At 68.4% G+C, this 115,343-nt stretch carries 90 protein-coding genes and 1 pseudogene (1 of these 91 running past the window's edge); 46 read left to right on the top strand and 45 right to left on the bottom strand.

Annotated features, from left to right (window positions below):
- The 5 genes from BR31_RS0113930 to BR31_RS0113950 all read left to right on the top strand — a co-directional run.
- Window positions 1–296 (top strand): integrase core domain-containing protein (locus tag BR31_RS0113930; RefSeq protein WP_027501508.1); only part of this gene is annotated, 296 nt, incomplete at its 5' end.
- A gap of 662 nt (window positions 297–958) precedes the next feature.
- Window positions 959–3,913 (top strand): zinc-ribbon domain-containing protein, encoded by a 2,955-nt coding sequence (locus BR31_RS32595; RefSeq protein ID WP_156042480.1) that lies wholly within the window; start codon window positions 959–961, stop codon window positions 3,911–3,913.
- A 62-nt stretch (window positions 3,914–3,975) separates the two neighbouring features.
- Window positions 3,976–4,209 carry a transposase gene (locus tag BR31_RS28605; protein ID WP_197023614.1) on the top strand — a complete coding sequence of 78 codons (234 nt, stop codon included), beginning with the start codon at window positions 3,976–3,978 and terminating at the stop codon, window positions 4,207–4,209.
- 86 nt (window positions 4,210–4,295) lie between these two features.
- The gene (locus BR31_RS31535) at window positions 4,296–5,429 is read left to right on the top strand and encodes a hypothetical protein (protein ID WP_156042481.1); all 1,134 of its coding nucleotides are present in this window, start codon (window positions 4,296–4,298) and stop codon (window positions 5,427–5,429) included.
- A gap of 450 nt (window positions 5,430–5,879) precedes the next feature.
- Entirely contained in the window at window positions 5,880–6,929 is a 1,050-nt protein-coding gene (locus BR31_RS0113950; protein ID WP_156042482.1) for an AbiTii domain-containing protein, read from the top strand.
- A gap of 907 nt (window positions 6,930–7,836) precedes the next feature.
- On the opposite strand, the gene BR31_RS0113955 is transcribed toward BR31_RS0113950, so the two are convergent.
- From BR31_RS0113955 to BR31_RS30625, 5 genes are all read right to left on the bottom strand, one after another.
- Complete coding sequence (locus BR31_RS0113955; protein ID WP_156042483.1) at window positions 7,837–8,748, bottom strand: hypothetical protein; 912 nt, start codon at window positions 8,746–8,748, stop codon at window positions 7,837–7,839.
- A gap of 107 nt (window positions 8,749–8,855) precedes the next feature.
- Complete coding sequence (locus BR31_RS0113960; RefSeq protein ID WP_027501512.1) at window positions 8,856–9,539, bottom strand: DUF6338 family protein; 684 nt, start codon at window positions 9,537–9,539, stop codon at window positions 8,856–8,858.
- A gap of 815 nt (window positions 9,540–10,354) precedes the next feature.
- Window positions 10,355–11,212 (bottom strand): HNH endonuclease, encoded by an 858-nt coding sequence (locus tag BR31_RS31145; protein ID WP_197023615.1) that lies wholly within the window; start codon window positions 11,210–11,212, stop codon window positions 10,355–10,357.
- 101 nt (window positions 11,213–11,313) lie between these two features.
- The gene (locus BR31_RS0113965) at window positions 11,314–13,194 is read right to left on the bottom strand and encodes a DUF2075 domain-containing protein (protein ID WP_027501513.1); all 1,881 of its coding nucleotides are present in this window, start codon (window positions 13,192–13,194) and stop codon (window positions 11,314–11,316) included.
- 197 nt (window positions 13,195–13,391) lie between these two features.
- The gene (locus BR31_RS30625) at window positions 13,392–14,018 is read right to left on the bottom strand and encodes a nucleoside triphosphate pyrophosphohydrolase family protein (protein ID WP_051637404.1); all 627 of its coding nucleotides are present in this window, start codon (window positions 14,016–14,018) and stop codon (window positions 13,392–13,394) included.
- Window positions 14,019–14,251: 233 nt separating this feature from the next.
- Here BR31_RS30625 and BR31_RS0113975 point away from each other — a divergent pair, with 233 nt between their 5' ends.
- The 5 genes from BR31_RS0113975 (at window position 14,252) to BR31_RS28615 (ending at window position 18,323) form a co-directional block, all read left to right on the top strand.
- Complete coding sequence (locus BR31_RS0113975) at window positions 14,252–14,551, top strand: hypothetical protein (RefSeq protein ID WP_037176644.1); 300 nt, start codon at window positions 14,252–14,254, stop codon at window positions 14,549–14,551.
- Window positions 14,548–15,522: a WXG100 family type VII secretion target gene (locus BR31_RS0113980; RefSeq protein WP_027501515.1), complete on the top strand. Its 975-nt coding sequence runs from the start codon at window positions 14,548–14,550 to the stop codon at window positions 15,520–15,522. The genes BR31_RS0113975 and BR31_RS0113980 overlap by 4 nt, the downstream gene beginning before the upstream one ends.
- Window positions 15,523–15,573: 51 nt before the next feature.
- Window positions 15,574–16,539 carry a hypothetical protein gene (locus tag BR31_RS31895; protein ID WP_197023616.1) on the top strand — a complete coding sequence of 322 codons (966 nt, stop codon included), beginning with the start codon at window positions 15,574–15,576 and terminating at the stop codon, window positions 16,537–16,539.
- The gene (locus BR31_RS0113990) at window positions 16,532–17,065 is read left to right on the top strand and encodes an LpqN/LpqT family lipoprotein (RefSeq protein WP_027501517.1); all 534 of its coding nucleotides are present in this window, start codon (window positions 16,532–16,534) and stop codon (window positions 17,063–17,065) included. The genes BR31_RS31895 and BR31_RS0113990 overlap by 8 nt, the downstream gene beginning before the upstream one ends.
- A 190-nt stretch (window positions 17,066–17,255) precedes the next feature.
- The gene (locus BR31_RS28615; RefSeq protein ID WP_197023617.1) at window positions 17,256–18,323 is read left to right on the top strand and encodes an HIRAN domain-containing protein; all 1,068 of its coding nucleotides are present in this window, start codon (window positions 17,256–17,258) and stop codon (window positions 18,321–18,323) included.
- Between the two features lie 12 nt (window positions 18,324–18,335).
- Here the strand turns inward: BR31_RS28615 and BR31_RS0114000 are convergent, their stop codons facing one another.
- Entirely contained in the window at window positions 18,336–18,617 is a 282-nt protein-coding gene (locus BR31_RS0114000) for a GNAT family N-acetyltransferase (protein WP_027501518.1), read from the bottom strand.
- Between the two features lie 65 nt (window positions 18,618–18,682).
- Window positions 18,683–19,618, bottom strand: a complete 936-nt coding sequence (locus BR31_RS0114005; protein ID WP_027501519.1) for an SDR family oxidoreductase — start codon at window positions 19,616–19,618, stop codon at window positions 18,683–18,685.
- Window positions 19,619–19,680: 62 nt separating this feature from the next.
- On the opposite strand from BR31_RS0114005, the gene BR31_RS0114010 reads away from it, so the two are divergent.
- Complete coding sequence (locus BR31_RS0114010; protein WP_027501520.1) at window positions 19,681–20,298, top strand: TetR/AcrR family transcriptional regulator; 618 nt, start codon at window positions 19,681–19,683, stop codon at window positions 20,296–20,298.
- Here BR31_RS0114010 and BR31_RS0114015 read toward each other — a convergent pair.
- Window positions 20,295–23,531 (bottom strand): DEAD/DEAH box helicase, encoded by a 3,237-nt coding sequence (locus BR31_RS0114015; RefSeq protein ID WP_027501521.1) that lies wholly within the window; start codon window positions 23,529–23,531, stop codon window positions 20,295–20,297. The two genes, BR31_RS0114010 and BR31_RS0114015, sit on opposite strands and share 4 nt — an antisense overlap.
- 139 nt (window positions 23,532–23,670) lie before the next feature.
- Here BR31_RS0114015 and BR31_RS32540 point away from each other — a divergent pair, with 139 nt between their 5' ends.
- The 6 genes from BR31_RS32540 to BR31_RS0114040 all read left to right on the top strand — a co-directional run bounded on the left by BR31_RS32540 (window position 23,671) and on the right by BR31_RS0114040 (window position 29,487).
- On the top strand, window positions 23,671–24,093 hold the full coding sequence (locus BR31_RS32540) for a patatin-like phospholipase family protein (RefSeq protein WP_331281128.1): 423 nt from the start codon (window positions 23,671–23,673) through the stop codon (window positions 24,091–24,093).
- A complete protein-coding gene (locus BR31_RS28620; protein WP_331281129.1) occupies window positions 24,039–24,812 on the top strand; it encodes a patatin-like phospholipase family protein in 774 nt (257 codons plus the stop codon). The genes BR31_RS32540 and BR31_RS28620 overlap by 55 nt, the downstream gene beginning before the upstream one ends.
- Window positions 24,813–25,044: 232 nt before the next feature.
- Window positions 25,045–26,715 (top strand): thiamine pyrophosphate-binding protein, encoded by a 1,671-nt coding sequence (locus BR31_RS0114025; RefSeq protein WP_027501522.1) that lies wholly within the window; start codon window positions 25,045–25,047, stop codon window positions 26,713–26,715.
- A gap of 20 nt (window positions 26,716–26,735) precedes the next feature.
- A complete protein-coding gene (locus BR31_RS0114030; protein ID WP_037176661.1) occupies window positions 26,736–27,404 on the top strand; it encodes a hypothetical protein in 669 nt (222 codons plus the stop codon).
- A 2-nt stretch (window positions 27,405–27,406) separates the two neighbouring features.
- Window positions 27,407–28,462 (top strand): 3-oxoacyl-ACP synthase III family protein, encoded by a 1,056-nt coding sequence (locus BR31_RS0114035; protein ID WP_081830476.1) that lies wholly within the window; start codon window positions 27,407–27,409, stop codon window positions 28,460–28,462.
- A gap of 17 nt (window positions 28,463–28,479) precedes the next feature.
- Window positions 28,480–29,487, top strand: a complete 1,008-nt coding sequence (locus tag BR31_RS0114040) for a pyridoxal phosphate-dependent aminotransferase (RefSeq protein WP_037176665.1) — start codon at window positions 28,480–28,482, stop codon at window positions 29,485–29,487.
- 54 nt (window positions 29,488–29,541) lie between these two features.
- On the opposite strand, the gene BR31_RS0114045 is transcribed toward BR31_RS0114040, so the two are convergent.
- Both BR31_RS0114045 and BR31_RS28625 read right to left on the bottom strand, forming a co-directional pair.
- Entirely contained in the window at window positions 29,542–30,495 is a 954-nt protein-coding gene (locus BR31_RS0114045; protein ID WP_027501526.1) for a GTP pyrophosphokinase, read from the bottom strand.
- A 44-nt stretch (window positions 30,496–30,539) separates the two neighbouring features.
- Window positions 30,540–31,598 (bottom strand): TY-Chap domain-containing protein, encoded by a 1,059-nt coding sequence (locus BR31_RS28625; RefSeq protein ID WP_051637407.1) that lies wholly within the window; start codon window positions 31,596–31,598, stop codon window positions 30,540–30,542.
- Between the two features lie 619 nt (window positions 31,599–32,217).
- Here BR31_RS28625 and BR31_RS0114060 point away from each other — a divergent pair.
- From BR31_RS0114060 to BR31_RS28630, 4 genes are all read left to right on the top strand, one after another.
- Window positions 32,218–33,387, top strand: coding sequence for a hypothetical protein (locus BR31_RS0114060; RefSeq protein ID WP_156042484.1), 1,170 nt, complete (start codon window positions 32,218–32,220; stop codon window positions 33,385–33,387).
- A 61-nt stretch (window positions 33,388–33,448) separates the two neighbouring features.
- On the top strand, window positions 33,449–34,210 hold the full coding sequence (locus BR31_RS0114065) for a hypothetical protein (RefSeq protein ID WP_231496488.1): 762 nt from the start codon (window positions 33,449–33,451) through the stop codon (window positions 34,208–34,210).
- Between the two features lie 172 nt (window positions 34,211–34,382).
- Window positions 34,383–34,865 (top strand): DUF3558 domain-containing protein, encoded by a 483-nt coding sequence (locus BR31_RS31150; RefSeq protein ID WP_081830485.1) that lies wholly within the window; start codon window positions 34,383–34,385, stop codon window positions 34,863–34,865.
- A gap of 144 nt (window positions 34,866–35,009) precedes the next feature.
- Complete coding sequence (locus tag BR31_RS28630; protein WP_231496489.1) at window positions 35,010–35,273, top strand: hypothetical protein; 264 nt, start codon at window positions 35,010–35,012, stop codon at window positions 35,271–35,273.
- Window positions 35,274–35,282: 9 nt separating this feature from the next.
- Here BR31_RS28630 and BR31_RS0114075 read toward each other — a convergent pair whose 3' ends face one another.
- From BR31_RS0114075 to BR31_RS0114115, 9 genes are all read right to left on the bottom strand, one after another.
- Window positions 35,283–36,653 (bottom strand): FAD-binding oxidoreductase, encoded by a 1,371-nt coding sequence (locus BR31_RS0114075; RefSeq protein ID WP_027501529.1) that lies wholly within the window; start codon window positions 36,651–36,653, stop codon window positions 35,283–35,285.
- A 71-nt stretch (window positions 36,654–36,724) separates the two neighbouring features.
- Complete coding sequence (locus BR31_RS0114080) at window positions 36,725–37,345, bottom strand: DUF4232 domain-containing protein (RefSeq protein WP_037176649.1); 621 nt, start codon at window positions 37,343–37,345, stop codon at window positions 36,725–36,727.
- A gap of 113 nt (window positions 37,346–37,458) precedes the next feature.
- Window positions 37,459–38,472 (bottom strand): GDP-mannose 4,6-dehydratase, encoded by a 1,014-nt coding sequence (locus tag BR31_RS0114085; protein WP_051637409.1) that lies wholly within the window; start codon window positions 38,470–38,472, stop codon window positions 37,459–37,461.
- Between the two features lie 13 nt (window positions 38,473–38,485).
- Window positions 38,486–39,628, bottom strand: coding sequence for a UDP-N-acetylglucosamine--N-acetylmuramyl-(pentapeptide) pyrophosphoryl-undecaprenol N-acetylglucosamine transferase (locus BR31_RS0114090; RefSeq protein ID WP_037176669.1), 1,143 nt, complete (start codon window positions 39,626–39,628; stop codon window positions 38,486–38,488).
- A 147-nt stretch (window positions 39,629–39,775) separates the two neighbouring features.
- Complete coding sequence (locus BR31_RS0114095; RefSeq protein ID WP_027501533.1) at window positions 39,776–40,774, bottom strand: alpha/beta hydrolase; 999 nt, start codon at window positions 40,772–40,774, stop codon at window positions 39,776–39,778.
- Window positions 40,775–40,997: 223 nt separating this feature from the next.
- Window positions 40,998–42,431 carry an HAD-IB family hydrolase gene (locus BR31_RS0114100; RefSeq protein ID WP_027501534.1) on the bottom strand — a complete coding sequence of 478 codons (1,434 nt, stop codon included), beginning with the start codon at window positions 42,429–42,431 and terminating at the stop codon, window positions 40,998–41,000.
- Entirely contained in the window at window positions 42,428–44,719 is a 2,292-nt protein-coding gene (locus BR31_RS28635) for a glycerol-3-phosphate 1-O-acyltransferase (RefSeq protein WP_051637412.1), read from the bottom strand. The genes BR31_RS0114100 and BR31_RS28635 overlap by 4 nt, the downstream gene beginning before the upstream one ends.
- Window positions 44,716–46,188, bottom strand: a complete 1,473-nt coding sequence (locus tag BR31_RS0114110) for a wax ester/triacylglycerol synthase domain-containing protein (protein WP_027501535.1) — start codon at window positions 46,186–46,188, stop codon at window positions 44,716–44,718. The genes BR31_RS28635 and BR31_RS0114110 overlap by 4 nt, the downstream gene beginning before the upstream one ends.
- Before the next feature lie 145 nt (window positions 46,189–46,333).
- Complete coding sequence (locus BR31_RS0114115; RefSeq protein WP_231496490.1) at window positions 46,334–46,813, bottom strand: nucleoside deaminase; 480 nt, start codon at window positions 46,811–46,813, stop codon at window positions 46,334–46,336.
- Window positions 46,814–47,083: 270 nt separating this feature from the next.
- Here BR31_RS0114115 and BR31_RS28640 point away from each other — a divergent pair, with 270 nt between their 5' ends.
- Together BR31_RS28640 and BR31_RS0114125 are read left to right on the top strand one after the other, a co-directional pair.
- Window positions 47,084–65,764, top strand: coding sequence for a non-ribosomal peptide synthase/polyketide synthase (locus BR31_RS28640; RefSeq protein ID WP_051637413.1), 18,681 nt, complete (start codon window positions 47,084–47,086; stop codon window positions 65,762–65,764).
- Entirely contained in the window at window positions 65,761–66,645 is an 885-nt protein-coding gene (locus tag BR31_RS0114125) for a glycosyltransferase family 2 protein (protein WP_027501537.1), read from the top strand. The genes BR31_RS28640 and BR31_RS0114125 overlap by 4 nt, the downstream gene beginning before the upstream one ends.
- Here the strand turns inward: BR31_RS0114125 and BR31_RS0114130 are convergent.
- Both BR31_RS0114130 and BR31_RS28645 read right to left on the bottom strand, forming a co-directional pair.
- Entirely contained in the window at window positions 66,642–67,529 is an 888-nt protein-coding gene (locus BR31_RS0114130; protein ID WP_027501538.1) for a glycosyltransferase family 2 protein, read from the bottom strand. The genes BR31_RS0114125 and BR31_RS0114130 overlap by 4 nt on opposite strands.
- 32 nt (window positions 67,530–67,561) lie before the next feature.
- A complete protein-coding gene (locus BR31_RS28645; RefSeq protein ID WP_051637415.1) occupies window positions 67,562–68,170 on the bottom strand; it encodes a CatB-related O-acetyltransferase in 609 nt (202 codons plus the stop codon).
- A gap of 258 nt (window positions 68,171–68,428) precedes the next feature.
- Here BR31_RS28645 and BR31_RS28650 point away from each other — a divergent pair, with 258 nt between their 5' ends.
- Window positions 68,429–69,388: a glycosyltransferase family 2 protein gene (locus tag BR31_RS28650; protein WP_051637416.1), complete on the top strand. Its 960-nt coding sequence runs from the start codon at window positions 68,429–68,431 to the stop codon at window positions 69,386–69,388.
- Window positions 69,389–69,400: 12 nt separating this feature from the next.
- Here the strand turns inward: BR31_RS28650 and BR31_RS0114145 are convergent, their stop codons facing one another.
- Genes BR31_RS0114145 through BR31_RS0114155 form a run of 3 tightly spaced genes read right to left on the bottom strand, consistent with a single transcriptional unit; the run spans window position 69,401 to window position 72,164 of the window.
- Window positions 69,401–70,291, bottom strand: a complete 891-nt coding sequence (locus BR31_RS0114145; RefSeq protein ID WP_037176650.1) for a glycosyltransferase family 2 protein — start codon at window positions 70,289–70,291, stop codon at window positions 69,401–69,403.
- 54 nt (window positions 70,292–70,345) lie between these two features.
- Window positions 70,346–71,242 carry a glycosyltransferase family 2 protein gene (locus tag BR31_RS0114150; RefSeq protein ID WP_027501540.1) on the bottom strand — a complete coding sequence of 299 codons (897 nt, stop codon included), beginning with the start codon at window positions 71,240–71,242 and terminating at the stop codon, window positions 70,346–70,348.
- A 40-nt stretch (window positions 71,243–71,282) separates the two neighbouring features.
- On the bottom strand, window positions 71,283–72,164 hold the full coding sequence (locus BR31_RS0114155; RefSeq protein WP_027501541.1) for a glycosyltransferase family 2 protein: 882 nt from the start codon (window positions 72,162–72,164) through the stop codon (window positions 71,283–71,285).
- Between the two features lie 213 nt (window positions 72,165–72,377).
- On the opposite strand from BR31_RS0114155, the gene BR31_RS0114160 reads away from it, so the two are divergent.
- From BR31_RS0114160 to BR31_RS28655, 3 genes are all read left to right on the top strand, one after another.
- Window positions 72,378–73,349, top strand: coding sequence for an alpha/beta hydrolase (locus tag BR31_RS0114160; RefSeq protein ID WP_156042486.1), 972 nt, complete (start codon window positions 72,378–72,380; stop codon window positions 73,347–73,349).
- 277 nt (window positions 73,350–73,626) lie between these two features.
- Complete coding sequence (locus BR31_RS0114165) at window positions 73,627–73,893, top strand: hypothetical protein (protein ID WP_027501543.1); 267 nt, start codon at window positions 73,627–73,629, stop codon at window positions 73,891–73,893.
- Window positions 73,894–74,068: 175 nt separating this feature from the next.
- On the top strand, window positions 74,069–74,395 hold the full coding sequence (locus tag BR31_RS28655) for a hypothetical protein (RefSeq protein ID WP_097213754.1): 327 nt from the start codon (window positions 74,069–74,071) through the stop codon (window positions 74,393–74,395).
- Window positions 74,396–74,438: 43 nt separating this feature from the next.
- Here the strand turns inward: BR31_RS28655 and BR31_RS0114175 are convergent, their stop codons facing one another.
- The 4 genes from BR31_RS0114175 to BR31_RS0114190 are packed head-to-tail and all read right to left on the bottom strand — an operon-like array spanning window position 74,439 to window position 76,453.
- Window positions 74,439–75,071 carry a Type 1 glutamine amidotransferase-like domain-containing protein gene (locus BR31_RS0114175; protein ID WP_027501544.1) on the bottom strand — a complete coding sequence of 211 codons (633 nt, stop codon included), beginning with the start codon at window positions 75,069–75,071 and terminating at the stop codon, window positions 74,439–74,441.
- Window positions 75,071–75,907, bottom strand: coding sequence for a maleylpyruvate isomerase family mycothiol-dependent enzyme (locus BR31_RS0114180; RefSeq protein ID WP_027501545.1), 837 nt, complete (start codon window positions 75,905–75,907; stop codon window positions 75,071–75,073). Before BR31_RS0114180 ends, BR31_RS0114175 begins: the two co-directional genes overlap by 1 nt.
- Window positions 75,908–75,917: 10 nt before the next feature.
- Complete coding sequence (locus tag BR31_RS31900) at window positions 75,918–76,079, bottom strand: hypothetical protein (protein WP_197023618.1); 162 nt, start codon at window positions 76,077–76,079, stop codon at window positions 75,918–75,920.
- Window positions 76,076–76,453 (bottom strand): DUF488 domain-containing protein, encoded by a 378-nt coding sequence (locus BR31_RS0114190; RefSeq protein ID WP_027501546.1) that lies wholly within the window; start codon window positions 76,451–76,453, stop codon window positions 76,076–76,078. The genes BR31_RS31900 and BR31_RS0114190 overlap by 4 nt, the downstream gene beginning before the upstream one ends.
- A gap of 253 nt (window positions 76,454–76,706) precedes the next feature.
- Between BR31_RS0114190 and BR31_RS0114195 the strand changes: the two genes are divergently transcribed.
- Genes BR31_RS0114195 through BR31_RS0114205 form a run of 3 tightly spaced genes read left to right on the top strand, consistent with a single transcriptional unit; the run spans window position 76,707 to window position 79,578 of the window.
- A complete protein-coding gene (locus BR31_RS0114195; protein ID WP_027501547.1) occupies window positions 76,707–77,822 on the top strand; it encodes a Re/Si-specific NAD(P)(+) transhydrogenase subunit alpha in 1,116 nt (371 codons plus the stop codon).
- Entirely contained in the window at window positions 77,822–78,154 is a 333-nt protein-coding gene (locus BR31_RS0114200; protein ID WP_027501548.1) for an NAD(P) transhydrogenase subunit alpha part 2, read from the top strand. Before BR31_RS0114195 ends, BR31_RS0114200 begins: the two co-directional genes overlap by 1 nt.
- Window positions 78,154–79,578 (top strand): NAD(P)(+) transhydrogenase (Re/Si-specific) subunit beta, encoded by a 1,425-nt coding sequence (locus BR31_RS0114205; RefSeq protein ID WP_027501549.1) that lies wholly within the window; start codon window positions 78,154–78,156, stop codon window positions 79,576–79,578. The genes BR31_RS0114200 and BR31_RS0114205 overlap by 1 nt, the downstream gene beginning before the upstream one ends.
- 278 nt (window positions 79,579–79,856) lie before the next feature.
- Here the strand turns inward: BR31_RS0114205 and BR31_RS0114215 are convergent, their stop codons facing one another.
- The 6 genes from BR31_RS0114215 to BR31_RS0114240 form a co-directional block, all read right to left on the bottom strand.
- Window positions 79,857–81,068 (bottom strand): MFS transporter, encoded by a 1,212-nt coding sequence (locus BR31_RS0114215; protein WP_027501550.1) that lies wholly within the window; start codon window positions 81,066–81,068, stop codon window positions 79,857–79,859.
- A gap of 23 nt (window positions 81,069–81,091) precedes the next feature.
- Complete coding sequence (locus BR31_RS0114220; RefSeq protein ID WP_037176652.1) at window positions 81,092–82,321, bottom strand: dihydrolipoamide acetyltransferase family protein; 1,230 nt, start codon at window positions 82,319–82,321, stop codon at window positions 81,092–81,094.
- A gap of 12 nt (window positions 82,322–82,333) precedes the next feature.
- On the bottom strand, window positions 82,334–83,311 hold the full coding sequence (locus BR31_RS0114225; protein ID WP_027501552.1) for an alpha-ketoacid dehydrogenase subunit beta: 978 nt from the start codon (window positions 83,309–83,311) through the stop codon (window positions 82,334–82,336).
- Entirely contained in the window at window positions 83,308–84,396 is a 1,089-nt protein-coding gene (gene pdhA, locus BR31_RS0114230; RefSeq protein WP_027501553.1) for a pyruvate dehydrogenase (acetyl-transferring) E1 component subunit alpha, read from the bottom strand. The genes BR31_RS0114225 and pdhA overlap by 4 nt, the downstream gene beginning before the upstream one ends.
- A 154-nt stretch (window positions 84,397–84,550) precedes the next feature.
- A complete protein-coding gene (locus BR31_RS0114235; protein WP_027501554.1) occupies window positions 84,551–85,951 on the bottom strand; it encodes a cytochrome P450 in 1,401 nt (466 codons plus the stop codon).
- A 62-nt stretch (window positions 85,952–86,013) separates the two neighbouring features.
- The gene (locus BR31_RS0114240; RefSeq protein ID WP_051637420.1) at window positions 86,014–87,420 is read right to left on the bottom strand and encodes a cytochrome P450; all 1,407 of its coding nucleotides are present in this window, start codon (window positions 87,418–87,420) and stop codon (window positions 86,014–86,016) included.
- Window positions 87,421–87,628: 208 nt separating this feature from the next.
- Between BR31_RS0114240 and BR31_RS0114245 the strand changes: the two genes are divergently transcribed.
- From BR31_RS0114245 to BR31_RS28660, 3 genes are all read left to right on the top strand, one after another.
- Entirely contained in the window at window positions 87,629–88,864 is a 1,236-nt protein-coding gene (locus BR31_RS0114245; RefSeq protein ID WP_027501556.1) for an acyl-CoA dehydrogenase family protein, read from the top strand.
- Window positions 88,865–88,904: 40 nt separating this feature from the next.
- Window positions 88,905–89,936: a phosphotransferase family protein gene (locus tag BR31_RS0114250; RefSeq protein WP_027501557.1), complete on the top strand. Its 1,032-nt coding sequence runs from the start codon at window positions 88,905–88,907 to the stop codon at window positions 89,934–89,936.
- 325 nt (window positions 89,937–90,261) lie between these two features.
- A complete protein-coding gene (locus tag BR31_RS28660) occupies window positions 90,262–90,879 on the top strand; it encodes a TetR/AcrR family transcriptional regulator (protein ID WP_051637421.1) in 618 nt (205 codons plus the stop codon).
- A gap of 28 nt (window positions 90,880–90,907) precedes the next feature.
- Here BR31_RS28660 and BR31_RS0114265 read toward each other — a convergent pair whose 3' ends face one another.
- The gene (locus tag BR31_RS0114265) at window positions 90,908–91,360 is read right to left on the bottom strand and encodes an acyl-CoA thioesterase (protein WP_027501558.1); all 453 of its coding nucleotides are present in this window, start codon (window positions 91,358–91,360) and stop codon (window positions 90,908–90,910) included.
- Between the two features lie 15 nt (window positions 91,361–91,375).
- A complete protein-coding gene (locus BR31_RS28665) occupies window positions 91,376–91,783 on the bottom strand; it encodes a helix-turn-helix transcriptional regulator (protein WP_051637422.1) in 408 nt (135 codons plus the stop codon).
- An 83-nt stretch (window positions 91,784–91,866) separates the two neighbouring features.
- Here BR31_RS28665 and BR31_RS28670 point away from each other — a divergent pair, with 83 nt between their 5' ends.
- Window positions 91,867–92,553: an alpha/beta fold hydrolase gene (locus tag BR31_RS28670; RefSeq protein WP_051637423.1), complete on the top strand. Its 687-nt coding sequence runs from the start codon at window positions 91,867–91,869 to the stop codon at window positions 92,551–92,553.
- Here BR31_RS28670 and BR31_RS28675 read toward each other — a convergent pair.
- On the bottom strand, window positions 92,528–93,778 hold the full coding sequence (locus tag BR31_RS28675) for a benzoate/H(+) symporter BenE family transporter (RefSeq protein ID WP_081830480.1): 1,251 nt from the start codon (window positions 93,776–93,778) through the stop codon (window positions 92,528–92,530). The genes BR31_RS28670 and BR31_RS28675 overlap by 26 nt on opposite strands.
- 123 nt (window positions 93,779–93,901) lie before the next feature.
- Here BR31_RS28675 and nagB point away from each other — a divergent pair, with 123 nt between their 5' ends.
- The 5 genes and pseudogenes from nagB to BR31_RS32240 all read left to right on the top strand — a co-directional run bounded on the left by nagB (window position 93,902) and on the right by BR31_RS32240 (window position 99,111).
- Window positions 93,902–94,681: a glucosamine-6-phosphate deaminase gene (gene nagB / locus BR31_RS0114285; RefSeq protein WP_027501559.1), complete on the top strand. Its 780-nt coding sequence runs from the start codon at window positions 93,902–93,904 to the stop codon at window positions 94,679–94,681.
- Window positions 94,682–94,771: 90 nt separating this feature from the next.
- Complete coding sequence (locus BR31_RS28680) at window positions 94,772–96,037, top strand: serine hydrolase domain-containing protein (protein ID WP_051637424.1); 1,266 nt, start codon at window positions 94,772–94,774, stop codon at window positions 96,035–96,037.
- 85 nt (window positions 96,038–96,122) lie between these two features.
- Window positions 96,123–97,688, top strand: coding sequence for a molybdopterin-dependent oxidoreductase (locus BR31_RS0114295; RefSeq protein WP_081830481.1), 1,566 nt, complete (start codon window positions 96,123–96,125; stop codon window positions 97,686–97,688).
- Window positions 97,689–97,770: 82 nt separating this feature from the next.
- Window positions 97,771–98,262 (top strand): annotated as a pseudogene (locus BR31_RS32235) (O-acetyl-ADP-ribose deacetylase); the annotation flags it as partial.
- A complete protein-coding gene (locus BR31_RS32240; RefSeq protein WP_037176695.1) occupies window positions 98,248–99,111 on the top strand; it encodes a sulfurtransferase in 864 nt (287 codons plus the stop codon). The pseudogene BR31_RS32235 and the gene BR31_RS32240, both read left to right, overlap by 15 nt.
- A 15-nt stretch (window positions 99,112–99,126) precedes the next feature.
- On the opposite strand, the gene BR31_RS0114305 is transcribed toward BR31_RS32240, so the two are convergent.
- The 4 genes from BR31_RS0114305 to BR31_RS0114320 all read right to left on the bottom strand — a co-directional run bounded on the left by BR31_RS0114305 (window position 99,127) and on the right by BR31_RS0114320 (window position 101,945).
- Window positions 99,127–99,957 carry a shikimate 5-dehydrogenase gene (locus BR31_RS0114305; protein ID WP_027501562.1) on the bottom strand — a complete coding sequence of 277 codons (831 nt, stop codon included), beginning with the start codon at window positions 99,955–99,957 and terminating at the stop codon, window positions 99,127–99,129.
- Between the two features lie 55 nt (window positions 99,958–100,012).
- Entirely contained in the window at window positions 100,013–100,474 is a 462-nt protein-coding gene (locus BR31_RS0114310; protein ID WP_027501563.1) for a hypothetical protein, read from the bottom strand.
- A 110-nt stretch (window positions 100,475–100,584) separates the two neighbouring features.
- The gene (locus tag BR31_RS0114315) at window positions 100,585–101,529 is read right to left on the bottom strand and encodes an esterase/lipase family protein (protein ID WP_027501564.1); all 945 of its coding nucleotides are present in this window, start codon (window positions 101,527–101,529) and stop codon (window positions 100,585–100,587) included.
- Window positions 101,530–101,627: 98 nt separating this feature from the next.
- The gene (locus BR31_RS0114320; protein WP_027501565.1) at window positions 101,628–101,945 is read right to left on the bottom strand and encodes a hypothetical protein; all 318 of its coding nucleotides are present in this window, start codon (window positions 101,943–101,945) and stop codon (window positions 101,628–101,630) included.
- Window positions 101,946–102,049: 104 nt separating this feature from the next.
- Between BR31_RS0114320 and BR31_RS0114325 the strand changes: the two genes are divergently transcribed.
- Window positions 102,050–104,899: a DEAD/DEAH box helicase gene (locus BR31_RS0114325; RefSeq protein WP_027501566.1), complete on the top strand. Its 2,850-nt coding sequence runs from the start codon at window positions 102,050–102,052 to the stop codon at window positions 104,897–104,899.
- Window positions 104,896–105,648: an SWIM zinc finger family protein gene (locus BR31_RS28685; protein ID WP_051637425.1), complete on the top strand. Its 753-nt coding sequence runs from the start codon at window positions 104,896–104,898 to the stop codon at window positions 105,646–105,648. Before BR31_RS0114325 ends, BR31_RS28685 begins: the two co-directional genes overlap by 4 nt.
- Window positions 105,649–105,658: 10 nt before the next feature.
- Here the strand turns inward: BR31_RS28685 and BR31_RS0114335 are convergent, their stop codons facing one another.
- Entirely contained in the window at window positions 105,659–106,432 is a 774-nt protein-coding gene (locus BR31_RS0114335; protein WP_027501567.1) for an SDR family NAD(P)-dependent oxidoreductase, read from the bottom strand.
- 122 nt (window positions 106,433–106,554) lie between these two features.
- Window positions 106,555–108,207: a sulfatase family protein gene (locus BR31_RS0114340; protein ID WP_027501568.1), complete on the bottom strand. Its 1,653-nt coding sequence runs from the start codon at window positions 108,205–108,207 to the stop codon at window positions 106,555–106,557.
- A gap of 305 nt (window positions 108,208–108,512) precedes the next feature.
- Between BR31_RS0114340 and BR31_RS0114345 the strand changes: the two genes are divergently transcribed.
- Genes BR31_RS0114345 through BR31_RS0114365 form a run of 5 tightly spaced genes read left to right on the top strand, consistent with a single transcriptional unit; the run spans window position 108,513 to window position 114,025 of the window.
- Window positions 108,513–110,018 carry a CoA-acylating methylmalonate-semialdehyde dehydrogenase gene (locus BR31_RS0114345; protein ID WP_027501569.1) on the top strand — a complete coding sequence of 502 codons (1,506 nt, stop codon included), beginning with the start codon at window positions 108,513–108,515 and terminating at the stop codon, window positions 110,016–110,018.
- Window positions 110,019–110,026: 8 nt separating this feature from the next.
- Window positions 110,027–111,175 carry an isobutyryl-CoA dehydrogenase gene (locus BR31_RS0114350; protein ID WP_027501570.1) on the top strand — a complete coding sequence of 383 codons (1,149 nt, stop codon included), beginning with the start codon at window positions 110,027–110,029 and terminating at the stop codon, window positions 111,173–111,175.
- Window positions 111,172–112,341 carry an enoyl-CoA hydratase/isomerase family protein gene (locus BR31_RS28690; RefSeq protein ID WP_081830483.1) on the top strand — a complete coding sequence of 390 codons (1,170 nt, stop codon included), beginning with the start codon at window positions 111,172–111,174 and terminating at the stop codon, window positions 112,339–112,341. The genes BR31_RS0114350 and BR31_RS28690 overlap by 4 nt, the downstream gene beginning before the upstream one ends.
- The gene (gene mmsB, locus BR31_RS0114360; RefSeq protein WP_027501571.1) at window positions 112,338–113,252 is read left to right on the top strand and encodes a 3-hydroxyisobutyrate dehydrogenase; all 915 of its coding nucleotides are present in this window, start codon (window positions 112,338–112,340) and stop codon (window positions 113,250–113,252) included. Before BR31_RS28690 ends, mmsB begins: the two co-directional genes overlap by 4 nt.
- Window positions 113,249–114,025 carry an enoyl-CoA hydratase gene (locus BR31_RS0114365; protein WP_027501572.1) on the top strand — a complete coding sequence of 259 codons (777 nt, stop codon included), beginning with the start codon at window positions 113,249–113,251 and terminating at the stop codon, window positions 114,023–114,025. The genes mmsB and BR31_RS0114365 overlap by 4 nt, the downstream gene beginning before the upstream one ends.
- A gap of 13 nt (window positions 114,026–114,038) precedes the next feature.
- On the opposite strand, the gene BR31_RS28695 is transcribed toward BR31_RS0114365, so the two are convergent.
- Both BR31_RS28695 and BR31_RS0114375 read right to left on the bottom strand, forming a co-directional pair.
- Entirely contained in the window at window positions 114,039–114,917 is an 879-nt protein-coding gene (locus BR31_RS28695) for an acetate and sugar kinases/Hsc70/actin family protein (RefSeq protein WP_156042487.1), read from the bottom strand.
- 27 nt (window positions 114,918–114,944) lie between these two features.
- Window positions 114,945–115,343 carry the 3' portion of a MarR family winged helix-turn-helix transcriptional regulator gene (locus tag BR31_RS0114375; protein ID WP_027501573.1) on the bottom strand. The gene runs 135 nt beyond the window's last position, so only the last 399 of its 534 coding nucleotides appear in the window; its start codon lies off the right edge, out of view; it ends in the stop codon at window positions 114,945–114,947.

Genomic DNA, 115,343 nt, shown 5'->3' on the forward strand with positions numbered 1-115,343 from the left:
CCTTCACTGAACGCCTCGTCGACGCCGGTATCGATGCCTCGATCGGCGCTACCGGCAACTCGTACGACAACGCGCTCGCCGAATCGATCAACGGCCTCTACAAGACCGAACTGATCAAGGCCCAGGGCCCGTGGCGGACCGTTGACCAGGTCGAAGTCGCCACCCTCGAATGGGTCGACTGGTTCAACCACCGCAGGCTCTACGAGCACTGCGGCGACCTGCCGCCCACGGAGTACGAGGCCCTCTACTACCGTGATCACCGAACTCAGTCCGTCGCTGAGTTCTCAAACTCGTAAGTCTCCAGACATGCCGGGGCGATTCAGATCGCGGATCGGCCCGTTGTTCTTGATGAACAGCTCGCTTAGGTACATGTTGGCCCCTCTGCCTCCGGCGCAGCCCGGCTGGTACCGCCGAGCGAATTCCAATCCGGACGGCGCTACACGCATCTCAAGGGCTACCAGCGAGCCGTTACCGAGGCTGCCCGTAGCACCATGGAAGAGGTCCCACGGAGGTACCGGCCAACCTGGGATTGGCGAAGGCCCCGGCTGTGCAATGCGCTGGGGAGGGCTTTTAAGAGACCATCCATCTCTCCACGAGGTAGTGGGCTTCGATGTAGGCAACGGTGAAGTCGTACGGCTCACCAACGGGTTGAGTCTGTAGCGGCGAGCCCGCGGTTGCGGCGTCGGTGTTGTCCCAGGCTCGGGCGAGGCCTGGGTGACGACCTGGTCGAATTATTCGGCCATTATGTCGATGATTACCTGGTACGCAACGCACTTCGCCACCTTCGGGTGCCGGTGCCCGCCGCTCTGATGCCCCTCAGCCAATCCTCACCGACCAGCGAGATGGCGAACGGTAACATGTCGACACCGTTAGGCAAGCGGAACCAACCCAGGACGGTTCAGTTAGCGTCACGAGCGACGCTGTCATCCGGCGGGTCCTGCGGGGGAAGGACGGATGAATGCCCAAGGGACTTCTCGCCCCAGGTAGTTCCCTGGCTGAACTATTTCCAGATCAGGCTGCGGAATGGCATCCGACGCTGAACGGCGCACTACTTCCGCAGGACGTAACAGCACGCAGCAACCGAAAGGTCTGGTGGAGTTGCAGCATCTGCGATACGAGCTGGCAAGCGATCATAGGTAACCGCACCAAGAACGCCTCGGTCGGATGCCGCACGTGCAGCCAGCAACGTACGACTGACAACCGAAATCGGGCGCGGCCAGGTGAATCGCTCGCTGACTTGTATCCTGATCTGGCTATCGAGCTTCATCCAGACCTTAATGAGGGTCGCACCGCCCATACAATCCGCCCAAGCCTGCATAAGAAGGTGTGGTGGCGCTGTCGACAGTGCGACCACGAGTTCGAGATGGCGCCCCGGATCAGAACAGCAGCGCCATTCAGTGGATGCCCACCCTGCTCGTACCGACGAGCAGGCGAGAAACTGCGTCGCCCAACCCAGGGTCAGTCCCTGGCAGATCTCCACCCCGAAATCGCGGCAACCTGGCATCCCGCAAAGAATGCATCCGCCGCGGCCGATGTGATCGCCGGCAGCGCTATTCGCGCATGGTGGCTGTGTCCGGCATGCGGGCATGCATGGCAAACCAGCGTAAGTAATCGTACTGCGGGCAAGCGTACCGGCTGTCCAAAGTGCAGTCGTGCAATGCAACAGCAGGCACCGAAAGGGCAATCCATCGCGGACCTATACGCCGAACTAGTCGAAGAGTGGCATCCAACCCGAAACGGTGATCTGGTTCCCAATCAGGTTAAGCCTGGGAGCTCGTCGTTCAAGATCTGGTGGATATGCAAGTCGTGCGGACATGAATGGCAAGCAACACCGCTTTCGCGATGCCGAGCAGGAACCGGGTGCGCTCCGTGTAGCTATGTTGAACGAACTGCCCGGCGCGACACGCCCAAACCCAACCGGTCCCTTGCCGGTCTCTTCCCTGAGCTCATCGACGAATGGGACCACTCTCGGAACGGCAACCTTGATCCGAAAACGCTGAAACCAGGAAGTGACCGGAAGGTTTGGTGGCGATGCCAGTCCCACGGGCATTCATGGCAGACCCATATCTATCAGCGGACCGGCAGTCAGCGGACAGGCTGCCCTGATTGCGTGCACCGGCCGGAGCCCGGAAGGAGCTTCGCCGAACTCAACCCGGCGGCCGCACTCGAATGGCATCCAACCCGCAATGGGAAGAGGCGCCCGGAGGAGTTCAAACCATCAAGTTCCCACAGAGCCTGGTGGAAATGTCGAGCACGTGGGCATGTCTGGCAGACCACAATCACAAACCGGAGTGGCAGTAATGCATCGTCCTGTCCAACCTGCACTATGTGGGGCACGTCCGCCACACAGATCAGACTCACGTATGAACTCATTGCGGCCGGTGTCCCCATTGACCCTGAACACCCGAAGATCCCAGTCAATGGCCGGCGGCCGGTATCAGCCGACATCGTAATCCCGTCTCTGCTCACGATCGTGGAGTACGACGGGAGCCACCACCATGCGAGTGAATCCGGGCTCGTCCAGGATCGTCGTCAATCAGGCGCATTGATGGAAGCGGGCTGGACAGTCCTTCGCGTCCGACCTAAGCCACTCGAGCTATTGGACGAATACTCGATACGAGTCAAGAATTCACCCGCAGTAAAAGAGATCGCGATCGCGGTACTCTGCCGACTCGACGAACTGGGCCACCGTGCTGAGCACCACGACCGCTACATCGTCGACCCGGATCAATGGGCGACCGCACAGGCCGATTCACGCGTACTCAACTATCAATCACGAAGCCTCGCAGATGAGTTCCCCGACTTGGCTGCTGAGTGGCACCCGACCAAGAACGGCGCTCGAACCCCGGAGAACACAAACCCTGGCAGCAAGATCCACGCGTGGTGGTTGTGCAGTCGTTGCGGAAATGAGTGGCGTACCCGACCCGGACATCGGACGAATAACGCAAGCGGGTGTCCGCGATGTGCTCGCGAGGACTCGGCAATCCGACGGAGGCAGGCCAAGGTCGGGGAATCGATGGCTGACGCATACCCGCACTTACTGACCATCTTCAACCGGGAGCGCAATCCCGGTGTCGACATGTATGCGATCAACCCTGGCACTACTAAGGAAATATGGTGGCTATGCCCGGACTGCGAACACGAATGGTCAACGCGCAACGCTAGAAATACAGGATGCCGACCCTGTGCTTCGAAGCGTCGCGCAAAGAAGAGAGTGACCCCAGCGCCGGGAAAGTCTCTGGTCGACCTCTATCCCCAAATCGCGGCAGAGTGGCATCCAGATAAGAATGCGCCACTGTCTCCGCGCGACATCCGGCCCAGATTCGCCTCGCCTGTGTGGTGGCAGTGTCGCTGTTGCGGCCGTGAATGGCAGCGCAGTCCAGGTAGGCGGGTCGCAAACGGAAGTGGTTGTCGACAGTGTGCATCGCAGGAGAGGGGAAGAAGCCGCCGGTCCCCAGGCGCTGGTGAGTCAGTTGCCGACCAGAAGCCTGACCTCGCCGCAGAATGGCACGAATCAAAGAACGGTGAACTTCGACCGGAGGACATCAAACCCTCAAGCTCTGAACGAGTCTGGTGGAGGTGCGGTGAGTGCGGAAATGAGTGGCGTGCTCTTGTCTGGGCGCGCGCACGAAAAGGGCACGGCTGCAAGAAATGCGCGTCCGTTCAGTTGAGTGCTGCAAGGCGACGCCCCCGGCCTGGGCTCTCACTGGCCGAGCGTCACCCTGCCATCGCAGCGCAGTGGCACCCTGGAAGGAATGGGGAGACCACACCTGACGGCGTCAGCCACGGATCTAGCACGAACTACTGGTGGCTGTGTGCGGAATGCGGTCACGAGTGGCAGGCAAAGCCGTCCAATCGGCGTACTCAGGTGCACCTGTGCCCAAAATGCAAGCGGCGCAGTGCTAGTGAATGACCACCAATCACACTTGGAACCGCACAAGACGTAGGGGTGGGAGATTGACGGAGTGTGTCGTCGTGCAACTTCCGGCCGCTCGACGCGGCTTGAAGCGGGTCCTATACGCCGCCGCGGCATCGGACTTCGACCCGGTCGACTGCCGCGGCCGCAACATCGGCGAACGATGGTGCTCCCACCTGAAGCAGGGGCGCGGACTGGCCACCCGCTACGGCAAGCTCGCGATCGTCTACCGTACCGCTGCAGTTCTCAACGCGGTCGTTGCATGGAGCCGCAAATTGTCAGACACGCGCTAGTCGTCCTGAACTGCCGGGGTAACGAGTTCGGGTTCACGTCTCTGCTCGCGCTCAACCATGTCGGAAGCCGGATCTATCATGCGATCATGTCGAGCCAGCTTGGAGTACGGATGTACACGACGGAGGACTACGTTACATGGGCGGCCGAACTGGCCGACTTGATGGGCGCCGATTGGCTTGGCGAGCATGCGGCTCGCCCGAATAGGGATCCGCACGTCATCGCCTCATGGCTACAGCAGTATAGAACCACCCCGCCTGAATCGCTTTCCCTATCTCAGCAGCTTCTGCAGATCGGCGAACTGACTTCCAATATTCAAACTCTGCGAAATGCAGGCATACAAAACCTAGAGACCCGCATTGATGATTTGAGGCTGGACGATCAAAATCGAGTCGCCAGCGCAATCCACGAGATTCGCGTGGCTGCCGAATACGTTCTGTCGGAGCGGCGAGTGTTCTTTATCCCGGAGGCTGGCACTCAAACGCCGGATCTCCTCGTTGATGATTGCCTGGAAGTTGAGTGCAAGCATAAAACTAGCGTCAGCCCTCAAGACAACGCGCGATTTGAGTTGTATGGTATTCTAGCCCGGAAACTGCGCGCTGCATTTCCCGAACAAGTTCCTCACTCAGCTCTTATTTTAGAGGCGATGTTTGACATCGAGCCTCGCCGCGATCTCGTTGACCGCATCGTGGCGAGTGCACGATCGGGTTTGCGGCAGCCTAAACCGTCAAAATTTAGCGAAACCGCCGAGGGTTTGTTCACCGCACAGTTCGAGGTTCTTCCTGCTGGCTCGGGCCCTGCGGAGCTAGTGCTTCCGAGAGGCGTTACCGAGTTTGACCGAAGGTCTACGGAAGCTATTGCACTCGATGAGAATGGAACCTTTGGCCGGTTCATCAATATCAACGTCGGGTGTAAGGTTCGTCAGGACCGCGTCAAAGGGGTAATTCGGTCAGTCAGAACGGCCGCTCGTCAGTTTTCTGGTCGCTATCCGGCGATCGTTTCTGTAGACATTTCGGCAATTGCAGCGCGAGGCGAGAGTGAACCACTAGCTCACCTCCGTGAGGACATACTCGCGGTACTGAAACGTCACACAACGATATCCAGGGTAGAACTATTGGTAACCCAGTTCATTGGAGAACCCGGAAATCAGGCTTACCGCACCTCTGTCCAGGAGATTGATAATCCGGATGCACGTTACCCCATCAGTGACGTCTCGCCTTGAGTCAAATCGTACGCAGCTGTTCGCAGACCACCGCGAGTCGCGTCCGCTCTGCAGATCACTCGCTCACGCAAGAAATGCTGTACCGCTTGCCGTTCCATTCGATCTGCGACTGAGCGCCGAGATTTCCGGGGAATCCGAGGAGCTGCAGCCGGTGCCTCTTGAACGAGTGCACGTGTGAGGTCTCCGACCCCGCCGGGTCGGGGTCGCGCAACGGTCGGAGGTGCCGCGGCGACGCCGGCCACCACCGCCGTACCTGCGGAGCAGGCACAGTGCGGCCGGCAGCAGCAGCGTCACGACCTCACCATCGCCCTACTTCATGCGGGCGTTCTGCATGGGTCGATGTGGGACGTTGTGCGCGCCAACCCGGAAGTCCGCGCCAGACCTGACGCCCTCGACCGCCCAGGCCCTATAGTCCTGTCAAAGGTGAGGCATGTCAGCAGGAGGGTCGGGATGGGGCTAGATCGGCGGGACGAAGCGCGGGCGCTCTCGGAAGAGCTGCTGACGAACATCGAACTCAGCCAACTACCACCTATCGACCTGATCCGGAAAACCAGCCGATTTGCCCGCCTTCTCGATGACTTCGATGCCATCGAGTGGCTGTCGTTTGAGATCACCGGATACGAACAGCACCGGAAGGACTCCGGCATTCCTGCCAAGCCATGGGCAGCGGCAAAGCGTTCCGGGCGAACACAGCTCAACGATGAGGGCGATACTGTCGCAGATACAACCTCCGTCGGCGAGCTCCAAGCGCAAGTTGAGGCCGCGAGGCTGCAACTCGCCTCGACGGCCGATGCGCCAATCAGCATCTCATCGGCCAATCCAAGCCAGATCGTCGGCGTTCCACGTGGAAACACCCAGGAGCGGGTTAGCCTTAACCGCCAGCTCACATCGTCCCAGTCGATGCTCGACCGCATCATCGGAGCGATTCACGACTATGTTTCGCGAAAGGCCCTCGAACTTCGGTTTGGGTCAGCGGCTGAGTCCGCTTTCGACCGAACACGAGCATTCACTGACAGTGCTCTCGGTGACCTCGTACCGGACGCAATTGGTCAGCTCGCCGCAGCATTTGAGCTTGTTACCTCGACAAACCCGTCGCATTGGTCAGATGCAGCCGCTTACTGTCGAACTCTGATTAAGGCTGTCGCCGACAAGCTGCAGCCGGCAGGCGAAGACATCGGCGGAAGAGCCAACGGTCCTGAGAACTACATCAATCGGTTGGTGTACTGGGTGCAGCAGAACGAAAGCAGCCAAACGAAGAGGGCAGTCGTAACCTCCGACCTCGAATACCTTGGCAAGCGACTCGATGCATTCACGAACGCCGGAAACAAAGGCGCACATGCAGTCGTGACCCAGACCGACGCAGACCGCTTTATCATCGGCACCTACCTGCTCATCTCGGACATCCTGCGACTATCCGTGACTCAGCCAGCGGCAAGCGAAACGGCCGCCCATGCAAGCAGCGAAGCGGAAGTAGATAGCCCAGCCGCCGAGACCGCGTAGCACGCTGCAGCGCCTCGCTACCCTCACCATGCGGACCGGCGGACAAGTTCCTCAGACCCCGTATACCCGGCAGACGCAGAGCCGTGCGACTGGCATCCGCCCCGGGGAGGGCCACTGTTCGAAATCCGTTGGCTCGCCGGTCGAGACAATGGGCGCGTAAGTGGATGCATCCCTGCATATCTTCCACTCGTGGCGTCCGAACTACATCTGACGCTTCGCTCCTACCCCTCACCAGTGCGGTCTAAGGCTCCGCCCGTGCCGGTCGATGCCGCCTTGCCGATACACGGGCTCACCCGGGTGCAGCGTCAACCCCACCCTGTACGCCGAAATGGTGGCAGAGGACCGCCGCCTGCGGCTCGCAGGATACGAGGTGTATCGCTTCGGAGGAAAAGAACTCACGGGCCCATACTCCGCAGAAATAGTCTCGGAGTTCTTCGACGAGCTGCACCAACGCATGAGCTGAGCGCCACGACGACCTCGTGCGATCACCGACCCAAGCGAAAATCTCCTGCCATTCGCACCGCTGAGAGGTTTGTCGGTGGCGACTAGCACTATTCACGCCGACTACAACCGTCAGCAGGCAGGACAGCAGTGGAGCCACATCTACCACACCGCCACGATTCTTCGACGAGTCGATGGTCGGCCGACCCAATCGGTTGGCTGGACAGCCTCGACCGTCACGCGAAGGTCGGCGCCAAGCACCACATCATTCCGCGATTTCTGTTGAAGCGGTGGGCAAATGACGCCAGTCGGGTCCAAGCGAAGTTAAGCAACCGGTCAGCGCACCATGAGGCTGCTGGGGGTGGCGTCGAGCGTGATCGCCGAGACGTGGTTGCCGGCCATCCAACTCCGTACAAACGCTTCGAGTGCAGGGTTCGACGCTCGGTCCTGCAGCGGTTTGGGCTCTCTACGTCAAAGGTTCTAGCCCAAGCAGACCTCTCGTAAACTCATGGGTCGGCATCTGCAAATACTGCCGGTACTCGGTACCCGCGACGTCCAGGAGCTCCTGAATGGATTGAACGCGCAGCACAATTGGTTCGGACGACGGGTCCTCGTGAGTATGAAGCCATGCGGCATCGCACTCCGGCACATAGTGAGCCAGGGCACTGAAAGTACTGCCTTCACCCGGAATGGGGATGCGCGTGTGTTCCGTGGTGTCACCACCCGGTGGTACGGCGAACCGCACCGACGTTGTTCCGTTGTCCCGGGTGACGAATGCTTCTGTGAACCACGGCCCGGTGGACCCGACGTCACCAATGAATCGGAATGGCTGCGAGGCGTCGCCCACGACACGAACCATATAGCCGCCGACTGTCGGGATGTCACCGAGGGAGATAACAGACATGACCGACCACACGAACTGATCCTTCCTGGGTGTGTCCTGCGGCCACTCCATGGAATACCTGGTGTACGTCCGATGCGCATCCCGGTCGCCCACCCATGCTGTTCTAACCGGGGTGCGATCCTCGGCATCGCCGTTGGAGACCGTCCACAGTTGCGGGTCGGGTGCTCTCTTGGCGATTACGAACGACTTGGAGACTCCGGGCAGCGCGCTGAGCTCAGCGGTGTATTCGACCAAGTTCTCGACGACCTCGTCGATTGACTTACCGCGCAGCCCGGCCAGGTGACGCAGCGATGTGGCGGGGGTATCTCCAGCGAACCCTGCCACCAGATCGTCATCAAGGATCACAACTTTCTGACATGGGCGCGTGTAGATCTGGCGAGTTGCTCGCTCGTCATGCGCAACTGTCACCTTTGTGTCGGCAATGAGTGAGAGCCCACCGTCATCTTCGGTGATCTGAGCGATTACGAATGTCACGGTGCACACGATACTGAGGAAGAACGAGCATCAGTCAACTACTGTGGTGACCGTTCACAGGTTGGTGTGTTCGTGGTTCACCGTCGCGGCAACAAGATGGAACTGGGTCACCGTGCCTGGAACTTCTCTAGGTAGAAATATTTGATGTTCTTGCTGCTGACGATGAGCGCGCCGTTCTCATGCTCAACTGTCTCCCCGGATGCTCGGCGAACATGAATCGGCGCGCGGAGCACAATGTCGCGCGCGTCATTCTCGGGCATGTACGACGAGAAACTGAGCAGGTCGCCTATGATTTCGTCTCCATCGGCGAGAACGCAGTGGACGACCGTTGTCTCGGTTTCCTCGCTGCCTGTGCGTACCGGCGAAAAGTAGTCGGCGCCCGGCGACAAGGTCAACCACCACGCCGAATGCGGGCTCACGGGCCCCCGGGACGTCAGCCAGTTCCGAAGCCAGTCCACCCTTCCGATCGAGAAGCCTATCCCGCAGGCGGTCGCGAACATGGCCACTGACCACCAGGCCAGCGCCACGTGATCGCTGACGAACTCCTTTTGAGGCTTCCTCAGGAGCGCCCCGATATCGGGAGTCCGCTCGGGGATCACCGAGCGAACGATTGCGAGAATGACTGCGGCAACGAACAGGCTTATGGCTGAGTGAAAGACGATGTTCGCGGTCTCACGCAGTGGTGTCCGGGTCACCTCTGGTTCTTGGTGCGATCGAGCGACGCTGGCCATGAAACCCGGGGCGAGAAGGACGATGAACAGGACAAGACCAAGAACAGTCGTGGGCAGCACGCCTAGCCTGTTCCGCTCTCGTTGGGCGGCGAGGGTTCAGCTTGCGTATTGGTCACCGGGCCATCGAATCTGGGGGTTGTGGGCGGCGGCCCTGGGGTCCGTGTCAGCGGCGAGTTAGACACTCGAACCTGGCTGAATTTGCCGGACTCCTTACGTGCCTGTCCGGTCGGCGGCTTCGCCTGGTTTTTCGCCACTGCTACCTCTTTCAGTCGGTAACCAGATGGTATGCGTACGCGGAGTGTCGCTGCAGCGGTATGCCGCACGCAACGTCACCTTCTAGGAGAGCCGAGCAGCATCTTCCGCACCGCCGCCGGACGGGCACATTGCCGAGGCGGGATGCCCGGAGAACACCCCTTCCTCCGTGGCGAGGGACATCGGCCCAGTCTCGCCGTCGAGAATCACCCGCAAGTGCGCGCCATGAAGCGGGCCACGACCTCGGTAGAGCCACCGCCGCTCGTCCCAGCTCAGCCCCTCGCCGACATCGCGTTGATCCGGTGACGGGTGCGCCAGTGCGGCGGCTAGCGCTCGTAGCACCGCCCTCAACCTGGCTGACAGGTACCGCTGACGACGTCGCGGTACTGGTCAGCAACCGTCGCAGCGAACCCGTCATCGAGGCCGCGCTCGCGGCGGGGCCGTTAGATCTGAAGGACGAGAGGAGGTTTCGTGCGCAGCAACGAGTGATCGCGCCTCTCGGATATGCGCGATGGGATGTCGGGACGCAGCGACCTGCTTCGCTCGGTGAGACAAACTTCACTGCGCTGCAATCGTTCTTCACCGTGCAGCAGGCCGTGTTCAGTCGGTCGCCGCGGCGGCCGTCACGGTGTCCAGTGACAGGACGAGTAGTGCAGCTGCAGCGCTTCTGCGTTTGGCATCTCGGAGCGCTTCGCCGGTTGTCGGAGTGGGTGACCGTTGAATTCCCAGTATGAGGATTCCTGCAATTCTGGGTCGACCTCGATGCGAAGCTGCGCTGTGATGGCAAGGTGCTTGGTGTCGAAAAGCGTGTGGAGGTCAGAACGTAGAAGGATCCCGTTCGTGACTTCATTGCTGTGGGCACCGCGATACGGTGCGATGTGCGCGGCTTGGAGGACTGGGAGGACGGACGTTCCAGTGATCGCGCAACATCCGCCGTATGCGGCGATCAGTGACGCGCGAAAAGCGGGCTGACCTTCTCTGACCGAAACAAGTCGATTGGCCAACAGGCGTCGGTCATCTTCGGATAGGTAGGCCGCGTACTTCTTGAGATCGACCTCGACGTCGACGGGTACCTGCTTCACATCGATCGTTGGCAAGAACAGGCCGCGAAGATAGGCCTCGTCATTGGTGTTCGTCACCTCGACTGGAGCTGTGTTCGGCCCAGCCTTAACTGTCGTGTTCTTGAAGAAATCTCCCCATTTTCCAGCGACGGGAGTATTGCTCACCACATCGAAGTAGAACCGTTGAACGTACTGTGTCTTGTCTTTGGGTATCCACGGGCGGGGATCGGGAGTGCCATCTGTGGAATCCGTGACGGCCCGCGTCCACCCGCGAAAGCCTCTGTTGGGGGACTGCCAGAAGAAGACATCGTCGCCACGCTTGATTGCCCTGCGCTTCTTCAGGTCCCACAGCTGATAATCGACGGCTCGCTCCCAGTTTTCTTCGAAGCCTTCACCGACAACGAGAATCCAACTTGTCAACGTCCATGCGCCTATCCGGGATCGCACCGGGTGGAGGCGTGTCCTGTGGCGGAAGCCTGTCGGGCCGTGCTCGTTCTTGTTTCGGTCAGTCCAGCTGATGGTCAGCGGGACTCGTGGATCAGTGATCGCAGAGCGTCCCTGGTCTGCTGATCGGTCGAGTAGATCACGGTGCCGACCATGCCGCGGGTGAGCAGCACTTTGTAGACGTTGCGGACTAGGGTGTCGAAGCGCGCATCGGGGATCCTGGTGCGGTTCTTGAAGTCCGGATCCCGATTCGCCGCTCGGACGGTGGTGAACTTGTCGTCCCGCCACACCAAGTCGGGGCCGAGGATGACGCCGTTCCAGTCGTACTCGAATCCCTGTGCCGTGTACACACAGCCGACCTGGTCGAAGCCGCCATCCTCGGTGGCCCACAAAGGCGCCGGGGGAGCGTCCCCGATCCTCCTGTCGCTCTTGCTGTTCCATGGCCGGGCCCAGTCGCCAACGGTGACGTCGGCGACCAGGGTGCCGTCCCTGCGGGCGTCGCTCCACGGCCAGCAATAGCCTGCGGTCATGCGGGCCGAGTATCCGTTCTCGATCTGCTTGGTGAGCAGGTGCTCGACCTCGTGAGGGCTCTCCGCGACCCGGACCTGGAACTGTGGATCGCCCTTCCACTCGTATGGATCGCCGTCGATGAGTCCGAGAAGCCGCTTGACCCACAGCAAGTACTCCTCGCTGCCGCCGCACCGGAACTGTTCACCCAGGTGCACGTGCTGCGTCTCGAGGCCCAGTGAGCGCGCGTGCTGCTGAATCTGTTCGAGCGACCCCATTTCGCCGGGCCGCACTACCTGGTGCTCGTCGAGCAGGAAAACGGGAACGCGGGCTGCGGCGATCAGCTCGTCGATCTGTGGGCGCCCGGTGCGCAGCTCCGCCTTGGTGTACCGGTCGACGGACGTCTCGCGGATCCGGTGGGCCTCGTCCAGGATGAGGACATCGAGTCCGTTTCGCTCGGCGGTCATGAACTGATTGAAGTACTTGAACATTTCCCGCACCCGGGGTGCGCGGTGGCCTGCCACCTTGCGGAGCGTCTGGGTGAAGGATCGGGATCCGGTGGCGTGCAGAACGGTTCGGCCGCGGCGTGCGAGTTCGCCGACAAGCGACAACGCGATGACGCTCTTGCCGCTACCAGGACCGCCGGTGACGATGATGATGCGTTTGCCGTCCGCGGCGCGGGCGTGCTCGACCGCGTGCAGCACGAGGTCGACTGCCAGTTGCTGACTGCCGAGCAGGTGGAACTGCGGTCGGTCCCGCACCTCGGCCGCCGCGACCTTGAGCAGCTGCTGCGAGGGCGCCACGGCCGACCGCATCAGGGTGTCGCCGGCCGAATGGCCCGCAGATCCCGTCGTGAGGCGGGAACGAAGGAACGTGAACATGTCGGCGCGGTCGGCCGCGGTGAACAGTCGGCCAGTGACATCCGTGGGGAAGGAGCGTAGATCGGCCACCATCGTCGGGTCGGTCGCATTGTGCAGGTATGCCATTCCCGCCAACGCGTCCGGACGATCGGCGAGCGCCTTGGCGAAATCGGCTAGGTAGTCGCAATATCCCTTCACCTGTGCGACCGGATGCAGCTTCGGGCCGCCGGGCATGCCCGGCACCTCGACGAGATCCGGGTTGTCCTCGTATCGGTACGCCGACGACCACTGCTTGAGTTCGACGACCACATAGGAAGGTGCCCCGGTGTCCGGGTGGGTGCCCGCGAGGACGACGTCCGCCCGCTGCGAAGTGAGTGGCAGGTGATACTCGATGAGCATCTCGACCTCGCCGAGTCCGGCCTCGATGAGGTCGCGGGCAAGGATCGGCAGGCTTCGGCTCCACGATTTCTGCTCCGCGGTGCTGGCTCGACGGCCGGTGCTGAACAGCATCTGCTCCAACAGTCGCTCGGCCAACGAGTCGGGATGAGCGATGCCGGCGATGTGGTTCGCCGACGTACGAAGCAAGGTCACGTTAGAGGTCCCCCGGGCAGCACGAATCCAGTCGCGCGGTTGGGGGCATGTCCGTGGCTGTGGAACACAGCGGAAGTCCGTCGGGCCGCTGGATCAGGTTAGCGGAGGACGGGGACGGGCTCTCGGAGCCTCGATCGATCGGTGTCGCACAGCAAGATGCTCACCAGGTAGGCGACTGGTTCGGGAGTCGCGGGCGGTCAGTGTGCTCCCGTATCGAGCTCGGTGTACTTCCTGCTCGAACCGCGGCTGAGCTCGACCGGGTACTTTGTCATGTTCTTCCCATTCTTCGCAGCAGCCGCGAGAACGACGTCCACACCGAGCAGCTCACCCACTCTTCGCAGGCTCTCCGCTGTCGCGTGGAGTCTGGGTGGGAGGTCCTGTGCCAGCCGGGCGTGTGACTCCATGCTTGCCGAGTTGGCCTCCCACTGGAGGGATTCGAGTAGGCGGCCGGCGGTGCCTGCCAGGTCGAAAACAGCTCGCGCCAAGGCCAATAGCTCCGCGGGCGTCGACGGCCACGGGCAGGGCTCGGTGGACGGGACGACTACGCCATCGAATCCGGATGCCGGATTGATACCTGCCACGTCATAGAGGCGCAGGAGATACAGCGTCACATCACCGAGCTCGTCGACAACATCAGCGTGGATCTCGTCGACCGGTGCGGTGTGCGGTGTGTCGGACAGCAACGATCCGATGGCAGATGCCAGCTCGCCAACTTCTCCTCCGAGCGCCATCGCCAGGTTCTTGGGAGTATGAAACTGTTCCCACTCGCGAACACGGACGAACTCGCGTTGGTCCGATAACAGTCGGCGAAGGTTGGCGTCCACGTGTCAGGACACTACCGCCGCTCCACGTCGCCTGGCCCGCCTCGCGCGAGGACGTTCTGTCATTCGGTGTGCCGCTCGGAACCTGGTGACTGCCGCGAGGAGGCGACGTTCTTGCTGGCCAGGCACCACCCGAACCCTCAACCGGCGGTGTGCGTGAGCATCCGCCAATTGGGCAGGGTCGACAGCGACGCTGCTAGCATTTCGACCCGGGGAGTCGATTTGGGGGAATCGCTATGTCGTTGAAGGTTGATCCCGAGATGCTGCGCAAGTTCGGGGATGCCGTGTCCGGAGTGTCCGATTCGATCGCCGGTCTCGATGTGAGCTCGCCGTTCGTGGATTCACAGCAGGCGCTCCCAGGTACCCAGTTCTCGGATGTCTGCGTGGACGGATTCGAAACGACAGCCGCGGCGCTTCGAAATGTGTGCTCACGGCTTGTGGCGATCTCGGAGATCGCACACGGCACCGCCAACAATTATGACGTCACCGAGACCGACTTCACCGCAAAGTTGCACGTGATGGACGTTCCCTCATGAGCCCGACCGTCGAGCAGGTCAAGTCCTGGAACGTCCGTGCGCTTCGGGCTACGGCCAACGGCATCGAATCGGTCGTAGCGAAGGTCGATGCTCAGGTGGACTGCCTGACCTCAGAACAGGACGCCCTCGCCGAGACGTGGCACGGCACCGCGGCCACCGTCGCGGCCGAGCGGGTTGTGCAGGAACAACGTCTCGGGCGGGGCGTGTCCAGAGCCCTCGCCGCGGTCGCGGAGGAGTACCGGGTGGGCGCCGGAATCGTGGAGTCGGCGCGCGACCACCTGGTCGTGGTGGTTGCGGGCGCTCACAGCCGCGGATACCGGGTCGCCGACAACGGGGAGGTCGACCCGAGTGGACTGTTGGCGATGCTCGTGCTGGCCCCCGCGGGCATGGCCGATATCGCGGCTCTTCGGATCAAGAAGGAGGCAGCGGAACTGACCATCGCGGTGGTCGGGGCGCTGCGGCAGGCGGAATCCGCCGCGTCCGAAGTATCGAGCCGGATTCAGCGCGCGACGGGGGTACTTCAGCGGGCCGGTGAGGCTGCGGTGCCCGGCAAGGTCGTGGAGGAGAAGAAGGACGTTTTCACCTGGAAGCCCGATGTGCCGGCCACTGTGGCCGCGTCGTCCATCGGACTGGTGGCGGACGCGACGAAGGAGGGTTTGGTCAGCGCGGCGGCATCGTCCGGCGATGATCTGGCGCGGGGCATCGGACGAGGGTTTGGCCCGTTCGGCGCCGTGATCGGAACTGTGCCTGCCATCGTCAATGACATCGACGGCGGGATGGATCCGACAAAGGCAATCGTGACCGAGAGCGGCGGGGCGGTTGCAGGACTCCTGGCTGCGGCCGGAGCGGGGGCGGCGATGGGATCGGTATTTCCGGGTGTGGGGACTGCAGGCGGTCTGGTGGTCGGTGCGGTTATCGGTGGGTTTGCGAGTTGGGGTGGATCAAAAGGGCTTCAGCTCATGTGGGATTGACGGAACGCCCCATGATGGCTTCGCGCACGGCGACTGAAATCGAGGTATGACTTGAGCACGATGTCGGACAGTGATCCCATCCCGACCCTGGGTCTGGTCGGGTCATCAAGGTGGCCACAGAAGCTGCACCTTGGTTGGCTGACGTGCACCGCGGCCATGCTGGCCTTCGGTGTACTCGGCGGGGTGGTCACGGCTCAATCGGTCGGCGAGGGCGATGTCGCCGCTGCCGCGGGGTTCGCCTGTTTAGTACTGGTGTTCATCGGGCTGTCCATTCTCGGTCTCGGGTTGGGGGGCTTTCGCTCAATCGGGCTATCGCGCAGGATTGTTCAGAGCCACGATCAGACGTACGGACGAGGTATCGAGGTGCCAACGGGTCGGTACGGTGCGCTGCTTCTGGCTGCGGTACTGGCATCTGGCGCTGCCTACGGGTTGACCGCGGCCGCGGTCCACTTCGCGGGTATCGCGGAGGCGTTGTTGCCGGAAGGGCGGGACACCGGCGGAGGTGCTGCGCTCATGGCATTGGCGGGTTCGGTAGCCCTGGTGGCGGCAGTGTTGTGCATCGTCTGCCGGCCCAGGACCGTTCTCGGGATCTATCCCAGTGGTGTGCATCGACGTGCTCGTCAGTGGCGGAGGCAGGTGTTCCGACGGTCCGACCTGTTCCTGGCTTGGGACGACGTCGCTTCAATCCTGCCCGACGAAATGGTTGTTCACACGGGCTGGGCAGACGTGATGCACCCAATGATCAAGCTAGCAACGCACGAGGCGCTGCCCGCGGAGGACCGGCTGCAGTTCGACGAGGAGGCGACAGCGACCGTGATGGCGAAGCTGTTCGTCGCCGAACCCAATACCCTTCTGGCCCTGTTGCAGTTCTTGAAGGACAATCCCGACCGCCGCTACGTACTCGAGCGCCCCGACGCGCGCGAACTGCTGCGCCCACCGCCATTGCGCGAGCGGTTCCGTGCGGCGCGGTTGGCCAAGTCGTCGGGATCGGGGATGGGGCGGCCGGGTGGTGTCTGACGGGCAGGCCCCGACTGAGCAGACGGTCGCGGAGTACCTCACCGACCACGGCATCGAATGTGTTCCCACGGATGACGATGGGGCCGCGGTTTCGGTTCCTATCCTGCCGGGGTGGTCCGAAATGCCAGCCGGGGAGTACCCCGAGGCGGCCCAGGTGCTGGTTTGTCGGGGCTCCACGACGGACGGGTTCACTCCGAACGCCGTGCTGGCACATGGGAAGCTCACGGGCGCAGTCGAGGCGAGGGAGCTACTCGCCCGTGCATTCACTGATTCGCGGCGATTGCCGGGTTGGCAGGACTTCGAGGTTTCCGCCACCGACTTCCATGGCCGTCCGTCGGCGTTCATCCGCGGGGTCTACGCGGTCGAGGTATGGAATCTGGCTGCCACGACCCGCTATATCGTCACAGATGGCGTGCAGGGTCAGTACCTCACCCAGCTGACCGTCACAACCCTCACGAGTCAGGACGGCGACCTCGACACCGATGTCGCCGTCCTCAACCTCGGGCTCGAGATCACACAAGGCTAGAACAGCCGCGCAATGCCGCCGGGATGTCCTGGCACCCCGGATTCTGCTGGACGAACTTCTCGCCTCATCCGCGCCGTGGTCCGTACAGTCCGAGTAACCGGACAACGTTGCCGTGCGAATCTTGGGGACATGACATAGGCGACTTCATCGATGTTGTTCGGGGCTGGATCGGGAGATGAGGAGGGCTGTGATGAGTTCCGCGACGGTGCCATTCGAACTGTGGCGCAAGGGCGACTGGGATCGCCGCGAGGTAGCTGGCGAGTCGCACCACGAGGCCGCGATCAGGCGACTTTACGCGGGCCGGATCCCGGAAAACGGATCAGAGTTGGATCTTGTCGCCTATCTGGTGCCCGAACCACACAACCCGCACGACTCCAACGCCGTGAGTGTGGAGGTGGGTGGCGCCATCGTCGGCTATCTGCCACGTGAGGACGCAGTCCGCTACAGTCCGGTGCTCCGCGCGCTGACAGACCAGGGTCTCCAGCCCTTCGCTCCCTGCCAGGTGTGGGCAAGCGAATGGGAGGGCACAGAGTGGGACGACCGAGGAAGGGCCGTGCCCCGCACCGTCTTCCGCGCCAGGGTGACCGTAGGTATCGGCGAGCCGCATCTGTGCGTCCCGGCTAATCTGCCGCCGCAGCAGGGGCACGTCATGCTGCCCTACGGGTCTGCCGTTCAGATCGGCGGCGAGGACAAGCATATGGATGCGATCGCTCCATTCCTGCGGTCGGAGGGGGAATGCTGGGCCTACGCCACCCTTCACGCGGTCACCGAACAGCTGGCCCGGACCAGCCGCGAGGTGGTGGAGGTACGCCTCGATGGCAGGCTCGTGGGTCAGATGACTCCGAAGATGAGTGAAAGCTATCTGCCTGTGATCGCGCACCTCGCCGAGACCGGCAGGCTGACTGCGGCCAGGGCACTCGTGAAGGGGAACAGGCTCAAGGCTGAAGTCGTGATCCATGCACTTCGCGCACACGAACTGCCCGCCCACTGGCCGGAACCGTCGACGAGTGCCCCAGCGGCGCCGCCCCACACCACCGGGGAGTCCATCGTTCCGGCCCAGCAGTTCGTTGACGTCGCCGTGCTAGCGCCCAGCGTGACGGTGCACGCTCCGATCCCGCCCAAGCCGATACATATCCGGTTCAACCCGGCGCCGGGATGGCCGGAATCACCGGATGGATGGGAGCCCTTTCCTGGATGGTCGCCCGACTCGAGTTGGCCGGCCGCACCGGAGGGGTGGAGCTTCTGGGTTGCCGAATGACATAGGGCCAGTTCAGCCGGCGAGTAGATCCTTGTAGTCCGGATTCTGCTCGACAAACCTCTCCACATAGGAGCACGACGTCGCGATCGAGATGCCGTCCGCCCGCGTCGCGTCCAGCGCGGCCGCGACCAGCTTGCCCGCCAGCCCCTGCCCGCGGAATGCAGGATCGGTGACCGTGTGGTCGAAGTCCCGGACGCCGCCGATCACGGTGTAATCGGCGTACCCGGCGAGGGCGTCGTCGACGTGGATCTCGAAGCGGTTCTCGGTCGGCTTGTGCTCGATGCGGTGCGCCACGGTGACGGTCCCTTTCGTCGGAGGATGCCTCGCACGTTACCCATGCGGGGTACTAGCAGGGTCAACTATCCGGTCCCGAGCACTATTCCGGCCGCCCCCAGCGTCGGCCGCAGCTCGTTCAACGAGGCCGTCTCGTGCAGCCAGGTCGGGGCCGCGATCGGGCTCCGCAGCACCCGCTGAACCGCCTGCGCCGCGACCTCCGCCGTCGCCCGCGACTGCCCGCGGCCGGTGGCCCACCACGACCTGCCGTCGCTGCCGCGGGCGGAGATCACCCAGCCGTCGCCGCCGGGCATGCCGCCCGCCGGGATCAGGGCCGCGATCCGCGGCGTCCAGGTCAGCGCCGCCAGCCCCACGGTCGCGAGGCGGGAGTCCAGGCGCAGGTAGCTGCGCACCGGGACGCCGAGGTCCGCGGTCAGCCGGTGCTGGTCGGCGAAGTCCGTGCGCAGCGCGGGGAACCGCGGGTAGCCCGCCTCGGCCGGGAGCTCGAAACGCGTGGGACGGGTGTAGTTGCGCACCCTGGAGCCGTCCGGGTCGTCGAAGCGCTTGCCCAGCAGGCCGTAGGTCCAGGCGGTCGCCGCCGGCCCGTGCGCCTCGCCGGCGCCGAGCCCGATCACCACGTCCACCGGCCCGCCCGCGCGCGCCGCCTCGGCGGCGAGCAGGCTGCTCAGGCCGGGCGCGATGCCCACGCCCAGCAGCACCGGGCCCTGCACCCGCTCCAGTTCCCGCGCGTACCCGGAGGTCGCGGTGATGTCGACGAACGGGATCCCGCCCCCGGCGACCGCCGCCGCGACCGCGGGCTCCTCGGACCCGGAGCAGTTCACCACCGCGGACACTCCGTCGATCCCCGACGCCAGCGAGCGGGGATCCGCGAGGTCGACCACCCGGTCCGCCCGCGCGGGGTCGCGGCCCGCAGCCAGGGCGTCGATCCCGTCCGCGCGCAGCCGCGCGACCAGGTGCGCGCCGACCGCGCCGTATCCGCCGAGAACCAGTACCGAGGTCATGCCGTCTCCCAGATCGCTAGAGTGAAGCTCTAGTGCGTCACTCTAGATCTACACTTCAGTTCGTGGCAACACCGATCGAGGACGACAAGACACCGGCGCGGCGGAAGATCCTGACCGCCGCGCGCACCCTGTTCACCACCGCCGGCTACGCGTCGACCACCATCAAGGCGATCGCGACCGAGGCGGGCGTCGCGGTGCAGACCGTGTACTTCGTGTTCGGCAACAAGCGCAGCGTGCTGGCCGCGCTGCTCGACGTCTCGATCGCCGGCGACGACGAACCGATCGCCACGCTGGACCGGCCCTGGGTCGCCGAGGCGGTCGCCGAGCCGGACCCCCTGACGCAGCTGCGCATCCAGGTGCACGCGGCCCGGCTGATCCTGGACCGGGTGGCCCCGGTGCTGCTGGCGGTGCGCGCCGCCGCGGGGGCGGACGCCGAGGTGGCGCAGCTGTGGCAGACCACCTGTGAGCACCACGAGACCGTGCTGCGACACCTGATGACCGCGCTCGCCGGCAAGGTCGACGGCCTCGACGTGGACCGCTGCGTGGACGTCGGGCTGGCGCTGCAGAGCCCCGAGACCCACGCGCTGCTCATCGACGAACGGGGCTGGAGCGCAACGGACTACGACGACTGGGTGGTCGAGGCGCTGGCGGCGGCCGCGGGCCTCGGGAACCGGCCTTAGCCGAGCAGCTCCCGGATGTCCTCGGCGGACAGCGCCGCGCTGAACGCCCCGCCCTCGTCCACCACGCTGGCGAACAGCTCCGACTTGCGGGCCTGCAGCGCCATCACCTTCTCCTCGATGGTGTCCTTGGCGATCAGCCGGTACACCATCACGTTCCTGGTCTGCCCGATCCGGTGGGTGCGGTCCACGGCCTGCGCCTCGGAGGCCGGGTTCCACCACGGGTCGAGCAGGAAGCAGTAGTCCGCCTCGGTCAGGTTCAGTCCGAACCCGCCCGCCTTCAGGCTGATCAGGAACACCGGCGCGTCGCCGGACTTGAACTCGCCCAACACCTTCGCGCGGTCCCGGGTGCGGCCGTCGAGGTAGGTGTAGCTAATGCCCTCGGCGTCCAGCCTCTGGCGCACCCGGTCCAGGAAGCCGGTGAACTGGCTGAACACCAGCGCCCGGTGCCCGCCGTCGATCACGTCGGCCAGCTGCTCGAGCAGGGCGTCGATCTTCGCCGACGCGACCGACGCGTGGGTGTCGTCGATCAGCGAGGCGTCCAGGCTCAGCCGGCGCAGCAGGGTCAGCGACTGCAGGATGGTGAACCGGTTGGCGTCGACCTCGCCGACCAGGCCGAGGATTTTCTGCCGCTCCCGCTGCAGGTGGGTGTCGTAGAGCTTGCGGTGCCGCGGCGAGAGCTCCACCTCCAGCACCTGCTCCTGCTTGGCGGGCAGGTCGGAGGCGACCTGTTCCTTGGTGCGGCGCAGGATCAGTGGCCGGATCCGCCGGCGCAGCCGGCCGAGCAGCTCGCTGTCGCCGCCGGATTCGATCGGCTTGCGGTAGTACTCGCCGAACTTCGTCGGGTTCGGGAACAGGCCGGGCGCGCTGATCGAGAGCAGCGACCACAGCTCCATCAGGTTGTTCTCCATGGGCGTGCCGGTGATCGCGATCTTGGTCGGCGCCTCGATCCGGCGCATGCACTGGTACGCCTTGGAGCGATGGTTCTTGACGAACTGCGCCTCGTCGAGCAGCAGCATCGACCAGCGGTGCGCCGCGTACTCGTCGTCGTCGAGCCGGGCGAGGGTGTACGAGGTGACCACCACGTCCGCCCCCTCGATCGACTGCGCCAGCGCCGCACCGCGTTTGGTGCCGGTCTCCGAGACCGCGACCACCCGCAGGTGTGGGGCGAACCGGGCCGCCTCCGACGCCCAGTTCGCGACCACGGACGTCGGCGCCACGATCAGCACCGGCGGATCGGACGGGTTCGCCTCCCGGGACTGGCAGATCAGCGCCAGCGACTGCACCGTCTTGCCGAGGCCCATGTCGTCGGCGAGGATGCCGCCGAGCCCGTTGCTCCACAGGAAGCTCAGCCAGCGGAAGCCGTCGAGCTGGTAGGGCCGCAGCGTCGCCCGCAGCGACGCCGGCGGCTCCAGCGTGGACGTGGTGGTCGCGTCCAGTAGGCCCTGCACCTGCTCGCGCCACCGGGCGGCCTGCCGCTCGACCACTCCGAGCGCCGCGAACTCCTCCCACAGCGACGCCTGGAACCGGCTCAGCCGCAACCCGTTCGGGTCCTGCTCGTGCAGGCCGCGGGCCTCGGCGATCAGGTCCCGCAGTCGCTGCAGCTCCGGCCGGTCCAGCGAGAGGTAGGCGCCGTCGGGCAGCAGCAGGTGCGACTGGCCGGTGTTCAGGGCGGAGAACAGGTCGCGGAACGGCACCGGGGCGTCCTCGACGCGGACGGTGATCGACAGGTCGAACCAGTCGCCGTCGTCGGTGGCGTCGGTGCCGACCCCGATGCTCAGGCTGTCGCCCGCGTCCCGGTACTGGGCGGCCTCGCCCTCGACCACGACCTCCAGGTCGTCGCGGGTGAGCAGCAGGGGGATCAGTTCGGTGCTGAGCCGGGCGGTGTCGAGGCCCTCCAGGCTCACCCGCGGCAGCAGCGCGCCCGCGGGGGAGAGCAGCCGGTACTTGGCGAGCGGCAGGTCGAGCCCGTCGAGCAGCGCCCGTTCACGGTCGACGTCGCGGAAGTTCTCGTCGTCGCCCGGCCGCAGCTCCACCGCGCGCTCGGCGCCGCCGATCGCGTACCGGTACTGCCAGTGCAGCTGCGCCCGGTGCCCGGGCAGGTAGGCGACGCGGAGCAGCAGGGTCGGGCCCTCGATGGTGGGTGGGGTGAACGAGCCGTCGGTGGAGCGGACGCTCGCGGCCCGGCTCAGCCGCGGGTAGTAGGCGGCGGCGAAGCGGTCCGCGTCGCTCGCGGGCACGGTGATCGAGGCCTCGGCCGCCACCAGTTCCTGCATCGCGCGCGGCGCCGTCCCGGACAGCCGGGCGATCCGGAACGGCCACTCCGCGGGCGAGGGGCCGCGCGGGTCGCCGGGGCGCAGGTAGATCACCCCGTGTGCGTCCTCGCCGAGGAAACCCAGCGCGGCCACCGGCAGGTCGGAGTCGTCGGTGCGCACGGTCGGGGTCACCACCAGGTCGCCGCCGGTCTCGTCGATGTCCACGCACAGCTCGGCGGTGCCGGGTCGCGGCAGCGCGCCCAGCTCCTTGCGGTTGTAGAGCAGCTCGACGCCCGCCGCCGCCAGCTCGTCGAGCAGCGGCCACAGCCGCGGGCTGTCGATGGTGGTCAGGTCGAGGTCCTTCTCGGCGGATCCGTAGCCGCTGCGCCTGCCGCGCCCGCCCATCTGGTGCACCGTGTGCAGCTCGGTCAGCAGGTCCCGGTGCCGGGCGTCCACCTCGTGCATGGTCGGCAGGTTCGCCCAGGCCATGTTCGCGTTGACCCAGCCGGCCTTGCCGGGCCGGGCGAGCCGCGCGTGCAGCCGCCAGAACTGCGAGCGGGGGCCGGGGGTGAGCGTCAGCTGCACCGCCAGCGGGACGGTCCCGCCGGGGCGGGTGTCGCCGCCGCCGAGGGCGGCCCCGAGCACGTCCTCCCAGGACGGCGGCGCCGCGACGGCCTGGGTGTCCGGCTGGTCGAGGAGGGCGACGGTCAGCGCGACCGAGTGCTTGCAGTTCAGCCGGACCGGGCAGCTGCACTCGCCGCGCGCGAACTCGAGCCGCTCGGCGCGCAGGCTGAACACGGCCGACGTCCGGTACAGCTCGGTCCCGTCGACCAGCCCGACCGCCCGCCGCTCCGCGGCGAGCCAGTCCAGCTCCAGCACCGAGCCGCCGCGGGCGTAGCGGACGCCGCGGTCGTAGGTGGTCTGCCCGACCGCCCGCACCAGGGTGGTGATGGCGTGGTCGCGGTCGAGGGGCGAGAGCATGGCTAGACGGTAGTCGGTGGGGGCGACGGTGCAGGTCGCGCGCCCGCCCGAACTCCTGTTCGTCGTCCTCGTGTCGGTGTGCCGTCGGGGAGTACCGTCAGTCAACGAGGCGAAACGCGTGCGTCGATGGGGGCGGATCGTGGCTGAACGCATCGGGCTGGTCGTGGCGGGAGCGGGCGCACGAGGTGCGTTCGAGGCAGGCGCGATGGCGACGCTGGCGAAACGGATGGCCGCGGACAACACCCCGCCCTCGATCCTGATCGGCACCAGCGCGGGCGCCCTCAATGTGATCGGGCTCGGCGGCCTCTATGACCTCGGACTGGTGAGGGCGGCGGACGAACTCGTCCGTCGGTGGGGTTTGTTCAGGCTCGACGATGTCTTCGGGCCGGTGAACAGCATCGTCGGGAGTGGGCTGCGCTACCTGGCGCAGCTCGCCGGAATCCCGGTACGTCTGCCCAGTCTGCTGGACACCGAGCCACTGCGGGACACGCTGAAGCGAGCGCTGCCGTGGGACAGGCTGCACGGGACATCGCCGCAGGAACGATCGGCGCCGTCGCGGTGACCGCCACGTCCGTGGCGACGCGGGGGACGGTCGTGTTCGTGGAGAGGAACTCGTCCGTGGACCTCCCGCTCTACGACGCGAGCCGCAACATCACGTACGTGGACACGATGCTCACCGTCGACCATGTGCTCGCGTCCGCCGCCGTTCCGGCGCTCTTCCGCCCGGTGCACGTCCGAGACTCGCACGGCTGGTCCGGTTGGTACGTCGACGGTGGGTTGCTGCTGAACACGCCCGTCAAGCCCGCGATCGATTTCGGTGCAGACCTGCTGGGCGTCGTCGCGACGCACCCCCGGACCTGGCCGACCGGGTTCCCATCAAAGCAGCCATTTCACACCGGAAAGCCCGACGTGTTCGGGGCCGCGGCGCTCTCGATGCGCGCGATGCTGGCCGACCGCATGATCGAGGATCTACGCGCGATCGAACGCCGCAACAAGATTGCGCGCGACTATCCGGAAATTGCTCGCCAGATCGATTTCATTTTCGCCGGCCCCTCCCTGGACCGGGCCGGTGAGATCGCCGCGCTCGCGGACAGGGTCTTCCGCGAACTATTCGCCTGCCTGCGCGGCACGCAGAACCCGGCGTTGTGGGCCCTGGCCCGGCTGATCGGGGGCGAGGCGGCAGACCGAGGCGACCTGCTCAGCTTCCTCTTCTTCGACCCTGCCTTCGCTCGAGAGGCGGCGAAGCTCGGGCGTGGCGTCGAGTTGGTCGAATCCGGGTAGACCGCTGCATGCACGGTTCGTCCCGTGTCAACCCCTGACGTCTGCATCGAGGGGTAGAGATTTGCACCTTGGGGTGGGTAGTCGAGCCGATGGATTGGGACGACCCTGGGACCCAAAGGAACTTAGCAATGGCAAAGATTCTGGGCAGGCCCAGCGCTTTCGAGGATAACCCCGGCAACAAGGTGTGGCTATCGCCCAGGGACGGGCCCGAGAGTCTCGGGAGGACCAGCACATGGGCATGAGCGGTCGAGCACACGGCAACACACAGCGGCGGGTCGTCGACTATCTCGTCGACTCCGTGACCGCGCTAGGAGTTCGGCACATATTCGGGGTGGACGGCGCGAATATCGAGGACCTCTACGACGCCATCTTCGATGCCGACGCGGACGTGACCGGAGTGGTGGCGAAACACGAGTTCTCCGCGGTCACGATGGCCGACGGGTACGCACGCTCGACGAGCGGGCTCGGTGTCGTCGCCGCAACCTCTGGCGGCGGCGCGATGAACCTGGTCGCCGGCCTGGCCGAATCCTTCACCTCACGGGTGCCGGTGCTGGCCGTCGTCGGTCAGCCACCGACGGCGTCGGAGGGCAATGGCGCATTCCAGGATTCCAGCGGCCGGGCCGGGTCGATCGACGCGGTGCGGTTGTTCTCCGAAATCTCCCGCTACTGCGCGCGGGTCGAGCGGCCGGAGGACATCGTCGAGCACCTGCAGCGGGCGGTATCCGCCGCCAGGCGTGGGGGGCCGGTGGTGCTGTTGTTACCCAAGGATATTCAGCAAGCCACCGTGACCGTGCCCCGGTTCACCCCACCCGCCCGCCGGGTAGTTCACGATCGCATCGGGCTGGCCCGCGTCACCGGGATGATCGCCGCGGCCAGGAGGACCGGAAAGGTCGTGCTCGTCGTCGGCGATCAGGTAGCGCGCAACGACGCCCGCGCGCAGCTGCGCGCACTGGCCGTCGCATTGGACGCGGCGGTCGGGGTGGCACCGGATGCGAAGGATTGCTACACCCCCGACGAACACGGATTCTGCGGTGTCGCGGGCACGATGGGCCACGCCGAACTCGTCGACGCCGTACGGCAATCGGCATTGTGCCTGCTGGTGGGGACTCGGATGCCGATGACCGCGCGGGCCGGCCTCGAGGGGGCGTTGGCCGCGGTGCCTGTGGCCAGCATCGGCGCCGAACCACCCTATCTGCCCACGACACACGCGGGCAGCATGAGCCTCGGTTCGACGCTGGCCGACCTCGCGGCCGTGTTCCGCCCCGACCACGAACCGAAACCAGTAGCCCCGCAAGCCCTGACGACGCTGGAGGTACCAGACTCCTCGGGGCCGGGACTTCGCTACCGAGACGCAGTGGATGCGATCGCCGCGATGCTGCCGTCCGGGTCGGACGTGTTCGCCGACGCCGGAAATACGGGCGCGTCCGTCGTGCATCATCTTTCGGTGCCCCGCGGCGGGCGATTCGTGGTCGCCCTCGGGATGGGCGGCATGGGCTATAGCTTCGGCGCCGGGATCGGCTCGGCGTTCACCCGGAACAGAAGGACATTCGTGATCGCCGGCGACGGCGCGTTCTTCATGCACGGCCTGGAGATCCACACCGCGATCGAGCACAACCTGCCGGTGACGTTCATCATTTTCAACAACAATGCGCACGCCATGTGCGTGACCCGCGAGCAACTGTTCTACCGCGATCGATACAGCTTCAACCGATTCCGGCCGACCCTGCTCGGCGAGGGTATCGCGGCGATGTTCCCGACACTGTCGGCATTCGCCGCGCGAAGCGTCGGCGACCTGACCGACTCGCTGGCCCGCAGCGTCCACACCGAGGGTCCGTCGTTCGTTTCGGTGGATTGCGATCCCGACGAGATACCACCCTTCCTGCCCTTCCTGACCAGCCCCTGATCAAAGGAGAACTCGTGACCATCAATGTTCCCGCCCCGACAGGCCTTCCCGCGCTCAGCGACATCACCGAGGGCGGAATCCCGGGTGTCCTGCGGATCGAGAATTCCGACAGGGATGCCACCACACCGATCATCATGGACATGCTGCGGTCGGTGTACCCGCACGAGCAGGTGTTCGGCCGGTTCTGCCCGGTCAACGCCTACATCGCGGCGCCGCCACGACAGGTGTACGAGTACCTCGCGGACACCCGGTGCCTGGAGGAGTGGACCTACAGCCTCCGCGGGTTCACCGAGACCGACGAGCCCGGGCTGTGGGTCTCCCAGGACAGACTCGGCGACCAGACGAAATGCTTCGTGCGCACCGTCGCCGATTCCGACGCGATGACGGTGGACTACCACTGCGCGTGGGACCAGGGCCAACACCTGTGGATGATCTATCTGATGCGGGTGGTCGACGCGGAGGTGGTGCTCAACGCGCCCGGATCGGTGGTGCTGTGGAACAACTGCCGCCACCCGTTCTACGACGAGAACCCCTACCCGGACACGGCGCCGGCGGACCGCCCGGTGTGGGTCGGCGACTTCTGGGACATGTTCTCCGCCGGGCATCAGTTGGAGATGGACAACCTCAAGGCCATCTGCGAGTACCGCGCCGCCCACGGACTACCGATCAAGCCGGAGTGGATGGAGTGAGCATGACTGTGCGCGCACCGATGACAGCGCCCCTGCCTGCGGTCAGCCTGGTCGACGTCGCCAGCTACCTGCCGGAAAACCGTGTTCCCACAGAGTATTTCACCCAGTTTGCCCGCTCGGACCGGATGGCGAAGAATGTCATGTTCCGCTCGCCGAGGTATCGGCACCACGTGGCCCGTGACGAGACGGCGGTCGACATGGTGGAGCGCGCGGTGGCGCCCCTGATCGACAGGCACGGCGCGGACGCGATGTCCGGCGTGGATGTGCTGCTGACCCACACCCAGCTGCCCGACAATCCCGTCCTGGGGAGCGGCCCGGAGGTGGCCCGCCGGTTGGGGCTGCGACCGGACTGGGTGATCGACGTGCACAACAGCGGCTGCGCGTCGTTCGTGCAGATGATGGCGCTGGCCCGGACCATCCTGCTCAGCACCGATGCCACCACGGCGTTGATCGCCGCGACCCAGAACTGTGCGGGACAGGTCTTCACCCAGACCGCGATCCGCGGGCTGGCGCACGCCCCGGTCCCCGGCGACGGCTGCGGGGTCGGCCTGCTGACCAAATCCGACGACGCGCCGATCCTGGGCATCGAATGCCACACCCATCCGGAGTTCGGTGGCGACATGACCTTCGAGGCGGTTCCGGTCTCCGACCGCAAATACTGGGAGCCGGGGCGCGGGCAGGTCTGCGTGGGGTTCACCGAGTCCAAGATCACCAAGGTGTTCGCCCGCGGCAACCGACTGGTGCCGGAGGTCGCGCTGGCGGTCTGCGACCGGATCGGAGTGCAGTCCACCGAGGTCGACACCCTCGTCACCAACCAACCCAACCGGCTGTTCCTGCGGAACTGGCGCGAGGCCATGCAGCTGACCCCCGAGCAGCATCCGGACACCTTCGACGAATGCGGAAACCTGTTCGGCGCCGGCATTCCGGTGACACTGGACACCGCCAACCGCGACGGGCGCATCGGCAACGGGTCACTGGTTCTGATGGCCGCCTTCGCCCACGCAGGCGACTTCGCCGGCGCCGCGGCCGTCCGATGGGGAGCGGGGCCGACGCCATGACCGGCGACCTGGCGAATATGCCGACGCCGTCGGTGGCGGTCGGCCGGGCCCGCCCGGCGCGCCATTTCGAGCTCGGGCTGAGCGAAAACCCGTTCCCGCCGTTGCCATCGGTGCTGGCAGCGCTCCACGAACAGATGGCCAAGGCGAATCGGTACCCGGAGTTCCTACCGCAACGACTGCCGCAGATCATCGCGCAGCGGATCGGCGTGCAGCCGACCCAGGTCGTCGTCGGATCGGGCGCAACCGGAGTGGCGATGCAGATCATGCAGACCGCGATCCGCGCCGGCGAATCCATGGTGTTCGCGACACCCACGTTCGATGGCTACCCGATCATGGCCGACATGATCGGCGTGCGCACGGTGACCGTGCCGCTCGACGGCTGTGGTCGCCAAGACCTACCTGCGATGAGCGAGGCGGTCGACGGTCGCACCGAACTGGTGGTGCTGTGCCGACCGCACAACCCCACCGGCACCCTGGTCTCCGCGGCCGACCTGGAGATGTTCCTGTCCTCGATTCCCCAGCGGGTGGTGGTGATCCTCGACGAGGCCTACGTCGAGTTCGTCGTCGCCGACGCGGTCGACGTGCACGAGGTCATCCGCCGTTACCCCAATGTGTTGGTGCTGCGGACATTTTCGAAGGCGTTCGGGCTGGCCGGGTTGCGCATCGGCTACGCATTCGGAGCCGACGACCTGGTGGCGCGCGTGCGACGCCGACAATTGCCGTTCGGAATGAGCTGCGCGGCGGTGGCGGCGGTGACCGCATCCTATGCGGCCGAGGACGAATTGCGGGCCCGGGTCGCCCGGATCATCGCCGAACGCGAACGGTTGCGGAACCGGCTGCAGCAGCACGGACTTCGGGTGCCGTCCAGTCACGCCAACTTCCTCTACCTGAGCGGGCCGCGTACCGCGGACGCGCTGCAGCGCGCGGGCATAGTGGCCAAGTCCTACCCCGACGGCAGCGCCCGCATCACGGTCGGCGACCCCGCCGCCGGTCGCGCGGTGCTGCGGGCACTGCGGACGATGTGAGCCCGAGCGCGTCGATGATGCTTCCGCGCGCTGCACGCCTGGACCCTCGCTGAGTCAGCTCAGCGCGACCGGGTGGTAGTACAGCGCGGTGTCGGTCTCCTCGACCCGGACGTCGACCATGTCGCCGACGTCGAGGTAGTCGCTGACGTTGATCCGGGCGCTCGACCCCACGAGCCTGCGCACCGAGCGTGCCGGGATCAGGCCCTGCCGGCCGTCGAGGGTGACGGCGAGGGCGTAGCGCGGGCCGGTCCGGGTGACCCGGGCGTACACCGTCGGCTCCTCCGAGCTGTCCGGTGCCGTGCCGTCCGCATCGGCGTCGAGCTGCGCGGTCTGCCGGTCGAGCTCGGCCGCGAGCAGGTCGGCCATGGAGTCCACGTTGTCCAGCAGTTGTGCCATCTGCCGCGCCACGTCCTGGTGAAACTCGTTGGGCTTGAGCGCCTTACCCGGCTTGTACATGTCCTCGTGGGTCAGCTCGCCCCACGCGTCCTGCAGCAGCGTCTTCACCTGCACCTCGACCTTGACGCCCAGGTCGCCTTCGTGGGTGGCGACCTTGATCATCAGGACCGCGTGATACGCCCGGTAGCCGCTGTCCTTGGGATTGGTCACGTAGTCCCGCGGCGGGACGGCCAGGCGCACCGAGCAGGCGGGCGAGGTGCACGCCTCGAGCAGCTTCTCGGTGAACGCGGAGAGATCGCGCGGCGTCTTGCACAGCACCTTGATCCCGACCAGGTCGTGGATGGCGTCGGCGATGTCGTCGGTGGTGGTGGGCCGGTCCATCTGCCCCTCGGCGACCCGGCGCCGGACCTTGTCCGCGGTGCGCTCGCGATCCTTGATCCGGGCGGTCTTGGCGTTGAGCCGGTCGCGGTCCAGGTCCTCGAGCACGTCGTCGGCGAGGGTGTCGAGGAACGTCTGGGCAGTGACCAGCGCCGCCGCCCACGCGCGTTCGCGCTCTCTGTAGAGCTGATTGACCAGCGCCGCGACGTTGTCCGACTTCTTCTTGGTGCGCATGATCCGATCCGGGTTCAGGGTTTACGGGTGGGCGCGGGAGCCCGTCAGCTCGGCTCGTCGAACAGGGTCTGCTCGCCGGGGTCGGTGAACAGCTCCATCTGCCGAAGCGGCTTCGGGGCCGGCGCCGGGGGAGGAGTGGTGAGCTCCCCGTGGTCGACCTCCATCGGCACGGGGTCGGGCTCCGGGAATCCCTCCAGCCGCCCGCCGAACCGTGCCGCGAACTCATCGTCGACGGTCTGCGCGAACGAGAACAGCTGCTCGAGCATGTCGATGAGATGCTGCGGGACATACGGATTCGCGAGCACCGCCGCCCACGCCTCCACCCGGTCCGTCGCCAGGGTGAACTTCAGGTGCGGCCAGCGCCGGTTCAGGTCGGCGATCAGTTCGCTGGCCCGGGTCCGGTCGCTGACCTCGCGCACCAGCGGCACCCGCACCTGCACCTCACCGCCGTCGAGGTGCGGGCCGACGAACCCGATGACCCGGCCCAGGGCAAGCATGAAGTCGTTGTGGTCGTCGTCGCCCGGCGGCTCGTCGAAGAGGCGGGCCAGCGTCAGCCCGACCAGCTCGTAGAGGTGCTCGTCGTCGCGCGGCACCACCGCGGCGCCCAGGTCCAGCGCGAACGACTCCTCGTCCGGCAGGTCTGGCTCGAACTCGAGCGACTCCAGGGTGCCGACCGCCTCGGTGCGCAGGAAGCTCGGGTGCGGCACGCTCCAGGTCTCCCGGAACACCGTGATGGCCATCGCGGCGAGCTGATCGGCCCAGTTCGCGGCCTTGTCGACGAAGAAGGCCGGCGACCCCGCGTCCGGCTCGTCCTCGGGTGCGCGGGTGGGGCGATGCCAGCCCAGCTCGACCAGCCGCGCCTCGTCCGCGGGGGACAGCCGGTGCCGGGGATCGAGGTAGGCGTTGGACGGGACCTCGCATCGCACCTGGTCACCGCCCCAGGCCAGGAACTGCACACACGGAACGAAGCCCTCCACAGAGGACTCCTCACCCAGCTCCAACGCGAGGAGGTCGTCGTCGACCATGGCTGCGACATGGTCGGCGAGGACAGCCTGGAAGTCGGCCCAGGCCTGCTCGATCCTGTCGTCGAAACTCTCGGTCATCGTTCCCCCTGTCGCATGTCGTGGAACCCCCGTCATCAGCAAACCTATCGCGAGGGTCCGACGAAGTCCGGGAGGCGAGCGCAGTCGCGAGATCTCGATCCGGTGGCGCGGTGGAACCGATGGGCCGGTTGCTGCGTCTATCTAGGGTGGACCGGTATCTATCGGCCGGGAGCGACTACCTCCGCTCACCTGGTACGCCGAGATCAGGGCGCCCGTCAGGTAGCGTCCGATCCCGGCCTTGGGTCCTGGGGGGACCGCGACGTTCGGACTGTGGAGGGGGACAATGGTGGGCTCGGTAGTCGTGCAGACTGCGGCATCGGCAGGTGACTGCGCGTGACGCTGTTCGTGGATTCCGTCGCACTTGACGGAATCACGGAGTCGCTCGACCGATCGAGTGCCGATCTCGACGCGGTCGGCTCGTTCGCGCCCGGCAGCAATCGATGCGGGGGACGCGACGGCGGCCCTGATGGGGATCATGGCCCGGTTGACCGAGAACGCCGGACAGCTTGTCGTGGCCCTAGCCGCGGCGAGTGAGGCCGTAGCCGAGGCAAACGCCCGTTATCGAGAACAGGACGTGGCGACCGCCGACGGGTTCAACACGGCATGGGTGGAGTAGCCAATGCCAATTGACACACGCGTTGACGGGAATCCCGAGAGTATTCGTGCGGCGGCGGCCTGGCTGCGGACCAGCCTCGGTCCGATGGTCGTCTCGGCTGCCGATCAGTTGTACCAAGCGCGAAACACCGCCGACGCCGGATGGGACGGCACTGCCGGTGACGGGTTCAGCGCCAGGGCAACTGTTTCCGCCGGCAAGGCCGATGATTTGGCGACCGCGGTAGCTCACCAGGCGCTGGCCTTTGATGAGGCCGCAGCCCAGCTTCAACGTGCACAGGACGACATGGGTGAGGTTCGTGCCGCCGCTGCAACTGCCGGATTGGCCGTCGTGGGCGATCAGATCCAGGAACCTGGCCCAATGCCCGTCAATCCGGGGTCGCCGCCGAACGGAGCCGACGCAACGGTGGAGGCGTTGAGCGCTTACACAGCTGCGGTCGGAGCAGTCGAGCGACACGAGGCCCTGATGCGGGCGTACGACTCGGCCCAGCATGGTGTCGACGCTGCGCGTGAGCTATGGGCGTTCGCGGTGAAAACGGTCAAGAACGTCTGGGCGGACCTGAGTAGCAAGTGGTTCTTCGTTGTGGGGGATCTTGTCAATGGTGCCGCCGGGGTTCTTGCGGCACGGCATGCCTCAGCGCTGTTGAAGAATTCGGAGTTCTTTGCCGGTGAGGCGTCCAAGTATCTCGAGCTCGCACGAACCGCACCCGCAGGAACCCCCGCCTCACAGATCTATCGCGACTTCGATACGTCACGGCTGATGAGCCACACAGCCGATGATGCGGCCGCTGCTGCAGCACGCTCCGAAGCCAGCGCGAGCAAGCTTGGGCTCAAGGCAGGCGGAGTCCTCGCCGCAGCAGGTATCGCATACGACATTTACAACGGCAAGCCAGCGGGCCAGGCGGTCGTATCCGGTGCAGCGGGGTTCGGGGCTTCTCTCCTTGCGGGTGCAGGGGCGGGTGCAGTGGTGGGGTCTGTCGTTCCCGGAGTCGGTACGGCGGTCGGCGCCGGCGTCGGGGTGGTTGCCGGATTGTTCACATCTGGAGCAGTGGATTCGTTGTATCAGAACGGCGTTGACGATCTTGATGACGCCGTGGAGTCGGGGGTCGACGCAGTTGCCGACGCCGGAGCCGCTGTCGGTGGGCTGGCGAAGGGGGCGTGGAATGCAGTCTTCTAGGGGCTTGGAGGTCCCACCCGAATGGCCCGCGGCCCGCTACACGGTGTCCGAGAAGCTTGCGATGGCGATGATGACCGGATTCGGATTGATCGCCGTTCTCGTCGGCCTGGCTGGCTGGGCCGGAGGGTTCCCCGCAGCTCTGCGGTACTCCTTCGGAATCGCATGTTTGTTCTTCCTCATTGTGGCGACTGGAGTAGCGGTTCGGGATTCGAACCATCGCGATGGTGATATTCGAACCATCGCGGTCGGGGGTATTCCGGCGACCGAGCTTCGGCAGTCGCGGCGGGTGTGGGTTCTGCTCGTCGCGTTGATGACATGCTTGACCGCACTGAGCCTCGGTGCCGCCATCGAGCTCTACCTCAATGTGCCGAGCTCGTTCGTTCCCGGAGCCGCGATGGTGTTCGGGTTGTTCGGCATCTTTCTCGCGACCTTTCTGGTTGTGGCTTCAGCCCGGCTTCTGCGCCCTGGATACATCCAATTGACGCGTGACGGGATTCGCCATCGCGGCTGGAGCTTCGAGTCCTATCTGCCATGGGAAGCGGTGGCCGGAGCGAAAGCCGCCTACAACGGGTATCGGATGGTTCTGGTCATCGGGTATGCGAACGCAGTATGGGAGCGCCGTTACAAGACCCCGATTTGGAGAATCGACCGACTACCACCAGTTCCCATGATCGAGGTGGACTGTCGCAAGTTCGCGATCGACGAGGCGCTGATGTTCCACCTCGTCACTCACTATGCAAACAATGCAGACGCGAGAGCGGAGCTGGGCACGGAGGCGGCGATCGGGCGCGCGCGGACTCGTGACTACCCGGAAGCGGTCTAGACGATGAGTGACACCTCGGGGAGCGTTCTCCGCGAGGTGGCCTGCGGAACCGGGGAGCCGGTGGGTGCGTCTAACTAGGGTGGACCGGTATCGATCGGCCGGGAGTGGGGAGTGTCGGGTGCGGGTACTAGTACGGGGTCTCGTTGCGTTGGGCGCGGCTTGTGCTGCGTTGATGCTGGTCGGGTGTGGTTCGGAGAGTGTCGCGGGGGAGGCCGAGGGGGTGGGGGCCGGGTCGGGGGAGCCGGTGTTCAGTCCCTGCGATGACATCCCGGATGAGGCGTTGCATGCGGTGGGAGTGGATCCAGCTAGCGAATCGCCGGACGTTGCGGGAGTCAAGCAGCCTGGGTGGAAGATCTGCAGTTGGAACGAGGGCCCTCAATTCCTAGGTGTATTCGCGACAACCCGTTCTATGGACGAGGTTCGCGGCAACAAGAACAACACAGATTTCACCCAGGTGAGTGTGGGTGATCGCAGCGGTATGACGTACCGGGAAGTGGCCGATACCGACCGAAGGAGCTGTGACGTCGCCGTGGAGTCTGGAAACGGGGTTGTCTTGATCCAGATGTCGAACCTCGGGACAGATCCGTTGGTCGAGGAGCCATGTGCGGCAGCAACTCGAGCTGCGAGCGCCCTCTTGCCGTATGTACCGGAATAGTCGATTTGCCTGAGACAGGAGTTGGTTGTGGCTGAAGAGTATGCCGGAGCTGGGTGGGCAGCGATGGGCGCTGCAGTCGGTGCGGGTCGACTCTCCCTGGAGCGGGGAGTAGCGCAGCGTTGCGCACAGCGGTGTGCTGAATTCGTGGACCAGCTCCGTCGAATTCAGTTCGATGCGAGCAAGCAGGCGAAGGTTGATGGTTTCGGAACACTTCAGTCCGGCATCGATCTTGCGGCCAAGTTTGGAAAGAAGGCGGCCGGCGGCGACTATTCGATGGTCCAGGCAATCGACGACCACGTCAATGTCGTCCTGGAGATGCAGCAGACCTTCGAGAAGATCGAGGCCATGTACGCGGCCTCGGAGGAACGCAACCGCGCCGGCATTGACAGCGCCGGCGCCCCGCTCTGACCTGCCGACCTACTTGAGCATCGCGCCCGGGTTCAGGATCCCGTCCGGGTCCAGCGCGGTCTTGATCCGTCGGTTCAGCTCCATCACGTCCTCCCCGAGTTGGAACGGCAGCCAGTCCCGCTTGAGCCGACCCACCCCGTGCTCGCCGGTGATGGTGCCGCCCAACGCGATCGCCAGGTCCATCACCAGGCCGAACGCGCGTTGTGCCCGGTCGGCCTCGTCGGGGTTGGTGGGGTCGAACACGATCAGCGGGTGAGTGTTGCCGTCGCCGGCGTGCGCGACCACGCAGATCAGCACGTCGCAGTCGCGCGCGATTTCCTCGACGCCGGTGATCAGGCGGGGCAGCGCGTCCATCGGCACGCCGACATCCTCGAGCAGCAGGCTGCCGAGTGCCTGTACGGCCGGGAACACCGACCGCCGGGCCACCGTGAACGCCTCGCCCTCGGCCGGGTCGTCGGTGGCGAAAACCTCGGTGGCACCGTGCTTTTCGCAGGCCGCGACCATCGCCGCGATCTCCTCCGCAGCGACCGCGCCCGGCGCATCGGACTGCGCGAGCAGCAGTGCCCGCGCGTTCCGGTCCAGGCCCATGTGCACCGAGTCCTCGACCGCGTTGATGCTGGCGTGGTCCATGAACTCGAGCATCGCCGGCCGCAGGTTCCTGGTGATCGCGAGGACCGCGTCGGCCGCGTCCTGCACCGAACCGAACGACGCCACCACGGTCGAGGCGGGCGGCTGGGCGGGGATCAGCCGCAGCGTCAGCTCGGTGATGATCCCGAGGGTGCCCTCGCTGCCGACGAACAGCTTGGTGAGCGAGAGCCCGGCGACGTCCTTGAGGCGTGGGCCGCCGAGTCGCACCGCGGTGCCGTCCGCGAGCACCACCTGCATGCCCAGGATGTAGTCGGTGGTGACGCCGTACTTCACGCAGCATAGGCCGCCCGCGTTGGTTGCGGCATTCCCGCCGATGGAACAGATCTCGAACGAGGACGGGTCCGGGGGATACCAGAGCCCGTGCTCGGCGGCGGCCTTCTTCACCTCGGCGTTGAACAGGCCCGGCTGCGCGACGGCGATCCGGGTGACCGGGTCGACGCTGATCTCGCGCATCCGCTCGGTGGTGAGCACGATGCCACCGCTGACCGCGGTCGAGCCGCCGGACAACCCGGACCCGGCGCCGCGAGGCACCACGGGAACCCTGTGCTCGGTTGCCCAGCGCATCACCGCCTGCACGTCCTCGGTGCAAGTCGCGCGGACCACGGCCATGGGGTGGCCCGCGTTCGGGTCCGCGGCCCAGTCCTGCCGGTAGCCCTCGGTCAGGTCCGGGTCGGTGAGGACGGCGCCGTCGGGGAGGGCGGCGACGAGTTCGACGAGATCGGCGGTCGACATGCCACCATCATGCTCCGACTCCCGCCGCCCCCATCGGATGTTTCCGACTGAGCGGGCAAAGCGCGCGCGAACTACCCGCCCGCGACCACCGCGGTCACCTCGAGCTGATTGACCTCCGGCCCGGTCTTCGCGCATCCGGTCCCCGGGAACGGCAGGAACAGCGACGCATATGCGTTTGGCGGGAACACCCGCAGCCCGGCGACCGGCGTGGGTTCGCACAGCTCCGGCGGGTAGTTCGCGACCTGGATCGCCCGCACCTGGGCGGTCGCCTTGCCGTCCGACGTCAGCTCCACCGGGCCCTGGCCCGCGCCGGATCGTGTCGCCGGTGCGCCGACCTCGGGGCCGTTCTCCTGCGCCACGTAGGAGACGCCGGGGAAGCCGTCGAGCTTGCACGTGCGACCGCCGATGTTGGTGAACACCAGCGGGATGATCGTCGAGCCCGCGGCACCCTCTGGCTGGCCCGCGGTGAGCATCAGCTCGGTGGCGGCGCAGGTGTTCGGATCGTCCGGAGCGCTGGTCGGGGGCGGGGGACCGGCGGCCGTTGTCTCCACGGCCGGTGCCTCGGTGGAGGCGGTGGTGGTGGTCGGCGCGGGTGCGGCCGTCGGATTGCCCTCGGTGTCGGAGTTGCTACACGCGGCCAGCGTGAGTGCAGTGGTGGCGAGCAGGACGGCGGCTATCCGGGTACGGGTCATGACATCCCCTCCGCTTCGGCATCGGACATCACAAATGCTAGTGCCTGGGTGGCGCTCCGAGCGGAATGCTCGGCGTCCCCTCCGTCCGATCCGATGTCAGGGAAGACCGTGCCTCACACGCTGTAGCGGCGAGGGTCGGCGATCGGATGAGACTCGACCCACTCCGAGGTCCGGGTGAGCCCCTCGCGCAGGGAGACCTGCGGGCTCCAGCCCGTCAGTTCCCGCACGCGCCCGTTGTCGGACAACAGTCGGTGGACCTCGCTGCCCGCGGGACGTTGGCGGGAGTCCTCCGCGGTGACGGATGCGGCCGAACCCGTGATCTCGATGAGTACGTCGATCAGGTCGCGGATCGAAATCTCCTTGCCGGTACCGAGATTCAGCGTCTGGCCGACCGTCCGCTCGGACTCCGCGATCGCCATGAAGCCACGGGCGGTGTCCTCGACGTAGGTGAAGTCCCGAGTAGGGGACAGCGCGCCGACGGCGATCTCGCCCGCGCCGGAGTGCAACTGGTGCAGGATCGCGGGAATCACGGCGCGCGTCGACTGCCGCGGGCCGAATGTGTTGAATGGACGGCAGACCGAAACCGGCGTGTCGAACGAGTGAAAGTACGACAGCGCGACCATGTCCGCGGCAATTTTCGATGCGGAGTAGGGCGACTGGGGTTGCAGCGGATGCGCCTCGGAAATCGGTACTTCTCGCGCGGTTCCATACACCTCGCTCGTCGACGTGTGCACAACCCGTCGCACCTCGTGTCGACGCGCCGCGTCGACGATGTTCTGGGTGCCCAGCACATTCGTCTCGAGATATGTGTGCGGAGCCCGGTAGCTGTAGGGGATTCCGATCAGTGCCGCGAGGTGGAATATGGTGTCGATACCCTCCGCGGCATCGAGTACCTGTCCGCTGTCGCGAACATCTCCCGCGATCATCTCGATATCGTCGAGGTGATCTGAAAGAAAGCCGGCCGACGCGTAGGGCTTGTAATGCGCCAGCACCCGTACCTGCGCGCCTTGCGCGAGCAACTGTTCGACCAGGCTGCTGCCGATGAAGCCCTCACCGCCGGTGACCAAGACTTTTCTGCCGGACCAGAATTCATTCACGAATACACCTCTATCGTTCGATGGGTTCATGCGTTTGATGGGTTCATGCGTTGACGACGTCATATGCCGCCGACTTGTGGCCGCCGAGCTGGCGTAGCCAGTTCGCCACTGTTCGTGCGGAATCGTTCAGCCTCGGATGGGCGGTGTCCGCGATCGACGCGCGCTCAGTGGTGTCGCCGAGAAGGTCGTCGATCGACCGCGCCAGGCTTGCCGGGCTCAGGTCACCGTCTCCGAGCATCCCGGCGGTGCCGCGGGTCACGAGCGCTTGTGCGTTGTGTCGCTGATGGTCACCGGGCGCGTGTGGGTACGGCACGAGGACGCTGGGCACGCCGACATGGGATAGCTCGGCGACCGTGATCGCGCCCGCCCGCCCGACAAAAGTGTCGGCGCCCGCGTACACCAGGTCCATCCTGTCCAGATAGGGCAGCACCAGCACGTTGTCGAGGTCTTCGACCTCGGACGACGCTTCGGCGAAGTGCTCGGGCCCCGTCTTCACGACCAGGCGGACGTCGTCGCGGTCGCGCCATTCGCGCGCCAGCGACAGCGCGGTATCGGTCAGGCTGCGAGATCCGAGGCTGCCGCCGCAGACGATGACGAGTTTCTGGTCCGGCTGAGCGCCGAAGACGGTGCGTGCCTGATCGCGAAGCGCCCACTTGTCGAGTCTCGCGATCTCCCGCATCAGCGGTGTGCCGACCACCCGAACCTCGTTGCGGGTGAAGGCCCGCATCGTCTCCGGGAATGCCACTGCCACCCGGGACGACAAGAGCGCGCCCAGGCGGTTTGCCCGTCCCGGCACAGCGTTGGATTCATGGATCAGTGTCGGTATGCCCGCAAGGCGGGCGCCCAGCACAATCGGCAGACTCGGATATCCGCCGGTGCCGAAAACGACATCGATACCGAGTTCACGGATCTGCCGTGCACAGTGCACGCTGGCGCGTCGGAGTCGGGCTGCTGCCCTCCCACTGCCGCGCACGCCGGTCAGTCCATAGACCTCGGAAGTATGAAGTCGGTAGCCCGCCGCGGGCACGAGTGTTTCTTCGAGTCTGCCTTTGGCGCCAAAGAATTCGATCTGAATATCGGCGTGTTCGCGCAGGGCCTCGGCGACGGCGAGGCCGGGATAGATATGTCCACCGGTGCCGCCCGCGCCAATGGCGACGCGGAGCGTCGGTCGCGGTTCGAATGTCATGTCCACACTGTGCGTGACCGAGATTAGAACTCCGTTAGACCCCGAAACGGATGGGCAGAGGACATCGCATCCAGGCTGAATAGCGGAAACGCCCGGGGGCATGGAAATTCCATGCCCCCGGGCGCTTCTCGAAACGAATGGACAGTCTCACCACGCGTTCAATGTGTTCAGGATCTGGGTGCGCGCCTTCCACAATTCCGCGGACCAGTAGGGCCACGAATGGGTGCCGTGGGGCGGGAAACTGAAGGTGGCCGGGATGCCGAGGGAGCCGAGGCGGACCTGGAACGCTCGGGTGTTGGCGAGGGAGAGCGCCTCGAGCGCCATGCCGGTCGCCGTGTTGAAGTAGTCGATCGGAGCCTGCGGCTGGTCGAAATGGCCCGGGAGACCGCTCGCCGCATAGACATACATGGACAGGCCGGCCAGTTGTGGGGCCACGACGAACGGATCGTTGCGCAGCCAGAGGGGCGACCAGGGCGGGCCCCACATGGAGTCGACGTTGTAGCGACCGGCGTCGAGCATCGAAACGCGGATGGCCTCACGCATGCCCGGTGCGGACAGGTTGAGGTAGCCCGACAGGGAGCCGGCGAACTTGAACTGGTCGCGATGGTGCGCGGCGAGCGTCATCGCTGCGGATCCGCCCATCGACAGGCCGAGGACGCCGTTGTTGTGACGGGAGACTCCGCGGGTCTCGAGGTAATTCGGCAGGTCGCGGGTCAGGAAGGTCTCCCACTTGTAGGTGGTCTGCTGTCCGTTGAAGTTCGACGGAGCCATCCAGTCGGTGTAGAAGCTGGACTCGCCACCGACCGGCATCACCAGGGTGATGTTGTCGTTGCGGAACTGATCGAGCGCGTTGGTCTCGAATGACCAGGCGTTGCGGTCGTTTCGCGCCCGCAGACCGTCGAGCAGGTACAGCGCGGCATTGCCCCCGCGGGAGGCCCACTGGATCTGCACCTTGATCGGGCCCATTTCGGAGGGGACCCACACCTCCTCGTACCCGCCCCAGGGTGCGCGGTGCGCGAGGGGCGCGGCACCCGCGGCCGCCTGCCCTGAGATGCCCGCGAGCATCACGCACGCGAGCAGCGATGCGGTGACGGTGAGTAGGCGTTGGAGAAGTCGGCTGGTCGATTGAGGTCTGACAATACTCATCAAAACTTCGTGATTCCGTCCTGTCCGTTGCGATGCGCAGCTGACCGCCCCAGCGGAGAGCGGTGCCGCCCCGACCCACATCGGGCACGAAGGTACGGACGAATCATTAGCGAATCTTAAGAAAAAGAGGTCCGGCTGGGACGACCCCGAACTCAGCGAGTTCTACATCACAGGTGTGGCGGTGGTTGCCCTTCCCGGATCGGAACGCGGGTGGCGAGCCGGCCTACTGGTGCCCGGCGTGCAGCCGCTCATCGAACAGCGCCCGCACCTCGTCGACATGCTCGTCGAGTGTCTCCACGGACCAGTTCTCGGTGCTCACCGGTTCCAACACGTCCACGTACACCGTGCCCGGATGTGCGACAAGTGAGTTGCGCCACATCAGTTCTCCGGCGTTGTGGATGACGATCGGCACGATCGGTACCCCCGCCTGGATCGCCAGGTGGAAGCCGCCCTTCTTGAACCTGCCAAGGCGCGGCGTCGGCGTCCGAGTCCCCTCAGGCGAGATCGCGATCGAGATGCCCGACTTCAGCTTGTCCACGGCGGGCCCCAACGCGGCCTTCGCCTTCTCGCTGTCCGACCGGTCGATGTACGCGACGTCGAGCAGCGCGCCGATCGGGACGAACCGCGGATCGTGGGACGCCTCCACCTTCGCGACCCCGGTCACGTCGCGGCGGATCACGCCGCCGACGATCAGCATGTCCAGCGAACTGGTGTGGTTGAACATGAACACCGCGGGCCGATCGCTCCACGCATTGTCCTTGCCGTTGATCTTCACCGAGATACCGCAGATCGCCAGGGCCAGATCCGGACCGAACGTCCCGACGAGGTTCGCGGCGCTCTGCCGGTTGCGCAGGACCAGCCCGGCCGCGCCGCCCGCCACGGCGGTGGCCATCAGCGCGCCCACCGCGGTGGAGGTCCGCACCACCGACAGCGGGTCGGCGCCGAGCTGCGGCTTGCGCAGGTTCACCACCGGCCAGCCCTTCCGCTTGGCGAGGCCGGTCAGCTTGCGGTCCGGGTTCAGCGCCACCGGATACCCCACCGACTCCAGCATCGGGACATCCTCGCCGCCATTGGAATACGCGAAGCTGCGGGACAGATCGGCGCCATTCCGCTCGGCGTAGGAACGCAACGCGTCGGCCTTCGCCTGCCCCCACAGCGGCGGCGTCGTCAGCTCGCCGGTGAGCATCCCGTCCACCACCTCCGGCTCCGTCGACAGCACATCCATGATGTCGAGATCCGCCGCCACCCATTGGGCCTGGTACGGGGTGGCGGAGGTGGCCATCACGACCGTGTGCCCGGCGCGCCGGTGCGCGGCGAGCAGCCCGCGGACCTCCGGGAAGATCATCCCGGCGATCTCCTGCCGGAACAGCCGCTGGCCCCACTCGCGCAGCTCGTCGTCCATCCGCCCGGCCAGGGACTGGACCCCGATCCGCATCAGCCCGCCGACGTCGGCGCCGCGGAACTGGGTGTCGATCGCCGCCCCTGTGGTGCGCAGCAGCTCGGCGAGGCTGATGTCGAAGCGGCGCAGACGATCCCGGTACACCACGCTCGCGGAGTACCCGCTGATCAGGGTGCCGTCGAGGTCGAACGCGGCGAGGGTGGCGGGCCCCGGTTCGGCGTCGGCGATGGCCCGGTGCAGGTCGTCGACGCGGGTCACCGATCTCTCTCCTCGGGCGAGGTGCTGTGCTCCCTGAACTCGTCGAGTCGCCCTTGCGTGAGTCCGCGGATGTGCTTTATCCGGCCGACCAGGGTGCGGATCTCGGCGGCGAACGCCGTCCGCCGCCGTGCCAGGTCGCCGACACCGTCCCCGTCGTCGGCCTCGAGCAGGTTGCGGTTGCGCGCCAGTTTCAGCGCGGTGCCGAACAACTCGCTCGAGATGGACTCGCTGCTGGCGATCTGCTGGCGCAGCCGCCGCTGCTCGGCCAGCGCGAGACACGTCGTGATGAAGTCCTTCTCGTTGAACTTCCCGGACAGCGGGGTGTGGACCAGCTGATCTGCCACCACCTCGTAGGCTTCCAGGAACGGTTGCAGGACACGGTGCGCCAGGTAGGGCTTTACCAGGTCGAGCATGTGCTCGGCCTGCTTCGGATCGCCGACCTTGCTCTCCCACGATGGGTCGATCAGCGCCATCTCCCGGCGCATGTCGTGCTCGAAGGTGTCCCGATCGCTGAAGAAGAACTCGAACTTGAGGAGATCGCGGATCCGCTTGGCCTCGATCCAACCTTCGGTCCTCAGGTCGGTGTACCCCTCCTCGATGGCGGCCCGGAGCACCAGCTCCGTGATCGCCCGGACCACGAAGAAGTGGATGGTGTTGTTGCGGTAGAACGCCGCCACCAGGTGCTGGTCCTTGCCGAGGTAGTAGACGCGGGTGCCGCCCTTGTCGAAGCACTGCAGCACACCGGATTCCACGTGGGTGTCCAGGGCCTTGCGGTACACCTGCGGGTTCTGCAGGTCCACACCGCCCGCGGTCGGTAGTGAGCGGGCGGAGATGTAGTCGACCAGCGGCGTCAGGATGAAGGCCAGCTCGGCGACGGTCAGCGCGCGGTCCTCGATGCCGAGGAAGGCGAGCATGACCAGTGACGACACCGTGATCGGGGTGACCTCGTTGATCCGATGGCACACCTCGAACGCGGTCTTCTGGATGGCCAGCCGCAGGTCCTTCTCGCCGCCGAGCGAGTCGGCGAGCGAGAGCGGCCTGCCGACGGTCACGTGCGCCACGCCGTGCCGCTTGCCCTGGGCGCGCACGTACCCGACCATCCAGAGCAGGCTCTCCTTCGTCTTCGCCTCACCGTGCGCCTCGGCGGCCATCGCGCTGACCTCGTAGAGCTGGTCGTAGGTCAGCGAGACCGGCACCAGGTAGACGTCCGACACCCCGCTGGACTGATAGGCCTTGGTCAGGTAGGTGAGCAGCCCGAAGCGTGGGGGCCGCAGCTTTCCGGTGCGGCTGCGCCCGCCCTCGATGTACCACTCGAGGTTGAACCGTTTGGTGAGCAGGTAGCGCATGTACTCGCGCAGCGTCCACTTGTAGACCTCGTCGCCGTCGAACTTGCGGCGGATGAAGACGGTGCCGCTGCGCCTGCTGATCGGTCCGATCGGCCAGAAGCTGACGTTCAGCCCACCCATCACGTGGTTGAGCGGCAGGTCGTTCGCCAGCAGCGCGGGCCGCAGCACCAGCGGGTCCAGGTACGAGCGGTGACTCGGCAGGAACACCAGCGAGTGCTCCCGGTTCAGCGTGCGCAGTTCCTCGAAGCGCGTGGTGTCCACGTCGAGGCGATAGGCGCGGGAGAAGTAGCGGCCCAGCCGATCCCACAGGGCGATCGCGCGCCTGCTCTGCGCGGCCACCATCTCGCCCAGCGCCTCCCTCGACCGCTTGTCGACCTCGGCCAGCGGTACGTTCAGCCGCAGCGACAGGTCGCTGACGCCTGCGTGGAAGCGGGCGGTGTCGGTGATCTCCTCGACCACGAACCGCGACACCTTGTACTGATTGCCGAGCAGGGCGCGCTCGGCCCGTTCCAGCGCGAGGGCGGCCTGCCTGCGTATGTATTCGGGCAGCGAGCCGCCGCCGCTCTCGTCGAGCCGGCGCTTGAGGTCGCTGAGGGGGGCGGGCTCGCCCTCGATCACCTGGCAGCGGGCCGGGTCGCTGCGCAGCAGCCGCCGCTGCGTGCCGCGGCCCGGATGCAGCGGATCCCGCGGGGACAGCGCATCCCGCAGCCCGTGACGGTGTCCGTTGTCGGGCGGCGGCAGCCACACCACCCGCACGGGGGTGAGCATCGGGTCGTCCTGCCTGCGGGTGAGCTCGGCCAGCGACTGGCCGCCGATCGGCACCGCGGTCGCGGGCTTCCCGGCCTCGGTGGGGCGGCGGCTGAGCCAGGACCGCAACACGTCGTCCTCGGCGGCCGTCACGGTCTCGGTGAGGTAGACCCGAGGGTGTTGCGTGCTCGTCATCGTTGCGTCCCTTCGGTCGGGCCGGCCAGTGCGACAACCTCGTCCAGGCTCTCCTGCAGACAGCGCATGTACAGTTTCGGAGCGGTGACCGCGGCGGTGTCGAGGTTGACCCCGATGCAGCAGGTGCCGACGTGCGAGACCAGGGTGGCCATCACCGCGCAGCCGGGCGCGGGCCCGAACGGGAACATCCGCTCGATCCGGGCCCCGGCGAGGTACACCGGGACCGGCACGCCCGCGACGTTGCTGGCCTGCAGGTCCAGGCCGGTCGACTGGGACAGGTACCAGTCCGCGAGCAGCCAGTTCGGCAGCCGTTTGAGTAGCGGCGCGGCGAGGTCGATCGCGTCGATCGCCGGTTCCTCGCGCAGCCCGAGGACGATGGCGCGCACCTTCTTGATCCGCTCGACCGGGTCCGCCTCGGCGGCGGGCCCGGCGAACCGGACGGCCGCGAACCGGTTGCCGCCCGAGGTGTCGGAGGCGGGCCGCATGTTCACCGGCATGCCCATCGGGATCGGGCCGATCTGCTGGCCGTGGGCCTGCGCGTAGCGGCGGAAACCGCCGAGCAGCGCGGCGACGTAGGCGTCGTTGAGCGAGCCGTGCGCGGCGCGGGCGGCGGCCTTGAACTCGGGCAGGCCCACCTCCAGCACGCCGAACCAGCGACCGAGCCCGCGGCCGCGCAGCAGCGGCGATCCCGTCGCGGGGGGAGGGGTGACGATGCGGCGCAGCGAATTGGCGTAGCCGAGGGCGTCGCCCGCGGTCCCGATCGGGTCGGCCAGGGCGCCCACCGCGGTCCTGGCCGCGCCCGCGATGAGCCCGGTGATCCGGCCGGGGGTCTTGCGCACCTCCGTCAGCACGTCCTGGCCGAGTGCCTCGAAGTGGGACAGATGCTCGGGCGGTGCGGGCAGCCGGTCCGGCTTGTTGGGGCTGGGCGCGGACCGGCGGCTGTGCAGCAGCGTCATCATCCGGATGCCGCCCATGCCGTCGGTCATGCTGTGGTGCGTCTTGACGACGTACACCGCGCGGCCGTCGTCGAGGCCCTCGATGAGCATCGCCACCCACGGCGGCCGCGCCTTGTCGAACGGCTCGGTGCCCATGTGCCTGCAGATCCGCAGCGCGTGGTTGAAGTCGGCCGGCTCCGGCAGCCGGATGCGCCGCAGGTGATAGCCGAGGTCGAACTCGGGGTCGACCGACCACACCGGGTTGCCGAGACCGAACGCGGGCTCCACGGCGCGCATCCGGATCCGGGGCACGATGTGTGAGGCCCACTCGTGCGCCCGGACCAGGCGGTCCCAGTCCGGCGGGCGGTCGAGGAGGTCGACCGCGACGATGGGGGTGCGTAACCGGGGCTGGGATTCCTCCATCCGCCACATGCCGGTCTCGAGGTCGGACATCGACCGATCCCAGCCGTCCGCGACGGCGGAGAGGTCGACATCGACCGCGCTCGGTGGTATCTGCGGAACGCCGTCGGTCATGCCCGCACTCCCTCGGTCGTCGAGTCCTCCCGTGGACGTCGATCCCAGGCGCGGAGCCCGGCGGAGCGCCCACAAAGCCAGTGTGGACCCGTCGGGTGGGGCACGCACAGGGTTTCGGGGCCCTGGTGGCCACTGGTGCGGATGGCTACTCAGTGACCCCGATGTCCTCGTTCCACAGCGCGGGTCGCTCCCGGATGAAGCGGGTCATCATCTCGACGCACCTGGCGTCGTCGAGAACCGTGACCCGGATGCCGTGCTCGGCCAGCCAGCCGTGGCCACCGGTGAACGTGACGCTCTCGCCCACCACGAGGGTGCCGATGCCGAACTGGCGCACCAGGCCGCTGCAGTACCAGCAGGGCGAGAGCGTGGTCACCATGATCGTGGAGCGGTAGTCGCGCTGGCGGCCCGCGGCGCGGAAGGCGGCGGTCTCGGCGTGCACCGAGGGGTCCTCGTCCTGGACCCGTCGGTTGTGGCCGCGGCCGAGCAGGGCTCCATCGGCGTCGAAGAGTGCCGCGCCGATCGGGATGCCACCCGCGGCCAGCCCCGCTTCGGCCTCGGCGATCGCCACCTCAAGCAGGTTCGCGGCGAACTCTCGCGGCATCGCCCCGGTCGTCGTTCGGTTCATGTCCACACCTCAGTGGTCGTGCGCCGTGCTGTCAACGCTTGCGTGTTCGGGTCCTGTTGCCCACATGTTTAACACTATGTGACGTACGTCACACAAGCGGTGACCTGGGTGTATGTGGACGAAGTCGAAATTTATGAGCGCGGGGAGGTCCCGGGCGAACATGCTCGGGATCTGAATTGGTCGGACGTTCATCCGATCCGCCAGCGCGGCGACACGCGGATCGCCTAACCTGCACGAGTTGTTGCTCTATTGAGGGGTCGGATTTTGTCGTTGGAACGCGGACCCGTCGGGGGTCACGGTACCGCTGGATTCACCGAGGAGCGCTCAGCCTCAGGGGGTGAGCTGTTTCCTCTTTCTGCAGCTCAGCGTGGCATCTGGTTTGCGCAGCACCTGCTTGGGGACGTCCCGATCGCGATCGCACAGTACGTCGAGATCGTCGGCGACCTCGACGTCGAGGCCCTCGCGAATGCCGGGGCGACGGCCGCCCGCGAGATGGGCACCGGCATGCTCCGCATCGTCGAGGTGGACGCCGAGCCGTTCCAGCAGATCGACCATTCCCTCCGTGACCGGATGGCGCATGTCGACTTCCGCGGTGCCGAGGATCCGCACGCCGCGGCCGAGGCCTGGATGCGCGCCGAGTACAGCGCGCCGATGGACCTGCTCTCGGACCGGCTGATCGAGTCGGCAACCCTGCGCGTCGCCGACGACCACTACTACTGGTACTCCCGCATCCACCACATCGCGCTCGACGGCTTCGGCGCGATGACGTTCATGGGCCGCACCGCCGAGCGGTACACCGCGGCCGTCGAGGGCCGCGAGCCCGACGAGCTCAAGGCCAGCGCGCTGCCGGACATCAGTGCCGAGGAGGCGACGTACCGCGCCTCAAGCCGGTTCGAGAAGGACCGCGAGCACTGGGCGGAGCGGGCGCGCGACCTGCCGCCCGCGATCAGCCTCTCCGGCCGCACCGGCCCCGTCGGCTCCTCCTCACTGGTGGTCAGCGGTCCGCTGCCCGCCGCGGCCGAGGCCGCCGTGGCGCGCGTCGCGGAACGTCAGCCCGGAGCCTCGCTGGCCACGGTCGCCGTCGCCGCCGTCGCCGCCTACCTGTCCCGGCTCACGGGCGAGGACGACATCGCGCTGAGCCTGCCGGTGTCCGCGCGCACCACCGCCAAGCTCCGCCGCTCCGGCGGCATGGTGTCCAATGTCGTGCCGCTGCGGCTGGCCGTGGCCGACGACACCACCTCCGCCGACCTGATCGGCGAGGTCGCGCTCGAGCTGACCGGCGCGCTGCGGCATCAGCGGTACCGGCACGAGGACATCAGGCGCGATGCCGGGTCGGGCGGGGCCAGGCGCGGCTTCTTCGGCCCCGCGATCAACATCATGATGTTCCACAGCGAGATCCGGCTCGGCGAGCTGATCGGCCGCCTCAACGTGCTCACCACCGGTCCGGTCGAGGACATCTCGGTCAACATCTACCCGAGCGTCGCGGGCAGCCGCGCGCACATCGACTTCGAGGCCAACCCCAACCTGTACTCGGCGGAGGAGCTGCGGGGGCACCACGCGCGATTCCTCGAGTTCTTCGCGGCCTTCGCCGCGGCCGATCCCGACGCCGCCGTCACGGCTCTCGAGGTGCTGCACCCGGACGAGTACTCCGAGCTGGTGCCGTTCCGCGGCCCGGCGGCGCTGCCGGCCCGCACGCTGCCGGACCTGCTGACCGCGGGCGTGGCCGCCAACCCGGACGGCGTCGCGATCTGGACATCGGAGACCGAGGTCAGCTACCGGGAGCTCGAGGCCAAGTCGAACCAGTTGGCGCGGTTGCTGATCGACGCGGGTGCCGGGCCCGAGACCTTCGTCGCGCTGGCGTTCTCGCGCTCGGCCGACGCGCTGGTCGCCTGCTGGGCGGTAGCGAAGACCGGGGCCGCGTTCGTCCCGATCGATCCGAAGCTGCCCGCCGACCGGATCCGCCACATGCTCGACGACTCGGGCGTGCTGCTCGGACTCACCGGCGCCGACCAGGTCTCGCTGCTGCCGGACTTCGTCGACTGGATCGTCCTCGACGAGACCGCGGTCCGGCGCAGGTGCGAATCGCGTTCGGCGGCACGAATTTCCGACGCCGACCGAGTGGTGCCCCTCGCGGTGGAGAACACCGCCTACATGATCTACACCTCCGGCTCCACCGGCGTGCCGAAGGGCGTGCTGGTCACCCACGCGGCGCTGGTCGACTTCGACGCGGCCTCAAGGGACGAGCTGCGGATCACCGCCGCCTCGCGGGTGCTTCGGTTCTCCTCCGCCAGCTTCGACGCCTCCGTCTTCGAAATGATCCAGGCGTTCAGCGCCGGGGCGACGATGGTCGTCGCGCCCGAGCAGATGTTCGGCGGCGACGAGCTCGCCGAACTGCTGCGCGAGCAGCGGGTCACCCACATCATGTCGGCGCCGACCCTGCTCAGCACGGTCGACCCGAAGGGCCTCGAACACCTCGAAGCGGTGGTGGTCGGCGGCGACGTCTGCACCCCCGACCTGGTCGCGCGCTTCGCGGACGTCTGCCGGTTCACCAACAGCTACGGCCCGACGGAAACCACCATCGTCATCACGATCGGCGATCCCCTCGACGGCGCCGCGCCGATCACCATCGGCCGCCCGATCCAGGGCGCCGAGGCGCTGGTGCTGGACCGCAAGCTGCGGCCGGTGCCGGTCGGTGTCGTCGGTGAGCTCTATCTGGCTGGCACCGGGCTGGCCCGCGGCTACCACCGCCGCCCGGAGCTGACCGCGGACCGGTTCGTGGCCAACCCCTTCGGCGCGCCCGGCTCCCGGATGTACCGCAGCGGCGACGAGGTCCGCTGGACCGCCGATCACCAGCTCGACTTCGTCGGCCGGTCCGACTTCCAGGTCAAGATCCGCGGCTTCCGCATCGAGCTCGGCGAGATCGACGCCGCGCTGCTCGACCAGGACGGCATCGACTTCGCGGTGACCATCGCCTACGAGACCGCCAGCGGCAGTACGGCCCTGGTGTCCTACGTGCGGCCCGAGCCGGGCGCCGACATCGACCCGGCCGCGGTCACCGGGCGGCTGGCCGAGTTCCTGCCCGCGCACATGGTGCCCGCGGCGGTGATGACGCTCGAGCGGGTTCCGCTCACCTCGGCGGGCAAGCTGGACCGGCGGGCGCTGCCCGAGCCGGTCTTCGGCTCGCGCGACCAGCAGTACCGCGCGCCGAGCACCGACGCGGAGCGGCTCATCGCCGGCGTCGTCGAGGAGACGCTCGGGCTGGACCGGCTGAGCGTGGACGAGTCGCTGTTCGCGGTCGGAGCGGACAGCATCATCGCGATGCAGATCGTGGCCCGCACCCGTGCGCTCGGACTAAGCTTCACCGCGCGGGAAGTGTTCGAACGCAAGACCGTTGCCGAGATCGCCAAGATCGCGGTGCCGGTGACCGCGGCGCCCGCGCCCGCGCTCACCGAGCTCGAGGGCGGGGGAGTCGGAACCGTCGCGCTGACCCCGATCGTGGCCTCGATCCTCGATCGCGGCGACTTCGACGCCTTCTACCAGTCGGTCCTGCTGACCCTGCCCGAGCAGGTCGACGGCGACCGGCTCGGCCGGGCGCTGCAGGCCGTCCTCGATCGGCACGACGCGTTGCGCTCGCGCCTGCGTCGCGACGCCGACGGTGAGTGGGTCTTCGAGACCGGCGCGCCGGGAACGGTCGACGCCGGCGCGGTGATCACCCGGGTGGCGGCGCCGACCGCGCCAGGCAGCCGGGAGTTCGACGAGCTGGTCCTCGCCGAATGCGCCTCGGCCGCCGCGCGTTTGGACCCGGCGGCCGGGGTCATGGCCCAGCTCGTGTGGCTCGACCCGCGGGAGTCGGCAGGCCGGCTGCTCGTGGTGATCCACCACCTCGCCGTCGACGGGGTGTCCTGGCGGATCCTGCTGCCGGACCTCGCGACCGCCTGGGCCCAGCTCGGGGCGGGCCTCGAACCGGAGCTGGCGCCGGTGGCCACCTCGCTGCGCCGGTGGGCGCAGGGCGTGCTGGACTCGGCGCGGGAGGGGGCGCACGCGGGGGAGCTGTCGCGGTGGCGCGAGATCCTCGACAGCCCGGACCCGCTGCTCGGCCGCCGCGCGCTTGACCCGGCCCGCGACCGCGTCGGGGACGCGGAGCGGGTCCAGGTCGAGCTCGGTACCGCGGCCACGCAGAGCCTGCTCACCACGCTGCCCGCCGCCTTCGGCTGCGGGGTCAACGACGGACTGCTGTCCGCGCTCGCAGTCGCGCTGACGGCGTGGCGCCGCGACCGCGGGATCGCCGAGTCGTCGGTGCTGCTCACCCTGGAGGGCCACGGCCGCGAGGAGGAGGCCGTCGCCGGAGCGGACCTGTCCCGCACGGTCGGCTGGTTCACCAGTGCCTTCCCGGTGCGCCTCGAGGTGCCGGACGCGGACCTGGACGACGTGCTGTCGGGCGGCCCTGCCGCGGGCACCGTGATCAAGGCGGTCAAGGAGCAGCTGCTCGACGTGCCCTCGCGCGGTGTCGGTTTCGGCGTGCTGCGTCACCTCGACCCGGAGGCGGGGTCCGTGCTGGCGTCGCTGCCCGCGCCGCAGATCAGCTTCAACTACCTCGGCAGGCTCGGCACCGGACACCTGGGCGAGGCGCTGCGGGACCTCGGCTTCACCCCCGACCCCGCCGCCCCTGACCTGAACGCGGGCAGCGGGCTCGCGATGACCGCCGCCGTCGCCGTCGACATCAACGCGATGGTCGTGGACGGCGCCGACGGCCCGATCCTGCAGGCGTCGTTCGCCTTCGCGCCCGGACTGCTGACCGCCGAGGAGATCGACGCGTTCGCGGGGCTGTGGCGCCGCGCGCTCGAGGGCATGGCCGGGCACGCCGAGCAGCCCGACGCGGGCGGACTGACCCCGTCGGACCTGCCGCTGGTGACCGTCAGCCAGCACGAGATCGACCGCTGGCACCACCGGTACCCCTCGCTGACCGACGTGTGGTCGCTGTCCCCGCTGCAGTCTGGCCTGCTGTTCCACGCCACGCTCGCCGCGGAGACGATCGACGTCTACACCGCGCAGCTCGTGATGGACCTGGCAGGCGTCGTCGACCCGGCCCGCCTCCGCGGCGCCGCGAACGCGCTGGTGGCCCATCATCCGAACCTGCGCACCGCATTCGTCTACGACGACAACGGAATCGCCGCCCAGCTCGTGCTCGATCAGGTGGAGGTGCCGTTCCGGGAGGTCGACCTGACCGAGGTCGCGGCGGACGCACGCGAGGCCGAACTCCAGCGCCTGCTGGACGAGGAACGGCTCACCCGGTTCGCGATGGACCGGCCGCCGCTGCTCCGGATGCTGCTGATCCGTATGTCCGACGATCGGTGCGTGCTCGCGCTGACCAACCACCACATCGTCCTCGACGGCTGGTCGATGCCGCTGCTCGTGCGCGAGCTGCTGGTCCGGTATGCCGCCGGCGGCGCGGGACCCGCGTTGCCCGACGCCCGCCGCTACCGGGACTACCTGGAGTGGCGCGCGCACTGGGACTCCGAGGAGTCCGTGAACGCCTGGGCGGATGTCCTCGACGGGGTCGCCGAGCCGACGCTGATCGCGTCGGCGCAGGCCCCCGCCGCCGGGCTCGGTCTGCCCGGCGAGGTGGACGTCGCGCTGCCCGCGGGCCTGGTCGACGCGCTCGGCGAGCTCGCCCGTGGCCAGGGCGTCACCCTCAACACCGTCATCCAGACGGCGTGGGGACTGCTGTTGTCCCGCTTGCTCTCCCGCGACGACATCCTGTTCGGCGCGACGGTGTCCGGCCGGCCCGCCCAGCTGCCAGGCGTCGAGGAGATCCTCGGCCTGTTCATCAACACCGTGCCGGTGCGGGTCCGGGTGGATCCGCACGCGAGCGTCGCGGAACTGCTGCGGCGGGTACAGGACGAGCAGACCGCGCTGCTCGAGCACCACCAGTTGGGGCTCGCCGACATCCAGGCCGCGACCGGCCTGGGAGCGCTGTTCGACACCCTGACCGTCTTCGAGTCCTACCCGGTGGACCGCGCCGGGTTCGACGAGAACACCGACATCGCCGGCATGCGCGTCACCGGGCTGCAGGGCCGCGACGCGACGCACTACCCGCTGACGCTGATGTCGATCCTCGACCCGCAGCTGCACCTGCACCTGCGCTACCGCACCGATCTGTTCGACCTCGTACAGGCCACCACGCTCGCGGACCGGCTGGCGCTGGTCCTCGGCGCGATGGCCACGAACCCGGAGATCACCGCGGCAGGCGTCGAGGTGCTCGGCCCCGCCGAACGCGAACTGGTGCTGCGGGAGTGGAACGCGACCGATCACGAGGTCGTGCCCGCGACCCTGGTGGACCTGTTCGACGCGCAGGTGGCCCGCACCCCCAACGCGAACGCCCTCGTGTTCGGCACCGACGCGCTGTCCTATGCGGAGTTCGACGCCAGGGCGAACCGATTGGCACGCCACCTGATCGCCGCGGGCGTCGGGCCGGAGTCGCTGGTCGGGATCGCCATGCGCCGCTCGGCGGAGATGGTGGTCGCGATCTATGCGGTGCTCAAGGCGGGCGGCGCGTACCTGCCGATCGATCCCGAGCAGCCGGACGAGCGGATCGAGTACGTCGCGGGACTGTCCGCCCCGGTACTCGTGCTCAGCACCGCCGCCGACCGCGAGTCGATGCCCGCGACCGTCGCGACGGTTGCGGTCGACGAGCTGGACCTCGCCGACCTCTCGCCGTCGCCGGTACGCGACGCCGACCGGTCCGCACCGCTGCGACCGCAGGGCACCGCCTACGTGATCTTCACGTCCGGATCGACCGGCAGGCCCAAGGGTGTCGCGGTGCCGCACCGGGGCATCGTCAACCGGCTCAGGTGGATGCAGGACAGCTACCCGCTCGGCGGGGACGACGCGGTGCTGCTCAAGACCCCGGCGACGTTCGACGTCTCGGTGTGGGAACTGTTCTGGCCGTTGCAGACCGGGTCCCGGATGGTGATCGCCGAGCCGGACGGTCACCGCGATCCCGTCTACCTCGAGACGGCGATCCGCGAGTACGGCATCACCACCATGCACTTCGTGCCGTCGATGCTCGAGGTGTTCCTGATGGGCGCCGACATCGCCAGGTGCGGCTCGCTGCGCCGGATCTTCACCAGCGGTGAGGCGCTCGCGCCCGGCACCGTCGCGGCGCTGCACGAACGCACCGACGCCGAGCTGCACAACCTCTACGGACCCACCGAGGCCTCCGTCGACGTCACCTACCACCGGACGGCGGCCGGCGAGACGGTCGTCCCGATCGGCGCACCGGTGTGGAACACCCAGACCTACGTGCTCGACGCCGGGCTGCGGCCGACGCCGGTCGGTGTCGCGGGAGAGCTCTATCTCGCGGGCGTCCAGCTGGCCAGCGGATACGTCGCGCGGCCGGACCTGACCGCGGACCGGTTCGTGGCGAGCCCGTTCGGCGACCCCGGCTCGCGGATGTACCGGACCGGGGACCTGGTCCGCTGGAACGCAACTGGGGAACTGGAGTACATCGGCCGCACCGACTTCCAGGTCAAGCTGCGCGGCCAGCGCATCGAGCTCGGCGAGATCGAGGCGGCGCTGCTGCGCGACGACCGCGTGGCCCAGGCCGTGGTGGTGGTCCGCGGCGACGGACCGGCGGGGGACTACCTGGCGGCGTACGCGGTGCCCGCAGGCGATTCCGGGCGCGGCGATCAGATGCTGGACACCGGTGCGGTGCTGGACGCCGTCGCCGCGGCGCTGCCGCGGTACATGGTGCCGTCCGTGCTGACGGTCCTCGACGCGTTGCCGCTGAACCCGAGCGGCAAGCTGGACCGCAAGGCGCTGCCCGCCCCCGAGTTCGCGGGCACCGCCGAGTTCGTGGCCGCGAGCACCCCAACCGAGCTGGCCCTTGCCGAGATCTTCGCTGGGGTCCTCGAATCCGCGCACCCGGTCGGCGCGACGGACAGCTTCTTCGACCTCGGCGGCAACTCGCTGGCCGCGACGCGGCTGCTGGCCAGGGTGAACGCCGAGTTCGGCACCCGGGTGAGCGTGCGCGAGCTGTTCGAGGCGCCGACGGTCGCCGGGCTGGCCGCCGTCGTCGACGACGTGCTCACCGGTCACGTGCACCGCCCGGAACTGCTCGCCGGCCCGCGACCCGACCCGATCCCGTTGTCCCCGGCTCAGTCCCGGATGTGGTTCCTCAACCGGTTCGACCCCGCCTCCGGCGCGTACAACGTCGCCGCCGCGCTGCGGATGACCGGCACGCTCGACGTGTCCGCGCTCGCGGCGGCCGTCGCCGACATTCTCGAGCGACACGAGTCGCTGCGGACGGTGTACCCGGACTCGCCGACCGGGCCCCATCAGCGGATCCTGCCTACGTCCGAGGCGCTCGACGAGCTCGCCCTCGACGCGCTCCGCGACGACGAGCCGCTCGGCGCGGACGCACTGGCCGAGAGGGTCAGGGCGGCGGTGGCCTCCGGCTTCGACGTCACCGCGGAGATCCCGCTCGACCTCACCCTGCTGGCGGCCGGGCCCGACGATCACGTGCTGGTGGTCGTGGTGCACCACATCAGCATCGACGGGTGGTCGATCCAGGCGCTGGCCCGGGACCTGGTGCAGGCCTACTCCGCCCGCACCGGCGGCCAGGCGCCGTCGTGGACGCCGCTGCCGGTGCAGTACGCGGACTACGCGGTGTGGAAGCGCGCGGTCCTCGGGTCGGAGGACGACCCGGACTCGACCGCCGCCCGCCAGATCGACTACTGGACCGCGGCCCTGGCCGGGGTGCCCGAGGTGCTGGCCCTGCCGACCGATCGCAGGCGACCCGCCGTGCCGTCCTACCGGGGCGGCACCGTCGAGTGTGAGCTCGACACCGCCGCCTATGCCGCGGTGAAGGCCCTCGCCCGGTCGACGAACTCGACGCCGTTCATGGTCCTGCACGCCGCCCTCGCGGTGCTGCTCGCGCGGATGAGCGGCACCGGCGACATCGCGGTCGGCACCCCGGTGGCCGGCCGCGGTGAGCAGGCCCTCGACGACGTCGTCGGCATGTTCGTCAACACCCTGGTGCTGCGGACCGAGGTGGACCCGGCCCGCTCGTTCGCCGCGCTGCTGGAGCGGGTCCGGGCCACCGACCTGGCCGCGTACGGCAACGCCGACGTGCCGTTCGAGCGCCTGGTCGAGGTGATCAGCCCGGCCCGCTCCACCGCCCATCACCCGCTGTTCCAGGTGGTCCTCGCGCTCGAGGACGCCCGCGAGCACGCCATCGTCCTTGCCGGCCTGCAGATCGCCTCGGAGCCGATCGATTTCGGGATCGCCAAGTTCGACCTGCAGCTGACGGTGACCGAGCACTTCGACGGCAGCGGCGACCCCGCGGGCGCGGTCGCCGCGTTCACCTACGCGCGGGACCTGTTCGACCGCCGCACGATCGAGGGCTTCGCGTCGCGCTTCCTGACCATCCTGCGCGACGGCACGGGCGATCCGTCCCGGCCCGTCGGCGACCTCGACCTGCTGGGTGCGGACGAGCGCGCGACCCTGGTGCCGGTGACCGGTCCGGCACCAGCGCAGACCCGCACCCTGCCCGAGCTGCTGCTCGAATCCGTCCGAAACCCGCGCGACATCGCGCTGATCGAGGGCGAGGCCCAGCTCACCTACGGCGAGCTGGACGAGCGCTCGAACCGGCTGGCCCGGCTGCTGATCTCGCGCGGTGTCGGCCCGGAATCGTATGTCGCGCTCGCGGTCCCGCGTTCCATCGAGTCGGTGCTGGCGCTGTGGGCCGTGGCCAAGACGGGCGCGGCATTCCTGCCGATCGACCCGACCTACCCGGCCGAGCGGATCGCGCACATGGTGGCCGATTCCGCGGTGGCCATCGGTGTCACCCTGACCACACACCGGGGCGAGCTCCCGGACGTGGTGTCCTGGATCGCGCTCGACGACGAGGTCGCGGTGGCCGAGCTGTCCGCCGCACCGGCCACACCCGTCGGCGACGGCGACCGAATCGTGCCGCTGCGGCCGGGACACCCGGCGTACATGATCTACACCTCCGGCTCGACGGGCACGCCAAAGGGCGTGGTCGTGACCCACCTGGGGCTCGCCTCCTTCGTGGCAGAGCAGCGCGGCCAGTACGCCGTCGGACCAGATTCGCGGACATTGCATTTCGCGTCGCCCAGCTTCGACGCGTCGATCCTCGAACTGCTGATGGCGGTCGGCGGCGGCGCGGCGATGGTCGTGGTACCGGTCGGCGTCTACGGCGGCGACGAGCTGGCCGAGGTGCTCCGGGCGGGCGGGGTCACGCACGCCTTCGTCACCCCGGGCGCGCTCGCCACCCTCGATCCGGACGGGCTGGACGCGATCGGTGTGGTGGTCGTCGGCGGCGACGCCTGCGAACAGGCCCTGGTCCGCAGGTGGGCGCCGGGACGCCGGATGTTCAACGCGTACGGTCCGACCGAGTCGACCATCATGGCCACCCATCAGGGGCCGCTGGAGCCGGGCAAGCCGGTGCTGATCGGCGCACCGGTGGTCGGCACGGACGCGGTGGTCCTCGACGGGCGACTGCACCCGGTGCCCGCCGGGGTCGCGGGTGAGCTGTACGTGGCAGGCGTCGGTCTGGCGCGTGGCTATCACGGGCGGTCCGCGCTCACCGCGGACCGGTTCGTCGCGAACCCGTTCGGTGCGCCGGGCTCGCGGCTGTACCGCACCGGTGACCTGGTCCGCGCCAACGCGGCAGGGGAGCTGGAGTACCTGGGCCGCACCGACTTCCAGGTGAAGGTCCGCGGACACCGGGTCGAGCTCGGCGAGATCGACGCCGTGCTGGCCGGGCACGCGAGCGTGCAGGCGGCGATCACCGTCGGCCACACGGGCGCCGACGGCGTGGTGTCGGTGGTGTCCTATGTGCTCCCGGTGTCGGGACGGACCACCGACGCGGAGACGCTCACCGCGCACGCGCGCGAGCTGCTGCCGGTCTACATGGTGCCGTCGGCGATCACCGTGCTGGACGAGCTGCCGCTGACACCCGCGGGCAAGGTGGACACCCGAGCGCTGCCGGAGCCGGTGTTCACGGTCCGCGAGTTCGTGGAGCCGCGCACCCGCACCGAGACCTCGGTGGCCGATGTGTTCGCCGAGGTGCTCGGCCTGGAGCGCGTCGGTGCGGAGGACGACTTCTTCGCGGTCGGCGGCAACTCGCTGAGCGCGACGAGGGCGATGGCCCGGATCAACGCGATCGCGGGCACCGGGCTCGGCGTGCGGGAGCTGTTCGAGGCCACCACGGTCGCGGCGCTGGCCGCCCGCGTCGACGGCGCGCAGCGCGAGATCGTCCGCCCCGAACTGGTGGCCGAGGCGCGCCCCGCGGTGGTGCCGCTCTCAGCCGCGCAGCAACGGATGTGGTTCCTCAACCAGTTCGACCCGGAGTCCCCGGCCTACAACATCCCGCTGGCCGTCAGCCTGACCGGCGCCCTCGACGTGCTCGCGCTGGTGGCGGCGGTGCGCGATGTCATCGAGCGGCACGAGTCGTTGCGCACGGTCTTCCCCGCCTCGGAGCAGGGGCCGCGCCAGATGATCGTGGCCGCGGCCCGGGTGGACCTGGACCTGACCCCCGTACCGGTGTCGGGCTGCGAGGAGCTGCGCGCCGCCATGGCGGGGCTGTTGTCGCAGGGCTTCGACGTCACCGCGGCGGTTCCGGTGCGCGGCAGCCTGTTCCGGCTCACGGACACCGAGCACGTGCTGGTGCTGGTGGTGCACCACATCAGCGGCGACGGCGCATCGACCGTGCCGCTGGCGCGCGACCTGATGGTCGCGTACACCGCACGGACCGTCGGCGAAGAGCCGTCCTGGCGGCCGCTGCCCGTGCAGTACGCCGACTTCGCACTCTGGCAGCGGCGGGTCCTCGGCGACGAGGACGACCCGCTGTCCGTCGCCGCCAGGCAGCTCGCGTACTGGCGTGGCCAGCTCGCGGGCACCCCCGGCGTGCTCGAGCTGCCGACCGATCGGCCCCGGCCCGCCGTCGCCTCCTATCGCGGCGCCCGCGCGGACCTGGAGATCGGCCCCGAGCTGACCGCGGCCATGAACGCGCTGGCCCGTGCGCACAACGCCACCCTCTTCATGGTGTTGCACGCGGGGCTATCAGTGCTGCTGGCGCGGCTCAGTGGGAGCTCCGACATCTCGATTGGCACCCCCATCGCGGGACGGGGCGAGCAGGCGCTCGACGACGTCGTCGGCATGTTCGTCAACACGCTGGTGCTGCGCACCCAGGTCGAGCCGGGGACCACCTTCGCGGACCTGCTGACGGCGACCAGGAGCACGGACCTGGCCGCGTACGGCCACGCCGACGTGCCGTTCGAGCAGGTCGTCGACGCGGCGAATCCGCCTCGTTCGCAGGCACACTCGCCGCTGTTCCAGGTGGGGCTGTCGCTGCAGAACCAGGGCGTCGGCTCGCTCGAGCTGCCGGGCCTGAAGGTGGCCGCGCTCGACCCGGGTATCGACGTCGCGAAGTTCGACCTGGAGCTCACCTTCCGTGAGCTCGGCGCGGGCGGCGGCATGGCCGCCTCGGTGACCTACGCCGCCGACCTGTTCGACCCGGACACGATCGACGCGTTCGCGCGGCGCCTGGTGCGGGTGTTCGAGTCCGTCGCGGCGGACCCGAACACCCCGGTCGGCGAGGTCGAGGTGCTCGACGAGGCGGAACGGCTCGCGGCCACCGCCGGCCCGGCGCTGCCCGCGCCGCCGGTGCGCACGCTGCCGCAGATCCTCGCGGCCGGTGCGGGTATCGACCCCGACGCGGTGGCGCTGCGCTGCGCGGGCGACATCGAGGTGTCCTATGCGGAGCTGGACGCCGAGTCGAACCGCCTGGCGCGGGTGCTGCTCGGTCGGGGCATCGGCCCGGAGTCGTTCGTGGCCACCTCGTTTGCCCGGTCCGCCGAATCCGTGCTCGCGCTCTGGGCGGTCGCGAAGACGGGGGCGGCCTTCGTGCCGATCGACCCGGCGCTGCCCGCCGAGCGCGCGCGGCACATGCTCACCGACTCGGGGGCGGTCCTCGGGCTGACCGTCGCAGGCGAACGCGATCGGCTCCCCGGCACGGTCGAGTGGCTGGCCCTCGACGACGCCGATCTCACCAGTGAGCGGTCCGCGCTGTCCGCGGGCCCAGTGGCGGCGGACGAGCTCGCCGCGCCGATCGACCCGGCGAGCGCGGCGTACATGATCTACACCTCCGGCTCCACCGGCGTCCCGAAGGGCGTTGTGGTCACCCACACCGGCCTGTCCACCTTCTGCGCGGACGTGCGCACCGAGCTGGCCGTGACGAGTTCGTCTCGGGTGCTGAGGTTCTCGTCGTCGAGTTTCGACGCGTCGGTGTTCGAGATGCTGGTCGGCTTCAGCGCGGGCGCCACCATGGTCGTCGCGGCGCCGGGGATCATCGGCGGCGGCGAGCTGGCCGCGCTGCTGCGGTCCGAGCGGGTCAGCCACATCCTGACCGCGCCCGCCGCGCTCGGCACGGTCGACGCGGACGGTCTCGAGGACCTGCGCTCGGTGATGGTCGGCGGCGACGTCTGCCCGCCCGAGCTGGTGGCCCGGTTCGCGCCAGGCCGCAACTTCTTCAACAGCTACGGCCCCACCGAGAGCACCATCGTCATCACGGTGACGGAGCCGCTGCAGGAGGGCGACCGGATCACCATCGGGACACCGCTCGAGGGTGCCGGGGCCGTCGTGCTCGACCGCCGCCTGCGGCCCGTGCCGGTCGGCGTGGTCGGTGAGCTGTACCTGTCCGGTCCCGGTCTCGCCCGGGGCTACCACCGTCGCGGCGCGCTGACGGCGTCCGCGTTCGTGGCCAACCCGTACGGCGACGGCGAGCGGATGTACCGCACCGGCGACCTGGTGCGCCGGACCCGCGACGGGGCGCTGGATTTCGTCGGCCGCGGCGACACCCAGGTCCAGCTGCGCGGCCTGCGCGTCGAGCTCGGCGAGATCGAGGCGGCGCTGGTCGGCCGTCCCGGTGTCGCCCAGTCGGTGGTCGCGCTGCACCGAGACCCGCACACCGGGGAGAACCTGGTCGGGTACGTGGTCGCCGAGGCGGGCGCCGAGCTGGACCCGCAGGAGCTGCGCGCCGCGATCGGCGACGCGTTGCCTGCCTACATGGTGCCGTCGGCGGTGATGGTGCTGGACGCGCTGCCGATCAACGCGACCGGCAAGCTGGACCGGCGCGCGCTGCCGGTGCCGGAGTTCGTGACCGACCGCGAGTTCCGCGGCCCGACGAACCCGGTCGAGGAGGCCGTCGCCGGGGTCTACGCCGAGCTGCTCGGCGCGGAGCGGGTGTCGGTGGACGACAGCTTCTTCGAGCTCGGTGGGAACTCGCTGCTGGCGACCAGGCTGGTGGCCCGGGTGAACTCCGCGCTTGGCACCTCGCTGGCGATCCGTGCGGTGTTCGAGCACCCGACGGTGGCGGAGCTGGCCGTGCGCGCGGAATCCGCGTCCATGGAGACCGGTCGCATCCCGCTGGCCAGGATGCCGCGGCCCGAACGCATTCCGCTGTCGCTCGCGCAGCAGCGGATGTGGTTCCTCAACCGCTTCGACACCGCCTCCGCCGTGAACAACATCCCGCTCGCCCTGCGGTTGTCCGGCCGGCTCGACACGGCGGCGCTGCGCGCCGCGGTGGCGGACGCGGTCGAGCGGCACGAGTCGCTGCGCACCGTCTACCCGGATTCGGACGCCGGGCCGTGCCAGGTGATCCTGCCCGCGGACCAGGCGGTCCAGGAGTTGGTGCCGGTCCCGGTCGGCGAGGACGAGGTGCTCGCGCGGGTGATCGAGCTGGCCTCCACCGGATTCGACGTCACGACCGAGGTCCCGTTGCACGTGCGGTTGCTGCGGGTCAGTGAGACCGAGCACGTGCTCGCGCTTGTGGTGCACCACATCTCGGCGGACGGCTTCTCGATGGGGCCGCTGGCGAGGGACGTGATGGTCGCCTACTCGGCGCACCTGCACGGCGCGCAGCCGACGTGGTCGCCGCTCGAGGTGCAGTACGCGGACTACAGCCTCTGGCAGCGTGCGGTGCTCGGCGACGAGCAGGGTCCGGACTCGGTGGCCGCGCGTCAGGTCGCGTACTGGACCGCCGAGCTGGCCGGCCTGCCCGAGCAGCTCGACCTGCCCGCCGACCGGCCGCGGCCTGCCGAGCAGTCCTATCGCGGCGACACCTACGCGTTCACCCTGGACGCCCGGACGCACCGGGCACTCCTGGATCTGGCGCGCGGTCAGGACTCCACCCTCTTCATGGTCATGCACGCCGCGTTGGCGGTCTTGCTGAGCCGGCTGAGCAACGAGTCCGACATCGCGATCGGCTCGCCCATCGCCGGCCGCGGCGAGGAGGCGCTCGACGATCTCGTCGGCATGTTCGTCAACACCCTGGTGCTGCGCACCCGGGTCAGCCCGGAGCAGCGGTTCAGCGAGGTGCTCGACCTGGCGCGCGCGAACGACCTGGCCGCCTTCGGTCACGCGGATGTGCCGTTCGAGCGGCTCGTCGAGGTGCTCAACCCGACCCGTTCGACGGCCCGGCACCCGCTGTTCCAGGTGGCGTTGTCCTTCCACAACCTCGAGCGCACCCGGTTCGCGTTGCCGGACCTCGAGATCGAGGCGCTCGACGCCGGGTTCGAGCCTGCGAAGTTCGACCTGCACCTGACGCTGTTGGACCGCCACGACGAGGTGGGGGATCCGGCCGAGATCGCCGCGTCGTTCACCTACGCGACCGACCTGTTCGACCGCGACACCGTCGCGCAGTTCGCGGCCCGGTTCGAGCGGATCCTGCGGACGGTGGTGGCCGACCGGGACACCGTCGTCGGCGACATCCCGATCCTCGACGACCTGCACCGCGAGGAGCTGGTGACGGGCTGGAACCAGACCGTCCACCCGGTGCCCGAGACCACCCTCGCCGAGTTGTTCGACGCGCAGGTCCGCAGGAGCCCTGCGGCGACCGCGACGGTGTTCGAGGGTGCGGAGCTGACCTACGCGCAGTTCGACGCGCGGGCCAACAGGCTGGCCCGCGAGCTCATCGCCCGCGGGGTCGGCCCGGAAGCTCGCGTGGCGCTGGCGATCCGGCGCTCGGTGGAGCTGCTCGTCGCGATGTACGCGGTGGCCAAGGCCGGCGGCGTGTACGTGCCCATCGACCCGGACCACCCGGCCGAGCGCACCGCCTACGTGCTCGACTCGGCGCGACCGGTGGTGGTGCTGACCGCGACGGGCGTCTCGATCACGCCGCCCGACGGGGTGGAGCTGCTGCTGGTCGATGGGCTCGACGGTGTCCTCGGCGAGCACAGCCCCGCGCCGATCACCGATGCGGACCGGATCGCTCCGTTGCGGCCGCAGAACACCGCCTACGTGATCTACACGTCCGGATCGACGGGGCGCCCGAAGGGCGTCGCGGTGCCGCACCGGGCGATCGCGAACCAGCTGCTGTGGAAGCAGTCCGAGTACCGGCTCGGCGCCGACGACGCGGTGATGCTGAAGACCGCGGCCACCTTCGACCTGTCGGTGTGGGAGTTCTGGTGGGCGCTGACCGCCGGGGCCCGGTTGGTGATCGCGAAGCCGGGCGGCGAGCAGGACCCGTCGTATCTGGCCCGTTTGATGCGCGAGAGCCGCGTCACCACCATGCATTTCGTGCCGTCGCTGCTGACCGCGTTCCTGGCGTCGGTCGGCTCGGAGCCGATCGCGTCGCTGCGCCGCGTGATCTGCATCGGCGAGGCGCTGCCCGCCGAGACGGTGCGCCGGTTCGCCGAGTTCAGCGACGCGGCTGTGTTCAACCTGTACGGCCCAACCGAGGCGGCGGTGAGCGTCACCCACCACCGCTGCGGGCCCGCGGACGAGCGCACCGTGCCGATCGGTGTGCCCGAGTGGAACACCCAGGTGTACGTGCTCGACGCGCGGTTGCACCCGGTGCCCGTCGGGGTGCCGGGCGAGCTGTACATCGCAGGCGCCCAGCTCGCACAGGGTTACACCGGTCGCGCTGACCTGACCGCCGAGCGCTTCGTCGCGAATCCGTTCGGCCCGAAGGGGTCCCGGATGTACCGCACCGGCGATGTGGTCCGCTGGCTGGGCCGCGATCGCGGCGTGCTCGACTACGTCGGGCGCAGCGACTTCCAGGTCAAGCTGCGCGGGTTCCGGATCGAGCTCGGTGAGATCGAGGCGGCGCTGACCGCCCACCCGGCGATCGATGCGTCCGTGGTCCTGGTGCACCGCGGTCCGCACGGCGCCGAGAACCTGGTGGCCTACGCGGTGCCCGTCGCGGGCGAGGCGCCGACCGCGGAGTCCCTGCTCGCCTTCGCAGGCGAGCGGGTGCCGAGCTACATGGTGCCGTCGGTGGTGGTGTTCCTGGACGAGCTGCCGCTCAACGTGAACGGCAAGCTGGACAGGAAGGCGCTGCCCGAGCCGGAGTTCCTCAGCTCCAGCGCCTTCCGGGCGCCGACGACGCCGAGCGAGCAGATCATCGCGGGCATCTTCGCGGACCTGCTCGAGCGCCCGCGGGTCGGCGCCGAGGACAACTTCTTCGACGTCGGCGGCAACTCGCTGCTCGCGACGAGGGTGACGGCGCGGATGGGCGAGGTCTTCGACACCACAGTCAGCGTCCGCGAGTTCTTCGAGGATCCGACGGTGGCCGGGCTGGCCCGCCGGGTGGACGCGCAGGACCGGGACCGGCCCCGGCTCGGGGCCCGGCCGCGGCCCGCGCAGATCCCGCTCGCGCCCGCGCAGGAGCGGATCTGGGTCGCCAACCACGAGACCAGAAACGGTGACTGGAACATCCCGGTCGCGTTGCGGATTCGCGGTCCGCTCGACGTGGACGTCCTTCGCGCCGCCGCGGCCGACGTGGTGGCCCGGCACGAGGCGCTGCGCACCGTGTACCCGGACTCCTCGTCGGGGCCGGTGCAGGTGCTGGCGCCCGCCGAGGACGCGGTCCCGGAGCTGCGGCGGGTGCAGGTGTCGGCGGACGAGCTCGACGAGCAGGTGCAGCGCTACCTGTGGGCGGACTACGACGTCTCCCGCGAGCTGCCCCTGCGGATGCGGTTGTTCGCGCTCGCCGAGGACGATCACGTGCTGGCGATCGTCGTGCACCACATCGCCGCCGACGGGGCGAGCATGGGCGTGCTCACCCGCGACGTGATGATCGCCTACGCCGCCCGATCGGTGGGCGTCGAACCGCAGTGGTCGCCGCTGGAGGTGCAGTACGGCGACTACACGATGTGGAAGCACGAGGTGCTCGGCGACGTCGCGGACACCGGCAGCGAGGCGCACCGGCAGCTGCAGTACTGGCTGGGAGCGCTGGAGGGCAGGCCGCAGCGCCTCGAGCTCGCCGGCGCTGGGCTGGCGAAGCGGACGACCGCCGGTGCCACCGCACCGGTGTCGATCGACGCGGACACCCACGCGGCGTTGCTCGCGCTCGCGCACGAGTGCCGGGCCAGCCTGTTCATCGTGATGCAGGCCGCGTTCGCGGTGCTGGTCAGCGATCTCGCGTCGGTCGCGGACGTCACGCTGGCCACCTCGATCGCGGGCCGCGACGAGGCCGCGCTCGCGGAGGTCGTCGGCAACTTCTCCGACGATGTGCTGATGCCGGTGACCGTCGAGGAGGGCGAGCCGTTCACCGAGCTGGTCGCCAGGGTGCGTGACGTCGCGCTCGGCGCCTTCGCGAATCCGGACGTCTCGAACCCCCGCCTGGAGGAGGCGCTCGGGACCAGGGAGCGCCTGTTCCAGGTGGAGCTGATCCTGCAGCCGGGCGGCGGCGAGATCGACGTCGACCTGGGCGGGATCCGGATCGAGGGGCATCCGTTCGTCACCGAGGTGGCCAAGCACGACATCGAGTTCAGCCTCAACGATCACTACGATGACGACGGCGCGCCCGCGGGCATCACCGGTGGCGCGCTGTATTCGACCGACCTGTTCGACACGGCGGCAGGGGAGCTGATCGTGAAGCGCTACACGGAGATTCTGTCCACCGTGAGTAGGGGGAGCGAATGAGGCAGGAGCCGAAGCTGGTGTCGGTCGTCATCCCGGCATACAACGCGCGCGAGGTGATCGACGGGCAACTCGAGGCGCTCGCCGCGCAGGACTATGCAGGCGAGATGGAGGTCGTGGTCGGCGACAACCGTTCCACGGACGGGCTGGGAGATCATCTGGCCGGCCATCCCTTACGGGAGCGGCTGAGACTGCGGCACGTGGACGCCCCCGATGCGCAGTGCGCGTCGCACGCCCGTAACGCGGGGGTCGCGGCGGCGAACGGCGAGTTCCTGGCGTTCTGCGATGCGGACGATCGCGCACACCCGGGGTGGCTGTCGGCACTGGTGGAGGCCGCTCGCGAGTTCGACATGGTGAGCGGCGGACTGGAAACCGGTTCGATCAACCCTCCCGAGATCGCGGAACGCGTCGACATGGCGGCGCCGGAGCAGGGCTTCGCCTTCCCGGGGTTTCTCGCTTTCGCCAGCGGCAGCAACTGCGGGGTCTGGCGGGATGTCTTCGATGCCGTCGGGGGATGGGACGAGTCGCTCCTGCGCGCGGGGGAGGACATGGACTTCTCCTGGCGCGTCCAGCTGGCCGGATACACGCTCGGCCACGCCCCGAAGGCCATGACCGCGTATCGGCTCCGCACCAGCTATCGGGCGCTGTGGGACCAGAGCGTGTCCTACGGGGAGGTCGATCCGCTGCTGTTCGAGCGGTATCGGAGCGATGGATTCCGGCGGAACCTGCTCGCGCTCCCTGTGGTTGCGGTGTTACTCGTGATCCGAAACCCGTTGCTGCCCAGGGCTCTCACCCGCCTTCCCCGTGGGCAGTGGTTGACCTACCTGGCCCGCATGGTCGGCCGGGTCCGCGGCAGCATCAGGCACCGCGTCTGGTTCGTCTAGACGAACCAGATCCGGTACTTCACGCTGCCGGAGATCCGGCCTGCCGCGAAGGCGGTGTAGTAGATCCAGCCGCCTGTCGACAGGCGGGAGATGAACCTGGGAACCACCGGATTCCGGACCACAAGGCCCAACGCGAACACGAGCAGGTGCAGCGGCTTGGTGGGCCGCAGACCGTACCACCGGTAGTGCCGGTAGAGCTCGGGACCTGCCTCGCCGTATGCAAACGACTGACGCCACAGGGCGCGGTAGTTGTCGCGGAGTCGGTAGGCCACCATCGCCTTCGGCTCGTGGCCGAGAGTGAAGCCCGCGAGCTGAATTCGCCAGGTGATGTCGACATCCTCGCCGACGTTGAGGGACTCGTCGAACCCGCCGACCGCTTCGAACACGCTGCGCCACACCCCGAGGTTGCCCGACAGTCCGAAGTTGAGGAAACCCGGTGTCTCCTCGGGCTTGTCCGGCGGCTGCACGGGTCGCCAGGAGGCGACCTTCGGGGTGTTGAGGGTGGTCGTCTCGACGGGCCCACTCACCGAGTCGTACTTCTGCCCGGCGTCGACCAAGGCGCCGAGCCATTCCGGGTGCACCATGTCGTCGGCGTCGCAGAACACCAGGTACTCGCCGCGGGCCGCTGCGGCTCCGGCGTTGCGGGCGTGGGGAGCGCCCTTCGTGGCGGACGAATCTATGCGGCGGATGTCGAGGACGCCCCTGAGCGGGTGGCCGTCGATGTGCTCGGCGAGCCCATCCGTTGAACCGTTGTCGCTGACGATGACCTCGAATGTGCCCTGGTAATCCTGCTCCGCCAGTGCGGTCAGCTGCACATCGATGACACCCATCGCGTTGTAGGCGGGGATGATCACCGAGACGAGGTCAGGGCTTTGCGCTGGCATGCGTTCCTCACGGCTCATGACGATGAATTGGCTCAGGCTCGGGACCGGTCGCACCCGGCAGCGGGCAGATGGCGCTCGAGGAACTCGGACGGATCGCGTGCGGACAGGAGTTCCAGATTCTCGACGATCTTCTGCTGCGGCCAGTCCCACCAGCAGATCTGCAGCAGCTTGTCGATCGTCTCCTCGTCGTACCGCTTCCTGATGAGACGGGCCGGATTGCCGCCGACGATGGAGTAGGGAGGCACGTCCTTCGAGACGACGGCACCCGCGCCGAGGATCGCGCCGTGCCCGATGTCGACACCGCTGAGGATGGTCACGCCCGCACCGATCCACACGTCGCTGCCGATGACGATGTCGCCCTTCGGCAGGGGGTGACGATCCTCGCCCGCACCGGGGAGCTGGAGCATGATCCGGAAGGGATAGGTCGTCACCTCGTCGGTCGGGTGTTGACCACCGAGCACGATCAGCGTCTCGTCCGCAATGGAGCAGTAGGAGCCGATCGTCAGGCGCGTCGGGTCGTGGGTGAAGGTGAGGATCTTCGGGTTTCCGTAGGTCCCCACTCCGACGGTGCCGAGCCCCAGACGCTGGACCTTCTCGATGTCCTTGAGCTTCGAGGTCCGCCGCAACCGGAATAGATTCATGTGCTCCGCCCTTGCCGACGGTTCGCGACATGCGGCGGCTGTGCCGCCGAGTCGACCCCCGTCTCCCCACCCGCGCTGCGCGGGCCAGTGGAGAGGGTAACCCGTTCGCACCGCTACCGTCCTTCAAAGCTCTCGAACCCGCTCCCTCGGACCCAGCACGCTTCTGATATCGCGGCCAGCGGTCGGCCGGGGCTGGTTGAATGGCCGACGCGGCGTCCGTGAGCGTCGATCGGTACGTGAGCCAGGTGAGGGAGAGAAGTGTCAGTCGAAACCGAATACTCGGCCCCGGCGGTCAGCGTCTGCATCCCGATGTACAACAATGCCGACACCATCGCGCGCTGCCTGGAGAGCATCGCCGGTCAGGACTTCCGGGATTTCGAGCTCCTGATCATCGACGACGACTCCACCGACGGCAGTTACGAGATTGCCAGCTCACTGGCCGGCGAGAACGCACGAGTCCTTCGCAACGAGGTCAGGCTCGGGCTCGTCGGTAACCACAATCGGTGTCTGAGTCTGGCCAGGGGCAGGGCGATCCAGTTCGTGCACGGCGACGATCTCCTGCTGCCGGGCTGCCTTTCGACCCTCTCGCCGCTGTTCGACGATGGCAGGGTCGGGCTCGCTTTCGCGCCGAGGATCATCGAGACCGAGGACGTGACCTGGCGCGAGCGGCATGCACGCCTCGAGCAGAACTTTCGGGACCTGGGGTCGACGAACGAGGGCGCCGCGCTGGTGGCGCAGTTCGTCCGCGGCGGTGCGCGGGGGAACTGGGTGGGTGAGCCGACCTGCGTGATGGTCCGGCGCAGCACGGCTCTCGATGTCGGCGGCCTTGATGAGGGGATCTATCAGCTCGTCGACATGGACCTGTGGATGCGCATCATGCAACGCTCGACGGTGGCGTGGTCGCCGGTGGAACTGTCGGTTCGATTCCACCATGGGGCGTCGGAGTCCTTCGCGAATGCCGCGCAGAACAAGGACTGGTTGGACCGCTACCGGATCCTGTCCAAGGTGGTGGCCGACAGTTCCCTGCCGTTGTCGTTGCGCGCGAGTGGATTCGGATGGGGGTGCCTGGTGTGGGCGGACCTTTTCCTGGCCTCGGTTGTTCGAGGCCCTGATCGAGCAAGGCGCGCGAAACTCCTGCTCGGGTCCCCGCGGCGTGAGCTGCGGCGCGCCAGGGAGCAGGGCGCACGGAGGTTGGTGGGCGCCACCGTGACGGTGTGACCGCCCCACCCGTCAGATGAAATAGACCCGGTGCCGGATACTGCCGCGGACCCGCCCGGCGATGCCGGCCGCATAGAACAGCCACTGTCCGTACGACAGCTGTCTGATGGGCCGGGGGAGCGCGGGGTTGTGGAGCGCCAGCAGGAGAAGCTGCATCGGCGTCATCGTCGGTGGTGGGCGTCGGGCGCCACGGTCGCGATACTGCGCATACAACCGGACCTGCGCCTGAGCCCACGCTGACTGTTGCTTGCGGAACTCGGAGTGTGAGCTTCGGATCCGGTAGCCCATCAGTGCTTTCGGGGCGTGTGCGAGGCCGAACCCGGCCAGTTGCAGCCGCAGGCAGTAGTCGGCGTCCTCACTGCCGGTGATGTAGGACTCGTCCCATGGGCCGACGGCGTCGAAGACGCTGCGCCACAATCCGAAGTTGCAGCTTCCTGCGACGGGGTACATCCCTGGGACGACGGCCTGCGTGTTGGGCGGCGGGGCAGGCAGCCACGCCGCGACGTCGGGGTCGTTGAGGGAATCGGTCTCGATGGGCCCGCCGACGGCGTCGGAGGTCGTCGCCATCACGACCATCTCGGTAAGCCATGTCGGGTGTGCCCGGTCGTCGGCGTCGCAGAACGCGAGGAAGTCGCCGCGCGCGTGTTCGACCCCGACGTTTCGGGCGTGCGAGGCGCCCGAGACCCCCGCGGAGTCGACGCGCCGCAGATCCAGCCGTGCCGCCAGGGGGTGGTTGGTGAGGAGCGCTGGCAGGTTGTCCGTTGACCCGTTGTCGCTCACGATCACCTCGAAGGTGCCCGTATAGTCCTGCTCGGCGAGCGCGGTCAACTGTGTGTCGATGAGGTGAGCGCAGTTGAACGCGGGGATGATGACGGACACCAGGCGCGGTAGATCACGAGTCATCCGCGGATCCTACGGCTGGGTGAGGCGCTTCTCTCTGCGAGCATGGGTGGTCGCCTAGAGGAAGTATGTCCGGTACTTGACGCTTCCGATCGCCCGGCCGACCAGGTGTGCACAGCTCTGCACCCAGTGTCCACGCGAGGTTCCCGAGATGCGCTGCGGCAGAAGGGGGTTGGTCAGAGTCAGTCGAATGACCTCGGCGACGACGGCGAGCCGGGGCCGGCGCGGAACGCCGCGGTCGACGTAGGCGGCGTAGACCTTCGCATCGGCTTCGCCGTACTTGACCATCTGCCGCCACACGTCGCCCATCGTGCTGCGCAGCCGAACCGAGACGAGCGCGGCGGGCGCGTGGGCGAGGCTCAGCCCGGCGAAGTGGATTCGCAACGCCAGATCGTTGTCCTCGCCGCCACGCGCATAGCGCTCGTCGAATCCCTCGACGGTTTCCGACGTCGTCCGCCACATTCCGAAGGAGCCCGAGAAGATCGACGGCTTCCAGCCGAACAGCATGGGCCGCTCGCTCGGGTCGGGCATCGGCAGCCATCGCTGGATCTCGGCCGAGTTGAGGGTGTGGGTTTCCACGGTGCCCGCAACCGCGTCGCTGCCGGGGGCCGCCTCGACCAGGGCCGACAGCCACTCCGGATGGGCCTGATCGTCCGCGTCGCAGAACGCGAGGAAGTCGCCCTTCGCGCGGTCTATGCCGACGTTGCGGGCATGCGCGGCGCCGGGGGCCGTGGAACTGTCGACGACAGTCAGGTTCAGTGCCTGTCCCAGCGGATGGTCGCGGAGGTGATCCTGCAGCCCGTCGGTGGAACCGTTGTCGCTGACGATGACCTCGAACTCACCCGGGTAGTCCTGGGTGGCGAGCGCCGACAACTGTGCGTCGATCAGGTGTCGGGCGTTGTACACGGGGATGATCACGGAGACGAAGCTGGGTACGCGGGCCGGTGCGGTCACGGCCTGATGATAGCCACGGTCGACCTGCGCGGAGACCGACTCAGACATAGAAGACCCGGTGCTTGATGCTGGCGCGGATCTTCCCGGCGAGGAAGCCGGTCTGGGCGAACCACATGCCGCGCGGGATCCGCGCGATGAACCGGGGCACGAGCGGGTTGAGGAGGACGACCCCGATCGAGGAGAGCGCGAGGTTCCTGACGCTGTGACGCGGGTGCCCGTGCTCGCGGAAGGCCTGGTAGAGCTTGACGGAGTTCTCGCCGTACCCGCGCAACTGTCGCCAGGTGTCCCGGTAGGTGGTGCGGAATCGGTATGCCACCAGGGCGTCGGGTGCGTGTCCCAGGGTGAAATCGTTGAGCTGGAGGGTCCACGACAGCGCGGTGTCCTCGCCGCCGCGGGTGAAGGACTCGTCGAAGCCGCCGACCTTCTCGATGACGGGGCGCCAGATCCCGAAGGTGCAGCCGATCGCGTAGGGCAGGTAGCCGACCTCCTCGAACCGCTCGTCGGGTGCGGGCATCGGGCGCCACGAGGCGACCTCGGCCGTGTTGATCGACGCCGTTTCCACCGCCCCGCCGACCGCGTCGAAGTCCTGTGCGGCGAGAGTGAGCGCGGTCAGCCAACCCGGATGGACCCGGTCGTCCTGATCGGTGAAGGCGAGAAACTCGCCATGCGCGGCGGCGATACCGACATTGCGGGCGTGCGGGGTTCCCTGCTTGTCGGAACTGTCGACCCACCGAAGCCGCAACCGATCGGCGAGCGGATGGCGGGCCAGATGCTCCCGAAGGCCGTCGCTGGATCCGTTGTCGCTCACGACGACCTCGAAGGCGCCGGTGTAGTCCTGCGCGGCCAATGCGTCGAGTTGTTCGTCGATCAGCGGAAGACCGTTGTATGCGGGAATGATGACGGATACCAGTCGGGGTAGCACGGCCGGAGTCTATGGCACCGAATGGCGGTGGGCTCGGCTGTTTCTCGACCCTGTACGCGCATCGAATCCAGAAAACGTGATGCGCGTCACTCTATCGAATGGGCGTGCGTCCAATTCGAGGGAGCGAACTAGGGTGGCGGTCGATTCTCGAGCGAAAGTGGGAGCTAAGTGCGTGCACGAACGCTGGCGTCGACGTTGTCGACCGTGGTTCTGATGGCAGTTGCCCCCTTCGTCATCGCTCCGGCGGCCGCGGCCCCGGCGGGGGCCGAGGGCACCGCCGCCGCGCGCGTCGAGGGCATCGACAAGCACACCGACCGCCAGTGGGACGTCAACGTCTACTCGCCCTCGATGGGACGCGCGATCCCGCTGCAGGTGATCAGGCCCGCGGACACCAGCGCGCCGCGGCCCACCCTGTACCTGCTCAACGGCGCTGGGGGAGGCGAGGACGGTGCCGACTGGGAGAACCAGACCGACATCGTCGAGCTCTTCGCCGACAAGAACGTCAACGTCGTGATCCCCGCCGCGGGCATCTTCAGCTACTACACCGATTGGCAGAAGGTCGACCCCAAGCTGGGCGTCGCACACATGTGGCAGACCTTCCTCACCAAGGAACTGCCGCCGGTGATCGACAAGGCGCTCGGTACGAACAAGGTGAACTCGATCGGCGGCCTGTCGATGTCGGCGGGTTCGGTCCTCGATCTCGCGATCCAGGCGCCCGGTCTCTACAAGGGTGTCGCCTCCTACAGCGGTTGCGCGCGGACGAGCGACCCGGTCGGCCAGGCGTACATCCGCACGGTCGTCGAGGTGATGGGCGGCGCGAACACCACGAACATGTGGGGCCCGTACGACGGGCCTGCCTGGCGCGAGCACGACCCCTACCTCAATGCCGAGAAGCTCCGGGGCCTGTCCATCTACATCTCGACGGGTAACGGACTGCCCGGTGTGCACGAGGATCCGAACGCGCCGCGCAACCCGAAGTCGCCGCCGCTGGCCGATCAGGTCGCCATCGGTGGCGTGATCGAGGCTGCCACCAACCAGTGCACCCGTCAGCTGGCCGACCGGTTGCGTGAGCTGAACATCCCGGCCACCGTCGATTTCCGGCCGAACGGGACCCATTCGTGGGGGTACTGGCAGGAAGACCTGCGCAAGTCGCTGCCGCAGCTGTCGGCTTCGCTCGGGATCTGAGCTCGAGAGTCAGACCGCTAGCAACTGCTTGTAGGTCGCTCGAAAGTCACCGCTGGCGACTGCTTGCAGGTCGCTCGAAAATCCCCGCTTATAACGGCGCAGGTACCCGCACATGGTCGGAGTTGTCGTTTCGTAACCGAAGGTTCTCGCAACGGCAACCCAATCTCCCCGCCCGCTGGGCTAAGTTTCCCCCTATCGCTCGGTAGCGCGAATGCGTTACACGTAGACGCAGACCAATTTCGGTAGGCGTCCGATATGGATCGGGAAGAGGTGGGCGATGAGCGGGCTGCCCAGTGGAGTCGACGGGATCATCCGCGCGATTTTCGCCTATGAGTTCGAGGATCAAGACATGGCCGACGAGGTGGTGATCGGCGCCATCAGGTCGGGCGAGTTCGGGGAGTTCCTCGACACGGTCGGGTCCTCCGGAATGTTCACCCCCTCGGTGGTCGAGACCATCGGGACCGCCTGGTCACGCGACCCGGAGTTGCTCGTCGACGCGTTGCTCGACGGGGTGGGCTCGGTCGCCCGTGCGACGGTCGCCTGATAGCGGCATTGCTTGCCCACATGAGTCACATTCGTCACGTCAGTCACTCTGTTACCAGATCGTTGGCGAGCCGAACGTTCTGGGCACAGAATCGGCGATAGCGTGAGTTATCGCCACAGCACCACACGGTGTTACAGCGAATATGCCGTCAGTATTTGACGAAGGGACCGACACGATGAGAGACCTGGGATCCCACACAAAAGACCTCGTCAGCGCTGTGCTGTCGTACGAGTTCGACGGCGGCGAGATCGACGCCTGGGCGATCGATCTGGTGCGCGGGGGAGAGTTCGCGCAGTGGCGCGACGCCCTGACCGATTCCGGATTGTTCACCGACAATGCGGTGGAGGTGATCGGTTCGGCCTGGCGGCGGGACCCGGAGCTTCTGGTCGACGCGCTGCTCGACGGGGCGGATGAGGTCTCTCGCCGCCGGCTCAAGACGATGCGCCGTCCCTCCCTCCTGCCGGTCCACATCCCCGCCGACCGGATCGTCGGATTCGGCTGACCAACGGCACAGTGGTGGCCGGGCCCTCGGGCCCGGCCACCACTCATATCCGGCCGTCGATGACGATCGCGTCGTCGTCGGAGAGGGTCCGGTACGGGGTGTCTGCCAGTCGGTAGCGCTCCGCGACCTCCTCGATCAGGGCCGTCTCCTCGCTCCCGTATCCCGGCGAGCGGAAGTGCGGCACGATGGCGTGGTCGATCAGCCCGAGTCCGTCCCAGATGACAGGCGTGCCGCAGGCGGGCCCGACCTCCGCCGGATCGTCGAGCAGTTCGAGCCCCCGCAGCGACGGTGACATCAGGCAGGCGCCCGCGCTGTACCCGGCGTAGACCAGCGTGTCGGAACGCAGCAGCTCCGGCAGCACCAGGTCGGCTCCGCTCCGCGCGAACTGGGCGCGCAGGACGAAGGTGTTGCCGCCGCGCACCCACACCATCGACTGCTTCGCCAGCTCCGCGCGCAGGGACACCGGGTCGCCGATGAACTCGCGCAGGTCCAGCTCTTGCGCGTCGAAACCCATCCGGCGCAGCGGCGCCACGTCGCTGACCACCGCCGAGTCGCGTCCCACCTCCCACGCGTCCGCGGCGTTCGCGATCACGGCGACGGGGCCTGGCCCGCCGAGCAGGTTCAGCAGCCGATCGGGGTCCGCCCCGAACCTGTACGAGGACAGGAACAGTCGCATCAGATGGTGAAGGCGAGGTTGGCCGCGATCTTGCGGCCGAGGGCCTCGTCGCCGAGGACCTCGATCTCCGCGGCGTGATCCGCGGCGGACACCCGTCCTCCGCACAGTCGGGTGAACAGCCGCGAATCGAGCCGCAGCGTCGTGGTCGCGGGGGCATCAAGGGTGGGGACGACGGCGGCGCGGCCGTGGACGGCGATGTGGATGTCGCGGGCGAGCGGGCCGGTCAGCGCGAACGTCACGGTCGAGCCCTGCGGTGCGCCGCCCTTCTTGCCGACCGCGAAGCCGAGGCCCCCGACCAATTCCGCGAACGAGTACTCGGCCCGCGGCCCGCCCTCCTCGCCGGGCAGGCCGACGGCGTCCCGGATGTCGTGTTCGTGGAACCAGCAGTCGAACAGCCGGGTACGCATGAACCGGCCGTAGCTGTCGGGGCCGACCGGCGTCATCGACGGGGCGTCGAAGTCGTCCTGCGTCATCGCGGACAGCGCCGCGCGGCGCGTGCGGACGATGTCGCGGAACCCGGACAGCACCTGGGCGTGGCTGTGCGAGCGCAGGCCTGTGACCCAGCGCTCGTTGAAGGCGCCGATCGGATTGTGGACGTGGGGAGAGTCCGGCACCTCGTCCGCGGCCAGCGGCGGCTCGACGTCGCTCAGCATCGACTCGATCCCGATCAGGTGCGCTACGACATCGTGCACCGTCCAGCCCGGAAGCGGTGTCGGGCTCGACCACTGCTGGTCGGTGAGCCCGGCCAGCAGGCCGTCGAGGATGTCCCATTCCTCGAACAGGGCGGCGGTCAACGGCTCACGGTCGATCAGCGTCGGCTGCTTCGCATCGCTCACCGGCGTCACTCTAGGTGCTGGGCAGGCGGGTCGCCGGGATATGCGGCTCGGCGTCGTCCGCGCACCGCGGGCAGCCGTCCTCGGTCCCGTCGGGCCGGAACGCCCCGCACTCGGGGCACACCCGGTCGAGCCAGCACGCCGGGTCGCCGCCGAGGTCGTCGGCGGGGCTCACGAGTCCGACCCCCGCAGGAACTCCGCGAGCACCTCGGCGTGGCTGTGCTCGAGGTCCCTGGTCGCGGTGAGCAGGACCAGCGGGCGACCGTGCGCGAGTTTCTCGACGCGGGCGATCGCCTCCTGGCCGGCATCGGACTCCAGTTCCGCGCGGTAGCGCGCCCGGAATTCCCTGAAGTGCGCGGCCTCGTGGCTGTACCACCGCCTCAGTTCTGTCGACGGCGCGAGATCCCTGGCCCAATCGTCGTAGTGGAATGCGTCCTTGCGGATGCCGCGTGGCCAGAGGCGGTCGACGAAGATCCGGGCACCCGGCTCGGGTTCGGGGTGGTCGTACACGCGCTCGATCGTGACGGTCGGCTTGGTCTGCCTGCTCATCGGCACCTCCGATGCGGTCGGAAATCCCAGACTACGCGTGTGACCGGTGCCACATATCGGTGTCCGAGTTGGGCGATTGGTCCTGTTCGGATTCGATTCAGTTTCCATCCCCTGGGATGAGAATCCCCTATCGTGGCGTGACTCTGGCTAGTGTTGTGAACTTCGTGCCAGCTGGGTCATCATCCGCAAGTCGCACGGGTGCCGCCGTCCGCCGCGGTTCCAAAACCACCTACCGCAGGAAGTAAATAGGCAGTTGGATACATCGCAGAGCTCACAGCAGCCGCGCCCAACGGTCGGCGTCGTTCGGGAAACGAACGACGGCGAGCGTCGGGTCGCGTTGGTACCCAAGGTCGTCGCAACGCTCCGCGGCAAGGGCCTCGACGTCATCGTCGAGTCCGGCGCGGGGCTGGGCGCCCTGATGCCCGACGAGTTGTACGAGGAGGCGGGTGCGACCATCGGCGACGCGTGGTCCGCGGACGTCATCGTCAAGGTCGCGGCCCCGAACGCCCAGGAGACCGCCCGGCTGCGCGCAGGCCAGAAGCTGATCGGCTTCCTCGCCCCGCGCACCAACGAGACCGGCATCGCCGCGCTCGCGGACGCCGGGGTCGAGGCGTACGCCGTCGAGGCGATTCCGCGCATCTCCCGCGCCCAGGTGATGGACGCGCTGTCCTCGCAGGCCAACGTCGCGGGCTACAAGTCCGTCGTGCTGGCCGCGTCGGAGTCCACCCGGTACTTCCCGATGCTCACCACGGCCGCCGGCACCGTCAAGCCGGCCACCGTGCTGGTGCTCGGCGTCGGCGTGGCAGGCCTGCAGGCGCTGGCCACGGCCAAGCGTCTCGGCGCCCGCGTCACCGGTTACGACGTGCGACCCGAGGTGGCGGACCAGGTCCGTTCCGTCGGTGCACAGTGGCTGGACCTGGGCATCGACGCGGCAGGCGAGGGCGGCTACGCCCGCGAGCTGACCGAGGACGAGCGGGCCCAGCAGCAGCAGGCGCTCGAGGACGCGATCAAGGGCTTCGACGTGGTCATCACCACCGCGCTGGTGCCCGGCCGCCCGGCCCCGCGCCTGGTCACCGCCGCCGCCGTGGAGGGCATGAAGCCCGGCAGCGTCATCGTCGACCTGGCAGGCGAGACCGGCGGCAACTGCGAGATCACCGAGCCCGGTCAGACCGTCGTCAAGCACGGCGTGACCATCTGCTCCCCGCTGAACCTCCCGGCCACCATGCCCGAGCACTCGAGCGAGCTGTACTCGAAGAACCTGTACGCCCTCATCGAGCTGATGCTCGACGAGAGCGGCGCGCTCGCGCCGGACTTCGACGACGAGGTGCTCGCCGCCGCGTGCGTCACCCGCAAGGAGGAAACCCCCTGATGTACAACGAACTTCTTGCGAACATCGCGATCCTGGTCCTGGCCGGGTTCGTGGGCTTCGCGGTCATCTCCAAGGTGCCCAACACCCTGCACACGCCGCTGATGTCGGGCACCAACGCCATCCACGGCATCGTCGTGCTCGGCGCGCTCGTCGTGCTCGGTCACCTGCCCGGCGATGCGCCGTGGAGCATCAAGATCATCCTGTTCGTCGCGCTGGTGTTCGGCACCCTGAACGTCGTCGGCGGCTTTGTCGTCACCGACCGCATGCTCGCGATGTTCAAGCCCAAGAAGGACGCCCCGAAGGCGGCCGAGAAGAAGGGGGCTGACGCCTGATGGGCTACCTCGTCACGATCCTCTACATCGTCGCGTTCTCGATGTTCATCTATGGTCTGTCCGGCCTCACCGGCCCGAAGACCGCGGTCCGCGGCAACTACATCGCCGCGGTGGGCATGGTCATCGCGGTGGTCGCCGTCCTGATCGACATCCGCGACACGGACAACTGGGCCCTCATCGCCGGCGGCCTGCTGGTCGGCGTCGTCCTCGGCGTCCCGCCGGCGCTGCGCACCAAGATGACGGCGATGCCGCAGCTGGTCGCGCTGTTCAACGGTGTCGGCGGTGGCACCGTCGCGCTCATCGCGTGGGCCGAGTTCCTCAACTCCGACGGCTTCACCGCCGTCGAGGCGGTGCCCTCGGCACCGTTCATCGTCGGATCGCTGTTCGCCGCGATCATCGGTTCGGTCTCGTTCTGGGGCTCGCTGGTGGCGTTCGCGAAGCTGCAGGAACTGCTGAACAAGAACGTGGAGAAGGTGTTCGTCTCGAACGCGAAGGCGTTCCAGGTCGCGAACATGATCCTCGCGCTGGTCTCGATCGGGCTGGCCGTGTTCATCGGCATCAATGCCGACGGTGACCCGCAGTCCTCGCTGCTGATCGTCGGGTTGCTCGTCGCGGCCGGTGTCATGGGCCTGTTCGTGGTGTTGCCGATCGGCGGCGCCGACATGCCCGTGGTGATCTCGCTGCTCAACGCATTGACCGGTCTGTCGGCGGCGGCGGCAGGCCTCGCGCTGAACAACCAGGCGATGATCGTGGCCGGCATGATCGTCGGCGCGTCGGGCACCATCCTGACGAACCTCATGGCGAAGGCGATGAACCGGTCGATCCCGGCGATCATCTTCGGCTCGTTCGGTGGCGACGCCGCAGAGGCGGGCGGCGCGAGCGCGACCGGCGGCACCGTCAAGGCGACCTCCGCCTCGGACGCGGCGATCCAGATGGCATACGCCAACCAGGTCATCGTCGTCCCCGGCTACGGACTCGCCGTGGCGCAGGCACAGCACGCCGTCAAGGAGATGGCCGCGCTGCTCGAGGCCAGGGGTGTCGAGGTCAAGTACGCGATCCACCCGGTCGCCGGTCGCATGCCCGGTCACATGAACGTGCTGCTGGCCGAGGCGGATGTCGAGTACGACGCCATGAAGGAGATGGACGACATCAACGGTGAGTTCTCGCGCACCGACGTCGCCATCGTCATCGGCGCCAACGACGTGACCAACCCCGCGGCGCGCAACGATCCCAGCAGCCCGATCCACGGCATGCCGATCCTCAATGTCGACGAGGCCCGCTCGGTCATCGTCCTCAAGCGGTCGATGTCCTCGGGCTACGCGGGCATCGACAACCCGCTGTTCTTCGCGGACACCACCTCGATGCTGTTCGGCGACGCCAAGAAGATGGTCGCCGCGGTCACCGAGGAGCTCAAGGCGCTGTAAGCGGCTGCGCCGCACAGTTCGTTTCGGGCTGCACGCGGAAGGCGCCCTTCTCCTAGTTGTCGGGGAGGGGCGCCTTCCGCGTTCTCGGTCTCTAGAAGATGATGCTGCCGGTGGGGATGAGGGCGGTGGTGATCATCGCGATCACGCCGGCGAGGGGATTGACGTCGTCGTTACTGCCCATGCGGTTGCTCCTTGGCTCGGTGGATCAGCGGTGCGCGGCCCGAACCTACAAGGTGCCCGGCGGCGGGGAGGACGAATCGACCGAAGCCGCCGGGTGCTCAGACGGACTGGTTGAGCTCGCTCGGTACCCGGGGACGCCCGACCAGTCCCGCGTACCGCGACGCCAGCAGCACGAACGCCAGTGGCACCAGCATCGTCGCGGTCAGCGGCATCAGCTTGGTCAGCCAGCCGAGCAGCGCGGGACCCGCGAGCAGCCCGACGTAGCCCATACCCACCACGCGCGACATGTTCACCCCGGCCGATCCGACGCTCAGGTTGCCCGCCGCGGTGAAGATCTGCGGGATGCAGCCGGACAGCCCGAGCCCGAACAGCGCCCACCCGGCCAGCGTCAGCCACACCCAGCCGGACACGACCACCATCCCGATGCCTGCGGCCGCGATCAGCGTGCCGTAGCGCACCACCGCGACCGGTCCGAGCGCGGCGCTGACCCGGTCGGCGCCGAACCGGCCGACCGTCATCATCAGCGCGAACGCGCCGAAGGCCAGCGCGGCCGTGGCGTCGGAGGTGCCGAGGTGCTCCTTGACCTGCAGCGTGCTCCAGTCGTTCGCGGCACCCTCGGACAGGAACAGTGCGAACGCGAGCGCGCCGAGGGCCAGCACCTTGCGTGAGGTCCCCGCGGCGGGGCGCAGGCGGGTGACGCGGTCCGGGCCGGCGTGGTCGGGGGCGACGTGCGGCAGCAGGAACGGAGCGCACCCGGCGACCGTCACGAACCCGATCGCGGCGGCGACGGTCAGCGAGGTCAGCGGCGGCCAGCCCGCGGCGAGGGCCGCGGCGCCGAGCAGCGACCCGACGACGCCGCCGACGGAGAAGAACGCGTGGAAGGCCGACATGATCGGCCGCCGGTACAGCCGCTCGGCGTGCACGGCCTGCGAGTTCATCGACACGTCCAGTGCGCCGTTGCCGAACCCGAACACCGTCAGTGCGACGCCGAGCCAGACCGCGTCGGTCGCCAGCCCGGGCCCGATCACCCCGAACGAGATGAACACCCCGGCGAGGATCACCATCAGGCGGCTGCCGTAGCGGTCCGCGAGCGGGCCCGCCACCTGCATGCCGACCAGGGCGCCGCCTGCCAGCAGCAGGAGCAGCCAGCCGAGCGTGGCGTGGCTGATGCCGGTGCGCTCCGAGATGGCCGGGATGTGCACCACCCAGGCGGCCAGCAGGAACCCGTTGACGGCGAAGATCCCGAAGATCGCGGCACGGGCCCGGCGGAGCCGGACAGGATCCGCGACGGTCGGGCTGTTCGGGCGCACCCACTCTTTCTACTCCGGCCGCATCACAGCAGCGTGAGGGGATCGGTCAGTCTCGCGGCGATGTCGACGAGGAATCGCGAGCCCTGTTCGCCGTCGACCAGGCGGTGATCGAATGACAGCCCCAGGGTGGTGACCGAGCGGACGGCGAGCTCGCCGTCGACCACCCACGGCCGTGGCGCGATCGCGCCGAGACACAGGATCGCCGACTCGCCCGGGCTCAGGATCGGCGTTCCGGTGTCCACGCCGAACACCCCGACGTTGGTGATGGTGATGGTGCCGCCGGACAGGTCGGCGGGGGTACACCGGCCCGCCCGAGCGGCCTCGGTGAGCTCGTGGATCGCCCGGGTGAGCTCGAGCAGGCTCATCAGGTGCGCGTCCTTGACCGACGGCACCAGGAGTCCGCGCGAGGTGGCGGTCGCGATCCCGAGATTGACGTAGTGCCTGGTGACGATCTCCTGGTGCGCCTCGTCCCAGCTCGAGTTGAGGGAGGGGTGATCGCGCAGCGCCACCAGCAGGACCTTGGCCACCAGGGCGAGCGGGGTCGGTTCGAGGCCGGCGAAGGCGGGGCTCGCGCGCAGGCGAGCGATCAGGTCCGTCGACGCGCTCACGTCGACCGTGACGAACTCGGTGACGTGTGGGGCGGTGAAGGCGCTGCGCGTCACCGCGTCCGCGGTCTGCCGCCGCACGCCCCGGATCGGGGTGCGGGTCTCGCGGGGCGGCGTCGCGTCATCGGGCAGAGGCGCTTCTCGTGAAACATCTTGCGCGCGTACGTCCTCGGGGGTGATCGCCCCACCGGACCCGGTGCCCTGCACGGAGTTCAGGTCGACGCCGAGCTCGTGGGCCAGCCTGCGTGCGGAGGGCTTCGCGTCGGGCCGAGCGGGCTCGAGGTCCGGGGTCGTGGCGGTGGCGGCGGCCTTTCGTCGCCTGCTCGGGGGTGCGGCGGTCGGTCCGTACCCCACCAGCGTGGCCGGATGATCCGGCGGTTCGGCGGCGGGCGTCATCGCCGCGCCGGGCTCGCCGATCCGGATCAGCGGTGCCCCGACCTCGACGATGGTGCCGGGTTCGGCGAGCAGGGCCAGCACCGTCCCGGCGAAGGGGGAGGGCAACTCCACCAACGCCTTTGCGGTCTCCACCTCCGCGATCACCTGGTCGAGTGCGACGGTGTCGCCCACCGCGACCGACCAGCGGACCAGTTCCGCGTCCGTCAGGCCCTCGCCGAGGTCGGGCAGCCGGAACTCGTTCGCTGGGTGCACGGGGATGTCCCTTCAGGCGGCGAGCGTCTGGTCGACCGCGTCGAGGATGCGGTCCGGGTCGGGTAGGTAGTACCGCTCCAATCTGGCGGGTGGGTAAGGAGTAGCGAACCCGCCGACCCGGATGACCGGCGCCTCGAGTTGGTAGAAGCACCGCTCGGTGATCCGGGCGGCGATCTCCGACCCCAGCCCGAGGAACACCGGTGCCTCGTGCGCGACGACCAGTCGCCCGGTCTTGCGGACGGAGGCCTCGACGGTGTCGAAGTCGATCGGGGAGAGCGAGCGCAGATCGATCACCTCGATCGAATGTCCCTCCTGCCGGGCGATTTCGGCCGCCGACAGCGCGGTGGCCACCATCGCCCCGTACGCGACGAGGGTGACGTCCGTGCCTGGCGCCGCGACCCGGGCCCGGTGCAGGTCGAGGGTGGCGGGGGCGTCGAGGTCCACCTCGCCCTTGTCCCAGTACCGGCGCTTGGGCTCGAAGAACACCACCGGATCGTCCGCGGCGATGGCCTGCATGATCATGTGGAAGGCGTCGTCAGGGGTGGACGGGGTGACCACGCGGAGGCCGGGGGTGTGGGCGAAATACGCCTCCGGGGACTCCGAATGATGCTCCACCGCACCGATTCCGCCGCCGAATGGCACCCGGATCGTCAGTGGTGCCCGCACCCGACCCCTGGTACGGAAGTGGATCCTGGCGACCTGGGACACGATCTGGTCGAAGGCCGGGTAGACGAACCCGTCGAACTGGATCTCGCACACCGGCCGGTAGCCGCGCAGCGCCATCCCGAACGCGGTCCCGATGATGCCGGATTCGGCGAGCGGGGTGTCGATCACGCGGGCGGTGCCGAAGTCCTTCTGCAGCGTGTCGGTGACCCGGAAGACGCCGCCGAGCTTGCCGATGTCCTCGCCCATCAGCAGCACCTTCGGGTCGCGCTCGAGGGCCTTGCGCAGCCCGGCGTTCAGCGCGGCGCCCAGCGCCATCGTGGTCATGACTGCGCCTCCTCGAGAGTGCTCAGGTACGCCGAGAAACGGTTGCGTTCCTCGTCGATCAGCGGATGCGGGCCGGAATACACGTGATCGAACACCGTCAGCGGGTCCGGATCGGGGAGGGCGAGGGCGCCATCCCGCAACGCCTCTGCCGCCGCGAGGGCCTTGGCGTCGACCCCGTGGGTGAACTCCTCGTCGATCGCGCCCTCGCGCAGGAGCAATCGGCGGAGCCGGTCGATGGGATCGCGGGCGCGCCAGTGCTCGACCTCCGCGCCGGTCCGGTAGCGGGTCGGGTCGTCGGAGGTGGTGTGCGGGCCCATCCGGTAGGTGATGGCCTCGATGAAGGTCGGCCCGCCGCCCTCACGCGCGCGCCGGACGGCCGTTCGGGTCACCGCGAGCACGGCGAGGACGTCGTTGCCGTCGACCGCGATCCCCGGGATCCCGAACCCGCGGGGCCGGGCCACGAGGGGGACCGGGCTCTGCAGTTGCACCGGCTCGCTGATCGCCCAGTGATTGTTCTGGCAGAAGAAGACCACGCCTGCGCCCGCGCTCGCGGCGAACCCGAGCGCCTCGGACAGGTCGCCCTGGCTGGTGGCGCCGTCGCCGAAGTACGCCATGACCGCGATCTCGGCGCCGTCCATGTGGGCGGCGATCGCATAGCCGGTGGCGTGCAGACCCTGCGAGCCGACGACGATGGCGGGGTTGGTCAGGTTGTACTCGGCGGGATCCCAGTTCGACAGCGCCACACCCCGCCACAGCGGCGGCCATTGCTCCGGCGGCACGCCGCGGCAGTACGCGAGCCCGTGCTCGCGGTAGCTGGTGAAGACGTAGTCGTCGGGTTCGAGTGCCCGCGCGGAGCCGATCTGGGACGCCTCCTGGCCCAGGCTCGGCGCCCAGATCCCCAGCTGTCCCTGACGTTGCAGGGCGGTGGCCTCCGCGTCGATGCGGCGCAGCACCACCATGTCCTCGTACAGGGCGCGCAGCTCAGCCGGGCCGATATCGGCGACCTCGCCCGCGTAGCCGGCCCCGTGTACCCGGGCCCCGTCGGGTTGGATGAGTTGGACCGGATAGTCGATTTTCTCGGACACCGGACCCTCCTCGCTGCATGTGCCGGGCGGTCCTCGTGAGACCTCGGCGGCGCTCGATGTGTCCTTACCTCACAGCATCCACCTTTGCCGGCGAGGCGCAAGTGAGCGGGTCGTCGAGCGGTGAATCAATGCTCTGACCTGCAGTGACCAGCGGTCAGCGGCGGTGCAGGCGCAGCCGGAACCCCTCTGGCTTGAGGGTGAGCAGCTCGGTGACGTCCAGCTCGTAGTCGGGTTCGGGCTCGAGGTCGTAGCGGTGCAGCAGCAGGGCAAGGGCCATCACGATCTCGTGGATCGCGAACTGCCTGCCGATGCAGGAACGGATCCCGGTGCCGAACGGCTTGTAGACGTGGCCGGGGCGCTTGCGGACGTTCGCGGGCAGGAACCGGTCCGGGTCGAAGGCGTCCGGGTCATCGCCCCAGACGGGGTCGCGGTGCAGCTGCGGCAACAGCACGAACGCGGCCTCTCCCGCCTTCATCGGGTAGCGGCCGCCGAGCACGGTGTCCTCGCGGGCCTCACGCATGTAGCCGGGCGCGGTCGGCCACAGGCGCAGCGTCTCGTCGAGGACGCGCCGCACGTACCGCAGCTTGGGGATCTGCTCGAACACCGGATCGGGGTCGGTGCCCTGCGGCCACATCGCGTAGATCTCGGCGCGGGCGCGCTCGGCGACCTCGGGGTTGTTGGCCAGGTAGTACAGCGCGAACGACAGGGCACCCGAGGAGGTCTCGTGGCCGGCGATGAGGAAGGTGATCACCTGGTTGCGGACGTTCTCGTCGTCGAGGCGCTCGCCGGACTCGGGATCCTCGGCGGAGAGCATCAGACCGAGCAGGTCGTCGCGGTGCTCCTCGGGGTTGGCGCGGCGCGAGCGGATCACCTCGTCGACCACGTGGGCCATGTAGGCCAGGTCGGTCTTGTTCCTGCGGATCGCCTTGCGCTTGATCGCCCGGTCAAGGAGCGGGATCGGGAGGGTGAACGAGGCCTTCTGCGCGAACGTGAGCGAGCGGATCATCGCACCGACGAACGGGTCCTGCTCCGCGCGGTCAAAGGAGCCGAACTCGTATCCGAAGCCGGTCCGGCCGATCGTCTCGAGGGTCACCTTGGTCATGTCAGGGGTTACCTCGACCGGCGTGGCGTCGCAGCGCTCGTCCCAGTGCCCGATCAGTTCGCGCACGGTGTCGAGCATGGTCTGGTGGTAGCTGCGCATTGCGGACTGGGTGAAGGCGGGCATCAGGATGTTGTGGGCCTTCGACCAGTTCGGTTCGGAGTTGTAGGCGGTGAACAACCCGTCGCTGCCGATCGGCCGCAGGTTCCGCAGGGCGATGCCGACGTGCTTCTGGAACCGGCTCTCGTCGTTGAGTTCGGTGGCCAGGTCCGCGCCGGAGACGAAGGTGAACACGTAGTTGAAGATCTTGCGCTCGTAGACCGGGCCGAGGCGCTGCGCGCAGGCCATCGCGTTCTGGGTCGGCTTGGTGACATCGACGTCGAGCACGTCCCCGAGCAGGGGGATCCGGTGCGGCGGATGGGGCAACGACGGACGATCGACCGTGAGGACTGCCATTGCTCCATCTTGGCGTGCCTGCGCGTCGAGGGGCGGCGGAACGCGCCCATCGGCGCGGTTCGTCAGCGTCGTCGCAGCCCGAGCCGCAGGCCGACGGGCTTGAGCGTGAACTCCTCCGCCACCTCCAGCTGATAACCCGGCACGGGATCGAGCTCGTAGCGATGCAGGATCAGCGCCAGCGCCAGCGTGGATTCGTGGAGGGCCAGCTGCCGCCCGATGCACGAGCGCATGCCGGTGCCGAAGGGCTTGTAGATGCCGACCGGGCGGGTGCGGGCGCGGTCCGGGAGGAACCGGTCCGGATCGAAGGCCAGCGGGTTCGGGCCCCACACCGGGTCCCGCTGCACGCGCAGGGTGAGCGCCAGCAGGGCCTGGCCCTTCCGGACGACGTGACCGCCGAGGGTGGTGTCCTGCTTCGGTTCGCGGAAGTAGCCCGGGGCGATCGGCCACAGGCGCAGCGTCTCGTCGACGATCCGGCGCACGTACTTGAGCTTGTGCACGTCGCCGAACACCGGCTCGGGTTCCGCTTCGGCCTGCCACAGCGAGGAGATCTCGGCCCGGGCACGGTCCGCGATCTCGGGGTGGGTCGCGAGCAGGTGCAGCGCGAACGACAATGTGCCCGACGTGGTCTCGTGACCCGCACTGAGAAAGCTGATCACCTGGTTGCGCACGTTCTCGTCGTCGAGGCGCTCGCCGGACTCAGGATCGGCCGTGGTGAGCATCAGCGCCAGCAGGTCGTCGGGCTGGCCCTGCGGGTGGTTGCGACGCTCGCGGATGACATCGTCGACGACCCGCCGGACGTACTCGACGTCGCGGGCGTTCTGCCTGATGTCCTTGCCGTGGACCGCGTTCTCCAACCAGTGCACCGGGATGCGGAACCCGGCGCGCCCGATGTAGGCGAACATGCGCGCCACCGTGGTGGCGAAGGGGTCGGGCTCGCTGCGCGTGAACGAATCGAAGTGATAGCCGAATCCGATGCGGCCGATCGTCTCCAGCGTCAGCTTGCTCGTGTCGGTGTGCACGTCGACGGTGGTGTCCTCGTCGGCCAGCGCGTCCCAATGCGTGATGAGCTCGCCGACCGTCTCGAGCATGATGTCGTGGTAGCTGCGCATCGCGGAAAGCGTGAAGGCGGGCATCAGGATGTTGTGCGCCCGCGCCCAGTTGGGTTCGTCGCTGTACGCGGTGGGCAGCGCGTCGCCGAGGAACTCGCGGGAGGCGGCGAAGGCGAAGCCGACGTGCTTGCCGAACCGCTTCTCGTCACCGAGCTCCGCGTATGCCGCGGGACCCGAGACGACGGTGAGGTGCCGGCCCCAGATCTTGGTTTCGTAGATCGGGCCGAGGAATCCGGCGAGTTCGGCCAGCCGCTGAGCGGGGCGGGCGGCGTCGGCGGAGAGCACGTCGCCGAGCACCGGGAGCCGGTGCGGTGGGTGCGGCAGCGCCTCGGTGGCCATCGCGGGAAGCGGACGAGCCATGACTGATTCTCGCGCACTTCGGGGGAGTTTGTCGCCCCGGTCGTCCCTCGTGGCCCACCGAGATCGATTCGACCCCGATTTGTTGCGGCTCGGCAGCGATATTCGCGTCCGCAGGTGGTATCGGCATCCGCGAACTAGCATCGCTGCTGGGTAATTCCGCCGCGGACGCGGCCGTCACGGGCTCGCTGGTCCAGGGAGAGGAAAGCAGATGGATTTCGCACCCACCGAACGCTGCCAGGAGTACCGCGACTCGCTGCTGGCCTTCATGGATGAGCGGGTCTACCCGGCCGAGGCGGTGTACGAGCAGCAGATGCGCGAGTCGGCGGACCCGCACTTCCAGCCACCGATCATCGAGGAGCTCAAGGTCGAGGCGCGGTCGCGGGGGCTGTGGAACCTCTTTCACCCGCATCCCGAATTCGGACCGGGGCTGACCAATTCGGAGTACGCGCCGCTGGCCGAGATCATGGGACGGAGCCACCTGGCGTCCGAGGCGTGCAACTGCTCCGCCCCGGACACCGGGAATATGGAGGTGCTCACGCTCTTCGGCACCGACGAGCACAAGCAACGCTGGCTGCGGCCGCTGCTGGACGGCACCATCCGCTCCGCATTCGCGATGACCGAGCCCGATGTCGCCAGTTCGGACGCGACCAACATCCAGATGACCATGGTCCGCGACGGCGACGACTGGGTGCTCAACGGGCGCAAATGGTGGACCTCGAATGCGTTGCACGCCAATTGCCGGGTGCTGATCGTGATGGGCAAGACCGATCCAACCGGGCCGGTCTACAGCCAGCAGTCGATGATGGTGGTACCTATCGACTCCCCCGGGATCACGGTGGTGCGCGGGCTGCCGGTGTTCGGCTACCAGGACCGCGAGGGTCACGCCGAGGTGCTGTTCGAGAACGTCCGGGTTCCCGATGCCGATGTGTTGGCCGGCCCCGGTGCGGGTTTCATGATCAGCCAGGCGCGGCTGGGGCCGGGGCGGATCCACCACTGCATGCGTGCGATCGGGATGGCGGAGCGGGCGCTGGAGCTGATGTGTCGGCGGGCGTCGACCCGCGTCACCTTCGGTCGTCCGCTGAGCGCGCGTGCCAACATCCAGGACTGGATCGCCGAGGCGCGGATCGAGATCGAGATGGCACGGCTGCTGACCCTCAAGACCGCCTGGCTGATGGACACTGTCGGCAACCAGGAGGCGCGCACCGAGATCGCCGCCATCAAGGTGGCCGCCCCACAGATGGCGCTCAAGATCGTCGACCGCGCGATCCAGGTGCACGGCGGCGGCGGGGTGTCCGACGACTTCCCGCTGGCGATGATGTACGCGCACCTGCGCGCCCTGCGGCTCGCCGACGGCCCCGACGAGGTGCACAAGCGGACCATCGCACGCCAGGAGCTGCGGCCGTACCGGCTCGCCGCGGAAGAGGCCGTCGCCGCCGCGAAATGACATACACCGCAACGCAGTCCGTGACAGGAAAGGGAACCCGATGAGCAACGCCGTAGGACTCGACGAAGAGGCGGTGTCGAACTGGATCGCCGACATGGGGGTCGGTGCCGTTGCGCCGCTCGAGTTCACCAGGATCGGCAACGGACAGTCGAATCTGACCTACCTGGTGTCCGACGCGGGCGGAGGCCAGTGGGTCCTGCGCAGGCCGCCGCTCGGGCACCTGCTGGCGTCCGCGCACGACATCGCCCGGGAGTACCGGATCCTGTCCGCGCTGCAGGGGACGGGGGTGCCGGTCCCGAAGGTGCTGGGCCTGACCGAGGATCCGGCGATCACCGACGCACCGCTGATGCTGATGAGCTTCGTCGACGGGGTGGTGATCGACAGCATCGGGGTGGCGAAAAACCTGACGCCGGAACGTCGGCGGGCCACCGGGCTGTCGATGCCGAAGGCGTTGGCCAGCATCCACGCGGTCGACCTCGAGCTGGCCGGCCTCGACGACCTCGCGAGTCACTCGCCGTATGCGGAGCGTCAGCTCAGGCGCTGGTCGGGACAGTGGGAAAAGTCGAAGACCCGCGACATCCCGGCGGTCGACGAGTTGGCGGCGCTGCTCACCAGGTCCATTCCCGCGCAGACCGAGCTGACCCTGGTGCACGGCGACTTCCACCTGAGCAATGTGATCACCGCGCGTGATGACGGGCGGGTGGTGGCCGTCGTGGACTGGGAACTGTGCACGCTCGGTGATCCGCTCGCGGATGTCGGTGCGTTGCTGGCGTATTGGGCGCAGGCGGAGGACGAGGTGCCGGGTCCCTTCGCGGCGTCGACCCTGGAGGGTTTTCCGACCAGGGAGGAGCTGACGAAGGCCTACATGCACGAGACCGGCAGGGATCCGGCTGCGCTCGGGTTCTGGCACGCGCTCGCCCTGTGGAAGATCTCGATCATCGCCGAGGGGGTGCTGCGGCGGACGATGGAGGATCCGCGGAACACGGCCGCCGTCGGGGCGCCGTCGACGAAATTGATCGACGACATCGTGGCCCAGGCGATGGATATCGCGCGCAGAGCCGGCCTTCGGTAGCCGATCGTGTTCGAATCGTGACCAAAAGAATCTTGTAAAAGAAATCGCGAATCTGCTAGACGAATCCCGGATGAGTGTGCAGACTTCTCTGTGAGCCGGATCACGGTGGCAAGAATCACACAGAAGGAGAACAACATGGACAACATCCTCGGCCAGCTGATCTCGATCCTCGGCGGCCTCGCGGGCGGACTGACGTCGGGCTCGACGAAGCCCAAGACCACCACGTGAATACTCGGACCTGATCGAATGCCCCGCTTCCCGAGAGCGGGGCGTTCGGCGTTGCCGGCATCGGTCGGGGAGGTCGGGCCGACTACGCTTCACGGCCATGGCCACCACTGACTCCGCGGAACGCTCGGGCAGGTTGTCGCGTGCGCGGATCCTCGAGATCGCCTTGGAGCACTTCGCGATTCATGGCTATCGGGGCAGTTCCCTTGCGCGGATCGCGGCCGAGGCCGGGATCTCCCAGCCCGGACTGTTGCACCATTTCCCCAACAAGGCGGCGCTGCTGATGGCGGTGCTCGCCGAGCGGGATGTGCAGGACCTGCACGCGACGGGCACGGATCCCGAGGCCCTGTCCGAGATGGACTTCGCGGCGCTGATCGACTTCCTCGTCCGGATCGCTCGCCACAACGTCCAGAATCGCGACCTCGTTCAGCTCGCGCACCTGACGGCCGCCGAGGCGACGGGAACGGAGCACCCCGCCCGCGAGTGGGTGGTCGGTCGACAGAAATTCCTCCAATCGATGATCGAATCGTCGCTCCGCCGCGGTGTCGAGGACGGTTCGGTGCGCAGCGACGTCGATCCGCGGCTGACCACTCTGGTTCTGGTCGCCGCGATGGAGGGGTTGGAAAACCAATGGCTGGTCGACGACGAGGTGGACATGGTCGGTTCCTTCGTCCGGTTCGCCGAACAGCTGCAACGAGCGGTGGCGCCGACCGCCTGATCACCGGCCCACGCCGGGTCCTCCCAGCTCAGGAGGGGCTGGTCAACTGGCTCACCGCGCTGCGGATCTCCTCGGGTATCGCAACCGGACGCCGGGTCTCGGCGTCGACGTAGACGTGCACGAAGCGTCCCGTGGCGGCGAGGTCGAGCGCGCCCCGCTCGCCGACCCGGAAGATCGCCAGCGCGTAGACGATGCTGCGGGTGCCGAGCCGGGCCACCGACAGGCCGACCTGCAGCTGGTCGGGGAAGCTCAGTTCGCTGTGGTACCTGCACGAGGTCTCGGCGACCACGCCGATCGCGGGCAGGTCGCGGATGTCGACCCCGACGGTCGACATCAGCCAGCCGTTGACCGCGGTGTCGAAGTACGAGTAGTACGTGACGTTGTTGACATGGCCGTAGTGGTCGTTGTCCGCCCAGCGGGTCGGCACCGGCCACAGCACGGGGTAGTCGGCGGCGGTGGGTTCGGTCTGGGCGGAGGTCATGGTGGCGACCTTAGATCAGGCGTGCCGGGACAGGTGCCTCGGCGGCGGCGCCGTGTGGATCAGCGAATCGACCAGCTTGGCCATCGCGGAACCGGCGGCGTCGGTGGCGGTGGGCCCGAGCGCGACGAGCGAGACGATGAGGGCCGCGGCCTCGCCGGGCGTGAGCGTGATCGGGTCGACGTGGCGCCTGGCGTCGATGGCGTACCCGCCGCCGGGCCCGTTGCGGACCTCGACCGGGATGCCTGCCTCGCGCATGCGGGCGATGTCGCGCTCGACGGTTCGCGGGGTGACGCGGACCGTGTCGGCCAGTGCGCGCGCCGTCGTGAACTCCGGCGACCTGGCGCGCAGGCACTCGATCACCGCGTGCTGGCGTTCGATGCGCCGCAGCGTCAGGTGGGGGTCGGTGGACTTCGAGAAGGCCATGGCGAGAAGGTTATAGAAGCCGACACATGCTTGTCGGGCTCTCTGTCTAGTGTTGCGTTCACCCTCACATCCAAGGAGCGCGCATGAACACCGAACCGACGTCGACACCGATCGTTTTCCTCAGCGGCGCAGGACTTCCGGCCTGGATCTGGGACGAGGTGCGAGCCTCGCTGCCCGTCGACTCGGTCGTCGCGTCGTACCCGAAGCACCCGGATGCGACGCTGAGGGACTACGCGGAGGCGGCGCTGGCGCAGGCGCCCGACGGTGAGTTCACCGTGGTGGCACATTCGATCGGTGGCGTCGTGGCGAGCGAGATCGCGGCCGTCGCGCCCGAGCGGGTCGCCGGGCTGCTCGGTGTCGCGGCCTCGGTCCCGGCGGCGGGCCGCTCGTTCCTCGGTGCGCTGCCGGCGCCGCAGCGGCACATCGTCGGGCTGATCATGCGCGTTGCGGGTACCCGGCCGCCCGAGAAGGCGATCCGCTCGGGCCTGTGCGCCGGTCTCGGCGAGGACGACGTCGCGCGCATCGTCGCGGACTTCGCGCCGGAATCGCAGCGCCTCTACCGGGATCGCGTCTCGGCTCGGACCCTGCCCACGCGCATCGGCTACGTCGTGACGACGGCGGACAAGGAGTTCCCCGCGGCCCTGCAGGGCCGGTACGCAGACGAGCTCGGAACACCGTGGCGGCGCGAGATGGCGACGGGCCACCTGCCGATGCTGCAGGATCCGGCGACGATGGGTCAGATCCTCAAGGAGTTCGCGGCCGGGGCCTGACGCCGCGCACCACCAGCCGGAAGAGCAGCCCGGCCACCAGGGCCCAGAAGGCCGACCCGATGCCGAGGATGGCGACCCCCGACGCGGCGATCAGGAAGGTGAGCACGGCCGCCTCGCGGTCGGCTTCGTCGGCCACCGCCGCCGCCAGCGAGCCGCCGAGCGTCGCCAGCAGCGCCAGACCCGCGACGGCCTCGACCACGCCGTGCGGCGCGGCGACGACCAGCGCCGCCAGCGCAGCCGAGCACAGCGCGAGCACCAGATAGGAGCAGCCCGCGGTGAAGGCGGCCACCCAGCGCCGTTTCGGGTCCGGGTGCGCGGAGGGCCCGGCGGCCAGGGCGGCACTGATGGCGGCGAGGTTGATCGCGTGGCCGCCCGCGGGTGCGCCGATCACGGTGCCGATGCCGGTGACGGTCATCGCCGACTTCCACGGCACCCGGTACCCGAAGGACGACATCACCGCGGTGCCCGGGATGTTCTGCGAGGCCATCGTCACGATGTACAGCGGTATCGCGATGCCGACCAGCGCCTGCCACGTCCAGTGCGGGGCCGTGAGGTCGAGCGTCGGCGCCATGGCGGACGTGTCAAGGGAGCCGTCGCCGACGGCGATGCTGATGGCGATCACCACCGCGGCCGCGGCGAAGGCCCCGGGCACGGCCCAGCGGCGGGAGAACCGCAGCAGGACCAGCCAGACGAGGACGACAGGGGCGACGGCGGCGGGGGAGTCGCGGAAGGCGGTGACCGGGGCGAGGCAGAGCGGGAGCAGCACCCCCGCGAGCATCGCCTGGGCGAGCGGGGTCGGAATCGCGGCGATCAGCCGGCCGAGCCGGGGCCAGAGTCCGGTGAGGGTGACCGCGAGGCCGACGACGATGAAGGCACCCACCGCCGCGGGCCATCCGCCGACCACCAGACCGGTTCCTGCCAGCAGCGCGGCACCGGGGGTGGACCACGCGAGGGTGATCGGCATCCGGTAGCGGCGGGAGAGCCAGAGCATGCCGATCGCCTGGGTGATGCACAACGCCATCAGGCCGGACGCGGCCTCGGTTGGGCTCGCCCCGACCGCGCGCAGGCCGGTGAGCACCACGGCGAAGGAGCTGGTGAAGCCGACGAGCGCGGTGACCACGCCCGCGCTGATCGGGTGCGAGAGTCCCGGATCGCGCGCGACCGCGGGATCCGTCTGTTCGGCTCCCGTCGGTTCGGGCTCGAGGGTTCGTGACACGACCGCCATCTTGCCGCAGTCGTGTGCGCGGCCCCCGTCGAGTGTGCACCTGCCGCCGCGCTACCTGGGCGTTTGCCCCGGAAACTGCACACTCGGCCGCCCCACGGCTGGCGTCGGTAGGGTGGAAACGACATGGAGATCGTGATCCGGTCCACGCCAGACGAAGTCGCCTCGACCGTCGCCGACATCGTCGAGCGCTCCGTGCGCGCCGGCCCGACGACGCTGGGTCTCGCGACCGGATCGTCGCCGCTCGGCAGCTACCGCGAGCTGATCCGGCGGCATCACGACGACGGGTTGGACTTCTCGTCCACCCGGGTGTTCCTGCTCGACGAGTACGTCGGGCTCCCGAAGAGCCATGAACAGTCCTACTTCTCCGTGATCAGGTCCGAATTCGTCGATCGGGTGGGCCTCGACCCCGACCGGCTGCACGGCCTCGACGGACGGGCGCCCGACCTGGCCGCGGAGGCCGCCCGCTACGACGCCGCGATCGCCGCGGCAGGCGGCATCGACCTGCAGCTGCTCGGGATCGGCAGCGACGGGCACATCGGCTTCAACGAGCCGGGGTCGTCGTTGACCTCACGGACGCGCATCAAGACGCTCACCGAGCAGACCCGCCTCGACAACGCCGGCTTCTTCGGCAGCGTCGACGACGTCCCCCACCACGTGCTGACCCAGGGCCTCGGCACCATCGGCGAGGCCCGGCACCTGGTGCTGATCGCGGTGGGGGCGGGCAAGGCGGACGCCATCGCCGCGGCGGTGGAGGGCCCGCTGACCGCGTTCTGCCCAGCGTCGGTGCTGCAACTGCACCGGCACGCGACCGTGGTCGTCGACGAGGCGGCGGCGAACCGGCTCGCGTTGGCCGACTACTACCGGTACACGCTGCGGCACAAGCCGACCTGGCAGCAGTTCTGAGACGACGGTCCTTGCGCCAAACGGGGGCGGGACCGGTCGGTGCGGAGTAGGTTCTGCAGGCAACTGCACGTCTGACGACGGGACCCGGCGATGACAGCACAGGTCGTGACCAGGACACACCGGCGGCGGGGATTGTTGGCGGCGGCGGCCGTCACCCTGCTGATAGCAGCGGGATGCTCAGACGAATCGACCTCGGACCAATCGGCCACCACCACCCCTGCGGGCGCCGAACCGAGCGCGGAGATGGATTCGGGCGTGGCCCAACGCCTGGACGACGCCATCGACGCGACGATGAAGAAGACGTCCGTGCCCGGCGCGATAGTCGGTGTCTGGGGTCCGGACGGCAAGTACGTCAAGGCATTCGGCGTCGCCGACAAGTCCACCGACGTGCCGATGAAGACCGACTTCTACACCCGGATCGGCAGCCTGACCAAGACCTTCACGGCCACCGCCATCCTGCAGCTGGTGGACGAGGGCAAGGTGGGTCTCGACGACCCCATCTCGAAGTACATCGACGGCGTCCCCGCCGGCGATCAGATCACCATCCGGGACCTGGCCCGCATGCAGAGCGGGTTGGCCAACTACTCGGAGAGCCCGGAGTTCCAGCAGGCGTTCTTCGCAGATCCCAAGGCGCCCTTCACCCCGCAGCAACTGCTGGGCTATGCGTTCGCGCAACCGGCGACCTTCCCGCCCGGCCAGGGATTCCAGTACTGCAACACCAACTATGTGCTGCTGGGACTCGTGGTGGAGAAGGAGAGCGGACTGTCGCTGTCGGACTACATCAGCGAGCGGATCCTCCAACCGCTGCACATGGAGAAGACGATCTTCCCCACCACAAACGCGTTCCCTGAGCCGCATGCGCAGGGGTACACCGTGCAGACCGCCGACGGCAAGGAATCCACGGCCACCGACTGGGATCCGTCCTGGGGCTGGGCCGCGGGCGCGATGATCTCGACCCTCGAGGACATGCACATCTGGGGACCGGTGCTCGCGACCGGCACGCTGCTCAAGCCGGAGACGCAGGCGCAACGGCTCGAGACGGTGAACGCGCCGGGCTACCCAGCCGACGTCGGCTACGGCCTCGGCGTGTTCGACATCGCCGGCTGGATCGGGCACAACGGCAGCCTGCCCGGGTATCAGACCGTGACGGTCTACCTGCCGGAGCAGAAGACGACCCTCGTCATCATGATCAACACCGACATCGCCTACGAGGGCAGCGAGCCGAGCACCCAGCTGGCGGCGGCGATCACCGAGATCATCTCCCCGGAACACGTCTACCGGCTGAGCGCGGCCGAGGCGACCCCGGAGACGACGACCCCGGAGGCGACAACCCAGTCGACCGAGCCCACCCGCTGACCAGGGGCGCCCGCCTGCGCCCATCCGCGCGACCCATCGGCTCCGAAGACCTTGCGAACTACCATGCAAGGGAACGGAGGCGGGCATGCCGGCAACGAGCTCGACGTCCACGGACGGGGGCCGCGCTGCCCGAACGTTGCGGCTGATCACGCGGGCGGTGTCCGGGGTGATCGCCGCAGGCGTGGTGCTCGGGGTCGGCGAACTGTTGTCGGCGCTGACCGGGCCGGAGTCCTCGCCCTTTTTCGCGGTCGGATCGACCACCGTCGACCGCAGCCCGGCCTGGGCCAGGGAGTTCGCCATCACCACCTTCGGCACCAACGACAAGCCGGCGCTCTTCATCGGGATGTCGGTCCTCATCGCGGTGATCGCCGCGGTCGCGGGCATCGTCGAACGGCCGTCGCGGCCGTACGGCAGCGCGATCCTCGCCGGGCTCGGACTGGTCGGGATGTACGCCGCCTACAACCGGCCGGGCGCGAGCGGGGCCGATGTTCTGCCAACGGTGGTCGGGGTGATCCTGGGCATCGCGGTGCTGAGGCTGCTCACCGCCCAACTCGACCAACCCTGGCGCGGCAGCGACGGGGGGATGGGACGGCGTCGGTTCCTGGTGCTCGCGTCGGTCGCCGTCGCGGTGGCCGCCGCCGCGGGCGTCGCAGGGCGGCAGATGAACCAGCGGCTGAGCGGGGTGCTCGAGAACAGGCGCCGGGTGAAGGTCCCCGTGGTCGCGGACCGGGCGGCACCCATCCCGCCCGGGGCCGACCTGGAGATCCCCGGCGCGACCTCGTTCATCACCCCGAACCCGGACTTCTACCGCATCGACACCGCGCTGCAGGTGCCCCGCCTGACGACCGAGGAGTGGCGCCTGCGCATCCACGGCATGGTCGATCGCGAGGTCACGCTGGGCTGGGACCAGTTGCTGCGGCGGACACCCATCGAGCGTCGGATCACGTTGACCTGCGTCTCGAACGAGGTGGGCGGCGAACTGGCGGGCAATGCCACCTGGGTCGGCTTCCCGATCCCCGATCTCCTCGACGAGGTCGGGGTGCAGGCCGACGCGGACATGCTGTTGTCGACGAGCGTCGACGGCTTCACCGTCGGCACGCCAGTCCAGGTGCTGCGGGACGGCCGCGACGCGTTGCTCGCCATCGCGATGAACGGCGAGCCGCTGCCACTCGAGCACGGGTTCCCGGTCCGCCAGGTGGTGCCGGGACTGTACGGCTTCGTCTCGGCCACCAAGTGGGTCGTCGACTGGGAGCTCACCAGATTCGATCGGGCACAGGCGTATTGGACCAAGCGCGGATGGGGAGACCGGGCGCCGATCAAGACTGCCTCCCGGATCGACGTGCCCGCGGCGTTCGCCCCGGTATCCGAGGGACCGGTGACGGTCGCGGGCACCGCCTGGGCGCAGCACCGCGGCATCGAGCGGGTGGAGGTGCGGGTGGACGAGGGCCCGTGGCAGCCCGCGGCCCTCGCGCCGGAGTACTCCATCGACACCTGGCGCCAGTGGAGCTGGCAATGGGACGCACCCGCGGGCGTGCACAACGTGCAGGCGCGCGCCACGGACCTCGACGGCAACGTGCAGGTGGAGGAGCGCACCGCGCCGATCCCCGACGGCGCCACCGGCTGGCACAGCCGCACCATCACCGTGCGCTGACCCCGCCGAGTGTGCAACTGCTGTCGCGCTTCCTGGGGGTTTGCCACGGCAACTGCACACTCGGCGGAGGTACGGTGTGGCCATGGTGGCTATCGAGGTGATTCGCGGGGACATCACCACCGCCCGGGCGGACGCGATCGTGAACGCGGCGAACTCCGGACTGCTCGGCGGCGGCGGAGTGGACGGAGCCATCCACCGGGTGGGCGGGCCGAGCATCCTCGAGGAGTGTCGCCGGCTGCGCGCGAGCACGCTGCCGGACGGCCTGCCCGCGGGCGACGCCGTCGCGACCACCGCGGGAGATCTGCCCGCGCGCTGGGTGATTCACACAGTTGGCCCGGTGTACTCGGCCGACGAGGACCGTTCGGCCGTGCTGCGCTCGGCCTACACCCGCAGCCTCGAGATCGCCGACGAGCTGGGCGCGCGGACGGTGGCCTTTCCGCTGATCTCGGCTGGTGTCTACGGCTGGCCGCACGCCGACGCCGTGCGTCAGGCGGTCTCCGCGGTGCGCCGCTCCGGCACCTCGGTGCGGACGGTCACCTTCGTCGCGTTCGGCGAGCCGATGGCCGAGCTGCTGCGGCGCGAGCTCGGGGTGCTCGTCTCCGCCGAGGAACTCGCGGCCCGGCTGGACGGACCCCGACCGCCGGTGCTGCTCGACGTCCGCTGGGCGCTCGGCGACCCGAACGGCCGGGGGCACTTCCACGACGGCCACATTCCCGGCGCCGCGTTCGTGGACCTGGAAACCGAGCTGGCCGCGCCGCCCGCGCCCGAACTCGGCAGGCACCCGCTCCCGGAGGTCGCCGACCTGCAGTCCGCGGCAAGACGGTGGGGGATCGACACCGGCGCCGCCGTCGTCGTCTACGACGCCACCGGGAACACCGCAGCCGCGCGCGCATGGTGGTTGTTGCGCTGGGCCGGGGTGTCCGACGTCCGGATGCTCGACGGCGGTCTGTCCGCCTGGACCTCGGCGGGGCTCGAACTGGAATCCGGTGCGGGCCAACCGGTGCGGACCGGGAACGTGGTGCTCACCGCCGGACACCTGCCGACGGTCACGGCGGGCGAGGCCGCCGAGCTCGCGGCGGACGGGGTGCTGCTCGACGCCCGCGCCGCCGAGCGATACCGCGGCGAGGTGGAGCCGGTGGACCCGCGCGCGGGCCACATCCCGGGTGCGCGCAGCGCCCCGACGACCGAGAACCTGGACGGCGCCGGACGATTCGCGGACGCCGAGGTGCTACGCCGACGGTTCGCCGGGCTGGGCGCCGACGGTTCGGCGCCGGTCGCGGTCTACTGCGGTTCGGGGGTGACGGCCGCGCATCAGATCGCCGCGCTCGCCATCGCCGGGATCGAGGCGGCCCTGTACCCGGGCTCGTGGTCGCAGTGGTCCGGCGACCAGGGACGTCCCGCGGCGACCGGACCCACCCCGTAGGCCCGGCCCGCCCGGTCAGGACCGCGAATACTCGGAGGCCCTGCGGATTTGCTCGGGGGTCGGGCGCACCCCGGTGTAGAGCTCGAACTGGGCGGCGGCCTGCAGCGCGATCACCTCGGCGCCGGTGATGACGGTCTTGCCCAGCTCGGTCGCCGCGCGGATCAGCGGGGTCTGCGGCGGCACGGCGACCACGTCGAACACCGCGTCGGCCGCGCCGATGGCCTCGTCGGGGAAGGGGGAGAGCTCGGCCCCTGGCCCGCCGGACATCCCGATCGGGGTGGCGTTCACCAGCAGCCCCGGCCGCAGCTCGCCCAGTTCCGCGCGCCAGTCGAAGCCGTACTGGTCGGCGAGCGCCCGCCCGGTGACCTCATTGCGCGCGATGACCGTCACCTCGCCGAACCCGTTGTCGCGCAATGCCGCCACCACGGCCTTGGCCATCCCGCCGCTACCCGCGACGGCGGCGGTCAGCGTCGAGGGGACCCGGTGCTCGGCGAGCAGCGTCGCGACCGCCTCGTAGTCGGTGTTGTAGGCGTGCAACACACCGCCGGAGTTCACGATGGTGTTCACCGAGGCGATGGCGGCGGCCGAATCGTGCATCACATCGACGTGCTCGATGCAGGCCTCCTTGTACGGCATCGAGACGCCGCAGCCGCGGATGCCGAGGGCCCGGATGCCCGCGATGGCGGCGGGCAGGTCGGTGGTGGTGAACGCCTTGTAGACGAAGTCCAGGCCGAGTTCCTCATAGAGATAGTTGTGGAACCGGGTCCCGATGTTCGACGGCCGCGCCGCGAGGGACATGCAGAGGCGGGTGTCCTTGGTCAGGGCGTCTCGGATGGATCGGCTCACCTGCTCGACGCTATCGCCGGTGACGGCCGGTAGTCCACCTGGTCGGCCGGACGACTCAATACACGTTGATCTCGGTGACGCTGGGGACGTGCGGACGATCGGTGGTCAGCGTGACCTCGACGCGGCCGGAGCCTGTCTCGAGGTGTGTCCACGGCTCAGCCGGGAAGTCGATCAGCCCTCCACTGACCTCGGTGGACCACGATCCGGCAGCGCCGGTACCCAGGTTGCGCCAGTGCAGCGTTGCAAACACCGAGCACAGCACTCCGGGCGTCGTCGAGATGCCGACGAACGTCGCGTTCAGTCGAACGTAGACCAGCCCGGGGAGCTGGTCCGTGGCAACGGTGACGCCTCCGATTCGGCCGCCGCAGGCGACTCCGTGAGCGACGGTCGCCGTGTCCGGGATGTTCACCCACCTGTCCAGCGTCGGATTCGCCGTCGCCGGGGTGCCGGCACTGAACAACCCAGCCAGCACCAGTGCGCTGATCGCGATCGACCTGCCAAGCGTGATGAGAGACATAGTGCTCCGGATCGCCGTCGGACAGTGGTCCGACCGTACAGCGGCGCGGCGCCGACGCCGGTGCGGATCGGTGACCGGGACAGCGTGTCCGCGGTCACCGACCCGGACGGTCAGCCCGTGAACGGCGGGACGAACGTGCACGGCACCTCGCGCCGGTGCGCCGGATCGAGGGCGTTGAACACCATGTACGCCGCGCGCTTGGAGCCGGCGACGGCGGCGTGCTCGGAGTAGTCCTGTGCGCAGGTGTCCTGCACGACGATGTTGTTCACCGTGTAGCCGGGAGGCCCGGGCACCTGGCCCTGAGGCAGGGCGATCGCCTCGTCGTACCGGGTGGAGATGTTGGTGTAGTTCACGCCCTTGACGTAGGGGGTGCCACCGGCGTTGATCTTCTTGATCAGTGCCGAATCGGCGGTCATCTCCCCGCAGCCCTGGCATACGGGGATCGAGGTCTCGGGGATGCCCAACTTCTCGGCGAAGGCGGGCAGCGCGTCGACGCCCAGGGTGGTCAGGCCCAGCCACGGCGGCGCGACGGAGACGTAGTTGGTGATCTTGCCCTGGCCGCCGAGGTGCTTGAGGTAGTACGTCGGGATCAGCGTGCCCTGCGAGTGGCCGACGACGTCCACCGTCTGGGCGCCGGTGGCGGACAGCACCCGCTCGACGAAGGTCTTGAACTCACCGGCGCTGTTCTCGAGCGGACCCATCCCGCCGATCGCCGAGATCGGCCATGGTGCGCCGGGGATCGCCCCGTAGGTCAGGGCGAACACGCAGAAGCCCGCGTTCTTGAGCATCGGGACGTAGGCGCCCCAGTTGGTCTGTTGCCCGCCGCCCGTGCCGTGCACCAGCACCACCGGGCGCGGGTGCTCGGCGGTGGGCTTGCACCCGAAGTCGTTCGAGCCGGGCAGCGAGCCGCCGGGGTTGGCCAGCTCGTCGGGGATCCCCGCGAAGAAGTTGTAGTTCTCGGGTAGCGGCTCGGCCTGGGCCGTTCCCGCTGCGAACGGCAGGACCAGTGCGGCCAGCGTCGCGATCAGGGCCGCGGTGCGTGATGCCCGGAACATTTACCCCCCAATTGTTGGATGGATCACTGTGATTGCGGATCACAGCAACCTAGCAAGTGCTCGGTTGGTTGCATAGGGGTGAAATCGGGCAGGCGCGGTCAGGGCATCGGGAACCGGGTGGCGGTGATCGACTCGAGGTTGCTGCCGTCGTGGCCGATCAACCAGGAGCCGCCCTGGCGCTCACAGTTCGCGATGTCGTCGAAGACCCGCATCAGGAAGTAGATCGAGAGGTCGGGCGAGGGCGTGAGCGCCAACTGGTGCGACTCGCCGGGCCTGGTCATGTCCAGCCACACGCCGGATTGCCCGTCCAGCCGCAGGCCGACGATGTGCGCGGCGTCGACGAACTGGTATCTCCGCTGCTGCCACGGCGTGCTGTGCGAGTAGCCCTGTTCGAGCACCTGAACCAAGATGGTCATCTCTCGCTCCCGACGCGATCCGTCAATGGCCCATTATCCCGCTGGTCAGACGGATTAATCCAGCGCCATCGGAACCTGTCGTGGCTGCCTGATTGGATGGGCGGATGGTGCACGCGGTGTGGTCCCCCGGATCGGGGCTGATGCTGTGGCGAGACGGCGGTGCACCCGAGCCTGCGGACGACGACATCGAGGACCTGCCCGCCTCGCTGCGGCGGGCCCTTGGCCGCAGGTTCCGGCACCGGGTCACCGTGTCGCTGCCGAACGGCGACGGCACCCTCGGCGAGGTGACGGTGCCCGCCCTCGCGCTGGCGCCGCCCGCCGCGGCCGCGCTGCTGCTCGACCTCCCCGCCGGCCCGGTTCCCGGTCTCCCCGGCGACCTGCGGTTCCTCGCGCACGTCGCAAGGGGAGTGCGGAGCTGGGTCCGGGCGGGCCGGGTGGTGCCCGAGCTCGAACGCGCGGACGGCCAGTGGTGGGCCCGGTGGCGGCTCGTGGGCGGCGATCGGCAGCGGGCCTGGATCTCGGAGTTGGCGGCGGCGACGCCCGCCGTGCTCCGCGGATCGGCCGGTGCGCGAAAGGTCCTCGAGGACTTCGTCTTCGAGATCACCGATCCGATCGTGCGCGACCTGCTCGGCGAGCGGGACGGCGGCGAGCACCCGCTGCTCGCGGCGCTCGCCGCGGGCACCCCGTTCGCGGAGGGCACCCAACGGATCGCCACCGATCTGCAGCAGTGGCGGCAGAGCCTCACCGTGGACGAGCCGGACCTGGTCCTGCGGCTGCTCGAACCGGAGGACGACGACGAGCTCGCGGTCGAGGACGACGCCCCCGTGCTCTGGCGGCTGCAGGTCTGCCTGCGGCCCGAGGGCGAGGCGCCCAGCCCGGTGCCGGTGCACCTGGGCGATCCCAAGGCCCTCACGGTCGGCGTGCGCAAGCTCGCCGAGGCGATGGCCGCCTACCCGATGCTCCGTGCGGTGCCGTCGGACCCGGACAGCCTGGACCTGCTGTTGCCGTTGGAGGTGGTGACCGACCTGGTCGCGCACGGGGCCCAGGTGCTGGCCGACGCGGGCGTCACCTTGATGCTGCCGCGCGCATGGAGCGTGGTGGCCCCGTCGCTGCGGCTGCGGGTCACCAGCCCGCCGGTGGCGGCCGACACCGAGGACCGCGCGGTCGGGATGAACCAGCTCGTCGCCTACAACTGGGAGCTCGCGCTCGGGGACATGGTGCTCACCCCCGCCGAGATGGCGCAGCTGACCCGGGCCAAGACCGACCTGGTCCGGCTGCGTGGACAGTGGGTGCAGGCCGACAAGACCGTCCTCGCGCGGGCCGCCAAGTACGTCGTCCGGCAGGCCGGCGCCGGTGGGAACACGCTCGCCGACCTCCTTGGCGAGCTCACCGCCCCGGAACCGCCGCCGGTGCCGGTGGAGGAGATCACCACCACCGGTTGGGTTGCGGGACTGCTCGATTCGGGAGCTCGGCCGACAAGCGTGCCGCAGCCGCCCGGGCTCGAGGCACGGCTACGGCCCTATCAGCGGCGCGGGCTGGACTGGCTCGTGTTCATGAGCGACCTCGGGCTCGGTGCGGTGCTCGCGGACGACATGGGCCTCGGCAAGACGGTGCAGCTGCTCGCGCTGCTCGCCCACGAACGCGCCGCGGGGACGCATCGCCAGGGGCCGACCCTGCTCGTCTGTCCCATGTCCGTGGTCGGGAACTGGCAGCGCGAGGCCGCCCGGTTCACGCCTGACCTGCGGGTACTCGTCCACCACGGCACCGACCGGCTGCGCGGCGAGCAGCTGACCGCGGTGGTGGCCGAACACGACCTGGTGATCACCACCTACGCGCTGTTGGCCAGGGACACGGCCGTCCTCGGGGAGCAGAGCTGGCGCCGGGTGGTGCTCGACGAGGCCCAACATGTCAAGAACTCGGGCACCGCGCAGGCGCGGGCGGCCCGGGCCATCCCGGCGGCGCACCGGCTCGCGCTCACCGGCACACCCGTCGAGAACCGGCTCGACGAGCTGCGCTCGATCCTGGACTTCGTGAACCCGAGAATGCTCGGCAGTGCCCAGCAGTTCCGGGCCCGGTTCGCCGTCCCCATCGAACGCGAGCACGACGAGGGCGCGTTGGCGCGGCTGCGGACGGTGACCTCACCGTTCGTGCTGCGTCGGGTCAAGACCGATCCCGAGGTGATCTCGGACCTGCCGGAGAAGTTCGAGATGACCGTGCGCGCGAACCTCACCGCCGAGCAGGCCTCCCTCTACCGGGCCGTGCTCGACGACATGATGGAGCGGATCAGGGACACCGAGGGCGCGGCCCGCAAGGGCGCGGTGCTCGCGGCGCTGACCCGGCTCAAGCAGGTGTGCAATCACCCGGCCCACTTCCTCGGCGACGGCTCGCCGATGCTGCGTCGCGGCAGCCACCGGTCCGGCAAGCTCGGCCTCGTCGAGGACATCCTGGAGTCGGTGCTCGCCGACGGCGAGCGTGCGCTGCTGTTCACCCAGTTCCGCGAGTTCGGCTCGCTCGTGGCCCCGTATCTGGCCGAGCGGTTCGGTGCCGAGGTGCCGTTCCTGCACGGTGGGGTGTCGCGGGCCAGGCGCGATGCGATGGTGGAGGGATTCCAGGGTGGGGACGCCGCGCCCGTCATGCTGCTCTCACTCAAGGCAGGCGGTACCGGGCTCAACCTCACCGCGGCCAATCACGTTGTGCACCTGGACCGCTGGTGGAACCCCGCGGTCGAGAACCAGGCCACCGACCGGGCCTTCCGGATCGGTCAGCGCCGCGACGTGCAGGTCAGGAAGCTGGTGTGCGTCGGCACCCTCGAGGAGCGGATCGACGCGATGCTGGCGAGCAAGTCGGAACTGGCGGACCTCGCCGTCGGCACCGGTGAGAACTGGATCACCGAGATGTCCACCGACGAGCTCCGCGAACTGATGATGCTCGGCGAGGAGGCGGTGGGGGAATGAACCGGCGTCGAACCGATTTCAGCCAGTTCGGCACGTCGCGCGGCGGCCCCTTTGCCCAGTCCTGGTGGGGTCGCGCGTTGGTGTCCTCGATGGAGCGGATCGCCGACTCCGGCCGGATCGCCCGCGGGCGCGGCTCTGCCCGCGCGGGACAGGTGATCAGCTACCGCATCGCGCCGGGCGCGGTGGTCGGCGAGGTGCAGGGCAGTCAGATCGACCCCTTCACCGCGACGTTCACCCTCGGCCCGCTCGACCCCGACACCGTCGACATGCTGATCGACCGGGTGCGTTCGACGCCCGGCATGCTCGCCACCCTCGCCTCGGGCACTGTGCCGATCGAGCTGGGGGATCTGTTGTTGCCCACCGAGTCCGGCGAGCTGGATTTCGGGTGCACCTGCCCGGACCAGGGCTGGCCGTGCAAGCACGCGGCGGCCGTCGTCTACCTCACCGCGCAGCGGCTGGACACCGAGCCGCTGGTCATCCTCACCCTCCGCGGGCTCGACCTCGACACCCTGATCCGCTCGTTCGACTCGGACGGGGACGATGCGGAGTCCGCCCCCGATCTCGACGACTACTTCGGTGACCGGATCGAGCTGCCGCCGCTGCCGCGGGTCGAGTTCCGGCCCGCGCCGGACGATCTCACCCCGGAGCCGCTGCGCCGGGCACTGCGGGCGGGCGGGGTGGAGGAGCCGGTGGTGGCCGCCGCGTTGCGCGAGCTGACGGCCACCTACCGGATCCTGGGCGGGCACTGAGGCCCGGCAGCTACATGCGCTGCGAGGAGATGTTGCCGCCGTCGACGACCAGCTCGCTGGCCGTGATGTAGCTGGCCTCGTCGGAGAGCATGAACCGCACGGCGCGGCCCACCTCCTCCGGCTTGCCGAGGCGCTCGAGCAGGATGCGGCGCTCGAAGGTGCCCGGGGGCAGCAGGTCGACGGTCGGCTGCAGCATCGGGGTGAGGATCTGGCCGGGGGAGACGCAGTTGATGCGGATGCCCTCGGGGCCGAGCCGGTCGGCGAGCGAGCGCACGACCGCGAGCATGCCGCCCTTGGCCGCGGAGTAGACCGGGTTGATCGCGTTGCCGAGGTGGGCGTTGATCGACGAGATGCCGACGATCGCCGAGCCCGGCTTGGCCTGGAAGTCCGGCAGCAGTTCCTTGGTCAGCAGCACCAGCGGGCGCAGGTGGGTGTTGATGCCCAGGTCCCACACGTCCACGGTGACGCCCTCGAGCGAGCCCTGGTCGACGACGCCGGCGGCGTGTACGAGGCCGCCGATGTTCGGCAGCGCGGCGCGGGTGGTGGCCAGCGCGTCCGCGTACAGGTCCGGGTTGCTCAGGTCGACGCCGACGCCGATCGCGGCGACGCCGAACTCGGCGGCGATGGCGTCGGCCTCGGACTTGGCCTTGGCCTCGTTGAGGTCCCAGAGCGCGACGGGGCGGCCTGCCTCGGCGAGCGCGCGGGCGGAGGCGAGGCCGATGCCGGACGCGCCGCCGGTGACGACGACGGCGGTCGTGAGGGAGGGCTTGGTGGATTCAGACATGTACCCAGCGTCTGCCTGCCCGGGGACGCCCACAACCCCCTCGTCCCGCTCAGCGGCTACGCCGCCCGTGAGTCCTTTTGGTCCCGTAGCGGGCCGGAAGGACTCACGGGCGGCGCAGCCGCCTACAGGCCGCGGGCGGGCGTGGTCCCGGTGCGTGCCATCGCGGCCACCAGCCGCTCGTGCATGAGCGCGGACTGGCGCGGGTCGTAGAAGGCCCGATTGAGGGGGTTGGCGCAGTTGTGCATCTCGAGCGGGTCCGTCTCGAGGTCATAGAGCTCGAACTGCGGCGGGATCGCGCCCGCGGGATCGAAGTATGCGGAGTACTTCCATCGGGTGTCGCGCACGCAGCGGATGTGGTTGGGCTGGGTGACGAGGAACTGCCCGTCGGGCACGGCGCAGTTCTGGTCGTCGTAGGTGAACACGATCTCGTCCTGCACGGTCGCGGTGGGGTTGCCGGGGTTGGCGGCCGCGTCGGCGATCACCGGCGTCAGGTCGGTGCCGCGGAAGTCCCATGCCCCTCGATCGGGAACCTCGGCGAGGGTGGCCAGCGTGGGCATCACGTCGATGAGGGACGCCATCGCGTCGGACTGGACCGGCGTCGGGAACAGGACGGGATTGCTCACGACGATCGGGACGCGCAGCGTCTCCTCGTAGGTGTTGAACACCTTCTGGCGCAGGCCGCCGTGGGACATGCCCATCTCGCCGTGATCGGACATGCGGATGACCATCGTCGACTCGCGCATCCCGGGCCGCGACTCGAGCGCGTCGAGCACCGCCCCGATGTGCTCGTCGACCACCTTGTGCATGTAGGCGTAGAAGTTCACGTAGTTGCGGGCGGCGTTCGGCCCGATCAGCGGGCCGAGACCGGCCGCGAGCAGCAGCTCGGACTGGATCTGTGCGGTGGGCTTGAAGTTCAGCGCCAGCGATTCGTCGTAGGTCGGCGGTAGCTCGATGCCCTGCTCGAACACCGCAGGCGCGTCGGAGCCGTAGTTGTTGCAGGTGCCGTTGATCGCGTCCCAGGTCTGCGGGTACGCGAGCACGTCGTGCGGGTTGACGAACGAGACGATGAGCGCGAACGGGGTGCTCGAATCGACGTCGCGGACGAAGTCCACCGCCTGCGCCGCGTAGCCGGTGTCCAGGTCGGCGCAGCCGCCGCCGAAGTGGTCGGGGTTGGTGTCCTGCCCGCCCTCGGGCGGAACCCAACCCCGGAACCCGTACGCGGCGACGTCGGCGCTGGACGGATCGCCGCCCCCTGATCCTTTGCTCATGTGCCATTTGCCGCGGTAGTGCACGTTGTAGCCGGCCGACGACAGCAGCTTGGCCATGTTCTGGATGCCGAGCGGCAGCGTCGGCTCGGTCGGGGACACGGTGCCGCCCTCGGTGAGGGTGGCGGTGACGCCGTGCTGCGCGGGGAAGAGCCCGGTGAAGAAGGTGCTGCGGCTGGGTGAGCACATCGCGGCATTGCAGAAGCCGCGGGTGAAGGTGAGTCCCCGGTCGGACAGCCGCTTGCGGTTGGGCAGGTTCCGGTCCGCCCAGCCGTCCGGCCAGAACATCGGGCGCCGTTCCTGGTCGGTGATGATGACAACGATGTTCGGGCGCCTGAGGGGGATGCCGGACCCCTCCGCCCCCGTCGCCCTCGGCCCGGTCGAGCCGATTCCCGCCATGCCAGCCGCGACCAGCGCGCCCGCGGCGCCGAGGAAGGTTCGGCGGGTCGTCGGCGTGGAGATTCCGGCGGACTCGTCCGAGCAGTGGGGTGGTTCGGTCTGAGGCTCCATCGGGCGATCTCCATCCTGGGACGAGAGAGTGCAGCTGACAGGTTCTTGCCCATTCGCGTGCGCCCGGTGGCGGTCCGGCCGGCACCTCGTGACGGTGATTGTTCTCCGCCTGCGGCGTCCGTACCCCCGGTTTCGGATGATCTTGTTCGACGGGTCCGGGATTCTCGCCTGGTCGGCGCCACCCCTAGACATACATGGACATCCAACTATAGGATGGCAACATATCCGGAACTCCGCACCGCGCGCCCGTGGGTTGCCATGGGGTCGGCGCGGGCATTCGCCCTAGCGAGAACAGGTCCAAGAAAATGGTTCAGGAACTCACCCACTTCGTCGGCGGCAAGCGCGTCCCCGGCACCTCTGACAAGTTCGGCGACGTCTACGACCCCAACACCGGCGAGGTGCAGTCGCGGGTGCCGCTCGCGGACAAGGCCGAGACCGAGGCGATCATCGCCAATGCGGTGGACGCCCAGCGTGAGTGGGCCGCGTTCAACCCGCAGAAGCGTGCCCGCGTGCTGATGAAGTTCCTCCAGCTCGTGCAGCTGGAGATGGACTCGCTCGCGCGACTGCTGTCGTCCGAGCACGGCAAGACCATTCCCGACGCCAAGGGCGACATCCAGCGTGGCCTCGAGGTCATCGAGTTCGCGCTCGGTGCCCCGCACCTGCTCAAGGGCGAGTACACCGAGTCCGCGGGCACCGGCATCGACGTGTACTCGATGCGCCAGCCGCTCGGGGTCGTCGCGGGCATCACTCCGTTCAACTTCCCGGCGATGATCCCGCTGTGGAAGGCGGGGCCGGCGCTCGCCGCAGGCAACGCGTTCATCCTCAAGCCGTCCGAGCGTGACCCCTCGGTGCCGCTGCGCATCGCCGAGCTGTTCGTCGAGGCCGGTCTGCCCGCAGGCGTGTTCAACGTGGTCAACGGCGACAAGGAGGTCGTCGACGTGCTGCTCACCGATGACCGGGTCAAGGCGGTCGGCTTCGTCGGCTCGACCCCGATCGCGCAGTACATCTACGAGACCGCGGCCGCCCACGGCAAGCGCGCGCAGTGCTTCGGCGGCGCGAAGAACCACGCCATCGTGATGCCCGACGCCGACCTCGACGAGGTCGCCGACGCCCTGATCGGTGCCGGCTACGGCAGTGCCGGTGAGCGTTGCATGGCCATCTCGGTCGCAGTTCCCGTCGGCGAGGAGACGGCAGACGCTCTCGTCGCGAAGCTGAAGGAGCGCGTCGCGAAGCTGAAGATCGGTCGCAGCGACGACGAGACCGCCGACTTCGGTCCGCTGGTCAGCAAGGACGCTCTCGACCGCGTCAACAACTACGTGCAGATCGGCATCGACGAGGGCGCAACGCCGGTCGTCGACGGCCGCGGCTTCACCCTCGAGGGCCACGAAGGCGGGTTCTTCGCCGGCGCCACCCTCTTCGACAATGTCACCTCGGACATGCGCATCTACAAGGAAGAGATCTTCGGCCCCGTCCTTCAGGTGGTTCGCGCCGCCGATTACGAAGAGGCGCTGCGCCTGCCCACCGAGCACGAGTACGGCAACGGCGTCTCCATCTTCACCCGCGACGGCGACACCGCCCGCGACTTCACCGCTCGCGTCAACGTCGGCATGGTGGGCGTCAACGTCCCGATCCCCGTGCCGATCGCGTACCACACCTTCGGCGGCTGGAAGCGGTCCGGATTCGGTGACCTCAACCAGCACGGCCCGGACTCCTTCCGCTTCTACACCAAGACCAAGACGGTCACGCAGCGTTGGCCCTCGGGAACCAAGGAGCACGCCACCAACCACTTCGTCATCCCGACGATGGACTAGGAATCACCATGTTCACCCTGACCGTTGACGAGCGGGCGATCAGCGACACCGCTCGGGACTTCGCCTCGGAGTACTTGGCGCCCAACGCGATCGAATGGGATCAGACCAAGCACTTCCCGGTGGATGTGCTGCGCAAGGCCGGCTCGCTCGGCATGGGCGGGATCTATATCAGCGAGGACGTCGGCGGGTCGGGGCTCACCCGGCTCGACGCCGTCCGGATCTTCGAGCAGCTCGCCAAGGGCTGCCCGTCCATCGCCGCCTACGTGTCCATCCACAACATGGTCACCTGGATGATCGACTCCTTCGGGACCGACGAGCAGCGCCACCAGTGGGTGCCTGCCCTCGCCTCGATGGAGAACCTCGGCAGCTACTGCCTGACCGAGCCGGGTGCCGGTTCCGACGCCGCGGCCCTGAGCACCAAGGCCGTGCGGGACGGCGACGACTACCTGCTCACCGGGGTCAAGCAGTTCATCTCCGGCGCGGGCACCTCCGACGTGTACGTGGTGATGGCCAGGACCGGATCGGCCGGCGCCAAGGGCATCTCGGCGTTCATCGTCCCCAAGGGCGCCGAGGGCCTGTCCTTCGGAGCCAACGAGAAGAAGATGGGCTGGAACGCGCAGCCGACCCGCCAGGTGATCCTCGACGAGGTGCGGGTGCCCGCTGCCAACCTGCTCGGTCACGAGGGCGACGGATTCCGCATCGCGATGTCCGGGCTCAATGGCGGCCGGCTGAACATCGCGGCGTGCTCGGTCGGCGGCGGCCAGGCTGCGCTGCAGAAGGCGGTGAACCACCTGGCCGAGCGCAAGGCGTTCGGCTCGCCGCTGCTCGACTCGCAGGCGCTGCAGTTCCAGCTCGCGGACATGCGCACCGAACTCGAGGCCGCGCGCACCCTGCTGTGGCGGGCCGCGGCCGCGCTCGACGAGGACGCGAACGACAAGGTCGAACTCTGCGCGATGGCAAAGCGATTCGCCACCGACACCGGATTCGACGTCGCCAACAAGGCACTACAGATGCACGGCGGGTACGGCTACCTGTCCGAGTACGGATTGGAGAAGATCGTGCGTGATCTGCGGGTCCACCAGATCCTCGAGGGCGCCAACGAGATCATGCGAGTGGTCATCGCCCGCTCCGTCGTCGGAACGGCGGGAGCGGCATGAGCGAAGCGAATGGCGCCATCGAACCCAGCGGCGTGAGCGCGGGCACACCGGAGGTCACCGAGGCGGAGGTGATCGTCGACAAGCGCGACGGTCTCGGCCTGCTCACCCTGAACCGGCCCAAGGCGATCAACGCGCTCAACCACTCGATGGTGCACCAGCTCGCCGCGGCGCTGGCGGAGTGGTTCTACGACGACGAGGTGCGCGCGGTGGTGCTCACCGGCGCGGGGGAGCGCGGGCTCTGCGCAGGCGGCGACATCGTCTCGATCTACCACGACGCCCAGGACGGCGGCGACGGATCGCGCGAGTTCTGGCGTGACGAGTACGTGCTCAACGCCGCGATCGCGAGCTACCCCAAGCCATACGTCGCGATCATGGACGGCATCGTGATGGGCGGCGGCGTCGGGGTGTCCGCGCACGGCTGCGTCCGGATCGTCACCGAGCGCTCGATGATCGGAATGCCCGAGGCCGGAATCGGATTCGTGCTCGACGTCGGCGGCACGTACCTGCTCTCGCGTGCTCCTGGTGAGCTCGGCACCCACATTGCGCTGACCACCGCGCGGCTGACCGCGGGCGACGCCATCGCCTGCGGGCTGGCCGACCACTTCATCCCCTCCGGCCGCGTGCCCGCCTTCCTCGAGGCACTCGCCGCCGGGCCCCTCGAGCGTGCGCTTGAGGAGTTCACCGAGCCCGCACCCGAATCCGCGCTGCTGGCGCAGCGCGGATGGATCGGCGATGCCTACTCGGCGGACACCGTCGAGGAGATCGTCTCGCGGCTGCGGGACAGCGGGATCCCGGCGGCCCTCGACGCCGCCGAGCAGATCCTCACCAAGTCGCCGACCGCGGCGAAGGTGACGCTGCGCTCGCTGCGCCGCTCCCGCGACCTCGGCAGCCTCGAGGAGGTGCTGAACCAGGAGTACCGGGTGTCCTCGGCCTGCCTGGATTCCCACGACCTCGTCGAGGGCATCCGCGCGCAGGTGGTGGAGAAGGACCGCAATCCCGCCTGGTCGCCTGCCACCCTGGAGGAGGTCACGGACGAGCAGGTGGATCGGTTCTTCGCGGGTCTCGGGGCATCCGAGCTCGGCCTCGCTCCCGGTGGAAACACCAACAGCTCTCACACTCTCGGCAACATCCAGGAACTCAGCAGCGTTGGGGAAGGAAAGTCATGAGCGCCGCAGCCAACCTCCGGATCGGCTTCATCGGTCTCGGTCACATGGGCGGTCCGATGGCCGCGAACCTGGCCAAGGCCGGGTATCAGGTCAACGGCTTCGACCTGGTGCCCGCGGCACTGGAACAGGCCACCCGTGACGGCATCACGGTCGTCGCGTCCGCCGCCGACGCCGCAGCGGGGGCGGACATCGTGATCACGATGCTGCCAAGCGGCAAGCACGTGCTCGGACTGTACGAGGGCGGACTGCTCGAGGCCGCGGCCCCCGGCACGCTGTTCATCGACTGCTCGACCATCGACGTCGCGGATGCCCGCCAGGCACACGATCTCGCGGTCAAGGCCGGGCACCGCGGCATGGACGCCCCGGTCTCCGGTGGCGTGGCAGGCGCGACCGCGGGCACCCTGGCGTTCATGGTCGGCGCGGACGAGGCGGACTTCGAGTCCGCGCGGCCGCTGCTCGAGGTGATGGGTGCCAAGGTCGTCCACTGCGGTGCGTCCGGGGTCGGCCAGGCCGCGAAGATCTGCAACAACATGATCCTCGGCGTGTCCATGATCGCGATCAGCGAGGCGTTCGTGCTCGGCGAGAAGCTGGGCCTGAGCAACCAGGCGTTGTTCGACGTGGCGTCCAACGCGTCGGGTCAGTGCTGGGCCCTGACTAGCTACTGCCCGGTGCCCGGCCCGGTGCCGACCAGCCCGGCGAACAACGACTACCAGCCGGGTTTCGCGGCCGCCCTGATGGACAAGGATCTCGGCCTGGCCGCGAACGCCCTGCGCGGCAACGGCGTTCCGGGCGAGCTCGGGCTTCGGGCCGCGGAGATCTACTCCCGGTTCCACGAGGAGACCGGCGGCACGCTGGACTTCTCTGCCATCGTCAACGACATCCGCCGACGTGCGAACGAGGAGAACGCGTGAGCGACTTCGAGACCATCCTGCTCGAACGCAAGGGCAGGGTCGGCGTCATCACCCTGAACCGGCCGAAGGCGCTCAACGCGCTCAACGCCCAGCTGATGGGCGAGGTCGTGGCCGCGGTCACCGACCTCGACCGTGATCCGGAGATCGGCGCGATCCTCATCACCGGATCTGAGCGGGCCTTCGCCGCGGGTGCCGACATCAAGGAGATGGCGCCGAAGTCGTACATGGACATGTACCTCGACGACTGGTTCGCGGCGTGGGATCGCCTCGCCTCGGCTCGCAAGCCCACCATTGCCGCGGTTGCCGGCTACGCGCTCGGCGGCGGCTGTGAGCTGGCCATGCTGTGCGACATCATCCTTGCCGCGGACAACGCCAAGTTCGGCCAGCCGGAGATCAAGCTCGGGGTGATCCCGGGAATCGGTGGCTCGCAACGGTTGACCCGCGCCGTCGGCAAGGCGAAGGCGATGGACCTGTGCCTGACCGGACGCAACATGGACGCGGAGGAGGCCGAGCGCGCGGGCCTGGTCTCGCGGATCGTGCCCGCGGCCGACCTGCTCACCGAGGCGCTGGCGACGGCGACCACCATCGCCGAGATGTCGCTGCCCATCGCGATGATGGCCAAGGAGAGCGTCAACAGGTCCTTCGAGACCACCCTCGCCGAGGGTGTCCGGTTCGAGCGCAGGGTGTTCCACTCGACGTTCGCGACCGCGGACCAGAAGGAAGGCATGGCGGCGTTCGTGGACAAGCGGGCGCCCGAGTTCACCAACAGCTAGGCAGCGCCGAGTTTCACCAACCGCTCAGCGCCGAACCTCGGTGCGAGGACGGCATTCCGGTGGCGGCGGCGAGGAGCACCGCTCCTCGCCCCGCCACCGAGGCCGGTTCCGGTGGCAGGACCACCGGGATCCGCAGCAGCGCCTCCAGTCGCGAACCGAGGGTCGGGGTGTGGGCACCGCCCCCGAGCAGCACGATCGACGACGGGGTGCTGCCCGATTCGCGGATCATGCTGCGCAGCACCGTGCTCGAGTGGGCGACGGCGTCTGCGGCCAGCCCCGCCAGGTCGTTGTTCGTCAGGACCTGGCAGGCGCCGGTCTCCGGGTCCTTCGCCGTGACGATCCGCTCGAACCCGAGCTGCTCCTTGAGATCGCGGCACGCCGCCTGCTCGAGCCGGATCCCGCGGCCCGCCAGGTGCTGCTGCACCAAACGGTCGAACTGGTCGCCGCCGACCACCGCGCTGCGGCGCGAGGCCAGCACCTCGCCGGACGCCGGGTCCGCAACGCAGGCGGCCAGTCCCGAGCTCCCCACGTCATAGAGCAGGACCGAGCCGCGGCGCGGCAGTCGGCCGGTGAACCTGAGATACCGCAACTGGGCCGAGGTTTCGGGGACCACCCGCACGTGCTGTCGGGTGGTCGCCGCGGTGGCGTTCTCCACCACGTCGGGGTCGATGCCGGTGCGCAGCGTCACCGCGGTCGCACCGATGATCGCGGCCTGCTCTACGGCGGTGGCGCGCAGGGTGCGGATCGCGGAGATGACCGGCTCACCGATGGTCGTGCCCGGCCGACGCCGAACATCGCAGCGCGCCACCGGTTCGTGATGCGGGCGATCCGACAACGCCAGCACCGCGCGGGCTCCACTAGCGCCCGCCGACACGCCAAGAACCAGCACCAACGTCGCACTCCTCGCTCGCTGATCAGCTCACCACTTGCTGGGTGCGTCCCCGGTGTCGAAGTCGCCCGCGCTACGGCGGAGCTCCGCGAGAATCCGCACGAGGGTGTCGAGCTTATCGGCGGACAATCCGGGTTGAGCGAAGACCTGGGTGTTGAGCTGCTCGGTGGCCGTCAGGGCCAAATCGCGGCCGGCCTGGGTGATTTCGATCAGAGTAGCGCGACGGTCGCTCGGATGCGGAACTCGGCGAACGAGTTTCGCGGATTCGAGTCGATCGACGGCGTTGGTCACGCTGGTCGGGTGCACCTGCAGGCGCGCGCTGGCCTTCGCCATCGGCAAGGCGCCGGTCCGGGTGAAGGTGAGCAGTGTGAGCAGTTCGTACCGCGAGAAGGTGAGCCCGGTCGGCTTGAGTACCTCCTCGACCCGGGC

The sequence above is a fragment of the Rhodococcus sp. UNC363MFTsu5.1 genome (genome assembly GCF_000686785.1).
GTDB classification, from domain to species: domain Bacteria; phylum Actinomycetota; class Actinomycetes; order Mycobacteriales; family Mycobacteriaceae; genus Rhodococcus_G; species Rhodococcus_G maanshanensis.

Excerpts from the sequence above, each read along its gene's own strand:
- BR31_RS0114340 (WP_027501568.1), bottom strand. The coding sequence starts at position 108,207 with ATGGAGCCTCAGACCGAACCACCCCACTGCTCGGACGAGTCCGCCGGA.
- BR31_RS28665 (WP_051637422.1), bottom strand. The coding sequence starts at position 91,783 with ATGGCCTTCTCGAAGTCCACCGACCCCCACCTGACGCTGCGGCGCATC.
- BR31_RS0114065 (WP_231496488.1), top strand. The coding sequence starts at position 33,449 with ATGGCGATGATGACCGGATTCGGATTGATCGCCGTTCTCGTCGGCCTG.
- BR31_RS0114075 (WP_027501529.1), bottom strand. The coding sequence starts at position 36,653 with ATGTCGACCGCCGATCTCGTCGAACTCGTCGCCGCCCTCCCCGACGGC.
- BR31_RS0113950 (WP_156042482.1), top strand. The coding sequence starts at position 5,880 with ATGGGGCTAGATCGGCGGGACGAAGCGCGGGCGCTCTCGGAAGAGCTG.
- BR31_RS0114345 (WP_027501569.1), top strand. The coding sequence starts at position 108,513 with ATGGTTCAGGAACTCACCCACTTCGTCGGCGGCAAGCGCGTCCCCGGC.
- BR31_RS0114125 (WP_027501537.1), top strand. The coding sequence starts at position 65,761 with ATGAGGCAGGAGCCGAAGCTGGTGTCGGTCGTCATCCCGGCATACAAC.
- BR31_RS28690 (WP_081830483.1), top strand. The coding sequence starts at position 111,172 with ATGAGCGAAGCGAATGGCGCCATCGAACCCAGCGGCGTGAGCGCGGGC.
- BR31_RS0114240 (WP_051637420.1), bottom strand. The coding sequence starts at position 87,420 with ATGGCTCGTCCGCTTCCCGCGATGGCCACCGAGGCGCTGCCGCACCCA.
- mmsB (WP_027501571.1), top strand. The coding sequence starts at position 112,338 with ATGAGCGCCGCAGCCAACCTCCGGATCGGCTTCATCGGTCTCGGTCAC.
- BR31_RS0114035 (WP_081830476.1), top strand. The coding sequence starts at position 27,407 with ATGACTGTGCGCGCACCGATGACAGCGCCCCTGCCTGCGGTCAGCCTG.
- BR31_RS0114145 (WP_037176650.1), bottom strand. The coding sequence starts at position 70,291 with ATGACTCGTGATCTACCGCGCCTGGTGTCCGTCATCATCCCCGCGTTC.
- BR31_RS0114175 (WP_027501544.1), bottom strand. The coding sequence starts at position 75,071 with ATGCGACTGTTCCTGTCCTCGTACAGGTTCGGGGCGGACCCCGATCGG.
- BR31_RS0114335 (WP_027501567.1), bottom strand. The coding sequence starts at position 106,432 with ATGTCTGAATCCACCAAGCCCTCCCTCACGACCGCCGTCGTCGTCACC.
- BR31_RS0114015 (WP_027501521.1), bottom strand. The coding sequence starts at position 23,531 with ATGCTCTCGCCCCTCGACCGCGACCACGCCATCACCACCCTGGTGCGG.
- BR31_RS0114025 (WP_027501522.1), top strand. The coding sequence starts at position 25,045 with ATGGGCATGAGCGGTCGAGCACACGGCAACACACAGCGGCGGGTCGTC.
- BR31_RS28680 (WP_051637424.1), top strand. The coding sequence starts at position 94,772 with ATGACAGCACAGGTCGTGACCAGGACACACCGGCGGCGGGGATTGTTG.
- BR31_RS0114225 (WP_027501552.1), bottom strand. The coding sequence starts at position 83,311 with ATGACCACGATGGCGCTGGGCGCCGCGCTGAACGCCGGGCTGCGCAAG.
- BR31_RS0114080 (WP_037176649.1), bottom strand. The coding sequence starts at position 37,345 with ATGACCCGTACCCGGATAGCCGCCGTCCTGCTCGCCACCACTGCACTC.
- BR31_RS28660 (WP_051637421.1), top strand. The coding sequence starts at position 90,262 with ATGGCCACCACTGACTCCGCGGAACGCTCGGGCAGGTTGTCGCGTGCG.
- BR31_RS28685 (WP_051637425.1), top strand. The coding sequence starts at position 104,896 with ATGAACCGGCGTCGAACCGATTTCAGCCAGTTCGGCACGTCGCGCGGC.
- BR31_RS0114205 (WP_027501549.1), top strand. The coding sequence starts at position 78,154 with ATGGGCTACCTCGTCACGATCCTCTACATCGTCGCGTTCTCGATGTTC.
- nagB (WP_027501559.1), top strand. The coding sequence starts at position 93,902 with ATGGAGATCGTGATCCGGTCCACGCCAGACGAAGTCGCCTCGACCGTC.
- BR31_RS0114130 (WP_027501538.1), bottom strand. The coding sequence starts at position 67,529 with ATGCCAGCGCAAAGCCCTGACCTCGTCTCGGTGATCATCCCCGCCTAC.
- BR31_RS32240 (WP_037176695.1), top strand. The coding sequence starts at position 98,248 with ATGGCCGAGCTGCTGCGGCGCGAGCTCGGGGTGCTCGTCTCCGCCGAG.
- BR31_RS0114350 (WP_027501570.1), top strand. The coding sequence starts at position 110,027 with ATGTTCACCCTGACCGTTGACGAGCGGGCGATCAGCGACACCGCTCGG.
- BR31_RS0114190 (WP_027501546.1), bottom strand. The coding sequence starts at position 76,453 with ATGAGCAGGCAGACCAAGCCGACCGTCACGATCGAGCGCGTGTACGAC.
- BR31_RS31535 (WP_156042481.1), top strand. The coding sequence starts at position 4,296 with ATGTCGAGCCAGCTTGGAGTACGGATGTACACGACGGAGGACTACGTT.
- BR31_RS28625 (WP_051637407.1), bottom strand. The coding sequence starts at position 31,598 with ATGACCGAGAGTTTCGACGACAGGATCGAGCAGGCCTGGGCCGACTTC.
- BR31_RS0114095 (WP_027501533.1), bottom strand. The coding sequence starts at position 40,774 with ATGAGTATTGTCAGACCTCAATCGACCAGCCGACTTCTCCAACGCCTA.
- BR31_RS0114110 (WP_027501535.1), bottom strand. The coding sequence starts at position 46,188 with ATGACCGACGGCGTTCCGCAGATACCACCGAGCGCGGTCGATGTCGAC.
- BR31_RS0114060 (WP_156042484.1), top strand. The coding sequence starts at position 32,218 with ATGCCAATTGACACACGCGTTGACGGGAATCCCGAGAGTATTCGTGCG.
- BR31_RS0114115 (WP_231496490.1), bottom strand. The coding sequence starts at position 46,813 with ATGAACCGAACGACGACCGGGGCGATGCCGCGAGAGTTCGCCGCGAAC.
- BR31_RS0114090 (WP_037176669.1), bottom strand. The coding sequence starts at position 39,628 with ATGACATTCGAACCGCGACCGACGCTCCGCGTCGCCATTGGCGCGGGC.
- BR31_RS32595 (WP_156042480.1), top strand. The coding sequence starts at position 959 with ATGCCCAAGGGACTTCTCGCCCCAGGTAGTTCCCTGGCTGAACTATTT.
- BR31_RS0114265 (WP_027501558.1), bottom strand. The coding sequence starts at position 91,360 with ATGACCTCCGCCCAGACCGAACCCACCGCCGCCGACTACCCCGTGCTG.
- BR31_RS28675 (WP_081830480.1), bottom strand. The coding sequence starts at position 93,778 with ATGGCGGTCGTGTCACGAACCCTCGAGCCCGAACCGACGGGAGCCGAA.
- BR31_RS0114250 (WP_027501557.1), top strand. The coding sequence starts at position 88,905 with ATGAGCAACGCCGTAGGACTCGACGAAGAGGCGGTGTCGAACTGGATC.
- BR31_RS0113975 (WP_037176644.1), top strand. The coding sequence starts at position 14,252 with ATGTCGTTGAAGGTTGATCCCGAGATGCTGCGCAAGTTCGGGGATGCC.
- BR31_RS0114295 (WP_081830481.1), top strand. The coding sequence starts at position 96,123 with ATGCCGGCAACGAGCTCGACGTCCACGGACGGGGGCCGCGCTGCCCGA.
- BR31_RS0114310 (WP_027501563.1), bottom strand. The coding sequence starts at position 100,474 with ATGTCTCTCATCACGCTTGGCAGGTCGATCGCGATCAGCGCACTGGTG.
- BR31_RS0114200 (WP_027501548.1), top strand. The coding sequence starts at position 77,822 with ATGTACAACGAACTTCTTGCGAACATCGCGATCCTGGTCCTGGCCGGG.
- BR31_RS28655 (WP_097213754.1), top strand. The coding sequence starts at position 74,069 with ATGAGAGACCTGGGATCCCACACAAAAGACCTCGTCAGCGCTGTGCTG.
- BR31_RS0114005 (WP_027501519.1), bottom strand. The coding sequence starts at position 19,618 with ATGACCTCGGTACTGGTTCTCGGCGGATACGGCGCGGTCGGCGCGCAC.
- BR31_RS28670 (WP_051637423.1), top strand. The coding sequence starts at position 91,867 with ATGAACACCGAACCGACGTCGACACCGATCGTTTTCCTCAGCGGCGCA.
- BR31_RS0114325 (WP_027501566.1), top strand. The coding sequence starts at position 102,050 with ATGGTGCACGCGGTGTGGTCCCCCGGATCGGGGCTGATGCTGTGGCGA.
- BR31_RS28645 (WP_051637415.1), bottom strand. The coding sequence starts at position 68,170 with ATGAATCTATTCCGGTTGCGGCGGACCTCGAAGCTCAAGGACATCGAG.
- BR31_RS0114320 (WP_027501565.1), bottom strand. The coding sequence starts at position 101,945 with ATGACCATCTTGGTTCAGGTGCTCGAACAGGGCTACTCGCACAGCACG.
- BR31_RS0114085 (WP_051637409.1), bottom strand. The coding sequence starts at position 38,472 with ATGAACCCATCGAACGATAGAGGTGTATTCGTGAATGAATTCTGGTCC.
- BR31_RS0114160 (WP_156042486.1), top strand. The coding sequence starts at position 72,378 with ATGGCAGTTGCCCCCTTCGTCATCGCTCCGGCGGCCGCGGCCCCGGCG.
- BR31_RS31150 (WP_081830485.1), top strand. The coding sequence starts at position 34,383 with ATGCTGGTCGGGTGTGGTTCGGAGAGTGTCGCGGGGGAGGCCGAGGGG.
- BR31_RS0114315 (WP_027501564.1), bottom strand. The coding sequence starts at position 101,529 with ATGTTCCGGGCATCACGCACCGCGGCCCTGATCGCGACGCTGGCCGCA.
- BR31_RS0113980 (WP_027501515.1), top strand. The coding sequence starts at position 14,548 with ATGAGCCCGACCGTCGAGCAGGTCAAGTCCTGGAACGTCCGTGCGCTT.
- BR31_RS0114165 (WP_027501543.1), top strand. The coding sequence starts at position 73,627 with ATGAGCGGGCTGCCCAGTGGAGTCGACGGGATCATCCGCGCGATTTTC.
- BR31_RS28635 (WP_051637412.1), bottom strand. The coding sequence starts at position 44,719 with ATGACGAGCACGCAACACCCTCGGGTCTACCTCACCGAGACCGTGACG.
- BR31_RS0114045 (WP_027501526.1), bottom strand. The coding sequence starts at position 30,495 with ATGCGCACCAAGAAGAAGTCGGACAACGTCGCGGCGCTGGTCAATCAG.
- BR31_RS28615 (WP_197023617.1), top strand. The coding sequence starts at position 17,256 with ATGAGTTCCGCGACGGTGCCATTCGAACTGTGGCGCAAGGGCGACTGG.
- BR31_RS0114040 (WP_037176665.1), top strand. The coding sequence starts at position 28,480 with ATGCCGACGCCGTCGGTGGCGGTCGGCCGGGCCCGCCCGGCGCGCCAT.
- BR31_RS0114235 (WP_027501554.1), bottom strand. The coding sequence starts at position 85,951 with ATGGCAGTCCTCACGGTCGATCGTCCGTCGTTGCCCCATCCGCCGCAC.
- BR31_RS0114245 (WP_027501556.1), top strand. The coding sequence starts at position 87,629 with ATGGATTTCGCACCCACCGAACGCTGCCAGGAGTACCGCGACTCGCTG.